This is a genomic window from Nonomuraea sp. NPDC049486, assembly GCF_040676925.1.
Taxonomy (GTDB): domain Bacteria; phylum Actinomycetota; class Actinomycetes; order Streptosporangiales; family Streptosporangiaceae; genus Nonomuraea; species Nonomuraea ferruginea.
Map to the genome: position 1 here is coordinate 227,527 of NZ_JBFAPV010000011.1, position 91,505 is coordinate 319,031.

At 71.4% G+C, this 91,505-nt stretch carries 85 protein-coding genes and 1 riboswitch (1 of these 86 running past the window's edge); of the genes, 40 read left to right on the forward strand and 45 right to left on the reverse strand.

Translation table 11 applies throughout. From position 1 onward, the window contains the following. Window positions 1–246, forward strand: the 3' portion of a protein-coding gene (locus AB0K05_RS30160) for a TetR/AcrR family transcriptional regulator (protein ID WP_271276187.1). Its footprint begins 357 nt before the window's first position; 246 of the gene's 603 nt are visible here — the last part of the coding sequence; its start codon lies beyond the left edge, outside the window; it ends in the stop codon at window positions 244–246. Between the two features lie 47 nt (window positions 247–293). Here the strand turns inward: AB0K05_RS30160 and AB0K05_RS30165 are convergent, their stop codons facing one another. Beyond that, window positions 294–1,952, reverse strand: coding sequence for an alpha-amylase family protein (locus AB0K05_RS30165; protein ID WP_364233597.1), 1,659 nt, complete (start codon window positions 1,950–1,952; stop codon window positions 294–296). Between the two features lie 185 nt (window positions 1,953–2,137). On the opposite strand from AB0K05_RS30165, the gene AB0K05_RS30170 reads away from it, so the two are divergent. Next, window positions 2,138–2,338, forward strand: coding sequence for an EF-hand domain-containing protein (locus AB0K05_RS30170; RefSeq protein WP_364233599.1), 201 nt, complete (start codon window positions 2,138–2,140; stop codon window positions 2,336–2,338). Here AB0K05_RS30170 and AB0K05_RS30175 read toward each other — a convergent pair. Beyond that, window positions 2,298–2,696 (reverse strand): hypothetical protein, encoded by a 399-nt coding sequence (locus AB0K05_RS30175; protein ID WP_364233601.1) that lies wholly within the window; start codon window positions 2,694–2,696, stop codon window positions 2,298–2,300. The genes AB0K05_RS30170 and AB0K05_RS30175 overlap by 41 nt on opposite strands. A gap of 234 nt (window positions 2,697–2,930) precedes the next feature. After that, window positions 2,931–4,208 carry a hypothetical protein gene (locus AB0K05_RS30180; RefSeq protein ID WP_364233603.1) on the reverse strand — a complete coding sequence of 426 codons (1,278 nt, stop codon included), beginning with the start codon at window positions 4,206–4,208 and terminating at the stop codon, window positions 2,931–2,933. Window positions 4,209–4,342: 134 nt separating this feature from the next. On the opposite strand from AB0K05_RS30180, the gene AB0K05_RS30185 reads away from it, so the two are divergent. Further along, entirely contained in the window at window positions 4,343–5,590 is a 1,248-nt protein-coding gene (locus tag AB0K05_RS30185; protein WP_364233730.1) for an MFS transporter, read from the forward strand. Here AB0K05_RS30185 and AB0K05_RS30190 read toward each other — a convergent pair. Together AB0K05_RS30190 and AB0K05_RS30195 are read right to left on the reverse strand one after the other, a co-directional pair. Then, window positions 5,582–6,694, reverse strand: coding sequence for an FAD-dependent oxidoreductase (locus tag AB0K05_RS30190; RefSeq protein ID WP_364233605.1), 1,113 nt, complete (start codon window positions 6,692–6,694; stop codon window positions 5,582–5,584). The two genes, AB0K05_RS30185 and AB0K05_RS30190, sit on opposite strands and share 9 nt — an antisense overlap. A gap of 40 nt (window positions 6,695–6,734) precedes the next feature. Further along, window positions 6,735–7,295, reverse strand: coding sequence for a hypothetical protein (locus tag AB0K05_RS30195; protein WP_364233607.1), 561 nt, complete (start codon window positions 7,293–7,295; stop codon window positions 6,735–6,737). A 158-nt stretch (window positions 7,296–7,453) separates the two neighbouring features. On the opposite strand from AB0K05_RS30195, the gene AB0K05_RS30200 reads away from it, so the two are divergent. The 7 genes from AB0K05_RS30200 (at window position 7,454) to AB0K05_RS30230 (ending at window position 14,018) form a co-directional block, all read left to right on the forward strand. Beyond that, window positions 7,454–8,083 carry a helix-turn-helix domain-containing protein gene (locus AB0K05_RS30200; protein WP_364233609.1) on the forward strand — a complete coding sequence of 210 codons (630 nt, stop codon included), beginning with the start codon at window positions 7,454–7,456 and terminating at the stop codon, window positions 8,081–8,083. A gap of 87 nt (window positions 8,084–8,170) precedes the next feature. Continuing rightward, entirely contained in the window at window positions 8,171–9,340 is a 1,170-nt protein-coding gene (locus AB0K05_RS30205; RefSeq protein WP_271277492.1) for a homogentisate 1,2-dioxygenase domain-containing protein, read from the forward strand. Next, the gene (locus AB0K05_RS30210) at window positions 9,337–10,110 is read left to right on the forward strand and encodes a hypothetical protein (RefSeq protein WP_219550135.1); all 774 of its coding nucleotides are present in this window, start codon (window positions 9,337–9,339) and stop codon (window positions 10,108–10,110) included. The genes AB0K05_RS30205 and AB0K05_RS30210 overlap by 4 nt, the downstream gene beginning before the upstream one ends. Further along, window positions 10,107–11,210 carry a fumarylacetoacetase gene (gene fahA / locus AB0K05_RS30215; protein WP_148035089.1) on the forward strand — a complete coding sequence of 368 codons (1,104 nt, stop codon included), beginning with the start codon at window positions 10,107–10,109 and terminating at the stop codon, window positions 11,208–11,210. Before AB0K05_RS30210 ends, fahA begins: the two co-directional genes overlap by 4 nt. Before the next feature lie 73 nt (window positions 11,211–11,283). Beyond that, window positions 11,284–12,429, forward strand: coding sequence for an Ig-like domain-containing protein (locus AB0K05_RS30220; RefSeq protein ID WP_364233613.1), 1,146 nt, complete (start codon window positions 11,284–11,286; stop codon window positions 12,427–12,429). Between the two features lie 77 nt (window positions 12,430–12,506). Beyond that, entirely contained in the window at window positions 12,507–12,941 is a 435-nt protein-coding gene (locus tag AB0K05_RS30225) for an NfeD family protein (protein ID WP_148035090.1), read from the forward strand. A 3-nt stretch (window positions 12,942–12,944) separates the two neighbouring features. Then, entirely contained in the window at window positions 12,945–14,018 is a 1,074-nt protein-coding gene (locus AB0K05_RS30230; protein ID WP_148035091.1) for an SPFH domain-containing protein, read from the forward strand. A gap of 41 nt (window positions 14,019–14,059) precedes the next feature. Here the strand turns inward: AB0K05_RS30230 and AB0K05_RS30235 are convergent, their stop codons facing one another. Further along, window positions 14,060–15,229, reverse strand: a complete 1,170-nt coding sequence (locus tag AB0K05_RS30235; protein ID WP_364233616.1) for a Gfo/Idh/MocA family oxidoreductase — start codon at window positions 15,227–15,229, stop codon at window positions 14,060–14,062. Between the two features lie 53 nt (window positions 15,230–15,282). Further along, entirely contained in the window at window positions 15,283–16,416 is a 1,134-nt protein-coding gene (locus tag AB0K05_RS30240; protein ID WP_364233618.1) for an ROK family protein, read from the reverse strand. Between the two features lie 186 nt (window positions 16,417–16,602). Between AB0K05_RS30240 and tdh the strand changes: the two genes are divergently transcribed. Genes tdh through AB0K05_RS30255 form a run of 3 tightly spaced genes read left to right on the forward strand, consistent with a single transcriptional unit; the run spans window position 16,603 to window position 19,848 of the window. Further along, window positions 16,603–17,631 carry an L-threonine 3-dehydrogenase gene (gene tdh / locus AB0K05_RS30245; protein WP_364233620.1) on the forward strand — a complete coding sequence of 343 codons (1,029 nt, stop codon included), beginning with the start codon at window positions 16,603–16,605 and terminating at the stop codon, window positions 17,629–17,631. Further along, a complete protein-coding gene (locus AB0K05_RS30250) occupies window positions 17,631–18,800 on the forward strand; it encodes a glycine C-acetyltransferase (RefSeq protein ID WP_364233622.1) in 1,170 nt (389 codons plus the stop codon). The genes tdh and AB0K05_RS30250 overlap by 1 nt, the downstream gene beginning before the upstream one ends. A 49-nt stretch (window positions 18,801–18,849) precedes the next feature. Then, complete coding sequence (locus AB0K05_RS30255; RefSeq protein WP_364233625.1) at window positions 18,850–19,848, forward strand: LysR substrate-binding domain-containing protein; 999 nt, start codon at window positions 18,850–18,852, stop codon at window positions 19,846–19,848. Here the strand turns inward: AB0K05_RS30255 and AB0K05_RS30260 are convergent. The 8 genes from AB0K05_RS30260 to lhgO all read right to left on the reverse strand — a co-directional run bounded on the left by AB0K05_RS30260 (window position 19,837) and on the right by lhgO (window position 29,763). Further along, window positions 19,837–20,676: a sigma-70 family RNA polymerase sigma factor gene (locus tag AB0K05_RS30260; protein ID WP_364233628.1), complete on the reverse strand. Its 840-nt coding sequence runs from the start codon at window positions 20,674–20,676 to the stop codon at window positions 19,837–19,839. The genes AB0K05_RS30255 and AB0K05_RS30260 overlap by 12 nt on opposite strands. Then, window positions 20,673–21,836 (reverse strand): FAD-dependent oxidoreductase, encoded by a 1,164-nt coding sequence (locus AB0K05_RS30265; RefSeq protein WP_364233630.1) that lies wholly within the window; start codon window positions 21,834–21,836, stop codon window positions 20,673–20,675. Before AB0K05_RS30265 ends, AB0K05_RS30260 begins: the two co-directional genes overlap by 4 nt. Before the next feature lie 56 nt (window positions 21,837–21,892). Next, the gene (locus AB0K05_RS30270; protein WP_364233633.1) at window positions 21,893–23,722 is read right to left on the reverse strand and encodes a YfjP family GTPase; all 1,830 of its coding nucleotides are present in this window, start codon (window positions 23,720–23,722) and stop codon (window positions 21,893–21,895) included. Then, entirely contained in the window at window positions 23,719–25,701 is a 1,983-nt protein-coding gene (locus tag AB0K05_RS30275; protein WP_364233636.1) for an ABC transporter, read from the reverse strand. The genes AB0K05_RS30270 and AB0K05_RS30275 overlap by 4 nt, the downstream gene beginning before the upstream one ends. 9 nt (window positions 25,702–25,710) lie before the next feature. Further along, window positions 25,711–26,367, reverse strand: coding sequence for a response regulator transcription factor (locus AB0K05_RS30280; protein WP_148037095.1), 657 nt, complete (start codon window positions 26,365–26,367; stop codon window positions 25,711–25,713). A gap of 65 nt (window positions 26,368–26,432) precedes the next feature. Then, a complete protein-coding gene (locus AB0K05_RS30285) occupies window positions 26,433–27,863 on the reverse strand; it encodes a HAMP domain-containing sensor histidine kinase (RefSeq protein WP_148035100.1) in 1,431 nt (476 codons plus the stop codon). Continuing rightward, window positions 27,863–28,555 carry a response regulator transcription factor gene (locus tag AB0K05_RS30290; RefSeq protein ID WP_364233638.1) on the reverse strand — a complete coding sequence of 231 codons (693 nt, stop codon included), beginning with the start codon at window positions 28,553–28,555 and terminating at the stop codon, window positions 27,863–27,865. The genes AB0K05_RS30285 and AB0K05_RS30290 overlap by 1 nt, the downstream gene beginning before the upstream one ends. A 17-nt stretch (window positions 28,556–28,572) precedes the next feature. Next, window positions 28,573–29,763, reverse strand: coding sequence for an L-2-hydroxyglutarate oxidase (gene lhgO, locus AB0K05_RS30295; RefSeq protein ID WP_364233640.1), 1,191 nt, complete (start codon window positions 29,761–29,763; stop codon window positions 28,573–28,575). A gap of 73 nt (window positions 29,764–29,836) precedes the next feature. Between lhgO and AB0K05_RS30300 the strand changes: the two genes are divergently transcribed. Further along, the gene (locus tag AB0K05_RS30300; protein WP_148035103.1) at window positions 29,837–30,205 is read left to right on the forward strand and encodes a hypothetical protein; all 369 of its coding nucleotides are present in this window, start codon (window positions 29,837–29,839) and stop codon (window positions 30,203–30,205) included. A gap of 6 nt (window positions 30,206–30,211) precedes the next feature. On the opposite strand, the gene AB0K05_RS30305 is transcribed toward AB0K05_RS30300, so the two are convergent. Further along, the gene (locus AB0K05_RS30305; protein ID WP_364233643.1) at window positions 30,212–31,207 is read right to left on the reverse strand and encodes a hypothetical protein; all 996 of its coding nucleotides are present in this window, start codon (window positions 31,205–31,207) and stop codon (window positions 30,212–30,214) included. Between the two features lie 66 nt (window positions 31,208–31,273). Beyond that, entirely contained in the window at window positions 31,274–32,584 is a 1,311-nt protein-coding gene (locus tag AB0K05_RS30310) for an MATE family efflux transporter (RefSeq protein WP_364233646.1), read from the reverse strand. Between the two features lie 51 nt (window positions 32,585–32,635). Between AB0K05_RS30310 and AB0K05_RS30315 the strand changes: the two genes are divergently transcribed. Beyond that, window positions 32,636–33,604: an aldo/keto reductase gene (locus AB0K05_RS30315; RefSeq protein ID WP_148035108.1), complete on the forward strand. Its 969-nt coding sequence runs from the start codon at window positions 32,636–32,638 to the stop codon at window positions 33,602–33,604. Between the two features lie 98 nt (window positions 33,605–33,702). On the opposite strand, the gene thpR is transcribed toward AB0K05_RS30315, so the two are convergent. From thpR to AB0K05_RS30335, 4 genes are all read right to left on the reverse strand, one after another. Further along, a complete protein-coding gene (gene thpR / locus AB0K05_RS30320; RefSeq protein ID WP_271277503.1) occupies window positions 33,703–34,260 on the reverse strand; it encodes an RNA 2',3'-cyclic phosphodiesterase in 558 nt (185 codons plus the stop codon). 19 nt (window positions 34,261–34,279) lie between these two features. Next, on the reverse strand, window positions 34,280–35,509 hold the full coding sequence (locus tag AB0K05_RS30325; protein ID WP_364233649.1) for an MFS transporter: 1,230 nt from the start codon (window positions 35,507–35,509) through the stop codon (window positions 34,280–34,282). 23 nt (window positions 35,510–35,532) lie between these two features. Further along, entirely contained in the window at window positions 35,533–35,985 is a 453-nt protein-coding gene (locus AB0K05_RS30330; protein WP_148035111.1) for a MarR family transcriptional regulator, read from the reverse strand. A gap of 118 nt (window positions 35,986–36,103) precedes the next feature. Further along, entirely contained in the window at window positions 36,104–37,546 is a 1,443-nt protein-coding gene (locus tag AB0K05_RS30335) for an NCS2 family permease (RefSeq protein WP_261808916.1), read from the reverse strand. An 82-nt stretch (window positions 37,547–37,628) separates the two neighbouring features. Here AB0K05_RS30335 and AB0K05_RS30340 point away from each other — a divergent pair, with 82 nt between their 5' ends. Together AB0K05_RS30340 and AB0K05_RS30345 are read left to right on the forward strand one after the other, a co-directional pair. Then, entirely contained in the window at window positions 37,629–37,838 is a 210-nt protein-coding gene (locus tag AB0K05_RS30340) for a DUF2530 domain-containing protein (protein WP_364233653.1), read from the forward strand. A gap of 93 nt (window positions 37,839–37,931) precedes the next feature. Next, window positions 37,932–39,398, forward strand: coding sequence for an alpha/beta hydrolase (locus AB0K05_RS30345; RefSeq protein WP_364233656.1), 1,467 nt, complete (start codon window positions 37,932–37,934; stop codon window positions 39,396–39,398). Between the two features lie 260 nt (window positions 39,399–39,658). On the opposite strand, the gene AB0K05_RS30350 is transcribed toward AB0K05_RS30345, so the two are convergent. Both AB0K05_RS30350 and AB0K05_RS30355 read right to left on the reverse strand, forming a co-directional pair. Beyond that, window positions 39,659–42,688, reverse strand: a complete 3,030-nt coding sequence (locus AB0K05_RS30350) for a hypothetical protein (protein ID WP_364233658.1) — start codon at window positions 42,686–42,688, stop codon at window positions 39,659–39,661. 58 nt (window positions 42,689–42,746) lie between these two features. Continuing rightward, on the reverse strand, window positions 42,747–43,547 hold the full coding sequence (locus tag AB0K05_RS30355; RefSeq protein ID WP_219550103.1) for a DUF3027 domain-containing protein: 801 nt from the start codon (window positions 43,545–43,547) through the stop codon (window positions 42,747–42,749). 212 nt (window positions 43,548–43,759) lie between these two features. Here AB0K05_RS30355 and AB0K05_RS30360 point away from each other — a divergent pair, with 212 nt between their 5' ends. Beyond that, complete coding sequence (locus AB0K05_RS30360) at window positions 43,760–45,280, forward strand: MFS transporter (protein ID WP_364233660.1); 1,521 nt, start codon at window positions 43,760–43,762, stop codon at window positions 45,278–45,280. 2 nt (window positions 45,281–45,282) lie between these two features. Here the strand turns inward: AB0K05_RS30360 and AB0K05_RS30365 are convergent, their stop codons facing one another. Both AB0K05_RS30365 and AB0K05_RS30370 read right to left on the reverse strand, forming a co-directional pair. Beyond that, window positions 45,283–45,678, reverse strand: a complete 396-nt coding sequence (locus tag AB0K05_RS30365; protein ID WP_148035117.1) for a cold-shock protein — start codon at window positions 45,676–45,678, stop codon at window positions 45,283–45,285. A 91-nt stretch (window positions 45,679–45,769) separates the two neighbouring features. Beyond that, window positions 45,770–46,390, reverse strand: coding sequence for an HAD hydrolase-like protein (locus AB0K05_RS30370; protein ID WP_219550101.1), 621 nt, complete (start codon window positions 46,388–46,390; stop codon window positions 45,770–45,772). A gap of 141 nt (window positions 46,391–46,531) precedes the next feature. Between AB0K05_RS30370 and AB0K05_RS30375 the strand changes: the two genes are divergently transcribed. After that, window positions 46,532–47,203: a TetR/AcrR family transcriptional regulator gene (locus AB0K05_RS30375; protein ID WP_148035118.1), complete on the forward strand. Its 672-nt coding sequence runs from the start codon at window positions 46,532–46,534 to the stop codon at window positions 47,201–47,203. On the opposite strand, the gene AB0K05_RS30380 is transcribed toward AB0K05_RS30375, so the two are convergent. Beyond that, window positions 47,194–48,006: a hypothetical protein gene (locus AB0K05_RS30380; protein ID WP_364233664.1), complete on the reverse strand. Its 813-nt coding sequence runs from the start codon at window positions 48,004–48,006 to the stop codon at window positions 47,194–47,196. The two genes, AB0K05_RS30375 and AB0K05_RS30380, sit on opposite strands and share 10 nt — an antisense overlap. A 45-nt stretch (window positions 48,007–48,051) precedes the next feature. Here AB0K05_RS30380 and AB0K05_RS30385 point away from each other — a divergent pair, with 45 nt between their 5' ends. The 4 genes from AB0K05_RS30385 (at window position 48,052) to AB0K05_RS30400 (ending at window position 54,039) form a co-directional block, all read left to right on the forward strand. Continuing rightward, a complete protein-coding gene (locus AB0K05_RS30385; RefSeq protein WP_364233666.1) occupies window positions 48,052–50,382 on the forward strand; it encodes a helicase C-terminal domain-containing protein in 2,331 nt (776 codons plus the stop codon). A gap of 43 nt (window positions 50,383–50,425) precedes the next feature. Further along, window positions 50,426–51,907 carry an AMP-binding protein gene (locus tag AB0K05_RS30390; protein ID WP_364233668.1) on the forward strand — a complete coding sequence of 494 codons (1,482 nt, stop codon included), beginning with the start codon at window positions 50,426–50,428 and terminating at the stop codon, window positions 51,905–51,907. A gap of 66 nt (window positions 51,908–51,973) precedes the next feature. Further along, a complete protein-coding gene (locus AB0K05_RS30395; protein WP_148035122.1) occupies window positions 51,974–52,321 on the forward strand; it encodes a hypothetical protein in 348 nt (115 codons plus the stop codon). Between the two features lie 65 nt (window positions 52,322–52,386). Beyond that, the gene (locus tag AB0K05_RS30400) at window positions 52,387–54,039 is read left to right on the forward strand and encodes a DNA repair helicase XPB (RefSeq protein WP_148035123.1); all 1,653 of its coding nucleotides are present in this window, start codon (window positions 52,387–52,389) and stop codon (window positions 54,037–54,039) included. 207 nt (window positions 54,040–54,246) lie between these two features. Here AB0K05_RS30400 and AB0K05_RS30405 read toward each other — a convergent pair whose 3' ends face one another. Beyond that, window positions 54,247–54,576 (reverse strand): hypothetical protein, encoded by a 330-nt coding sequence (locus AB0K05_RS30405; protein ID WP_364233672.1) that lies wholly within the window; start codon window positions 54,574–54,576, stop codon window positions 54,247–54,249. Window positions 54,577–54,697: 121 nt separating this feature from the next. Between AB0K05_RS30405 and AB0K05_RS30410 the strand changes: the two genes are divergently transcribed. The 3 genes from AB0K05_RS30410 to AB0K05_RS30420 all read left to right on the forward strand — a co-directional run bounded on the left by AB0K05_RS30410 (window position 54,698) and on the right by AB0K05_RS30420 (window position 57,787). Continuing rightward, entirely contained in the window at window positions 54,698–56,707 is a 2,010-nt protein-coding gene (locus tag AB0K05_RS30410) for an AAA family ATPase (protein WP_364233674.1), read from the forward strand. 136 nt (window positions 56,708–56,843) lie between these two features. Then, complete coding sequence (locus AB0K05_RS30415) at window positions 56,844–57,308, forward strand: YbhB/YbcL family Raf kinase inhibitor-like protein (protein WP_148037097.1); 465 nt, start codon at window positions 56,844–56,846, stop codon at window positions 57,306–57,308. Window positions 57,309–57,367: 59 nt separating this feature from the next. Next, window positions 57,368–57,787 carry a GNAT family N-acetyltransferase gene (locus AB0K05_RS30420; RefSeq protein WP_364233676.1) on the forward strand — a complete coding sequence of 140 codons (420 nt, stop codon included), beginning with the start codon at window positions 57,368–57,370 and terminating at the stop codon, window positions 57,785–57,787. A 176-nt stretch (window positions 57,788–57,963) separates the two neighbouring features. Here AB0K05_RS30420 and groL read toward each other — a convergent pair whose 3' ends face one another. The 5 genes from groL to AB0K05_RS30445 all read right to left on the reverse strand — a co-directional run bounded on the left by groL (window position 57,964) and on the right by AB0K05_RS30445 (window position 62,686). Continuing rightward, complete coding sequence (gene groL, locus AB0K05_RS30425) at window positions 57,964–59,592, reverse strand: chaperonin GroEL (protein WP_345482967.1); 1,629 nt, start codon at window positions 59,590–59,592, stop codon at window positions 57,964–57,966. Between the two features lie 306 nt (window positions 59,593–59,898). Beyond that, on the reverse strand, window positions 59,899–60,102 hold the full coding sequence (locus AB0K05_RS30430; RefSeq protein ID WP_148035128.1) for a cold-shock protein: 204 nt from the start codon (window positions 60,100–60,102) through the stop codon (window positions 59,899–59,901). Window positions 60,103–60,353: 251 nt separating this feature from the next. After that, window positions 60,354–60,629, reverse strand: a complete 276-nt coding sequence (locus AB0K05_RS30435; RefSeq protein ID WP_132331077.1) for a MoaD/ThiS family protein — start codon at window positions 60,627–60,629, stop codon at window positions 60,354–60,356. A gap of 25 nt (window positions 60,630–60,654) precedes the next feature. Next, window positions 60,655–61,887 (reverse strand): threonine synthase, encoded by a 1,233-nt coding sequence (gene thrC, locus AB0K05_RS30440; RefSeq protein WP_148035129.1) that lies wholly within the window; start codon window positions 61,885–61,887, stop codon window positions 60,655–60,657. 13 nt (window positions 61,888–61,900) lie between these two features. Next, window positions 61,901–62,042: riboswitch (SAM riboswitch) on the reverse strand. 89 nt (window positions 62,043–62,131) lie between these two features. After that, window positions 62,132–62,686, reverse strand: a complete 555-nt coding sequence (locus tag AB0K05_RS30445) for an RNA polymerase sigma factor (RefSeq protein WP_148035130.1) — start codon at window positions 62,684–62,686, stop codon at window positions 62,132–62,134. Between the two features lie 31 nt (window positions 62,687–62,717). Here AB0K05_RS30445 and AB0K05_RS30450 point away from each other — a divergent pair, with 31 nt between their 5' ends. Then, entirely contained in the window at window positions 62,718–64,142 is a 1,425-nt protein-coding gene (locus tag AB0K05_RS30450) for a trehalose-6-phosphate synthase (RefSeq protein WP_148035131.1), read from the forward strand. A 1-nt stretch (window position 64,143) separates the two neighbouring features. On the opposite strand, the gene AB0K05_RS30455 is transcribed toward AB0K05_RS30450, so the two are convergent. The 3 genes from AB0K05_RS30455 to AB0K05_RS30465 are packed head-to-tail and all read right to left on the reverse strand — an operon-like array spanning window position 64,144 to window position 65,951. Continuing rightward, the gene (locus AB0K05_RS30455; RefSeq protein WP_364233680.1) at window positions 64,144–64,755 is read right to left on the reverse strand and encodes a hypothetical protein; all 612 of its coding nucleotides are present in this window, start codon (window positions 64,753–64,755) and stop codon (window positions 64,144–64,146) included. 37 nt (window positions 64,756–64,792) lie between these two features. Next, entirely contained in the window at window positions 64,793–65,560 is a 768-nt protein-coding gene (otsB, locus tag AB0K05_RS30460; protein WP_364233683.1) for a trehalose-phosphatase, read from the reverse strand. A 40-nt stretch (window positions 65,561–65,600) separates the two neighbouring features. Further along, window positions 65,601–65,951, reverse strand: coding sequence for a DUF3263 domain-containing protein (locus tag AB0K05_RS30465; protein WP_364233686.1), 351 nt, complete (start codon window positions 65,949–65,951; stop codon window positions 65,601–65,603). A 119-nt stretch (window positions 65,952–66,070) separates the two neighbouring features. On the opposite strand from AB0K05_RS30465, the gene AB0K05_RS30470 reads away from it, so the two are divergent. The 3 genes from AB0K05_RS30470 to AB0K05_RS30480 all read left to right on the forward strand — a co-directional run bounded on the left by AB0K05_RS30470 (window position 66,071) and on the right by AB0K05_RS30480 (window position 68,755). Then, complete coding sequence (locus AB0K05_RS30470; RefSeq protein ID WP_148035135.1) at window positions 66,071–66,877, forward strand: SAM-dependent chlorinase/fluorinase; 807 nt, start codon at window positions 66,071–66,073, stop codon at window positions 66,875–66,877. 127 nt (window positions 66,878–67,004) lie between these two features. Then, the gene (locus tag AB0K05_RS30475) at window positions 67,005–67,565 is read left to right on the forward strand and encodes a hypothetical protein (protein ID WP_219550892.1); all 561 of its coding nucleotides are present in this window, start codon (window positions 67,005–67,007) and stop codon (window positions 67,563–67,565) included. Continuing rightward, on the forward strand, window positions 67,562–68,755 hold the full coding sequence (locus AB0K05_RS30480) for a S8 family serine peptidase (protein WP_271280077.1): 1,194 nt from the start codon (window positions 67,562–67,564) through the stop codon (window positions 68,753–68,755). Before AB0K05_RS30475 ends, AB0K05_RS30480 begins: the two co-directional genes overlap by 4 nt. A 53-nt stretch (window positions 68,756–68,808) precedes the next feature. Here AB0K05_RS30480 and AB0K05_RS30485 read toward each other — a convergent pair whose 3' ends face one another. The 5 genes from AB0K05_RS30485 to AB0K05_RS30505 all read right to left on the reverse strand — a co-directional run bounded on the left by AB0K05_RS30485 (window position 68,809) and on the right by AB0K05_RS30505 (window position 74,529). Further along, window positions 68,809–69,825, reverse strand: a complete 1,017-nt coding sequence (locus AB0K05_RS30485) for a dipeptide ABC transporter ATP-binding protein (protein WP_148035138.1) — start codon at window positions 69,823–69,825, stop codon at window positions 68,809–68,811. Further along, window positions 69,809–70,846: an ABC transporter ATP-binding protein gene (locus tag AB0K05_RS30490; RefSeq protein ID WP_364233690.1), complete on the reverse strand. Its 1,038-nt coding sequence runs from the start codon at window positions 70,844–70,846 to the stop codon at window positions 69,809–69,811. Before AB0K05_RS30490 ends, AB0K05_RS30485 begins: the two co-directional genes overlap by 17 nt. A gap of 12 nt (window positions 70,847–70,858) precedes the next feature. After that, complete coding sequence (locus AB0K05_RS30495) at window positions 70,859–71,830, reverse strand: ABC transporter permease (RefSeq protein WP_148035140.1); 972 nt, start codon at window positions 71,828–71,830, stop codon at window positions 70,859–70,861. Next, window positions 71,823–72,767 carry an ABC transporter permease gene (locus AB0K05_RS30500; RefSeq protein WP_148035141.1) on the reverse strand — a complete coding sequence of 315 codons (945 nt, stop codon included), beginning with the start codon at window positions 72,765–72,767 and terminating at the stop codon, window positions 71,823–71,825. The genes AB0K05_RS30495 and AB0K05_RS30500 overlap by 8 nt, the downstream gene beginning before the upstream one ends. 124 nt (window positions 72,768–72,891) lie before the next feature. Continuing rightward, entirely contained in the window at window positions 72,892–74,529 is a 1,638-nt protein-coding gene (locus AB0K05_RS30505) for an ABC transporter substrate-binding protein (RefSeq protein ID WP_271280080.1), read from the reverse strand. A gap of 474 nt (window positions 74,530–75,003) precedes the next feature. Here AB0K05_RS30505 and AB0K05_RS30510 point away from each other — a divergent pair, with 474 nt between their 5' ends. From AB0K05_RS30510 to AB0K05_RS30520, 3 genes are all read left to right on the forward strand, one after another. Continuing rightward, a complete protein-coding gene (locus AB0K05_RS30510) occupies window positions 75,004–75,921 on the forward strand; it encodes an ABC transporter permease (protein WP_364233695.1) in 918 nt (305 codons plus the stop codon). Then, window positions 75,914–76,777, forward strand: a complete 864-nt coding sequence (locus AB0K05_RS30515) for an ABC transporter ATP-binding protein (RefSeq protein WP_148035144.1) — start codon at window positions 75,914–75,916, stop codon at window positions 76,775–76,777. Before AB0K05_RS30510 ends, AB0K05_RS30515 begins: the two co-directional genes overlap by 8 nt. A 491-nt stretch (window positions 76,778–77,268) precedes the next feature. Beyond that, window positions 77,269–77,427 carry a hypothetical protein gene (locus AB0K05_RS30520; RefSeq protein ID WP_187281663.1) on the forward strand — a complete coding sequence of 53 codons (159 nt, stop codon included), beginning with the start codon at window positions 77,269–77,271 and terminating at the stop codon, window positions 77,425–77,427. A 190-nt stretch (window positions 77,428–77,617) separates the two neighbouring features. On the opposite strand, the gene AB0K05_RS30525 is transcribed toward AB0K05_RS30520, so the two are convergent. Further along, window positions 77,618–78,439: a hypothetical protein gene (locus tag AB0K05_RS30525; RefSeq protein ID WP_364233698.1), complete on the reverse strand. Its 822-nt coding sequence runs from the start codon at window positions 78,437–78,439 to the stop codon at window positions 77,618–77,620. A gap of 392 nt (window positions 78,440–78,831) precedes the next feature. Further along, the gene (locus AB0K05_RS30530) at window positions 78,832–80,145 is read right to left on the reverse strand and encodes a lysine 2,3-aminomutase (protein WP_271279789.1); all 1,314 of its coding nucleotides are present in this window, start codon (window positions 80,143–80,145) and stop codon (window positions 78,832–78,834) included. A 172-nt stretch (window positions 80,146–80,317) separates the two neighbouring features. Between AB0K05_RS30530 and AB0K05_RS30535 the strand changes: the two genes are divergently transcribed. From AB0K05_RS30535 to AB0K05_RS30555, 5 genes are all read left to right on the forward strand, one after another. Continuing rightward, window positions 80,318–80,893 (forward strand): DUF1707 domain-containing protein, encoded by a 576-nt coding sequence (locus AB0K05_RS30535; protein WP_364233699.1) that lies wholly within the window; start codon window positions 80,318–80,320, stop codon window positions 80,891–80,893. Between the two features lie 77 nt (window positions 80,894–80,970). Beyond that, entirely contained in the window at window positions 80,971–81,978 is a 1,008-nt protein-coding gene (gene plsX / locus AB0K05_RS30540) for a phosphate acyltransferase PlsX (RefSeq protein WP_271279787.1), read from the forward strand. 114 nt (window positions 81,979–82,092) lie between these two features. Further along, on the forward strand, window positions 82,093–84,543 hold the full coding sequence (locus AB0K05_RS30545; RefSeq protein WP_364233734.1) for an HAD-IC family P-type ATPase: 2,451 nt from the start codon (window positions 82,093–82,095) through the stop codon (window positions 84,541–84,543). Then, the gene (gene argS, locus AB0K05_RS30550; protein WP_364233702.1) at window positions 84,540–86,267 is read left to right on the forward strand and encodes an arginine--tRNA ligase; all 1,728 of its coding nucleotides are present in this window, start codon (window positions 84,540–84,542) and stop codon (window positions 86,265–86,267) included. Before AB0K05_RS30545 ends, argS begins: the two co-directional genes overlap by 4 nt. A 118-nt stretch (window positions 86,268–86,385) precedes the next feature. Then, a complete protein-coding gene (locus AB0K05_RS30555) occupies window positions 86,386–87,717 on the forward strand; it encodes a hypothetical protein (protein ID WP_364233708.1) in 1,332 nt (443 codons plus the stop codon). A 95-nt stretch (window positions 87,718–87,812) separates the two neighbouring features. Here AB0K05_RS30555 and AB0K05_RS30560 read toward each other — a convergent pair whose 3' ends face one another. Further along, entirely contained in the window at window positions 87,813–88,196 is a 384-nt protein-coding gene (locus AB0K05_RS30560; RefSeq protein WP_148035150.1) for a cell division protein SepF, read from the reverse strand. Between the two features lie 166 nt (window positions 88,197–88,362). Here AB0K05_RS30560 and AB0K05_RS30565 point away from each other — a divergent pair, with 166 nt between their 5' ends. Further along, window positions 88,363–89,139 carry a PhzF family phenazine biosynthesis protein gene (locus AB0K05_RS30565; protein ID WP_364233713.1) on the forward strand — a complete coding sequence of 259 codons (777 nt, stop codon included), beginning with the start codon at window positions 88,363–88,365 and terminating at the stop codon, window positions 89,137–89,139. Between the two features lie 58 nt (window positions 89,140–89,197). On the opposite strand, the gene AB0K05_RS30570 is transcribed toward AB0K05_RS30565, so the two are convergent. Both AB0K05_RS30570 and AB0K05_RS30575 read right to left on the reverse strand, forming a co-directional pair. Further along, window positions 89,198–90,049: a GNAT family N-acetyltransferase gene (locus tag AB0K05_RS30570; RefSeq protein WP_364233716.1), complete on the reverse strand. Its 852-nt coding sequence runs from the start codon at window positions 90,047–90,049 to the stop codon at window positions 89,198–89,200. A 102-nt stretch (window positions 90,050–90,151) separates the two neighbouring features. After that, window positions 90,152–90,463 carry an antibiotic biosynthesis monooxygenase gene (locus AB0K05_RS30575; RefSeq protein WP_219550912.1) on the reverse strand — a complete coding sequence of 104 codons (312 nt, stop codon included), beginning with the start codon at window positions 90,461–90,463 and terminating at the stop codon, window positions 90,152–90,154. A 90-nt stretch (window positions 90,464–90,553) separates the two neighbouring features. Between AB0K05_RS30575 and AB0K05_RS30580 the strand changes: the two genes are divergently transcribed. Next, window positions 90,554–91,294, forward strand: a complete 741-nt coding sequence (locus tag AB0K05_RS30580; RefSeq protein ID WP_271279782.1) for a class I SAM-dependent methyltransferase — start codon at window positions 90,554–90,556, stop codon at window positions 91,292–91,294. Window positions 91,295–91,505: the final 211 nt, after the last annotated feature.

Below are 91,505 nucleotides of genomic sequence, written 5' to 3' on the forward strand. Positions count from 1 at the left end.
GTCGAGGAGGGGCTGAGGCTCAAGCGGGAGGCGGCCAAGGCCGCGCTCAGGGAGCGCATCGAGCGCGACGTGACGGCCGGCCTGCTTCCTCCGTCCGCCGACGCGGCGGCGCTGGCCGCCTACTACGCGGCGGTCATCCAGGGGATGTCCACCCAGGCCCGCGACGGTGCGAGCCGCGACGAGCTGGAACGCACCGCCGCCCTGGCGATGCGCGCCTGGCCTGCGACCACCCCGCCCCACCCCTGACCGGACCCGCGCGATCTGCGCGGACGTTTCCGGCCCCGGGGTCGCGGTCAGTGGGCCTTGATGGAGGCGTCCTCGGCGGGCTTCTTCCGGGCTGACACGCGCAGCCAGCGCGTCCCGTACGGATCGAGCGGCAGCCGCACCGGGCCCGACTCCGGAACCTCGACGGTGCCGTCCACCAGCAGGTCGGTCAGCAGGGAGCCGGCCAGCCCGTCGAGCTCCACCTCGGCCTCCACCGCCTCGTCGCCCAGGTTGTGCACGGCCACGACCGTGGCGCCGTCGGCGTCGCTGCGGTGCGCGTGGACGGCGGGATGCCCGGCGTCCAGCGGTTCGTACTCGCCCCAGGCCAGCTCCGGGCACTCCCGGTAGCGTTCGATGAGCAGCTGGAACCAGCGCAGCAGCGAATCGGTGTCGCGCTTCTGGTCCTCGACGTTGACGTGCTCGGGCCCGAACCGCCCGCCGGGCATCGGACGCACCGGCTCGGCCGGGCTGAAGCCGCCGTCCTTCGACCACTGCATGGGGGTGCGCACCGCCATCCGGCCCTCGACGTCCAGGTTCTCGCCCAGCCCGATCTCCTCGCCGTAGAAGATCACCGGCGTGCCGGGCAGCGAGAACATCAGGCTGTAGGCCAGCTTCATCCGGCGCAGGTCGCCGTCGAACATGCCCGGCATCCGCCGGCGCAGGCCGCGGCCGAAGATCTGCATGCGCTCCTCAGGCCCGAACGCCCGGAACACCTCCTGCCGCTCCTCGTCGCTGAGCTGGTCCAGCGTCAGCTCGTCGTGGTTGCGCAGGAACGTCGCCCACTGGGCGTCCTTAGGCGCGTCCGGCCGTTCGCGCAGCGCGGCCACGAGCGGCGCCGCCTCCCGGCGGGCCAGCGCCAGCCAGGCCCGCTGCATGACGGTGAAGTCGAAGCACATGGTGAGCTCGTCGCCCAGCCCGTCGCCGAAGTAGCTGACCAGCTCCTTGTACGGCAGGTTCACCTCGCCGAGCAGCACCGAGTTGCCCTTGCGGCGGGTCATGAACGCGCGCAGGCCGGCCAGGACCTCGTGCGGCTCCCCCAGTTGCGGCGAGACGTTCTCGATCAGGAACGGCACCGCGTCCACCCGGAACCCGGCCAGCCCCAGCTCCATCCAGAACCCGAGGATGCGGGAGATCTCGTCACGCACCTCCGGGTTGCCCATGTTCAGATCCGGCTGGTGCTTGTAGAAGCTGTGCAGGTAGTACTGGCCGGAGCGGTCGTCGCGCTCCCAGACGCTGTCCTCCTGGTCAGGGAAGACCACCTGCTCCGGCTCCGGTCCCGGCTCGTCCTTCCAGACGAACCAGTCGCGCATCGGCGCGTCCTTGCCCTTGCGCGCCTCCAGGAACCACGGGTGCCAGTCGGAGGTGTGGTTCACGACCAGGTCGGCGATGACCCGCATGCCCCGGTCGTGCGCGGTGCGCATGAACTCCACGAAGTCGCCGAGCGTGCCGAGCCTCGGGTCGACACTGTAGAAGTCGGTGACGTCGTACCCGTCGTCCCGGTTGGCCGTGGGGTAGAACGGCATCAGCCACAGGCAGGTGACCCCGAGGTCGGCCAGATAGTCGATCTCCTGGGTGAGCCCTCGGAAGTCGCCGATCCCGTCGCCGTCCCCGTCCTTGAAGGTCTCCACGTCGAGGCAGTAGACGACGGCGTTCTTCCACCAGAGGTCGCTCGTGTACGTCATACGCATGCGGGTCGGGCTACCCCCAAATTCCGGCAAAGAACGAGTCTGGGAGATCGGGGATCGGCAGGCATGACCGCGCCTCTGCCGGGCATCCGCAGACGTCGACTGCCGGTTAGCGGCATTCATCCACGCACTACGACAAACCGCCACTAAAGTCTGACCCGAAACGGATCTCCCGGAGGATGCCCATCATGAGCGACCACGCGATCACCTTCGACCTCATCGACACGGACAAGGACGGCCGCATCTCGGCCGAGGAGCTCGTCCGCCTGATGGAGATCCTCGGCCAGCCGGTGACCCTGGAAGCCGCCCAGGCAGGCGTGCGACGCCTGGACCAGGACGGCGACGGCCTCATCGACCTGAACGAGTTCGGCGCCTTCCTGAAGCCGTAGGCTCGTCGCGGGCGAAACGGGCCGAGACTCCCGGACTCTCGAGAAGCCGCCACATACCGCTGGACGGGTCCTGATCGAGGAGATCACAACCGGGTTCGGCCCCGCCCGGGTGAGCGCACGCGCCGGATGCGCAGCGCATGCCCAGATTCCGCGCGTTGGCATAAGCCTTTCCGACGCGGGGCAGCAGGTCCTCTGCCCGCGACCGGGTGATCCTCTTGTCCTTCCCGCCGAAGCCGGCGAAAGCCGGGCGCTGCGCGAGTAACCGGTGGACGTGATCGTTGCACCCGCTCTGCGGCACGTCGTACATCCCGTAGTGCAGGTACAGCCAGAAGTCGAAAGAAGGGCTGGAGAAGGCCACCCGGATCTTGGCTTGATGTCAGCCAGTGACGCGAAGGGTCCGCCTGTGGTCTTGATCGATTCCAGATGCCTTCACGGAGTCCAGACGGCCCATCCCCGGGGGGGAGCGCGAGGGGGCCGGCCCCCTCGCCGGGGGTGTGGGGGTGTGCCCCCACAGTCACAGCCTGAGCTCTCGGGCGCGCAGCGCCCTGGCGGGGGAAGACCGCGCTGTTGGCGTGCCGGCGAAGACCGAGGGCTAAACGGTGCGGATGTAGAGCTGGCCGAAGACTTCGGACAGGTTGCGGAGGTCTGTGGCCACGTCCACCTCCGGGGTCGCCGGGTCGTACAGGGTGGCGAGGCGGGGGCGGATGGAGGTGAGCTTCTTGAGCTGGTCCCAGGTGGGGTTGGCCGCCCACTTCTCTCCGTACACGCGGCTGACCTGGCCCTGGGCGTCCTGCCAGCGGGTCCAGAGGGTGATGGTGCCGGCGGCGGCGTCCTGGAGCGGGGCGGCGATGCGGTCGGTGATGGTCTGGGTGGCCTGCTCGGTGGTCAGCCGGGAACCGCCGGGGGCGGCGAAGCCGGTGTCCTCGGCGGCGATGTGCGCGTAGGCGTCCCAGGCGCGGGCGCGGACCTGGATCCACTGGTTGCGCTGGGCGGTGGCGGCGTCGATCCGCCACGTGGCGTACTCGGTGGCGAGGTGGCCGCCGTCGAGGGAGAGCTGGTCGACGAGGCCCTTGGCGAGCCAGGCGCCGATGCGGTCGGGGTCGAGCAGCGGGTGCTTCTTGGCGAGGGCCTCGGTGCACTCGGCGACGGCGCCGCAGCCGAAGACGGGCACCGCGGTGTGGACGGCGAGCTTCTTGCCGGGGGCGAGCTTGCGGAGCGCGGCGGAGGCCGAGGCGACGAACGTGTCCAGCTCGTCGGCCGTGGCGAACGTCCGGTCGTAGCCGAGGCCGGAGCTGAAGCGGATGCCCGCGACGCCGGGCTGGGCGGCCAGGGCGGCGACCTTCTTGGCGGCCTCGGCGAGGTTGCCGGCCTGGTGGTCGTCGGCCAGCTCGGCGTCGATCCAGACGCGCATGCCGCTCGTGGCCGAGGTCTTGACGGCCTGGCCGGCGGGGGTCTCGGCGGCCTTCTTCACGGCGGCGCCGGTGACCTCGTCGGGGTCGACGAAGCAGGGCTCGGCGGTCGGGCACTCGGGCTGCCCGCCGTCCTCGGCGCCCTCGACGTCGGGACTGCCGACGTCGTGCGACTGACCGTCGCCTTCCGAGTCGGTGGGGCAGTCGCTCTCGGTGCAGTCGATGACGATCGGGTCCATCGGGCCGGTGTCGCGCATGTTCTGACCGTCGTTGTCAAGCCAGAAGCGGGCGATCTCGGCGGCTTCCTCGGGGGTGGCCATCCAGCGGCAGACGACGTACGCGGGGGTGTCCTCCGCCATGAGGTCGTTGCAGCTGCGCGGATCGTCCTGTGACCACGCCGGGACGCCGATGCCGAGGAGGGAGAGCGCGAGACCGATGACGAAGAGCTGCCGCAGTCGCATGGCACCTTGACTTCCGGAGAGTGATCGGCTGGCATCTCGCACGATATCGGTATCAACGGTCGATCTCTACCGCCTGTGTCCGGGCGTGTGGAAAATGGGACGACACCATCGCTTCGTACCCGTCACACTTGAGCGTGCGTGAAATCCTCGGCGATCTCGGGCTGTTCCGGGACAGGCGCTTCGCCCTGCTCTTCGCGGCCCGGACCATCTCGATGCTCGGCGCCGCGTTCGCCCCGGTGGCCCTCGCTTTCGGCATCCTCGACCTGCCCGGCGCCACCGCCACGACGCTGTCGGTGGTGCTGACCGCGGAGGCGCTGCCGATGGTGCTGTTCATGCTGTTCGCCGGGGTGCTGGCCGACCGGTTCCCGCGGCAGCGGGTGATGCAGTTCGGCGAGTGGGCCAACGCCTTGGCCTTCTTCACCCTGGGCGCGATGCTGCTGTCCGGCTGGACCCCCCTGGTCGGCCTGGTCGCCGCGGCCGCCTTCAGCGGGATAGCCGTCGCCGCGCTCTATCCCGCGCTGACCGGGATCATCCCCGAGGTCGTGCCGGCCGAGCGGCTGCAGGCCGGCAACGCGCTGCTCGGCCTGGGCGCGAACGTCGCCAGGATGGGCGGCGCGGTGCTCGGCGGTGCCACGGTGGTGCTCGTCGGCGGCGGGTGGGCGCTGGCGGTCAGCGGCGCCCTGTTCGCCACCGCGGGGGTGCTGATCTCGCTGGTGCGGCCCACTCCTCTGGTGCGCGAGCGCGGGGAGCGGCATTCGGTGCTGAAGGATCTGCGCGAGGGCTGGCGCGAGTTCAGCTCCCGGCAGTGGATCTGGGTGGTGGTCGCCCAGTTCTCGATCCTGGTGATGGCGATCCAGGCCGGTCACGGGGTGCTCGGGCCGCTGCTGGCCAAGGAGAGCCTGGGCGGCCCGGCGGCGTGGTCGGCGTTCCTGGCCGGCGAGGCGATCGGCACGATCGCGGGCGTGGTGGTGTCGCTGCGGGTGCGGCCGCGCCGGCCGATCCTGGTCGGCACGCTGCTCTGCCTGCCGGCGGCGCTGCCGTACTTCCTGCTGGGGACGGGTTCGCCGCTGTGGGTGACGGTATTGGGCGCGTTCGTGCTGGGCGTCTGTTTCGACGTGTTCGGCGTGCTGTGGATGACGACCATGCAGCGGGAGGTCCCGCCGGAGTCGCTGTCGCGGGTGAGCTCGTACGACGCGCTCGGCTCGCTGATGTTCGGCCCGATCGGGCTCATGCTGGCGGCGCCGGCGGCGGCGCTGATGGGCGTGCAGAACGCGCTGCTGGCGTGCGGCGGCCTGGTGGTGCTGTCCACCTGCGCGGCGCTGCTCTCCCCCGGCGTGCGCAACCTCCGCGCCCCGGCGCGTCTGGAGGCCGTCTCAAGCTGAGGCCCGCCCGCTGGTCCGCAGCCCGCGTGCCGGTGCCCGCTCGTGCAGCCCGAACCTCGGCTCCGGCCCGTACTCGCCGTCGAGGATCCCCGCCACGTACTCGGCCAGCGCCGGGGCGTGCTTGAAGCCGTGGCCGGAGTCGCCGCCGAGCAGCCACACGCCGGGCTCGGTCTCGGCGATGATCCACTCGGCGTCGGGAGTGAGCGCGTACTGGCAGACCTGGCTGAACAGCACCGGCGCCGAAGCCAGCGACGGGAACCGCCGCGCCAGGTAGGACCGGGCGCGCGCGACGCTGGCCTCGTCCACGGCGCGCTCGCCGTGCTCGGGCTCGTACGGGCGGCCTTCGACGTCGGAGGTGGCCTTCATGCCCACGCCGTCCACGTCACCGTGGCCGTAAGCGGCGGCGGCGTGGTCCACCCAGGCGGGCGTGCCGGGCGCGGTCCACGCGGCGGGGACCGCGAAGTGCAGCGTGTCCTGCTTGGTCACAGTCACGGGCACGTCGAACAGCTCGGGCAGCCAGGCGCCGCACGCCCACACCACCCGGTCGGCGGTCAGCACCTCGCCGTCGGCCTCGACGGCGGTGCCGGGCGCCGGGGTCGCGCGGGCCCGGACGATCCGGGCGCCGGCGGACTCGGCCAGCCTGGCGGTCACCTGGGTGGCGCGGCGTGCTCTGATGACGCCGGCGTGCGGCTCCCACAGCAGGTGGCTGAGGCCGGCGGGGCTGTAGTCGGGGAAGAAGCGGGCGCCGTCGGCCGGGTCGAGGACCTCGCACGGTATATCCAGATTTTTCAGGACCTGGGCGCTGGCGTGCTCCCACCCGTCCGGCGTCCGGGCGAACCAGAGCATGCCTGCTTCCGCGTACAACTCCTCCCCGGCGCGCTCGCCGAGCCGCCGCCAGCCGTCGCGCGCCCGCCACGCCATGCGCGCGTACCACTCCTCGCCGCCGTGCGAGCAGCGCATCAGCCGGGTCTCGCCCGCGCTGGCCTGTCGTACGTGTCCCGCCTGGTGCTGCTCGACCAGCGTCACCCGCCATCCGGTTTCGGCCAGCCGCAACGCCAGCGATGAACCCCAAATGCCCGATCCGACCACGATGACCGATTTCATGGGACCACGGTGACCCGGAGACCCCCGCCGGATCAAGGGGTCAGATGACGATCAACGTCACCACCACGCCCGCGCAGTTGCCCGCCAGGCAGATGCGCACCGGCACCCTGGACACCCCGGACTCCGCGGGCACGCCGCCGACGTGCCCGTCCGGGCCGATGGTGACGCCCGGGGGCAGCGCGCCCTGGCGGGTCACGGTGAACGTCGGCGGCACCCCCGTGGGCCCGCCCCTGATCTGGATGTTCCCGTCCAGCCGCTGCCCGGCCCTGCCGGGGAAGGTGAGCGCGCCCGGCGCCCACGGCACGTTGCGCAGCACGACGAACGTGACCCGCTCCTCGTCGCACGCCTGATCGCGGCAGATCTGGACCTGGGCCGCGTACGTGCCGGCCCGCTCGGGCCTGCCGTACACGCGGCCGGTCGCGTCCACCCCGATCCCCGGCGCGAGGCGCGGGCCCGGACGGATGCGCGCCCCCTTCTCCACGGGCATCAGGCGCTGCTCGACCTCGATGCCCACGGTCAGGTAGAAGGTGTCCTCCACCAGCCGGTCGAACGGGGTCGCCGCGGGCGCGGCCCTGGTGGCGTAGAGCGCCCGTGATCCCACGGAAGGAAGCGCGGGAAGGAAAGCGCACATGGCCAGCCCGGCAACCAGGAGTATCCACGTTTGCCGCATCCTTACCCCCCGGTGTTCTGTTCCCCTACGTACCCTTTTCACCGCATACAGTCACCGCTCCCCCATGACCGTGGCTGGATAATCGCTTCATGGCCGCTGAATCCGCTCAGACGCTCGAACGCGGGCTCCGCCTGCTCAGGCTGCTTTCCGACGGGAAGGGCGGGCGGACCCCGACCGAACTGAGCGCGGAGCTGTCGTTGAGCCGCCCGGTGGTGTACCGGCTGCTGACGACCCTGCTCAACGAGGGGTTCGTGCGCCGCGACGACGAGGGCCGGGTGCATCTGGGGTTCGGGCTGCTCGCACTGGCGCGGGCCGTGCAGCCGCTGCTGCGCGCGGCGGCCCTGCCGACGCTGCGGCGGCTGGCCGAGCAGGTGGGCGCGACCGCGCACCTCACCGTGGCCGAGGGCGACGACGCGCTGGCCGTGGCGGTGGTCGAGCCGTCGTGGACGGACATGCACGTGGCCTACCGGGAGGGCGCCCGCCATCCGCTGGCGAAAGGCGCGGCCGGGCGGGCGATCCTGGCAGGTCGCGAGGGCGGGTCCGCATATCTGGTGACCGAGGGGCAGTTGGAGGAGGGAGCCCGGGGGGTGGCGGCGCCCGTCCTGGGGCTGCCCTGGTTGGAGGCCTCGGTCGGGGTGGTCACGTTCGGGCCGCTCGCGGAGTCCACCGGACCTCGCGTCGTCGAGGCCGCCGCCGAGCTTGCCGCCGCCCTGGGGTGACGGTTGACATCCGTCCGGGGATGACGGACGGTTGTCACGCATAGAGGACACATACGTCCGATAGTCGGACGACATGGGGAGGGGCGGATGCCGTACTACCGCGCCGTGGGCGAGGTGCCCCGCAAGCGCCATGTGCAGTTCAGGCGGCCCGACGGCGGTCTGTACGCCGAGGAGCTGATGGGCGAGGAGGGATTCTCGTCCGACTCGTCGCTGCTGTACCACCGCCACCTGCCGACCGCGATCGTCAAGGCCGAGGCCGTCGCGCCCACGGCCGACACGCGCCTGGAGCCCAACCTGCCGCTGTCGCCGCGCCACTTCCGCACCACGCAGCTCTCCAGCGCGGGCGACCTGGTGTCCGGGCGGATCCTGCTGGCGGGCAACGGCGACGTCCGGTTGTCGTACGCCACCAGCGACCGGCCCAGCGAGCTCTACCGCAACTCGATGGGCGACGAGTGCGTGTACGTCCAGGAGGGCACGGCCCGCTTCGAGTCCACGTACGGCGTGATCGAGGCCGGCATCGGCGACTACGTGGTCATCCCGACGGGCACCATCCACCGCTGGGTGCCGGTGGGGCGGGTCAGCGTGCTGGCCGTGGAGGCGTCCGGGCACATCAGGCCGCCCAAGCGCTACCTGTCGCAGTACGGGCAGTTCCTGGAGCACGCCCCCTACTGCGAGCGCGACCTGCGGGCGCCCGCCGAGCCGCTGCTCGCCGAGGGCGAGGAGGTGCCGGTGCTGGTGCGCACCAGGGGCGGGCTGACCCGGCTGGTCTACCGCCACCACCCGTTCGACGTGGTCGGCTGGGACGGCTACCTCTATCCGTACGCGTTCAACATCGACGACTTCGAGCCGATCGTGAAGAGGACGCACGCGCCCCCGCCCGTCCACCAGACGTTCGAGGGGCCCGGCTTCGTGATCTGCTCGTTCTGCCCGCGGCCGCTCGACTTCCACCCGGAGTCGGTGCCGATCCCGTACAACCACCACAACGTCGACTCCGACGAGTTCATGTTCTACGTAGGCGGCGACTACTCGGCGCGGAAGGGGTCGGGCATCGACGTGGGCTCGATCTCGCTGCACCCGGCCGGCTTCACGCACGGGCCGCAGCCCGGCGCGGTCGAGGCGGTGATCGACGCCGTCGCCAAGGGCGTCACCACCACCAGCGAGAAGGCGGTGATGGTCGACACCTTCCGCCCGCTCGACCTCGGGCAGGGCGCGCTCGCCTGCGAGGACCCCGGATACGCCTGGACTTGGTCACGATGACGCTCTACACCGCTCTGATCGACGACGCGGGCCTGTTCCCGCCGACGTCACTGCACATGTCCGACGCGCTGGACCGCCACCGGCGCAACCAGGAGCGGGGCAGCCGGGTGCTGACCCACCGCTTCCTCTGCCCGGCCAGCAGGCTCGGCCGGCTGCGCGCCGAGCAGTTCCGGCCGCGGTGGGTCGGGCTGATCCTCGACACCCCGGAGCTGCCGGACCTGACCGGCCTGCCCGTCGACATCGCGGAGGCCGAGCTGCCGCCCGAGCGTGGGGTGGAGGAGCTGGCCCGCGAGCTGCTCCGCGCGCTCCCCGGCGGGGTGCGGCTGTTCGTCGAGGTGCCGCCGGGGAAGTTCGTCCCCGACGTGCCCGAGGGCGTGGGCCTGAAGGTGCGCTGCGGCGGCGCCCGGGCCGAGGCGTTCCCGCCGGTGGAGCACCTCGCCTCCTTCATCAGGTTCTGCGTGGCCGCCGACATCCCGTTCAAGGCCACGGCCGGGCTGCACCACGCCGTGCGCCACTTCGACCCGACGCTCAGCGTCGACCGGCACGGCTTCCTCAACCTGCTGGTGGCCGTGTGCGAGGCCGTCGAGGGCCGCGACCCGGCACCCACCCTGCGCATCACCGACGTGGGCCAGCTCACGCGCATCGCGCGGGCCATCTCTGAGGAGACGGCGAAGCGGGCCAGGCAGCTCCTGGTCAGCTACGGCTCCTGCAGCACGACCACGCCGATGGACGACCTGAAGGCGCTGGGCCTGATCGAGGAGGACGAGTGAGCTGGGGACTGGACAACCTGCCCTACGGGGTCTTCTCCCGGCAGGGGGAGGCGCCCCGGGTCGGCGTCCGTTACGGCGACCGGGTGCTCGACCTGGCAGCGGCGCTGCACGACGAGGTGTTCGCCGCCCCCTCGCTCAACCCGTTCATGGCGCGCGGCCGCTCGGCCTGGCACGACACGCGCCGCCTGATCAGGAACAAGCTGTCCGGCGACCTCGCGGTGACCGAGCCGCACCTGGTCCCGCTGGAGCAGGTGCGGCTGCACATGCCGTTCGAGGTGGCCGACTACGTCGACTTCTACTGCTCGCTGGAGCACGCGAGCAACGTCGGGCGGATCTTCCGGCCCGACGCCGAGCCGCTCAAGCCGAACTGGCGCCACCTGCCGGTCGGCTACCACGGCAGGGCCGGCACGGTCGTGCCGTCCGGCACGCCGGTCCGGCGCCCGCACGGGCAGCTCCGGGCGGGGGTGTACGGGCCGACGGCCAAGCTCGACGTCGAGGCCGAGCTGGGGTTCGTGGTGGGCGTGCCGTCCGAGCTGGGCTCACCGGCCGGGGCCTTCGAGGACCACGTGTTCGGGGTGACGCTGGTCAACGACTGGAGCGCGCGCGACATCCAGGCGTTCGAGTACGTGCCGCTCGGGCCGTTCCTGGGCAAGTCGTTCGCGACCTCGATCTCGCCCTGGGTGACGCCGCTGGAGGCGCTGCCCAGGGTGCCGGGGCGGACGCAGGACCCGGAGCCGATCGACTACCTGCGCAGGAAGGACGACTGGGGGCTCGACATCACGCTGGAGGTCGAGCTCAACGGTGAGGTGATCTCCCGTCCGCCGTACCGGGACATGTACTGGACGCCGGACCAGATGCTCGCCCACCTCACCGTGAACGGCGCCTCGCTGCGCACCGGCGACCTGTTCGCGAGCGGCACCGTCTCCGGGGAGGCGCGCGAGGAGCGCGGCTCGCTCATCGAGCTCACCTGGAACGGGACCGACCCCGTCAAGCTGCGCAGCGGCGAGACCAGGACGTTCCTGCAGGACGGGGACGCGGTGACGATCCGCGCGACGGCGGGTGACGTCAGCCTCGGGGAGGTCTACGGAAAAGTCGGTTAAGTGACTCGGCGTGCTTACGTCGTGACTCCTCGCTAATCTTGGGGAACCCTTCCCCAGGAACATCAGGAGTGACATGCTGCGGCGTGCCGCGACGATCCGCCTGGCCGCCTTCCTCCTCCTCGCGGGCGGCTGCGGGGCCGTGCGGGCGGAGCCTCCGCCCCCGACCGTGGTGCAGGTCTCCCCGCCGCTCGGCGCCGCGCGCGCCCGTCCCGACCAGGGGCTCGTGGTGCGCGCCCAGGGCGGCCCGCTCCAGCGGGTCGTCGCCCACTCCGGCGGTGTCCCGGTACGCGGCGACCTCGACGCGGCGGGCACCACCTGGCGCTCCCGCTGGACGCTGAAGCCCGGCGCCGAATACGCGGTCACCGTGACCGCGGCGGGCCGCACCGTCGCCTCAGGCCGCTTCCGCACCCGCCCCGCCGGACGCGCGCTCCAGCTCACCGCCACCGCGCCGCTCCCCGGCGAGACCGTGGGCGTCGGCATGCCGGTCATCCTCGACTTCGGCTCCCCCGTACGCGACAAGGCCGCGGTGGAGCGCGCTCTGGAGGTCACGGCCGGACGGCCGGTCGAGGGCGCCTGGCGGTGGATCGGCGACACCCGGGCGGTCTACCGCACCCGGCGGTTCTGGCCCGCCGGGCAGCTCGTCACGGTCACCGCCCATCTGGCCGGCGTCCGGGCAGCCCCCGGCCTCCACGGCACCGCCGACCGGACGTTCGCCTTCACCGTGGGCCGCCACCAGGCCACCGAGATCGACGCCCGGACCCACCGCATGGTCGTCCGCCGCGACGGCCGCGCCGTGCGCCACATGGCGATCAGCGCCGGCATGGCCACCACCCGCGAATACACCACGACCAGCGGCGTCCACCTGACCATGGACAAGGGCCACCCGGTCCGCATGATCTCCCCCGGCCGCGACGAGGGCGACCCCGGCTACTACGACGTGATGATCGACCACGCCGTCCGCATCTCCGACAGCGGCGAGTACGTGCACGCCAAGGACAACGTGTGGGCCCAGGGCCGCCGCAACGTCAGCCACGGCTGCGTCAACGCCCGCCCCGACCAGGCCGCCTGGTTCTACGCCCATTCCCTCCGCGGCGACCCCGTCGTGATCACGGGCACCGACCGCGAGCTCGAATGGGACAACGGATGGGGGTTCTGGCAGCTCTCCTGGGAGAAATGGCGCGCCGGCAGCGCTCTTCTCGCACCCGGGCCTCTGCCGTAAGCGGAAATCCCGGATTACGGTGGTGAGAGGGAACGATGGCGCCGGCGGTCCCGTTATTCCTATAGGAGGGCCGGAGTATGGATGAATGGATCATCTGGGTAATTCTCGCAGTCGTCCTCGGTCTTGCCGAGATCTTCACGCTCACTGCCGCGCTCGGCCTCCTCGGTGTCGCCTCCCTGTTGACCGCCGGAGCCGCGGCCGTCGGCCTGCCGGTTCCGCTGCAGTTCCTCGTCTTCGCCCTGACGTCGACGGCCGGGCTGGTCGTGATCCGGCCCCTCGTCAAGCGTCACAACATCCGCCAGCCGCAGCTGACCAGGTTCGGCGTGGAGGCGCTCGTCGGCAAGCCCGCGTACGTTCTCGCGGAGGTGACGGGTCACGACGGCCGGATCCGCCTGGCCGGTGAGGAGTGGTCAGCGCGGGCGTATGACGAGACACTCGTGATCCCGACCGGTGCCACTGTCGACGTCATCGAAATCGACGGCGCCACCGCCCTCGTATATCCCCGGGAGTGAGATATGGATCCGCTGCTGCTGGTAGGGCTGTTCGTCATCCTGTTCGCGGTGTTCACCGTGCTGAAAGCGGTGCGCATCGTGCCCCAGGCCAGAGCGCGCAACGTCGAGCGGCTCGGCCGCTACAGCCGTACGCTCAAGCCGGGCCTCAACTTCGTCATCCCGTACATCGACCGCGTCTACCCGGTGATCGACCTGCGTGAGCAGGTCGTCTCGTTCCGCCCGCAGCCGGTCATCACCGAGGACAACCTGGTCGTCGAGATCGACACCGTGCTCTACTTCCAGGTCACCGACCCGCGCGCGGCCGCTTACGAGATCGCCAACTACATCCAGGCGGTCGAGCAGCTCACGGTGACCACCTTGCGTAACGTCGTCGGCTCGATGGACCTGGAGAGCACGCTCACCTCCCGCGACACCATCAACAGCCAGCTGCGCGGCGTCCTCGACGAGGCCACCGGCAAGTGGGGCATCAGGGTCAACCGGGTGGAGATCAAGGCGATCGACCCGCCCAAGACCATCAAGGACGCGATGGAGAAGCAGATGCGGGCCGAGCGTGACAAGCGCGCGGCGATCCTCACCGCCGAGGGCCAGCGCCAGTCGCAGATCCTCACCGCCGAAGGCGAGAAGCAGAGCCGCATCCTGCGCGCCGAGGGCACCCGCTCCGCCGCCATCCTGGAGGCCGAGGGTCAGTCGAGGGCCATCGACCAGGTGTTCCAGGCGGTCCACCGCAACGACCCCGACCCGAAGCTGCTCGCCTACCAGTACCTCCAGGTCCTGCCGCAGCTCGCCCAGGGCGAGGGCAACACGTTCTGGGTGATCCCCAGCGAGGTCACCTCGGCCCTGCAGGGCGTCTCCAAGGCCTTCACCGAGTCGCTCCCGCCCTCGGCGGCCACCCGCGAGGTCCCGAAGCCGTCGGAGATGGACGCCGAGATCGCCAACGCCGAGAAGGCCGCGGCGGAGGCGGTCGCCGACGCCCGGAGCGCCGAGCGGCCGACCGGCCCCCGCCAGCTCATGGAGGGCGCCCGGCAGCCGTCCCCGTTCCCCGACCTCGACAAGCAGCGCGACGAAGCCGAGCGCTGACCCTTCCCGGCCCGACCGCCCGCCGCGCCCGCGCCGGGCGGTCAGCGCCGGTCGTCGGCGAAGTACGCCACGAGTGACGGATCCAGGGGCGGGACATCGTAGGGGGCGCCCCCGTCGCGGAGCGACCGGGTGGCCATGTAGCCGGCCGCGACGCTCATGCGGGCCGCCACCGGAGAGGTGTCGACCGGCCCGCCCTCCCTGGCGAAGCGGGCGAACTCCTCGATGATGCGCGTGTCGGCGCCGCCGTGGGAGCCGGTGGCGTCGGGCACCCGGTACGTGATGTCGGCGTCGGGCCGGTAGCCGGTGGGGCCGGTGTTCCAGACCTTGACGGTGGCGCCCGGCCCGTCGCCGAAGTTCTCCAGGCGGCCCTCTGTGCCGATGACCGTGTAGTTGCGCACGTAGTCGGGCGTGAAGTGACACTGCTGGTAGGCGGCGATGACGCCGTTGTCGAGCACCATGTTCATGACCGAGACGTCCTCGACGTCCACCACGTGGTGGAGGTCCCGTTGGGCGGTGGGCGGCCAGGTGTGGTCACGCGGCCAGCCGTCGGGGCGGGGCGTGCCGGGCTCCCTGCGCGGCAGCCCGCCGTACACCATGAGGTCGCCGAAGGCGTTGACCCGGGTCGTGTAGCCGCCCGCGAGCCAGTGGACGACGTCCAGGTCGTGGGCGGCCTTCTGCAGCAGGAGCCCGGTGGTGCGGGTGCGGTCGGCGTGCCAGTCCTTGAAGTAGTAGTCGCCGCCGTAGCCGACGAAGTGGCGCACCCACACCGTCTTCGGCTCGCCGATGTCGCCCCGGCGGATGATGTCGCGCATCAGCCTGACGACGCCCATGTGGCGCATGTTGTGGCCGACGTACAGCCGGGTGCCGGTGTCGCGGGCGGCGCGCAGGACGGCGTCGCAGCCCTCGACGGTGATGGCCAGCGGCTTCTCCAGGTAGAGCGGCTTGCCCGCCTGGAGACACTCGACGGCGATGCTCTCGTGGGTGTCGTCGGGGGTCAGCACGATGATCGCGTCGAGGTCGTCGCGGCCGAGCAGGTCACGGTGGTCGGGACTGGTCACCGGGTCGCCGAAGCGGGCGGCCTCCCTCTTGAGGGTCTCCGGGTCCGTGTCGCAGACCGCGGCCACCACCGAACCCCGGCCCGGCCGGTGGGCGGCCTCGGCCAGGTTGACGCGCAGGCCGAGGCCGACGACTCCGAAACGCAGGTCCTTCACGGGTGCCCTTCCTCTGGGACGACGAGCCGGCCGGGAAGAATTATCCAACCTTTTTACGAAAAGAGCACCTGGTCCGCGTGGTCGAGCGCCATCCTGACGGCGCCCAGCGTCACGCACTCGCCGCCCAGGCCGGAGGCGGCCACCTCGGGCGGGTAGAGGCACCGGTCGTCGAAGTAGTCCTGGATCGGCTCGACCAGCAGCGCGCCGGCCCTCGCCAGGCTGCCGCCGATCACCACCAGCTCCGGGTCGAGCGGGTTGACGAGCGTGAGCAGGCCCTCCGCCAGGTGGACGGCGAAGGCCCTGACGGCGGCTCTCGCGCGCTCGTCGCCCTCCTCCGCCCTGGCCACGGCGAACTCGGCGGCCTGCCGGTGGGTGCGCAGCTCGCCCGGCTCGACGGCCATCGCGTAGTCGGCCAGATGCCGGAACGCCCGCCAGTGGTCGCCCGACTGACGCCCGATCTCGCCGGAGGCGGCGTGCGCGCCCCGGTGCGTCCGGCCCCCGATCAGCAGCCCCAGGCCGAGCCGGTCGCCGGCGAACAGGTAGACCACGTCGCTACGGCCCCGCGCCTCCCCGCGCCAGTGCTCGGCGAGCACCGCCAGCCGCATGTCGTTCTCCACCAGCACCGGCGCGGGCAGCCGGCGGCCCAGCTCGCCCCGCAGGTCGACGTCGCTCCAGCCGGGCAGCACCACGCTCTTGGTCACCCGCCCGGCGGCGTCGACCACGCCGGTCGTGCCGACGCCCACCGCGACCAGCTCGGCCACGGGCAGCCCCGCCTCGGCGCAGACGGCGTGGACCAGCTCCGCGACGGCGTCGAGCCGCTCGCGGGCGGACATCGCCGCGTGGTTGGGCACCCGGCGCGAGGCCACGATGGTCCCGCCCAGATCGGACACCATGGCGCGCAGCAGCGACGCGCCGATGCCCACGCCCGCCACATGGCCGGACGAGGCCCGGAACCTGAACCGCCTGGCCGGGCGGCCCCGCTGGCGCTCACCGGACTCCTCGCCGCACTCCTCCGCCCAGCCCGCGGCGATCAGGTCCTCGACGATGACCTCGGCCGTCGGCCTGGACACCCGGGCGCCCCTGGCCAGCTCCTGCAGCGTCGCCACCCGCGCCGCACGCAACTGGCGCAGGATGGCGGCGGAGTTGAGCCTGCGGAGGACGGAGGCGTCGCCGCTCTGCTGTCGCACCGGAGTTCCTCCACATGAGTCGGCCGGGGAGCCGACATCCTACTTAACCAACCTTCTTGCGTAATAGTGATCGCCGCTGACCTGCGGCGTGAAGCGGAGCTGTGGGGGCACTTAAGAACTCCTCGATGGACACGTCCGGCGGAGAGCGGGCACAGTGCGTAACGTTCGACTGGGGGGATGTTCGCCATGAAAGCACTGGTCAAGGAGAAGGCCGAGCCGGGCCTGTCGCTGGTCGAGGTACCCGAGCCCGAGGTGGGGCCGGGTGAGGTGAAGATCAGGGTGCTGAGGACCGGCATCTGCGGCACCGACCTACACATACAGAAATTCGATGATTGGGCGAGGCATACGCTGGAGCTTCCCCTCATCGTGGGACACGAGTTCTCCGGTCACGTCGTCGAGATCGCGCCGGGCGTCGAGGACATCGCCGTCGGCGACCTGGTCAGCGGCGAGGGCCACATCGTCTGCGGCAAGTGCCGCAACTGCATGGCCGGCCGCCGCCACCTGTGCCGCAACACCGTCGGCCTGGGCGTCAACCGCGACGGCGCGTTCGCCGAGTACGTGACGCTGCCCGCCACGAACGTGTGGGTGCACCGGGTGCCCGTCCATCCCGACGTGGCCGCCATCTTCGACCCGTTCGGCAACGCCGTGCACACCGCCCTGTCGTTCCCGCTGGTCGGCGAGGACGTGCTGATCACCGGCGCGGGCCCGATCGGCCTGATGGCCGCGGCCGTCGCCACCCACGTCGGCGCCCGCAACGTGGTCATCACCGACGTCAGCGACGAGCGGCTCGACCTGGCCGGCAAGCTCGGGGTCTCGCTGGCGGTGAACGTCTCCCGCGCCTCCCTGGCCGACGGCATGCGCCAGCTCGGCATGAAAGAGGGCTTCGACGTGGGCCTGGAGATGTCCGGCAGCCCGGCGGCGCTGCGCGAGATGATCGCCAGCATGACCCACGGCGGCAAGATCGCCATGCTCGGGCTGCCCGCCGAGGAGTTCGCCGTCGACTGGTCGACCGTGGTCATCTCGATGCTGACCATCAAGGGCGTGTACGGCCGGGAGATGTTCGAGACCTGGTACAACATGTCGGTCCTGATCGAGAAGGGCCTCGACCTCTCCCCCGTGATCACCGACCGCTTCCCGTACCACGCGTTCGAGACCGCCTTCGAGACGGCCGCGAGCGGCCGCACGGGCAAGGTCATTCTTGATTGGAGCGCTTGATGTTCACGAACGTACGCGACCAGCTGCGTGCGACGCTCGACGAGATCGCCGAGGCCGGGCTGCACAAGCCCGAGCGCGTCATCAGCACCCCGCAGAGCTCCCAGGTGAGCGTGGCGGGCCAGGAGGTGCTCAACTTCTGCGCCAACAACTACCTCGGCCTGGCCGACCATCCCGAGGTGATCGAGGCCGCCAAGCGGGCGCTGGACCGGTGGGGGTTCGGCATGGCCTCGGTGCGCTTCATCTGCGGCACCCAGGAGGTGCACAAGGAGCTCGAAGCCCGGCTGTCGGACTTCCTCGGCATGGAGGACACCGTCCTCTACAGCTCGTGCTTCGACGCCAACGGCGGCGTGTTCGAGACCCTGCTCGACGAGCGCGACGCGGTCATCTCCGACGCGCTCAACCACGCGAGCATCATCGACGGCATCCGCCTGTCCAAGGCCCGCCGCCACCGCTACGCCAACCGTGACATGGCCGAGCTGGAGGCCAGGCTGAAGGAGTCGTCGGACGCCCGCAGGCGGCTGATCGTCACCGACGGCGTGTTCTCCATGGACGGCTACCTCGCGCCGCTGGCCGACATCTGCGACCTCGCCGAACGCTACGACGCCATGGTCATGGTCGACGACTCCCACGCGGTCGGCTTCGTCGGCCCCACCGGGCGCGGCACCCCCGAGCTGCACGGGGTGACCGACCGGATCGACATCATCACCGGCACGCTCGGCAAGGCGCTCGGCGGCGCGTCCGGCGGCTACGTGTCCGGCCGCCGGGAGATCTGCGAGCTGCTGCGCCAGCGCTCCCGCCCGTACCTGTTCTCCAACTCGCTCGCCCCGGCCATCGCCGCCACCTCGCTGCGCATCCTCGACCTGCTGGAGACCACCAGCGAGGCGCGCGAGCGGCTGCGGGCCAACACCGAGCGGTTCCGGGGGCGGATGACCGAGGCCGGGTTCGACATCCTGCCCGGCGACCACCCGATCGTCCCGGTGATGATCGGCGACGCCGCCGAGGCCGGGGCCATGGCCGAGCGCCTGCTGGAGCTGGGCGTCTACGTGATCGGCTTCTCCTACCCGGTGGTGCCGCACGGCATGGCCCGCATCCGCGTCCAGCTCTCGGCCGCCCACTCCGAGTCGGACGTGGACCGCGCGGTGGACGCGTTCATCCGCGCCCGAGGCTGAGGCGGTTACGCACCCCCGGCCGCCCGCGGTGGAGGCGTATCCTCGCGGCGTGATAGACACGCGGCGGTTGCGCACGCTCCAGGCGGTGGCCGACCACGGCACGGTCACCGCCGCTGCCGCCGCCCTGCACCTCACCCCGTCCGCCGTGTCGCAGCAGCTCGCCGCGCTGGAGCACGAGGTCGGCCACCGGCTGTTCATCCGCGACGGCCGCGGCGTCCACCTCACCGCCGTCGGCAAGATCATGCTGGGACACGCCGACGAGGTCCTGGCCCAGCTCGAACGCGCCCGCGCCGAGGTCGCCGACTACACCGCGGGCGCCGCGGGCGAGGTGACCGTGGCCTGCTTCGCCACCGCGATCAGCGCCGTGCTCGCCCCCGCGATCACGGCCCTGCGCGCCTCCGCGCCCGGCCTCCAGGTACGGGTACGCGACGCGGAGGGCGACCAGTCCCTGACGATGCTCCTCGACAGCGAGGCCGACGTGGCGATCGCGGTCGAGTACCGGGGCGCCCCCGACGACCGGCGCCTGTCCCGGGTCCCGCTGTACGCCGAGCCCTTCGACCTCGTCCTGCCCGAGACGCACCCGCTGGCCGGCCGGGACGCCCCGCCGGGGCCCGAGGCCCACCCGCCGGCGGTGGAGCGGCCCGACCTTCAGACCGAGACGCACCCGCCGACCGGCACTTCGCTGGCCGCGCTCGCCGATGAGACCTGGATCGGCCCGTACCCGGGGAACCCGGTGCACGACGTGATCGCCTTCGCTTGCGAGCAGGCCGGTTTCACCCCCCGATTCGCCCACTGCTCGGACGACTTCCGCGCCGTGGTCGCCCTGGTGGCCGCCGGGGCGGGCGTCGCCCTGGTGCCCCGGCTGGCCCTGCGCGACATGGCCCAGCCGGGCGTCGCGATCCGCCACGTGCCGGGCCCGGAACGCCGCGTCTTCGCCGCCGTCCGCCGCGGCGCCGAGTCCCACCCTCTGCTCCGGCCGCTGCTCGCCACCCTCCGCGACCTCACGACCTCGTTCACCCCTGACGGGAACGACCGCTCACAGGGCTAGCCGGGCCAGTTTGTCGGGGTTCAGGATGCCGTACACCTCGCTGATCCGGTTCTGGTCCTCGGCCATGACGACGACCAGCACCGCGTACGGCAGGCCGTCGGAGAAGAGCGCCGCGGTGGGCGGGCCGTCCTGGGCGGACCAGTACACCGTCGTCTCCAGGCCGACCGGCGCGACCGCCGCCAGCAGCCTGCTCACCCGATCGCTGCCGGTGACCGGACGCAGGGCGGCCTTGACGCGTCCGCCGCCGTCCGTGCGCAGTGTCACGTCCGGAGCCAGCACCTCCATCAGGCCGGCGATGCTCCCGCCCAGGGCGGCGTCGAGGAAGCGCTCCGCGACGGCCTGGGCGGCGGCCCGCTCCTCGGGGAACCGCGGACGGCGGGCCTCGACGTGTTCGCGGGCCCGGTGGACGAGCTGGCGGACGGCGGCGGGAGAGCGGCCGAGGATACGGGCGACCTCGGCGTGCCGGAAGCCGAACGCCTCGTACAGGATGAACGCCGCCCGCTCCAGCGGCGAGAGCGTCTCCAGCACCACCATCAGCCCGTAAGTCACCTCCTGGGCGCGGGCCACGTCCTCGACCGGGTCCGGGCCGGGCTCCGGCAGCCAGGGGCCGACGTACTCGTGGTGGAGGCGGTCGCGTTCGTCCAGGGCCAGGCGGGTGACGACGCGGACAAGGTAGGCGCGGGGGTTGTCCACCCGGGCGTGGTCCACGCCATGCCAGCGCAGCCAGGTCTCCTGCACCACGTCCTCGGCGTCGCCGGCGCTGCCCAGGATGTCGAAGGCGATGCTGAACAGCAGGTTGCGGTGCGTGTGAAAGGGGTCGCCGGTCATCGGGCGGCGTGCTCGCCGACGCGCAGCGCGCGCAGGGCGTGCCCGGCGGCCGTGATCGCGCTGTTGACGGAGATCTCGCCGCGCATCCCGGGCGCCGCCACCATGTCGCCCGCCAGGAACACGCCGTGGCCCCGGTCGATCGCGGGACGGTCGCGCCAGGTCATGCCGGGCAGGTCGAGCGCGCCCGTACGGTGCCTGGCCGCGCCGGAGCGCCGCCAGGTCACGCGCCCGCGCCAGCCGGGCACCGCCAGATCGGCCAGCGCCTCCACCCGCCGGGTCGCCTCGGCCCTGGTCTCGCCGCGGCGGATCGGCATGTCGATCTGGAACAGCGTCTCCCCCTGGGGCGCGGCCGTGGGGTCCTGCATGGAGTAGCTCTCGTGGAAGCCGCCGTCGTCCAGGTCCCAGCAGATGAAGCGGTCGCCCCGTGCCGAGCGCACGGCCAGGTCCAGCATCACGCAGTCGCCGCTCTCCCAGCGCAGCGTGTCGTCGCCGAGCAGGAGCCGCGCCGACGACAGCTCGGTCGCGACGATCGTCGGCTCTCCCGGCAGCTCGGTCACGCGAGAGCCCAGCTCGACGCGTACGCCGAGGTCGCGGGCGCGGGCGGCGAGCCGGTCGATCACCGCCTGCCAGCCGCCGATCACCCACCGGACCGCCGGCAGGCGCGGGGTGAACACCCGGCGCAGTAGACCCCACACGAACGCCGCCGACAACCGCCCCGTGTCGGCGTCGTACGTCACCACGCTGATCGCGTTGGCGGCCACCCGGGCCGTGCGCTCGCCGTACGACCTGGACGCCCAGGTGTGGAAGTCCATCTCGACCGGCGCCGTCCTGGGCCCCGTCGCCATCATCCGCAGGAACCCCGCCGGGGGCAGCAGCCGCATCCGGCCGTCCCGTACGAACCCCATCCGGTAATCACGCACCGCCGGTCTGCCCAGCCCGTCGACCAGGCCCCGCTCCCGCAACCACGCCCAGTGCGGCCCGTCGGCGTAGAACACGTGAGCGCCCTCATGAACCAGGTACGGCCCGGCGATCGCCCGCCCCCGCCCGCCGAGCGTCCTGTGCGCCTCGTGCAGCGTCACCTCCGCCCCCGCCTCCGCGCAGACGACGGCCGCCACCAGCCCGGCCAGCCCGCCGCCGACCACCACGATCTTCTTCGTCACGTTCCTCCCCTTTCCTCACATCATGAGAAGGAAAAGGCACCGCGGATGTGACATCCTCAGCCCGCCCGGGTGACGGCGTCGGCGAAGCGGGTGTAGCGGTCGCGTTCCTCTTCGACGGGCTGGAGCACGTACTCCTGCCCCACCCTGCCGATGGCCTCGCGCAGCGCCTTGGAAGCCTTGCGGGCGCGGCGACGGCCGCCGAGCCAGGCGGCCACCCTGGACAGCAGGGCGATGAGCACCCCGGCCAGCGCGCCGCCGAGCAGCAGCACGGTCGGCCAGGGCACCTCGCCCGCGGTCGGCAGGGGCGGCTCGGGCAGGCGCAGGTAGCCCAGCGCGAACAGCCCGCCCAGCCAGAGCGCCCCCGCCAGCAGGGCCGCGAACACGAGCCACTGCAACACGTTCACCGCCCGCCACCAGCGGGGCCGCCGGGTCGCTCCCAGGGAGGTGCGGCCGACGGCCTTGTCCACGGCGTCGGCCAGCTCCGCCGAGCGCGAGCGCGCCGCCTGCCGCACTGACGCCGCCCACGCGCCCGGCAGCCCGGCGGCGGCCGACTCGCCGACGTCCCTGATCGCGGTCTCGACCTGCGCCCGCTGCACGGCGGACGCCTCGGGTACGGAGGTGCGGCCCACCAACTCGCGGTCCGGGGAGGACGCGGGCGCGGCCACCCCGATCCGCAGCCGCCGCAACGGGTCGGGCCGGAACCGCCGCACCCACCGGGTGACGGGCCACCCGGTGGCGACCACGGCCCGGTGCCGGTGCCCCTTCGCCACGGCCTCCACCACGACCGGCACCCCGGCGGCCCGCGACAGCGCGGCCACCAGGCGCCCTTCCAGCCCCGTGATGTCTCCGGACACCGCCGGCAACGCCGCCTGCCCGTCCGGCGCGCTTCTCAGCGGCCCGCCACCTCCTCGGGCCTCGATCCCGGCCCAGGAGCCGGTCTCGGCCTGATGGTGCGGTGCGTCCGGGGGTACGGCGCCGTCGGCCGGTCCCGTGTCAAGGGCGAGCGTCCCTTCTCCGGCAGACCCTTCGGTCCGTCCGCGCGGGCCGCCGGAAGTGTGACCGCTCGTACGGGGAAGGGCCGACGAGGCGGTGGTCAGGTGGCTGGCGGCGGTGGTGACGTCGGCGGCGAGGCGGGCGGACCAGGAGGCGCGGTCCGCGACCCGGGTGGACAGGAGGGTGCGCAGTTCGGCCAGGCCGGCGCCCGTCCGGGCCGACACTCCGAGGACCGGGACGCCGGTGAGGCCGTCGGCGTCGAGGAGGCGGCGCAGGTCCTTGAGGCAGCGGTCCGCCGCGCCCGGCGGGAGGCGGTCGATCTGGTTGAGCACGACCACCATGACGTCCCGGTGCCCCGCCAGCGGTCGCAGGTAGCGCTCATGGATGGCGGCGTCGGCGTACTTCTGCGGATCCAGCACCCACACCAGCAGGTCGACCAGCTCCACCAGCCGGTCCACCTCCAGCCGGTGGGACAGCCGGATCGAGTCGTGGTCGGGCAGGTCGAGCAGGACCAGGCCGGACAGGTCGTCGACGGCGGACGCGGAGTGGCGGTGCGGGACGTCGAGCCAGTCGAGCAGCGGCCCGGCTCCCGCGCCGTCCCACAGCGCCGCCTGGGCGGTCGACGTGGTGGGCCGGGTGACGCCGACGGCGGCCAGGTCCGTGCCGGTCATGGCGTTGAACAGCGACGACTTGCCGCTGCCGGTCGCCCCGGCGAGCGCGGCCACCGTGTGCTCGACGGACAGCCGGCGCCGCGCCCCCGCCCGGTCGGCCACCGCGCGCGCCGCCGCGACGGCCTCCGCCGGCAGCCGCCCCTCGCCCAGTTCGGCCGCCTCCAGCAGCGCGGCCAGCCGCGAGTCCAGCGAAGGCCGCTCCTTGCGGCGTAGCAGCTTCACCGCCCGTCCCCTCCCTCGGACGTCCGCGCCCGCGGCGACCCGCCAGGATCAGAACCACCACCGGGAGACTCCCGGAGTCCCGCGCCGCCCGCCTCAGAACCACCGCCGGGAGACTCCCGGAATTCCGCGCCGCCCGCCTCAGAACCACCGCCGGGAGACTCCCGGGGTCCCGTCCCGGACGGGTCGGGGCCACCCTCGGGAGGGAGCCCCGTCCCGGACGGGTCGGCCGCGGGGCGGGCCTTCTCGGAGGGCGGGCCCTCCAGGTCACGGTCCCGCCGACCAGATGGGAGCTCCGTCCGGTGGTCGCGGATCGTACGGGCCGCGTCCAGCAGGGCGGTGGCCGTGCCGCGCGACGGCTCCAGCGGCTCCAGGACGGACAGGAAACGGGCCGCCTCCTCGTCCATCAGCCCCCGCACCCGCTCCCGCAGGTCCTCCCGGGCGCGGATGGTGAGCGTGCGCACCGCCTGGTCGCCGAAGATCGCCTCCAGCAGCTTCTGCGACAGCACGGTGGTGCCGCCCGCGATCCCCACCTCGATCCCGGTCAGCCCGCCCGTCGAGGCGAACACGGCCAGCATCAGCAGCAGCCCCGCCCCGTTCACGCCGAACGACGCCGCGCGCGCCGTGGTCCGCCTCTCCGCGCCTTCCTCCCGTACGAGGTCGAGCACGAACTCCTGCCAGCCGCGCACCGCCAGCTCGGTCCGCTTGCCCAGGTCGGGGGCGGCGCGGCCGAGCCGGGCCGACTCGATCGCGCCGAGCCGGTCGAGCAGCCCGGCGCCGCCGGGCGCGGCCGACCAGCCTTCGAGCGCCCGCTCGGCGGCGGCGTCGGCGGATCCCCTGATGAGCGCCTCGACGCCGCTCTCCAGCGCGTCCCTGAGCCGGTTCTCGGGCACCTGGCCGGTGAAGAAGCCGACGATCCGGTCGCGCAGCCACCCCACCCGGCTCTCCAGGGAGCGCATGAAGTCGCCGGTGCCGATGAAGTCCTGCCAGCGGGCCAGCACCTCGCCGCGGAGCAGCGACCCGTCGCGCATGCCCTCGTCGAAGTCCGCCATCCCGCCCGCGTAGGCGCCGTCGACCACGTCGCGCAGCGTGCCGAAGCCGGCCTCCTGCCGCTCGACCGCGCCGGCCAGCGCGGGGACGCGGACGGCGAGGCTGTCGAGCGCGCCCGACAGCGTCTGCCGTACGACGCGGGCGCGTTCGGCGGCGTCGGCGGCGAGCCCGGAGAGCCAGGCGGCGATCGGGGCGACGGCGTCGGCGGGCAGGCGGGCCTTCTCCGAGGGCAGCGGCGCCTCGGGCACGGTGAACAGGCGGGTGCCGTCGAGCCCGTTCTCGGTCAGCAGGCGCTCCAGGTCGCGGGCGACCGGCCCCGCGGCCTCGGCAGGCACCCGGTCGAGCACGACGGCGAGCGCGGTGCTGCGCTCGCGGGCGGTGCGCAGGAAGCTCCACGGCACCTCGTCGGCGTAGCGGGCGGCGGTGGTGACGAACAGCCACAGGTCCGCGGCGGCCAGGAGCTGCGCGGCCAGCTCGCGGTTGGCGGTCACCACGGAGTCGATGTCCGGCGCGTCCAGCAGCGCCAGCCCGGCGCCGAGCGCCTCGGACGTCACCACCCGGAGCGCGCCGGGGCCGGAGCCGGTGGCGCGGGACATGCCGGGCAGCACGTTCTGGCCCATGAACCAGTCGCGGTCGGCCGGGTTGGCGACCAGGGTCGGCACCAGCGTGGTCGGCCGCAGCACCCCCGGCTCGGCCACGTCGGCCCCGACCAGCGAGTTGACCAGCGTGGACTTGCCCGCCCCGGTGGAGCCGCCGACCACGGCGAGCAGCGGGGCGTCGATCGCCCGCAGCCGCGGCAGCAGGTAGTCGTCGAGCTGGCCGGTCAGCTCCTTGAGCGCGCGCCGGTCGCCCGCCGCCTCGCCGATCGCCAGCGGGAACAGCTCCCGGTCCAGCGTCCCGCGCAGTCGCTGGAGCGCGCTCAACAGGTCCATACCGTCAAGCTAGCCCGAGGGCGGCTCCCTTAACACGTATCCGACGCTGCGCAGCGTGTGGATGAGCCGCGGCTCCACGTCGTCGACCTTGCGCCGGAGATAGGACACGTACGATTCGACCACCCCGGCGTCGCCGCCGAAGTCGTAGTTCCACACGTGGTCGAGGATCTGCGCCTTCGACACCACCCGGCCGGCGTTGGCCATGAAGTAGTGCAGCAGCTTGAACTCGGTCGGCGACAGCCGCACCTGGCGGCCGGCCCGCCACACCTCGCGCGCCTCCTCGTCCAGCTCCAGGTCGGCCACCTTGAGCCGGCTCGCGGGCGCGCCCTCGCCCCGGGTGCGGCGCAGCACCGCGCGGATGCGCGCCTGGACCTCCTCCAGGCTGAACGGCTTGGTCACGTAGTCGTCGCCCACCCGCAGCCCGGCGATCTTGTCTTCGGTGGCGTCGCGGGCGGTCAGGAACAGCACCGGCGCGTCGATCCGCCTGGCCACCTCGAACCCGTCGAGGTCCGGCAGCATGACGTCGAGCACCACCAGGTCGGGGCCGGTCCGCTTGGCGACCTCGACGGCCTCGTTGCCGTCGGCGGCGGTGACCACCTCGAACCCGGAGAAACGCAGGCTCGCCGAGAGCAGGTCCCTGATGCTGGGCTCGTCGTCCACCACCATGATCAGCGCCTCGGGTTTGCTCACCCTCTCAGGGTGGCCCAGTGACCTGAGGAAACGCTGAAGGCTCACTCCAAGGCGAGTGGGAGTTCGACCCGGAAGGTGGCGCCCTCGCCGGGCGCGCTCCGCGCCACGACCGTGCCGCCGTGCGCCTGCACGAGCGCCTGCACGATGGCCAGGCCGAGCCCGCTGCCCCGGTCCTCGCCCGAACGCCGCCTGGACCTGGCCGAGTCGGCCCGGTAGAAGCGCTCGAAGACCCGGTCCACCTGGTCGGGGCTGAGTCCGGGCCCCTTGTCGGCCACTTCCAGGAAGACCGTCCCGTCGCCGGCGCCGACCCGCACGGTGATCGGGGTGCCCTCCTCGGTGTGGATGAGCGCGTTGGAGGTCAGGTTGCCGACCACCTGGCGCAGCCGCACCTCGTCGCCGGAGACGATGAGCGCGGCGCCGCCGACGACGTCCAGGTCGATCTGCCGGTCGGGGGCGAGGATGCGCGCCTCCTGCACCGCGTCGGCTGCCAGCGCCAGCATGTCCACCGGGCGCATCTTGAGCGGGCGGTGCTGGTCCACCTGGGCGAGCAGCAGCAGGTCGTCCACGAGCAGGGTCATCCGGCCGGCCGCGTTCTCCACCCGCTGCATCAGCTCGGCCGGGTCGGCGCCGGGGTTCTGGCGGGCGTACTCGGCGAAGCCGCGGATCGAGGTGAGCGGGGTGCGCAGCTCGTGCGAGGCGTCGGTGACGAACTGCCGCATCCGGTCCTCGGAACGCCTGGCGGCCTCCTCCGAGGCCGAGCGCGCCGCGAACGCGCTCTCGATCTGGGCGAGCATCCCGTTGAGCGCCGTGGCCAGCCGCCCGACCTCGGTGCGCGAGTCGCCGTCGGGCACCCGGCGGCCCAGCTCGCCCGCGGCGATGGTGCCGGCGGTGCGCTCGATCTCGACCAGCGGCCGCATGCTGCGCCGCACGATGGTGACGCCCACCACGGCCAGGATGAGCACGATGCCGCCGCCGCCCAGCAGCTCGATGAAGACGAGCCGCCGGGTGATCTCGTTGACCTCGGTCAGGTCGGTGGCGACCACGAACGTGCCGTACGGGGTGGCGGTCTCGCGCACCCTCCACTCGCCGGGGCCGCTCACGGCGGGCGCGGTGTAGACGCCGGGCCCCGGCGAGTCCTCCAGCTGCGGCTTGGGCTTCTGGTCGACGTCGCGGTCGCCCTGGGCGGGGGTCAGCCCGCCGTACGGGTCGCGCAGCAGCACGATCGTGTCCGACTCGATGAGCAGCGGCTTCTCGGACGTCTGCCTGCCCTGCTCGCGCCGCTCGGCGTCGATGATCAGCCGTTTCTGGACCCGTACCGAGATCAGGTTGACCTGGCCGTCGACGCGGTCCATCAGGTAGCCGTGCAGGACCGAGACGCTCACCACGCCGATGAACGACATGCCGATGCCGAGCAGCGCCAGCATCGAGGCCATGAGCTTGATCCGGAGCGGCAGCCGGCCCGACCTGGCCATCAGCCGCTCGGCGGCAACCGCAGGACGTATCCGACGCCGCGCAGGGTGTGGATGAGCCGCGGACTGCGATTGTCGATCTTACGGCGGAGCACCGAGACGTAGGACTCGACGATGCCGACCTCGCCGCGGAAGTCGTAGTCCCACACGTGGCCGAGGATCTGCGGCTTGGACAGCACCCGTCCGGCGTTCGTCATGAAGTAGCGCAGCAGCTTGAACTCGGTCGGCGACAGCGCGACGGCGTGGCCGCCGCGCCACACCTCGTGGCTCTCCTCGTCCAGCTCTATGTCGGCGAACGTCAGCCTGGGCGGTGGCGGCTGCGCGTCGCCGCTGGTACGGCGGAGCACGGCGTGGATCCTGGCCACGACCTCTTCCAGGCTGAACGGCTTGGTCACGTAGTCGTCGCCGCCGATCGTCAGCCCGCGGATCTTGTCCTCGGTCTCGTCCTTGGCCGTCAGGAAAACCACGGGCGTGTACATGCCGCCGCTCCGCAGCCGCCGCACGATCTCGAAGCCGTCCAGGTCGGGCAGCATGACGTCGAGCACCACGAGGTCCGGGCGTTGCCGTTGGACCGCGGCGACCGTGTCGGCGCCGCTCTTGGCGGTGGACACGTCGAAGCCCGCGAACCTCAGGCTCGCGGCGAGGAGTTCGAGGATGTTCGGGTCGTCTTCGACGATCAACAGGCGCGCTTCCATCACCATCAAGGATGCACTCATCGGGAGGGTGCCGGAACAATTCCGGCAATGTGCTGGGCGATGGCCAGGCTCGACGTGGCAGCGGGGGAAGGCGCGTTCCGTACGAGGACGACGTTCCCGTGCACGTCCACCGCGAAGTCGTCCACCAGCGAGCCGTCGCGCGCCACCGCCTGCGCGCGCACGCCGCCCGCGGCGCGCCGCAGGTCATCGGCGGTGAGCTCGGGGACGTAGCGGCGCGCGGCCTCGGTGAAGGCGCTCTTGACCAGCGAGCCGTAGACCTCCTTGACGCCGGTGCGCCAGTGGCGGCGGGCCAGGCGGAGGGTGCCGGGCCAGGCGAGAATCTGAGGAAAATTACGAAAATTTCGCCATGTATACCCTTCGTACGCGCCCGCCAGCACCGCGTTCGGCCCCACCAGCACCTCCCCGCCGACGTGCCGGGTGAGGTGCACCCCGAGGAACGGGTAGCGCGGGTCGGGCACCGGGTAGATGAGCCCGCGCACCAGGTCCCTCGCCGCCCCCCGGAGCGCGTAGTACTCGCCGCGGAACGGCACGATGCGCACCGAGCCCGGCCGGCCCGCCATCGCGGCCACCGCGTCCGTGCCGAGCCCGGCGCAGACCACCAGCCGGTCGAAGGCGAACCTGCCCGTCCCCGCCACCACCTCCACGCCCCTGGACGTCTCCCTGATGCCCCTGACCGGATGCCGCAGCCGTACCGAGCCGCCCAGCTCCGCCACGTCGAGCGCGAGCCGGCGCGCGACCGCGGGGAAGTCGGCGATCGCGGTGTGCGGCGAGTGGATCGCCGCCACGCCGACCGCGTGCGGCTCCACCTCGCGCAGCCCGAGCGCGTCCAGCTCGGTGATGCCGGGCACGCCGTTGGCCCTGGCCCGCTCCGCCAGCGCGGCCAGCCGCGGCCGCTCCGCCCGGGTGGCGGCCACCACGAGCTTGCCGACCTCCTCGTACGGGAGCGCGTGCCGCGCGCAGTAATCCTTCAGCAGCGCCACGCCCTCGCGGCAGAGCCTGGCCTTCAGCGAGCCGGGCGGGTAGTAGATGCCCGCGTGCACGACCCCGCTGTTGTGGCCGGTCTGGTGGGCCCCGACGCGGCCCTCCTTCTCCAGCACGGTCACCTCGGCGCCCCTGGTGGCGGCCAGTTCGCGAGCGACCGCCAGGCCGACGATCCCGGCCCCCACGACTCCGATCTTCTCCGTCACGTGGTGAATGTATCCAAAACGGGGCGTCCACCTCGCCCTAGGGAGGCGAATCGAACGTGAGTACGATGAAGGCATGTATGTCCCGCCCGAATGGCCCGCCGAGGTGCGACCGCCCAGCGTGCCCGACTGGGAGAGGTCGGCCGTCGCCTGGCTCCTCGACGCCGTACCGCCCGACTACCGGGCCTACGAGGTGCTGAGGCGGCATCCGGTCGCGCTCGCCCGGATGGCCCGCCACCACGTCGGCTCCGCGGTCGAGGCGGCCCGCGCGGGCTACCGGGGGGCGGCGGTCGACCTCAAGGGCCACCTGCCGCCGCACGCCATCGAGGCGGTCCTCGACACCTACCGCCAGGAGGGCCCCCGCCTGGTGCGCCTGGCCCGCTCGATCGAGGCCGTCGAGCGGGCCCTGCGCGGCGACATGTTCACCGCCGGCATGCGTCCGTAGCGGCCCTCAGCGCGTGATGCGCGCCAGGAACGTGATGGCGCCGATCGCCAGCGCCGCCGCCCCCAGCCAGATCAGCACGTTCAGCCCTGTCAGCCCGCCGCCCGCCTGCTCGGCCGCCGCGGTGGTGCCCTGCGCGCGGGGCCGCTCGGACGGCGTGGGCGAGGGCGTGGGCGTCGCGGCGGCCGGCAACGGCACCCTGTGGACGGGGCTGCGCACCCCCTCCGACCCGGTCAGCAGGGCCGTGCCGTCCCGGGTGTACGCGATGGACTCGGCCTGCCTGAGCTCCGGCATCGGCACCTTGGCGATCATCTTGCCGGACGGCTCGTACAGGGTCGCGGAGAAGTACGTGCGGATCACGTACGACGAGCCGTCGGGCGCGTACGCGGCGTCGGTGGCCATGATCGGCGCGCTCCCGATCCTGCGCAGCGTGTTGGTCCTGTCGGTACGCAGCTTCTTGGGGGCGACGTAGACCCCGCCGGCGAACTCCTTGGTCACGACGTGGAGCCGTCCGGTCCTGGGGTTCACCATGATGCCCTCGGCGTTCCTGGCCCCGTCGGCGTAGCGGAACCGGTAGCGGACGGCGGGCAGGGTGGCGTCGGCGAGCGTGCGCGGCTCCATCACCTTGTAGACGGAGACGTCGGGCCACGCCCCGTCGAGGTTGTCGCCGATGTCGGCGAACCACAGCACCCCGCGCCCGGTCTCGGGGTCCTTGACCGCCGCCATGGCCTCCCAGTCTCGCGCCTCGGCCCCCCGCAGCCGGAAGGTGGCCTTGGTCCTGCCGTCGGCCCCGACCGCGTAGAACTCCGGCTGCGCCGAGCTGTCGTTGTGGGTGTAGTAGACGTCGTCGTGGGTGGGCGAGACGGCCAGCCCGCTGGACTCGGTGATGCGCGGGTCGCGGAAGGTGAACAACCGCTCCCCGTCGTCGGCCGCGGCCGCCGCCGGAGGCAGCACGGCCAGGGCGGCCAGCGCCACCCCGAGCATCCTGATCAGCAGTCCCCCCACGCCGCCATCATGCCCCAACCGCCACGCATCCCCGGCCGCCGAGCCCAGGAACCCGCCGCACGTACATCAGCCATTCGTCCGGCAGCGACCGCCCAACCGCCCTGCATCGGCGCGGCCGGCACCGCCCACCCGCGCGCTGTGCCGGTGGAACCCGGTGGCCTGGAGGACGGCCAGCAGCAGGTTGCCCACGAGCATGGCGACCCACAGCCCGGTGACCCCCCAGGTCGCGGCCACGGGCACGGCGGCCAGCGCGAGCAGCCCGTAGCCGGCGGCGAAGTACGCCAGGCTGGCCCCCGTCCGCTTCAGCCCCGTCAGGCCGAAGCCCTGCACGGCCTGGACCGAGTCGGCCATCGAGGACAGCAGCATGAGCGGCAGGAGCGCCAGCGCCACGCCGCGCACGGCGGGATCGCCGGTGAACAGCCCCAGCACCGGGCCGCCCAGCGCCAGCAGCGTCAGCGCGGCGAGCGTGGTGCCGCCGACGGCGAGCAGGGCCGCGGCGCGGTTGGCGCGGCGCGCCGAGGCGACGGTGGCGGCGCGCGACACCTCGGGCACCGACGCCTGCCCGACCGCCATGGCGGCGAGCACGATGAACCCGGTGAGCGTGGCCAGCACCGCGTGCGCGGCGGCGTCGCGGGCGCCGGTGATGCCGGCCGCGAACGTGATCACGCCCAGCGCGCCGAACTTGATCAGCACCGTCGCCGCCAGCGGCAGGCTCACCGCGGCCAGCCGGGCGATCTCCCGCGGCCTCGGCCTGCCCCGGCCGACCGGACGGCCAAGGGCCCGGCGCAGCGCCAGGTCGCCGACGCCGACCAGGGTCAGCCCCGACAACGTCCAGGCCACCCCGACACCGGTCAGCCCGAGCGGCGGCACCAGCGCGACGGCCAGCACGATCATCACCGCCGTGCTCGCCAGGCTCGCCCACAGCACGCCCCGGCTGCGCCCGATGGCCACCAGCACGGCGGTTGCGCCGCCGCCCGCGGCGTAGATCACCAGGTAGAGGGCGAGCAGCCAGGGCAGCACCCCCAGCTCGGCCACCACCTCGGCGGGCACCCCGGCGGCCCCGGCCAGCGCGGGCACGCCCAGCACCGCCAGCGCGCCCGCCAGGCCCACGAACAGGCTCAGCCACCGGGCGTCGCGCAGCACCGGCAGCACCGCGTCGGGGTCGTCGCGGTGCGGGGCGACGAACGGCGCGAGCCCGCGTAACGCGCCCGCGACGGCCGTGGACGCGGGGGTGAGCACGGCGGTCATGACGGCGAAGGCGGCGAGCGTGACGGTGGCGTGGCGGCCGAGCACGGCGGTGACCACGACCGAGCCGAGCAGGTTGGTGACCATCGAGAGGAACAGCGGCACCGAAGCGCGCACCAGCCCCGAGAACACGGCCCCAACCCTATGGCCTGGAGCGCACTCCAGGTACCTAGTGTGGAAAGCATGGACTACGTGAACCTCGGGCGCAGCGGCCTCCGGGTCAGCCCGCTCTGCCTCGGCACCATGAACTTCGGCCCGCACACCTCCGAAGAAGACTCGTTCGCGATCATGGACAGGGCTCACGAGCTGGGCCTCAACTTCTTCGACACGGCCAACGTCTACGGCTGGAAGAAGGGCGAGGGCATCACCGAGAACATCCTGGGCCGGTGGTTCGCCCAGGGAGACGGCCGCCGTGAGAGAACGGTGATCGCCACCAAGCTCTACGGCGACATGGGCGACTGGCCCAACGAGAGCAGGCTGTCGGCGCTCAACATCCGCCGGGCCTGCGACGCCTCGCTCAAGCGCATGCAGACCGACTACATCGACATCTACCAGGCCCACCACGTCGACCGGCGCACGCCGTTCGACGAGTTCTGGGAGGCGATGGAGGTGCTGCGCCAGCAGGGCAAGATCCTGTACGTCGGCTCGTCCAACTTCGCCGGCTGGCACATCGCCAAGGCGCAGGAGACGGCGGCCCGGCGCGGCTTCTTCGGCCTCGTCAGCGAGCAGAGCCACTACAACCTGCTGACCAGGGCGGTCGAGCTGGAGGTGCTGCCCGCGTGCGAGGACTACGGCCTGGGCGTCATCCCGTGGAGCCCGCTGGCCGGCGGCCTGCTCGGCGGCGTCCTGCGCAAGATCGACAAGGGCCGCTCGGCCGCCGACCGCATGCTCACGGAGCTGGAGAAGCACCGCGACAAGATCGAGCGGTACGAGAAGCTCTGCGACGAGCTGGGCGAGGACCCCGCGCACGTCGGGCTGGCCTGGCTGCTGAAGCAGCCCGCGGTGACCGCGCCGATCATCGGCCCGCGCACCCTGGAGCAGCTCGACGGCACCATGCGCACGCTCGAGATCGAGCTCGACGACGAGGCGCTGGCCAAGCTGGACGAGATCTTCCCGGGCCACCGCACCGCGCCGGAGGACTACGCCTGGTAGGGCGTCAGGTCACCAGCGCGCCGACGATCACGATGAGCATGAGGAGGCCGAGCACCAGGGGCAGCAGCCAGGAACGAGGACGGTCCACGCCCAGGAGCCTAGCCGGGCGACGCGGGTGCGAGCGCCCACTCGTCCAGTGACTCGTACCTCACCCGCGGCCCCGGCTCGCTCATGAACAGCCGGATCGTCTCCGCCCGCCACGTCGAGCCGGTGAATCCGGCCAGCGAGTCGACGAGCGGGCGGAGGTCGGTCTCGGCCTTGGCCCTGGCGAGCGTCAGGTGCGGATGGAAGCGCTTCTCGTCGATGTTCGCGGCGCCGGCCCGCCGGCCGGCGGCCCTGACGGAGTCGACCAGCCGGACCATCGAGTCGCCCGACAGGCCCGCCCAGAACACCCGCGCGCGCCGTACGGACGAGAACGCGCCGAACCCGGTGAAGGCCAGGGCCGGCACCGGGTGGCGGCCGGCGGCGCGGGCCAGGCGGGCACGCAGGTCGGGCAGCGCCCGCTCGGGCACCTCGCCGAAGAAGGCCAGCGTGACGTGCCAGGTGGCGCGGTCCGGCCAGCGCAGCTCCGGCACCTGCCCGACGTGCGGGGCGATCGCGCGTTCGAGCTCGTCCAGCACCTCGTCGGGTGGCAACACGGCCGCGAAGAGCCTCATACCCCCAGTGTGTCCCGCCTCAGGTGGTGGCAGGCACCGCCCGCCGCCGCGCCACCCGCCCGGTGATCGTCCTGGTGACCAGGACGGCCATCGCGGTGCCGGCCAGCACGAACCCGCCGGCCAGGACGGCGCCGGCCCTGGGCCCGCCGAGCTCCGACAGCCAGCCGACCAGCGACGCCCCGATGGGCGAGCCGCCGACGAAGACCAGCATGTAGATGCCCATGACGCGGCCGCGCATCTCGGCCGAGGTGGCGAGCTGGACGGCGGCGTTCGCAGCGGTGTTGACCGTTATCAGCGCGACGCCGGCGGGCACCAGCAGCACCAGGTAGAACAGGTAGGACGGAGCCAGCCCGGCCGCGATCTGGAACACGCCGAAGCCGATCGCCCCACCGAACAGCATCCTGCGCGAGATCGTGACCCTGCGGGCGGCCAGCAGCGCCCCGGCGAGCGCGCCGACGGCGAACATGCTGGAGGCCAGGCCGAACGAGTTGGCCCCCGCCTTGAACTCCTCGCGGGCCATGAGCGCGATCGACATCGAGAACGCCTGCGAGAACATCGACACGAAGGCGATCAGCAGGATCGGCATCAGCAGCTTCTCGTGGCGCAGCACGTACCTGAGCCCCTCGCGCAGCTGCCCCTTGGCCCTGGGCACCGGGTCCGACGGATGCAGCTCGGCCTTCCGCATGAAGACCAGGCTGGAGATGACCGCGGCGAACGTGAGCGCGTTCATCAGGAACAGCGGGCCGGTGCCGCCCAGCATGTAGATGAGCATGCCGGCGACGGCCGGGCCGACGACGCGGGCCAGGTTGAAGCTGGAGCTGTTGAGCGCAATCGCGTTGGGCAGGTCGTCCCTGCCGACCATCTCGACCACGAACGCCTGCCGGGTCGGCACCTCGACGCAGGAGATCATGCCGAGCGTGAAGGCCATCACGTAGACGTGCCACTCCTGGGCGGCGCCGGTCATCGTGAGCACGCCGATCGCCAGGGCCAGCGTGGCCATCAGCGTCTGCGCGGTGATGAGCAGGGGCCGCTTCGGGTAGCGGTCGGCCAGCACGCCGCCGAACATGCCGAACAGCAGCATGGGCAGGAACTGCAGAGCCGTGGCGGTGCCGAGGGCCGCGGCGCTGCCGTTGGTCAGGTCGAGGATCAACCAGTCCTGGGCGGTGCGCTGCAGCCAGGTGCCGACGTTGGAGACCGCGCCGCCGATGGCGAACATGCGGTAGTTGCGAATGCTGAGCGACCGGAACATCCCGGTCCTGGGTTCTTCAGGCTCTAGATCCTGCTGAGTTTCTCCAGGATCGGAGCCGCCTGACGGAGAATCGCCCGCTCCTCCGGCGACAGCTCCTTCAGTTGCCGCGTCAGCCACGCTTCCTTGCGCGCCCGCTCCTCCTTCAGGAGCTTCCTGGCGGCGTCGGTCACGGTCACGGTCACCTGGCGCCGGTCGCTCGGGTGCGGGCTGCGCGACACCAGGCCGCGCTCCTCCAGCCCGGCGATCACGCGGGTCATCGAGGGCGGTTGCACCTTTTCGAGCTCGGCCAGCTCGCCAGGGGTTATCCCGTCGTGCCGCTCGACGGCGGCCAGAGTCGCGAACTGGGTGGGGGTCAGCGGGTGCGCCGCCGCCTGCCTGCGCAGCCGCCTGTTGAGCCTGGCCAGGGAAACGCGCAACGCGGAAGCCAGACCGGCGTCGCTTCGCAGGTCCATCTGGGACTGAGGTCTTGTTAGCATGTGTCATTACCTTTGCTAACTATAGCCGCGGTCAAGAAATTTCCCAAGCCAGATTCCGTCTCACCCATTGATACCCAACGGGCCGCCGTCCTCGCGGACGGCGGCCCGTACTTCCTGGTCAGAGCCCGAGCATGACCCTGATTGGGCCGAGCGCGAAGTACAGCACGAACAACGCCGCGACGGCCCACATCAGCGGATGGATCTCGCGCGCCTTGCCGCGGACCACCTTGATGAGCACGTACGAGACGAAGCCGGCGCCGATGCCGTTGGAGATCGAGTACGTGAACGGCATGAGCACGATGGTGAGGAACGCCGGGATGGCGATCTCGTAGTCGGTCCAGTCGATGTCGCGGATCGCGGTCATCATCAGGAAGCCGACCACCACCAGGGCGGGCGCCGCGGCCTCGTACGGCACGATCTGGACGAGCGGCGCGAAGAAGATCGCCACCAGGAACAGCGCGCCGGTCACCACGCTCGCCAGGCCGGTCCGCGCGCCCTCCCCGACGCCCGCTGCCGACTCGACGTAGGTGGTGTTGGACGACACCGAGCCTGCGCCGCCGACGACGGCGCCGAGCGAGTCGACGAGCAGGATCTCACGGGTACGCGGCAGCGTCCCGTCCTCCTTGACCAGGTCCGCCTGGCGGCCGACGCCCACGATCGTGCCCATGGTGTCGAAGAAGTCGGTGATGAGCAGGGTGAACACGAACAGCACGGCGAGCAGCAGCCCGGCCGAGCTGAACGCGCCGAACGGGTCGAACTCGGCGAACAGCACGAGCGGGTTGTTGAAGCCGAAGACCTCGCTGGGCCAGGCGGGGACGTTCAGCTGCCAGCCGTCCGGGTTCTCGGGCGAGGAGGCGCCCGAGCCGGTCAGCGCCTCGACGACGATCGCGATGAGGGTGGTGCCGGCGATGCCGAGCAGGATCGCGCCCTTGACCTTGCGCGCCACCATCGCCGCGGTGGCGAGCAGGCCGATGACGAAGACGAGGATCGGCCAGGAAGACAGGTTGCCGCCGATGCCCATCTCCAGCGGCGGCCCGGCGGCCACCCGGCGCACGAAGCCCGCGTCGACGAACCCGATCAGCGCGATGAACAGGCCGATGCCGACGCTGATCGCGGTCTTGAGCTGGGACGGGATGGCACGGAACACCGCGACCCTGAGCCCGGTCAGCACCAGGATGCCGATCACGATGCCTTCCAGGAAGATCAGGCCCATGGCCTCTTCCCAGGTCATCAGCGGGGCGATGTTGAACGTCACGAAGGCGTTCAGGCCGAGCCCGGCGGCCAGGGCGAACGGCACCCGGGCGATCACACCCATCAGGATGGTCAGGACACCGGCCACGAAGGCGGTGCCCGCGGCCACCAGCGCCACGTTGGGCGTGGTGCCGTCGCCGATCACCTCACCCTGGATGTCCTTGCCGTTGGCGATGATGATCGGGTTCAGCACCACGATGTACGCCATGGTGAAGAACGTGGCCAGGCCACCGCGCACCTCACGGGAGACGGTGGAGCCGCGTTCGGTAATGGAGAAATACCGGTCTATAGCGGTACGGGAGTCACTCACGGGCGAACTGTGACACTTGGGACGATTCGCCAAAAGTGCTGGTAACCGTATCGAGATGCGATTGGAAGCTAGGCTGGATGCTGTGACGCAGCAGTGGCACCCCGACCCCGAGCCGATCGAGACCAACGACACCGCCACCATCGCCGTGGGCACCGGCCTCTGGGCGATCGCCCTGGTCGCCTTACTGATCTTCCCGCCCGCCCCGGAGAACTCCTGGTGGATCTGGACGTGTCTCACCGGCGTGGGCTTCGGCTTCTTCGGCATGTGGTTCGTCCACCGGCTCCGCCGCTGACATCTGTCATCCCGCGCCGCTTACGGGAGTCACCCCGAACTGCTGTTTCCTTGCACTACCTGAGCAAACGCCTCCCCTTCCATGCTTGATGGCATGAAAAGGACCTTGTTCACCTCCCTCGTGCTCGCCCTGGCGGCGACCGGCTGCGCGGGCGCCGAGAAGCCCGCCGCGGAGCCGGCCGCGCGCGACACCGGGGCGGTGGCGTGGCAGGCGTGCACCGGCCTCATGGGGCCCGACGGCAAGACCATGGCCCCAGAACCGGCCCTCGAATGCGGCACGCTCGCCGTGCCGCTCGACTACAGCCGGCCCGACGGCGACACCATCGACCTCGCCCTCATCCGGATCAAGGCCACCGGTGACCGCCTCGGGTCGCTCGTCTTCAACTTCGGCGGCCCCGGCGGCTCCGGCGTCGACACGCTGGCGCTGGCCAGGCAGGCCTTCGCCGGCCCCGGCAGCGCCTACGACCTGGTCAGCTTCGACCCGCGCGGCGTCGACAGGAGCGCGGGCGTCAAGTGCGGCGGCAAGGTGGAGGAGCTGATGTCGCCGGCCGCCGGGGAGAACCCCGACAAGGCCGCCCGCGAGTTCGCCGCCGCCTGCGAGGCCGACTCGGGCAAGGTGCTCCCGCACGTCGGCACCGTCAACGCCGCCCAGGACCTCGACCGCATCCGCGACGCGCTCGGCGACGACAAGCTCAACTACTTCGGCCTCTCGTACGGCACCCACCTCGGCTCGGTGTACGCGACCAAGTTCCCCGAGAAGGTCGGCCGGTTCGTGCTCGACGCCGCCTACGACCCGAACGTCACCTTCGAGCAGCGGGCGCTCACCCAGATGAAGGGCTTCGCCCAGGCCTTCGAGGCGTTCGCGAAGGACTGCGTCGCACAGGGCTGCGACCTCGGCAAGTCCCCCGCCGAAGCGCGCCAGACCGTCGAAGCGCTGATGGACGACCTGAAGGAGAAGCCGCTCAAGGTCGGCGACCGGCAGCTCACCTACGGCCTGGCCCAGTTCGCCGTCATCACCCCGCTGTACGCCAAGGCCACCTGGCCGATGCTGGAGCAGAGCGTCGCCGCGGCGCTCAAGGGCGACGGCACTACCCTGCTGGCGCTGGCCGACAGCTACACCGGCCGCAGGCCCGACGGCACCTACTCGACCATGATGACCAGCCTCCAGGCCATCAGCTGCGCCGACACCTCCCAGCGGCCGACAGCCGCCGACATGGCCGCGCTCAACGAGCAGGTCGAGAAGATCTTCCCCATCATGTCGGTCGAGAGCACCTCAGGCGCCTGCGCCCACTGGCCCACCGAGGGCAGCGACGAGGCCAAGCACATCGACGCCACCGGCTCGGCCCCGATCGTCGTCATCGGCGGCAAGGGCGACCCCGCCACACCGTACGAATGGGCGGTGTCGCTGACGGACCGGCTCAAGACCGGCGTCCTGGTCACCTACGAGGGCGAGGGGCACGGCGCCTACCTGAGCGGCAGCACGTGCGTCGTCCGCACGGTGGACGCGTACCTGTTGAAGGGCACGATGCCCGAGTCCGGTGCCGCCTGTCCCGCCGCATGACCCGCCGTGATCCGGGTTCGCGCCGGTTCTTCCTTGTGAAAAACTGAAAACCTCTTTTGGGAAACCCCTCGGGCTGGGCGCCGTTAGCAAGCCTTCGGCCTGCCCGGCCCGCCGTAGGTCCGGAGAGCGGGCGTGGGTCGGGTCGCCACACGCCCGCCCTTTCCAGGACGCCAGGAGATCAGGACCGGTCCGCCTCCGTCAGGAGTTCAGGACCGGTCCCGCTTCTTCAGGAGTCAGGACCGGTCCGCTTCTTCAGGAGATCAGGACAGGTCCGCCTCCGCCAGGAGCAGGGGGACCGCGGACGGGTCGCGGAGCATGGCGGCCACGGCTAGGCGGTCGTTCCACTGGCCGGTGGCCCAGGCCAGGCCGCGGGCGAGGCCGTCGAGGCCGGTGCAGTGGACGGCGCCCTCGAAGAACCGCCACGCGCACGGCACGCCGTCCACCAGCAGCTTCTCGTGCTCGACGTAGGTCTCGGGGGCCGTCGGGAGCAGGGAGCGCACCTGGGGCGGCACCTGCCGGGTCTCGCCGGCGGTGGTGACCTCGCCGGCCGCCACCTCGCCGGCGAGCGGCAGGTCGAGCAGCTCCGACAGGGACTCCGCCAGGTCGTAGGGAGCGAGCACCAGCGGCCGGTCGGTGACCAGCTGCAGCAGGTCGGGCGCCTCCACCACGACGACGTCCTCGGCGGCGGCCACCACGATGTCGCCGCCGAGCACGGCCCGCACCCGGGACGGCGGCGCCACCCGATCGGGCTCGACCGCCGCCAGCGCCACCCACAGGGAACGCAGCTGCGCCCGGTCGACCTCGATCGACTCGTCGGCCATGAGGTCGAGCAGCTCCTCGGGGCCGCCGTGGGAGTCGAGCAGGTCGGCGAGCGTGCCGCGCACGCCGAGCATGGCCAGCGCCCCCTCGTCCAGCCCTTCCGGCGCGTCCGCGTACAGGCCCTGCAGCAGCGGGTCGGCGCCGGGCAGCCGCAGCTCGCGCGGCCTGCGCCCGCCCAGCACCGGATGGCCGGCCAGCCACCAGGCGGTGTAGGAGGGCACCTCGACGCCCTCGATCCGCAGCGGGTGGAGAGCGGCGCGCAGCGGCGGGCGGGTCAGCAGCCGCAGCGCCGCCGGCCAGTCGGCGACCAGCTCCAGATCGCGCACGGCGGCGAACTCCGGCACCACCGGCGGCACGTCCAGCTCCGGCAGCAGGTCGAGCACGTGGTCGAGCCACTCGTCCTCGCCGTCGAGGTCGTGGTCGCACTCGTCACGGTCGAGCAGCACGTCGGAGTCGTGCACCACGGCGAACCCGTCGAGCACGCCCGCCGCCTCCAGCACCCGCGGCCCGTAGGTCTCCTCCAGCTCGCGGGCGGCCACGCCGAGGTGGGTGTCGGGCTCCAGCAGCCCGGCGAGCGCCCCTTCGGCCAGCATCAGCTCACCCGCCGGGTAGAGCTCGCCGTCGGCGCCGGGCAGCGCCAGCTCGGCCAGCCACGGCGCCTCGCCCGGTGCCAGCCCCGCCGCCTGGACCAGGGACAGCACGGCGTGCGCGACCGGCCCCGCGTCGGGGTTGTCGAGCGACTGGGCGACGGCGGCCTTGGTGATCGGGTCGTCCAGGATGGTGCGCGGGGTGGCCTCGGCGGCGCCCAGCCGCAGCAGCGCGGGGTGGGCGGCCTCCGGATGCACGATGCGCAGCCCCAGCGGCGTCAGGTCGAGCGCGGACCCGCCGTCGGTGAGGATCAGCGTGCCGCGCGGGCCGCGCACCAGCCGCCCGTCGGCCAGCGGCACCGGCAGCGCGCCGAGCGACTCGGGGTCGTCGGCCGGCAGCACCTCGTAGAGCGAGCGCCACCACGAGGGCTCGCGTCCCTCCACCGCCTCGCCGGAAAGCAGGTCGACCACGTCGGACAGCTCGACCCTGCGCACGCCCAGCGAGGTCATCGCGGGATGCCGGGCGGGCCAGCCGGCGGGCAGCAGCCCGGGGACGAACGCGGCGACGGCGTCGAGCAGTTCGCCCGACCCGGCCACCACGGCGGCCTCGCGGCCCGAGACGACCCAGCCGTCCTCGCCCGGCTCCCGCGACGGGTGCTCGACCAGCCATTCGGCGTCGGGCTCGTAGACCTCCGCGTCGGCGAACGAGGGCGTCCGCACGGCGGGCGCGGGCGCCGACAGGGCGGGCAGCAGCGGCGTGTCGGGCAGGCGCTGGAGCACGGCGCGGCGGACGCGCGCGTCGAGCTCGCCCTTGCCCATGTACGAAGGCACCAGGTCGAGCAGCTTGGGAGTGCGCGGCAGCTCCTCCAGCAGCCGGACGTAGGCGTCGGCGGCCTTCTCGACCAGGAAGTCGGCCAGCGGCCCCTTGGCCACGTGGCGGCGGTCGGTGGCCATCGGGAACGACGCGATGAGCAGTGCGGGCAGGTCGATCGGCTCGTCGCTGGGCGTCGGCGCGTGCACGACCGGCGGCACCGCGGCGGGCAGCGGCCCCGGCTCGCCGATGCCGGTCAGCGGCACCGCCCAGCGGACCGACCAGAACGGGCGCGCCCGCTCCTCGGTGGGCCGGTCGGCGAACAGCTCCGCCACCTGCTCAGGCGCGAACTCGCCGGACTCGGAGACGACGTGCCAGCCGTCGGCGGTGACCCTGCGGACCTCGCCGTCGAGGTCGATCTCGATCACGGACAGCGCGGGCATGCCCAGCGGCAGCGCCGGGCTCGCCTCCTCCAGCATGCGCCGGACGGCCAGGGCCGACGCGTCGTCCTTCAGCGGGAGGCGTACCAGGGTGTCGAACCCGTCGGGCACGTCGAGCGGGCCGTCCTCGAACGGCAGGCGCAGCAGCGGCACGTGGCCGGAACGGGCGGCCAGCTCGCCCGCGAGCTCCGGCACCGAGGCGACCAGCTCGGCCGTCTCCGCGCGCGACCAGCGCACCGAGCCGGCGCCGCGGGAGCCGATCACCGGCTCGTCGCAGACCGTCACCACGGCCGCGAACCCGACGCCGAACCGCCCGGCGGCGCCCGCCTCGTCACGCTTGCCGGACACGCGGAGCGTGGCCAGGCTCTCCACGCCGGTCGCGTCGAGCGGCGCGCCGGTGTTGGCGGCCGTCAGCACGCCGCCGCGCAGCGTCAGCCTGAGCACCCCCGGCACGCCCGCGCGCAGCGCCGCGTCCGCGGCGTTCTGCGCCAGCTCGACGATCAGGCGGTCGCGGTAGCCGCCGAGCGCGAAGTCCTCCTCGGCGTTGGCGTCCTCGCGGAACCGGGCGGGCGAGGCCGTCCACGCGGCGAGCACGGCGGCTCGCATCCGGTCGGTGCCAAAGGTGTCGGTCATCGGTCACGATCCTGGGGTCGAACGGTACGGGGCCACCGTAGGCTAGCGGCCCGCACCGTCAGGAGTGGCCGAGCTCTTCGGAGTCGGATTCGCCGACCGAGCCCGCCTCCTCCTCCATCAGGTCGAAGCCCAGGTCGTCGAGGATGGGCACGGCCTGCTCGACGGGCGGCGGCAGCACCGCCGCCTCCGAGTGGGCGCCGCAGCCGTGGTCGGCGGCGACCACCTTGCCGTCGTCGGGCGCGTACTCGTTAGTGCAGACCCCGAACAGCTGCCGGAGCCCACCCGCGAGCAGCCAGTAGAAGCCGCACGTGGAGCACTGCGCGGGAGCGGCGTGTGCGATCGGTGTGTGCGGCCCGTGCTCGCCGGAATGCCAGCGCCTGGCGGTCCGGTCTCTGCCGATGGCCGAGAGCACACGGGCCCGGCCCAGGCCGTACTCGAAAATCGTCTGCTGCTCCGCCTCGTCGTCGAGTTCGGCGAAACCCGGCACCAGCCGGTCGTCGTCCTCCGGCGTGGGCAGGAGGTCGCCGACGCCCAGGTCGCCGGGGCGCAGGCGCTCGCTCCACGGCAGCCACTCGGGAGCGCGCAGCGCGCCGGAACCCGGCAGCAGGACGGCCTCGCTGACCGTCACCTTCTTCGCCCGCGACGCCCGGGTGACGGTGACGGCCCACCGCCAGCCGCGATAGGCGCGGTCCTGGCAGGCGAAGTAGTGGGTGACGACCCGGTCGCCCTCGCTCTCGTAGCCCAGGTGCTCGCCGGGCTCACCCGGCCGCGCCAGCTCCTGGGCCGCGTCGCGTGCCAGGTCAACGGCGGCGACACAGGCCTGGTCGGGCGCGGCGGAGCGGGTCCTGGCACGGCTCATCGGCCTGCCTCCGCCGAAAGGTGCTGTTCGCTCACACTTCATTCTCTCCCATGGCTGACCGTGCCGGGGCCGACTAGCCCGCATTCCCGCCTGCCGCCTCCCCGAAACACCGGATTCCGCCACAAGATTTGCGTCCTGACGCGACAGATGACCGCAAGTGGTGCGAAAGCGGGGGTGAGGGTTGGAGGGGCGATCGGGTAAGACTGGTAAGCGTGGAGGGAGGCTGGGAGCGAGCGCGCGACCTCTCCCGGCGCGTGGGGCGCGGCGTCGCCGACGCGGGCCGGGCTACCGCGCGTGCCGGCAAGGCGACCGCCGGCGGCACCGCGCGGGCCGGGAAGGCCACCGCGGGCGCGGCGCGGTCGGTCGGCCGGGCCACCCGCCGCCTCACCCACGCCAACGGCGCCGACCGCACCGGCCTGGGCCGGCTGATCGAGCTGACCGCCGGCCACAGCGCCGGCGACACGCTCGTCACGGTCGCGCTGGCCAGCACCGTCTTCTTCGGGGTGCCCGTCGGCGAGGCCCGCGGCCCGGTGGCGCTCTACCTGGTCATCACGATGCTGCCGTTCGCGCTGCTCGCGCCGTTCGTGGGGCCGATCCTCGACCGGTTCAGGTCGGGCCGGCGCTATGTGATGGCCGGCACGCTGTTCGGCCGCGGCCTGCTCTGTTTCGCGATGGCGGCGGCCGTCGGCCCGCAGGACCTGCTGACGCTGTTCGGGGGCGCGCTGGGCGTGCTGGTGCTGTCGAAGGCCTACAACGTGTCGCGTGCCGCGATCATGCCGAGCGTGCTGCCCGCCGACATCACGCTGGTCTCGGCGAACGCGCGGGTCGCGCTGTTCTCACTGGTGACGGCGGGCGTGATGGTGCCGGTCGGGGCGGGGCTGACGCTCTGGCTGGGCAGCGCCACGATGCTGCGCGTCGCCATGGTGGTGTTCCTGGCCGCCGGGGTGTTCGCGGTGCGGCTGCCGCGCCACGTCGACTCGCCCGACCTGGAGGAGGAGACTCCCGAGGAGGGCAGGGCGCCGCGCTGGCGGACGCTGCTCCAGGTGGGTCCGGCGGTGGCCGAGGCGGTCTGGGCCAACGTCGCCATCCGGCTGTTCTCCGGCTTCCTGCTGTTCTTCCTGCTCTTCCTGGTGCAGGACAAGGTCGTGCCGTGGCTGGCGCCGCCCGCGCCCGACCCGTTCTTCGACATGACCAAGACCCTCGCGGTCCTGACGCTCGCGGCCGGGCTGGGCGGCCTGGCCGGCGCGGTGATCGCCAACTGGACCCGCAACCACGCGCCCGGCCTGCTCGTCCTGCTGACGCTCGCCACGACGGCGGTGACCGCCACCGTGACCGCGATCCTCTTCGGGCTCTGGGCCGCGGTGGCCATCTCGCTGGTCACCGCGTTCGCCCAGGAGCTGGGCAAGCTCGCGCTGGACGCGATCGTGCAGCGCGAGATCGGCGAGGAGGTGCGCTCGTCGACGTTCGGCGTGGTCGAGGCGTTCCTCCAGCTCGCCTGGGTGTTCGGCGGCCTGATCGGGCTCGGGCTGTCGCTCACCGAGAGCAGCGCGGCCGGGCTGGTCACGCTCGCGTGCGTGCTCACCGTCACGCTGGGCTGGCTCGTCGTACGGCGCCGCGCCCGCGTCAGGGCGGCCAAGGCGCGGACGCGGGAGGACGCCGCGGACGCCGAGACGGCCCCGTACGCCCCGCCGGAGCCTCTCGACCGCACCAAACCGCTGACGAACCCGCCCTGAAGCTAGACGTCGAGGTCGTCGGCGACGGCCCTGAGCACCACCGCGACCTTCTTCGCGTGCGCGGCTTCAGGGTGCTTGCCCCGCTGGTAGGACGTGGACAACCCGTCGAGCAGCTTGATCAGGTCCTCGACGATCACCACCATCTCGTCCGGCTTCTTCCGCTTGGCCTTGGGCTTGGTCTTGGCCAGCGTCGGCGGCTGCTCCAGGATCCGCACGGAGAGCGCCTGCTGGCCGCGCCTGCCCTCGGCCACGCCGAACTCGACCTTCTGCCCGGGCTTGAGAGGCCCGGCGTTGGCCGGCAAGGCGGAGGAATGCACGAAGACCTCACCGCCGTCGTCGCGGGTGAGGAAACCGAACCCCTTGTCGGCGTCGTACCACTTGACCTTGCCACTCGGCACAGGAGGACCTCGTTCGAACGTCGTGGATTAGGTGAATGGATGTAGGTTATGCCCCGTAGCGCGGCAGAGCGACCGGGTAAATGCCGGTGAATTACACGAGTTCACGACTCCGTTGCCAACCGGCGAACCAATCGGCAAATTCCGTCAGGTCGCCCAGTGCCACGTCGGCCCCGTGGTCGCGCAGCTCGGCCGTGGTGTAGGGGCCGGTGGCGACCGTGACGCTGACCGCGCCTCCGGCCCGCGCGGCTTCGATGTCCGCGACATGGTCGCCGACATATGCGGCGGCGCCGAAAGCGGTGAGCGCGGTTCCTTTGTCCGCGCCGAAAACGGAGCCCACCACGTCGTCCACGTCGAGCCCGAGCCGCCGCACCGTGCTTCTCGCGTCGCGCAGGTTCTTGCCCGTCACCACGATGACCCGCCCGCCGCGCGACTTGACGCACGCGACGGCCTCGTGCGCGCCCTCCATCGCGACGTGCACGGGCACCCCCACCTCGGGATAGATCTCCCTGTAGAGGTCGGCCGCCGCCGCGATCTCCCCGGCGGGCAGCCAGTTGGCCAGCTCCGTCTCCAGCGGCGGGCCGAGCCTGGTCACGATCTTCCGGCTGTCGATGGGCACGCCGAGCCGGGCCGACAACTCGTCATAGACGGCAGCAATACCGTTCCGAGTGTCGGCAAGTGTCATGTCCAGGTCGAATCCCACCGAAGTCGCCACACCTGAAGGATGCCAAAGAACCTCCCGATACGCGTAACGGCTCGGGTCGTGGGACCGTAGTCATCGGAAGGGTTCCTGCCCGGCTGTCAAGGTCCCCGCGGGCCGGCGACTACCCTCCACTGCGGAGGTATCAGAAACGACATGAGCAGATCGCCGAGCACGGGAGCCACCGGGAGCACACCCGCGAAGGCCGCCGCCACCAGCACGCGCGAGCGGATCATCGACGAGGCTCTGCGGCTCTTCGCCGAACGCGGCTACGCCGCCACGTCCGTGGCCGAGATCGAGGCCGCCTCCGGCCTCTCACCGGGCGCCGGCGGGCTCTACCGGCACTTCAAGTCCAAGTACGAGGTCCTGTCGGCGGCGATCAACGAGCACGCCGCCAGGACCCGCGGCCAGGTCGCCGGCAGCCTCGCCGAGCTGAGCGCCATGGAGACCTCGAAGGACCTGGAGGAGCGGCTGTCGCACCTGTGCAGGGCCGGGCTGGCCAAGGTGCGCGAGGAGTCGGAGCTGACCCGCATCTTCTTCCGCGACCTGAGCCAGTTCCCCGAGCTGGTGGCGGTGGTGCGGCAGGGGCTGCTGCAGCCGATGTTCGACGCCATCGTGACCTGGTTCCACGCCCAGCCCGAATACCGGTCGGCCGACGTCGACTGGCAGGGCATCTCGGCCGTGCTCGGCGGCGCCGTCGTGCAGTACCGGCTGTTCCAGGAGACGGTGGGCGAGACGCCCGGGCACACGGAGAAGGACCAGTTCGTGGCGGCGTGGGTCCGGCTGGCCGTCGGGCTGCTGCCGTCGCCCGCGGCCGTTCACTCCTGATCGACCAGCCGGTAGGCCAGCCAGACCACGCTCACGCCGGTGCCGACCATGAACATGACGCCGCTGGCGTTGAAGAACTCGACCACGAACGCCTCCAGCCCCGGCTCGCCGCCGACCCGCAGACCCCCCACGATCAGCCCGCCCGCGCTGTAGCCGAGCAACGGGGAGCCGATGCCGATCAGCCGGTCGCGCAGGGCCCACGTGTCGCTGAACATCACCATCGCCGAGCCGGCCGCCCACGCGATCACCGGCACCTGGAAGATCGCCACGGGCGCCAGGTCGAACGGCACCAGGAGCGCGGCCACCACGAGCACCAGCAGCGCGGCGACCTCCCGGGGGTGCTCCTTGACCACGGTCCTGGCGTCCCTGCCCTCGGTGACCATGGGGTTCGCCACGGACATCGCGGCCCTGCGGAACCCCGCGAACGGCAGCCCGCGCGCCTCCCTGGCCAGCCGCCGCTCGGCCTCCCGCCTGCTCCGCGCCACGCCCGGCGGCACGTCGTCGCGGATCTTCGGGAACGCGGCGGTGGCCTCCTCCCCCGCGGGAGCGACCGCGGCGGCTTCGAGGGGAGCGGTCTCCGCGAGGCGGCGGGCCTCGCGCTCCACCAGCAGCACCGGGTCGCCGAACCGGGCGAGCAGCCTGGTCACGTCCTTGGCGCTCTGGCTGCCGCGCCGCTCGGCCTCGATCCTGGTACGCAGCCGCCTGGTGAAGTCGAGCCGCTGCTCGGGTCTCAGCACGCCGTGGGCCGCGTCGGCGGCCTTGCTGACGTAGTTGAGAATCAGCTGGTCGGCTCGCTCTATCACGCCTAGCAATGCTGCCCCAATCAGCAGGGACATACCATGGCAACGATGGAGTTCACGGAGTGGATCAGGGGGCGCACCGACGAGCAGCTGCGGGCGCTGGTGACCGCGCGCCCCGAGCTGATCACTCCGGTGCCGGCGCATCTGGAGGGCCTGGCCGCCCGGGCGAGCAGCCCGTCGGCGATCGCCCGGGTGCTCGACCGGCTCGACCGCTTCACGCTCGCCGTGGTCGAGACGCTCGCCGTCCGGGACGGCCCGGTCAGGAAGACCGCGCTGCGCGAGACGGTCGCGGCGGCGCTGGCGGCGGGCAAGCCGGAGCCGGCGCTGACGTCCGCGCTCGACCGGCTGCGCGACCTGGGGCTCGTGTACGGGCCCGACAGCGCGCTCGACCTGGCCCCGGGCGTGCGCAAGGTGCTGGACGACCCGGCCGGCCTGGGCCCGCCCGCCGACGTGGCGTTCCGCCACCATGCGCCGGAGCAGCTCGACGAGATGGCCGACGACGTCGCGCCGGGCACCACCGGGTCCGGCCGGGAGCGCCTGGCGGCGGCGCTGGCCGAGCCGGGCAAGCTGATCGAGGAGGTGCCGCCGGAGTCGCGGGCCGCGCTGGAGCAGCTCGCGTGGGGCCCGCCCACCGGGCGGGTGCCGAACGCCCGGCGCGAGGTGCGCGTCGCCTCCGCCCGCTCGCCGATCGAGCAGCTGCTGGCCCGCGGCCTGCTGGCGGCGGCGGGTGAGGAGAGCGTGACGCTGCCCCGCGAGGTGGGCCTGTATCTGCGGGGCGGGCGGGTGCACCGCGACCTGCTGGCGCTGCCGCCCTCGCTGGAGGGCACGTCCCGGGGTCAGGATCTGGCCGACCGCACGGCCGCCGGGCAGGCGTTCGCGTTCGTGCGGGCCGTCGAGGAGCTGTGCGAGCGCTGGAGCATCGAGCCGCCGGGCGTGCTGCGCACCGGGGGCCTGGGCGTGCGCGACATGAAGCGCACGGCGGGCGAGCTCGACCTGCCCGACTGGGTGGCCGCGCTGGTGGTGGAGGTCGCGTACGCGTCGGGGCTGGTCGCGGCGGGCGGCAGCGTCGACGGCGAGTGGCTGCCGACCAGCGGCTACGACCTGTGGCGGGTCAGGTCGACCGCCGACCGTTGGGTGGCGCTGGCCGCGGCCTGGCTGGCGATGGACCGGGTGCCCGGACTGGTCGGCGAGCGTGACGATCGCGACAAGCCGCTCAACGCGCTCCACCCCGATCTGCGCCGCTCGTCGGCCGCCGGGGTGCGCAAGGCCACGATGGGCGTGCTGGCCTCCGCGCCGGGGCTCGCCCCGGCGCACGACTCGGTGCTGGAACGGCTGGCCTGGGAGCAGCCGCGCCGCCGGGGGCCGCTGCGCGAGCAGCTGACCGAGTTCGCGCTGCGCGAGGCCGAGCAGCTCGGGCTGACCGGGCTCGGCGTGCTGTCGGGCCACGGGCGGGCCCTGATCACCGGTGCGGAGGCCGCGCCGGTGCTGGCCCCGCTGCTGCCCGAGCCGGTCGACCACGTGCTGCTGCAGGCCGATCTGACGGCGGTCGCGCCCGGCCCGCTGACCAGCGAGCTCAACCGCTGGATGACGCTCGCCGCCGACGTGGAGTCCAAAGGGGGCGCGACCGTCTACCGGTTCAGCGAGAGCTCGGTGCGGCGCGCGCTCGACGCCGGCCAGGCCGCCGAGGAGCTGCTGGCCATGCTGGAGCGCCACTCCGCCACGCCGGTCCCGCAGGCGCTGTCGTACCTCGTCTCCGACGTGGCGCGGCGGCACGGCCGGATCCGCGTCGGCACCGCCAGCGCCTACGTCCGCTGCGACGACCCGGCGCTGCTCGACCAGATCACCGCCGACCGGCGGTCGGCGGCGCTGCGCCTGCGCAGGCTGGCGCCGACGGTCATCGCCTCGCGCTCGTCGCGCGCGGTGCTGGTCGACTCGCTGCGGGCGATGGGGTACGCGCCGGTCCCCGAGTCGCTCGACGGCGACGTGATCATCTCCCAGCTCGACAGCAGGCGCACCGAGGGCCCCGCCCCGGTCCGCCAGGTGGCCCCGACCGGCGAGCCCGATCCTGGCGTGGCGGCGGCGGCCGTGCGGGCGCTGCGCGCGGGCGACGCGGCCCACCTGTCCCGGCGCGAGCCGGTCGACGCCCCGGGCGGCCAGGTGCCCCGCACCCCCGCGACGGCCACGATCTCGAAGCTGCAGGACGCGATCAGGCAGGGGATGCGGGTGTGGATCGGCTACACCGACTCGCAGGGCAACGCCACCTCCCGCATCCTGGAGCCGGCCCGGATGGAGGGCGGCTACCTGACCGCCTACGACGAGACCAGGGCCGCCGTCCACCGCTTCGCCCTGCACCGCATCACCGGCGTGTCCGGCGTCTGAGCGGGGTTGACTGCGTGCCGCGAGTCGGCGGAAGTTAGGGCATGTGACCGAGCACACGCTGAGCAGTCTGGCCGAGCAGTCATGGAGCAGGTTCGACGACTACGACGCGATGTTCTACGAAGGGGTCTGGCACCGCAGCCACAGCCTCGCCGAGCGGGCCCGGCGCGTCTGCGGCGGCTTCGTCGAGGCCGGCATCCGGCCCGGCGACCGCGTGGTCGTGATGATGGCCACCTCCCCCGAGGTGCCGCTCGTCTGCCAGGCGCTGTGGGCTGCGGGCGCGGTGGTGACGCCGGTGGTGTTCCTGGTGGGCGCCGCCGAGCTGCGCCACATCCTGCTCGACAGCGGCGCCGCCGCCGTGGTCACCTCGCCGGAGCTGGCCGGCACGGTGCGGGCGGCCGGGGTGGACGTGCCGGTGTACGTGGACACCGCCGAGCTGGAGCGGGCCGCCGAGCACGGCCCGGTGGCGCGTGACCCCGGCGACCTGGCCGCGCTGATGTACACCGGGGGCACCACCGGCAGGGCCAAGGGCGTCATGCTCAGCCACGCGGGCCTGTGGCAGGTCGCGAAGGCCTCCTACGAGCTGTCCCACCAGGAGGGGATCAACCGGGCGATCGTCCCGGTGCCGCTCTCGCACGCGTACGGCCTGATCGTCACCGTGGCCGGGATGCACGCCGTCGAGCCGCCCCAGGCCGTGCTGATGCGCTGGTTCGACCCCGGGGCGTTCCTCCGGCTCGCCGCCGAGCAGCGCGTCCAGTACGGCACCGTCGTGCCGGCCATGCTGCAGATGCTGCTGGCCGAGCCGCTGGAGTCGCACCCGCTGCCCGACCTGGCCTTCCTCACCTGCGGCGCGGCCCCGCTGGGCAAGGAGGTGCTGACGGAGTTCGAACGGCGGATGCCCGGCGTGACGATCCTGGAGGGTTACGGGCTGACCGAGACCAGCGCGGTGACCACGTTCAACCCGCCGGGGCGGCGCAAGGCCGGCAGCGTGGGCCTGCCGCTGCCCGGCTACACGATCACGATCCGCGACTCGTCCGGCGAGCCGGTGGAGCAGGGCGACGTGGGCGAGATCTGCGTGTCCGGCGAGTCGCTGATGCTGGGCTACTGGGGCGAGCACGAGCCCGACCCCGAGGGCACCGCGCTGGTCGACGGCGAGCTGCGCACCGGCGACGTCGGCTGCGTCGACGACGACGGCTACCTGTACGTGGTCGACAGGAAGAAGGACCTGATCATCAGGGGCGGGTTCAACGTGTTCCCCCGCGACGTGGAGGACGTGCTGAACCAGCACCCCGGCGTGGTCATGTCGGGCGTGGTCGGCCGCCCCGACGACCGGCTGGGCGAGGAGGTCGTCGCGTTCGTGCAGCTCGCGGCCGGCGCCGAGGTCGCCGCCGAGGAGCTGATCGCCTGGGCCAGGGAGCGCGTGGGCCGCGTCAGGTATCCCCGCGAGGTCACGTTCGTCGACTCGATCCCGGTCACCAGCGTGCTGAAACTCGACCGCAAGGCGCTGCGGGCGCGGTTCGCCGGTTAGCAGGATCGGCGACCGAGTCAGGATCTTGCCCGATCCGTGATATTTCTTGACCCGTCAGGAGGTGGCATGAGCGAGGACGATTACCCGTACCAGCGCTACGGCGCCCCCTACGGGGAGCAGCCGCCCCCGTCCTACGGTTACGGCGGCTACCCGCCGCCCCCGCAGCACGCCCGCGGCGAGCCCAACGTCAGCGGCATCGTCGCGCTCGCGCTCAACCTCTTCAGCGTCGTCTCCTGCTGCAACGTCTTCGGCGTCGTCGGCGCCGTCCTGGCCGGCCTGTCCCTGCGTTCAGGCACGGCGCCCGAGAAGGCCCGCACGCTCACCGTCGCGAGCTGGGTGGTGCTGGTGGCCGGCTTCCTGATGATGGCCGTCCTGTTCTTCTACCTGGGCGTCAACGGCCACTTCGACGACTGATTTCCCCGTCCGGGGGACTGTTTGGGCCGTCGCGCGTGTTGGATAGGCGTCAACCGTTTGAAGGGATGGCTGTGAACGACGGCCCGCTCATCGTCCAATCAGACAAGACGCTGCTGCTCGAGGTCGACCACGAGAGGGCCGACGAGTGCCGCAAGGCCATCGCCCCGTTCGCCGAGCTCGAGCGCGCGCCCGAACACGTGCACACCTACCGGGTCACGCCACTGGCGCTGTGGAACGCCCGCGCCGCCGGCCACGACGCCGAGCAGGTCGTCGACGCCCTGATCGGCTACAGCCGCTACCCGGTGCCGCACGCCCTGCTCGTCGACGTCGCCGAGACCATGGCCCGCTACGGCCGGCTCAGGCTGGAGAAGCACCCGGTCCACGGGCTGACGCTGACCTCCACCGACCGGGCCGTGCTCGAAGAGGTGCTGCGCGCCAGGAAGATCCAGCCGATGCTGGGCGAGCGCGTCGGCGACGACACCGTGGCCGTCCACCCGAGCGACCGCGGCAACATCAAGCAGGCGCTGCTCAAGCTGGGCTGGCCGGCCGAGGACCTGGCCGGTTACGTCGACGGCGAGCACCACCGGGTCGAGCTGGTCCAGGAGAGCTGGACGCTCCGGCCCTACCAGCAGGAGGCGGCCGACTCCTTCTGGCACGGCGGCTCCGGCGTGATCGTGCTGCCCTGCGGCGCCGGCAAGACCATCGTCGGCGCGGCCGCGATGGCGCACGCCCAGGCGACGACGCTGATCCTGGTCACCAACACGGTCAGCGCCCACCAGTGGAAGCAGGAGCTGCTCAAGCGCACCTCGCTGACCGAGGACGAGATCGGCGAATACTCCGGCAGCAAGAAGGAGATCCGTCCGGTCACCATCGCCACCTACCAGGTGATGACCACCAGGCGGAAGGGCGTCTACAGCCACCTGGAGCTGTTCGACGCGCGCGACTGGGGCCTCATCGTCTACGACGAGGTCCACCTGCTGCCCGCGCCGATCTTCCGGATGACGGCCGACCTCCAGGCCCGCAGGCGCGTCGGCCTGACCGCGACGCTGGTGCGCGAGGACGGCCGCGAGGGCGACGTGTTCTCGCTGATCGGCCCCAAGCGCTACGACGCGCCCTGGAAGGAGATGGAGAACCAGGGCTGGATCGCCCCGGCCGACTGCGTTGAAGTGCGGGTGACGCTCACCGACGAGGAGCGGCTGGCGTACGCGATGGCCGAGTCGGAGGAGCGCTACCGCTTCTGCGCCACCACGCCGTCCAAGACCCAGGTCACCGAGGCGCTCGTACGCCGTCACCTGGGCGACCAGGTGCTGGTCATCGGCCAGTACATCGACCAGCTCGACGAGCTGGGCGAACACCTGAACGCGCCGGTGATCAAGGGGGAGACCAGGATCAAGGAGCGCGAGCGGCTCTACCAGGCCTTCCGCGACAAGGAGATCCAGGTCCTGGTGGTGTCCAAGGTGGCCAACTTCTCCATCGACCTGCCCGAGGCGAGCGTGGCGATCCAGGTGTCCGGCACGTTCGGGTCCCGGCAGGAGGAGGCGCAGCGGCTCGGCAGGGTGCTGCGGCCCAAGGCCGACGGCGGCGGGGCGCGCTTCTACACCGTGGTCAGCCGCGACACGGTCGACCAGGAGTTCGCCGCGCACCGGCAGCGGTTCCTGGCCGAACAGGGTTACGCCTACTCGATCATCGACGCCGACGACGTGCTGGGCGGGGTGTGAGCCCGGCCGCTCATCGAGCGGCCAGGCATCCCGGTCTCACGTCCAAGAGACTCCGCGGGTCGTCGACAATCGAACCACCCCCCTCACTGCGTCCTCACACCACCGCAACCGAATCCGGCTGCGACATACCCGATGATCCGGCAATGCCACCTGGTATGCCCGGATTTTGCGGCATTTCGTTATATGTCCGCCGTTTGCGAGGAGTGTTCACTTCGCCAGCAGCCCGCCGAGGAACAGCAGCCCTTCCGCGGCGATCCACGAGGCCACGCTCAGCCCCATGAACCGGGTGAACGTCCGCTCGTCCTGCCGCGCCGCCGGCAGCGCCCAGGCCGCCACCGTCAGGCAGGCGGCCACCGCGGCGAACAGCCCGGAGACCGAGGAGAACACGGCGAGCCGCTGGACGCAGGACGGCGACGACCCGCCACAGAACGCCTCCAGACCCCAGCCCGCGAAGACCGACAGCCCCCAGAGGGTGGCCAGCAGGAAGCACGCGATCGTGGGAAGGATCGGGGAGAAGCCGAGTCGCACACGCGCCACGCCGGACTTCTTACCCCTCCCCGGCGACGGCTAAATGCTTTGAAGCCACCCCGACAGCCGCATTAAACTGGCGGATTCGCTGCCTTGTTACCCACCTCCGAGCGCCGGGAGGCACTTTCGCATGCCCACAGACCAACTGGCCCCCGACATACCCCCGGACCTGCCCACGGACGTCCTCGCCGCCGAGCAGGCCCATCTGGCCGAGTCCAGGGCCGCGCTGGCGGCCATGCGCGCGCACGCGCAGTCGCTGTCGGCCGACGCGGCCGGCGACTGGGTGTCGCAGCAGATCCTGCAGTCGCTGCTCGACCAGCGCGTGGCCGCCCTGGCCGACCACCCCGACACCCCGCTGTTCTTCGGCCGGCTCGACCGCTCGGCCGCCGACGACCTGCCCACCACGATCCACGTCGGCCGCCGCCACGTGCACGACGGCGACAGCCGTCCCCTGGTCATCGACTGGCGCGCCCCCGTGTCGCGCGCCTTCTACCAGGCCAGCCCCGCCGACCCGATGGACGTCACGCTGCGGCGCCGGTTCGGCTACCACGGCGGCGCGCTCACCGCGTACGAGGACGAACGGCTCGACCAGGGCACCGAGATCGGCCCGTCACGCATCCTGACCGAGGAGATCGAGCGCCCCCGCACCGGCCCGATGCGCGACATCGTGGCCACCATCCAGCCCGACCAGGACGAGATCGTCCGCGCCGCGCTCACCCGTACGGTCTGCGTGCAGGGCGCGCCGGGCACCGGGAAGACGGCGGTCGGCCTCCACCGGGCCGCCTACCTGCTGTTCACCCACCGCGAGCGGCTCGCCAGGGCGGGCGTGATGATCGTCGGGCCGAACCGCGCCTTCCTCTCCTACATCTCCTCGGTGCTGCCCGCGCTGGGCGAGGTCAAGGTCGACCAGACCACGGTCGCCGGCCTGCTGGGCGACCACGCGGCCCCCGAGGACCCCGCGGTGGGCGCGGTCAAGGGCGACGCCCGGATGGCGGCCGTGCTGAAGCGGGCCCTGTGGCTCCACATCGTCAAGCCGGAAGAGGGCCTGGTCTACTCCAAGGGCGCCTACCGCTTCCGGGTGGCCGACCACGAGGTGCGCGAGATCGTCGCCTCGCTGCGCGGCACCACCCGCTACGGTCCCGGCCGCGCCGCCCTCGCCCAGCGGCTCGCGCACCTCGTGCTCGTACGGATGGAGCAGCGCGGCGAGTCACCCGACGACCGGGTGCAGGACGCGGTGGCCCGGTCCAGGCCGGTCAAGCAGCTGGTGGACGCGGTGTGGCCGAAGCTGGTGCCCGAGCAGGTGCTCTATCGGCTGCTGGCGGACGAGGAGTTCCTCGCCAGGGCCGCCAGGTCCGACCTGTCGCCCGAGGAGCGGCAGCTGCTGCTCTGGCGGAAACCGTACCGGGGATGGAAGTCCGCCAAGTGGAGCGCCGCCGACGCGGCTCTCCTCGACGAGCTGCGCGACCTGATCGAGCGCACGCCCTCGCTCGGCCACCTCGTCGTGGACGAGACGCAGGACCTGTCGGAGATGCAACTGCGGGCGCTCGGCCGCCGCTGCCGCAACGGCTCCGCCACCGTGCTCGGCGACCTGGCCCAGGGCACCACCCCCTGGTCCACCACGTCGTGGCGGTCGGTCCTGACGCATCTCGGGCAGGACGGCGAGGTCACCGAGCTGACGCTGGGCTTCCGCGTGCCGCGCGAGGTCCTCGACTACGCCGCCCGCCTGCTGCCGTCGATCGCCCCCGGGCTCGCCCCGCCCCGGTCCCTGCGTCCCGGCGCCGGGTCCCTCTCGATCCGGCCGGCCGGCGACCTCCACGAGGCGGTCCGCGACGCGCTGGCCCGCGAGGGCTCGATCGGCGTCATCGTCCCCGACGCCGCCGTCTCCGCCGTCTCCGAGTCGCTGTCGGGCGTCGCGCACGCCGTCCTCGACCCCGACTCCACCCAGGAGCACCGCCTCCTGGTGGTGCCGGCGACGCTCGCCAAGGGCCTGGAGTACGACCACGTCATCGTGATGGAGCCGGCCGACATCGTCGACGCCGAGCCCCGCGGCCTGGCCCGCCTCTACGTGGTGCTCACCCGTGCCGTCACCTCGCTCACGGTCCTCCACCGCAAGCCCTTGCCACCCCAGCTCGCCCCGTGACAGGGACGGTGGCGGGGTAGGGGATCACTTCTAGGATGACGTCAAGGAGCTCTCACCCAAGGAGGATGCCGTGCCAGCACCGCTGCCACACGAATACCTGCCGTCGGTCCCCTCGCTCACGGTCCACAGCGACGACATGACGGACGGGGAGAGGCTGAGCGACCTCCACGTCTTCAACGACTGGGGCATGACGGGCCAGAACCTCTCCCCCAGCCTCCGCTGGTCAGGCGCCCCGGCGGAGACGCGCAGCTACGCGGTGACCTGTTTCGACCCGGACGCGCCCACGGGCAGCGGTTTCTGGCACTGGGTGCTGTTCGACATCCCGGCGTCGGTCACCGAGCTGCCCACGGGCGCCGGCACCGCGCCCGAGTTCAAGGGTCTCCCGCAGGGCGCCAAGCACGCCCGCAGCGACTACGGCTCCAAGGACTACGGCGGCGCCGCGCCGCCTCCCGGCGACCCGCACCGCTACGTGTTCACCGTGCACGCGCTCGGCGTCGACACCCTCGGCCTCGACACCGACACCAGCCCGGCCGTGGTGGGCTTCAACATCACCGCCAACACCCTGGCGCGCGGCCACATCGTCCCGCACTTCGGGATCTGACCACGCGAGCGCACCGCCTCCTCCGGGGGGCGGTGCCGCGCCTTGGTAGCTTCGCCCCCATGAGCGATCTAACGATCCGTCCGGGGGGCCTGGCGGACGTCGGAGCTGTCCTGGAGTTCTGGCTGCACGCCGCCGAGGGCACCGACCGTCACGACTCGGCCGGCAAGGTGCGGGCGCTGGTCGAGCGCGACCCGGATGCGCTGCTTCTGGCCGAGCTGGACGGCGCGCTGGCCGGCACGCTGATCGCGGGCTGGGACGGGTGGCGTGCCCATCTCTATCGCCTGGCCGTCCATCCGGCTCACCGTCGCAAGGGCGTCGCCACCGCCCTGCTGGCCGCCGCCGAGGCGCGTTTCGCCGCCTTCGGCGCGTTCCGGGCCGACGCGATGGTCCTTCATGACAACACGCTCGCCCACCACGCCTGGACCGCCGCGGGTTATGCGCCCCAACCGCAGTGGTCGCGATGGGTCAAGCCCCTTTAGGGCTACGGAAGTGAGGCGTTTTCGCCGGCTCAGGTATATCAGAACGTTATCAGCGATATACGGATAGTGGCGGCGCACAAAAAACCGCCTATAAGGGCGGTCGGAAAAGCGAAGCGGCCCGAACCGGAAACACCGGTGCGGGCCGCTCGCGAGAACCTCGGGTCGAGAACCCTCGATCAGAAGTCCATGTCACCGCCGCCGGGCATGCCGGCGGGAGCGGCCGGGGTCTTCTCCGGCTTCTCGGCGATGACAGCCTCGGTGGTCAGGAACAGCGCCGCGATCGAGGCGGCGTTCTGCAGCGCCGAACGCGTCACCTTGGCCGGGTCGATGATGCCCGCCTCGAACATGTTGACGTAGTCGCCGGTGGCCGCGTTGAGGCCCTCACCCGGGGTGAGGTTGCGGACGCGCTCGACCACGACGCCGCCCTCAAGGCCGGCGTTGACCGCGATCTGCTTGAGCGGCTCCTCCAGCGCCTTGCGCACGATGGCCGCACCCGTGGCCTCGTCGCCCGGCAGCTCCAGCTTGTCGAACGCCTTGGCGCCGGCCTGCAGCAGCGCCACGCCACCGCCGGGGACGATGCCCTCCTCGACGGCCGCCTTGGCGTTGCGCACGGCGTCCTCGATGCGGTGCTTGCGCTCCTTCAGCTCGACCTCGGTGGCGGCGCCGGCCTTGATGACAGCCACGCCGCCGGCCAGCTTGGCCAGGCGCTCCTGGAGCTTCTCCCGGTCGTAGTCGGAGTCGGTGCGGTCGATCTCGGCGCGGATCTCGTTGACCCGGCCGGCGATCGCGTCGGCGTCACCGGCGCCGTCGACGATCGTGGTCTCGTCCTTGGTCACCACGACCTTGCGGGCGCGGCCCAGCAGGTCGAGGGTGGCGTTCTCCAGCTTGAGACCGACCTCCTCGGCGATGACCTGGCCGCCGGCGAGGATGGCGATGTCGGCGAGCATGGCCTTGCGGCGGTCGCCGAAGCCCGGGGCCTTGACGGCGACCGAGCGGAAGAGGCCGCGGATCTTGTTGACCACCAGGGTGGCCAGGGCCTCACCCTCGATGTCCTCGGCGATGATGAGGAGCGGCTTGCCGGACTGCACGACCTTGTCGAGCAGCGGCAGCAGGTCCTTGTTGGCCGAGATCTTCGAGTTGACGATCAGGATGTACGGGTCCTCGAGCACGGCCTCCATGCGGTCGGAGTCCGTGACGAAGTACATCGACGTCATGCCCTTGTCGAAGCGCATGCCCTCGGTGAGCTCCAGCTCCAGACCGAAGGTGTTGCTCTCCTCGACGGTGATGACGCCTTCCTTGCCGACCTTGTCCATCGCCTCGGCGATGAGCGAGCCGATCTCGGGGTCGGCGGCGGAGATGGAGGCGGTGGAGGCGATCTGCTCCTTGGTCTCCACGTCCTTGGCCAGCTTGGAGAGCTCCTCGCTGACGCGCTCCACGGCCGCCTCGATGCCCTTCTTCAGGGCCATCGGGTTGGCGCCGGCAGCGACGTTGCGCAGGCCCTCACGTACGAGCGCCTGGGCGAGCACGGTGGCGGTGGTGGTGCCGTCGCCCGCGACGTCGTCGGTCTTCTTGGCGACTTCCTTGACCAGCTCGGCGCCGATCTTCTCCCACGGGTCCTCGAGCTCGATCTCCTTGGCGATCGAGACACCGTCGTTGGTGATCGTGGGGGCGCCCCACTTCTTCTCCAGCACGACGTTGCGGCCCTTCGGGCCCAGCGTGACCTTCACCGCGTCGGCGAGCTGGTTCATCCCGCGCTCGAGACCGCGCCGGGCGTCCTCGTCAAACGCGATCATCTTGGCTGCCATTAGGCGAGACCTCCCAGATGCAGGGTGTCCTGGTGAGATCGAGCCGACGCCCGCGACGGCATGTGGGCCCACATCTCCGTTCGGCAGGCCCCATCGTCTCGATCCCCGTTGGCACTCATCAACATAGAGTGCCAACGACTGTTTAGCACTCTACCCTGTCGAGTGCAAGCTGACTCCGCACCTGGCCAGGTCAACAGATCGCCGTCGAAGGTGTCCGTACGGCGGGCCCCGGGCGGCCCGCCGTACCCCAATGTGAGGTGGCAGTCACACGCACTGCGCTGGCGTGCGAGCTGCCGGTCGCACCAGCTAGGCGACAGCGCGGACGGATTCCGCCTGCGGCCCCTTCTGGCCCTGCGTGATCTCGAACTCGACCCGTTGTCCCTGTTCGAGAGAGCGATACCCGTCCATCATGATTGCCGAGTAATGGACGAATACATCCTTACCACCGTCTACCGCGATGAAGCCGTAGCCCTTGTCCGCGTTGAACCACTTGACGGTGCCCTGCGCCACTTCCGACTCCTCTTACTGGGCTCAGGGATCTCGCCCATTCGTCTGCGAGACCCACAATCGCCATGACTTATGGGGATATCGTCTGACGATCGCACTCGACCATACCTGTGGCATGGCGGTCGGCAACAGAGTCAATCCGCAAAAGCCTTATTTCACCCCTAGCTGAGTAGTTCAAGGTTGAATTTCCCACAAAAGGGAGAAGGCGCCCACATGGGGCGCCTTCCAGACGATCGCTCCGCCGAGCGGGGGGCTCAGCCGCCCGCGACGGCCGGGATGATGGAGATCTGCGTGCCCTCAGGGGCCGGAGTGTCCAGACCTTGGGCGAATCGGACGTCCTCTTCCCCCACGTAGACGTTAACAAAACGCCGAATCTTGCCCGATTCATCCAGAATGCGGGCGCCGATCCCCGGGTAGTCGGAATCGAGCTTGGCCAGGACGTCACGGAGAGTCGCGCCCTCCCCACTCACTTCCGCGTTGCCCCCGGTGTACGTGCGCAGGATGGTAGGAATCCGCACAGAAACGCTCATGTTATGGTCTCGCCTTTCCTGATTGTCAGACAGTCGCGCGGAACGCGTCGAGGGAGGGCCGGATCACGGCCGTGGGCTGCGCGTCGGCCGCGACGGCGTCGAGCGTCTTGAGCCCGTCGCCGGTGTTGAGCACCACGGTCTCGGCCTCCGGGTCGAGCTGCCCGGTCTCGACGAGCTTCTTCAGCACACCCACCGTGACGCCGCCCGCCGTCTCGGCGAAGATGCCCTCGGTGGAGGCCAGCAGCTTGATGGCGGCCACGATCTCGGCGTCCGTCACGTCCTCGACGGCGCCGCCCGTGCGCCGGGCGATGTCGAGCACGTAAGGGCCGTCGGCGGGGTTGCCGATGGCCAGCGACTTGGCGATGGTGTCGGGCTTGACCGGCTGGACCACGTCGTGGCCGGCCTTGTAGGCGGCCGACACCGGCGAGCAGCCGAGCGCCTGCGCCCCGAAGACCTTGTAGGGCGTGTCGTCGACCAGCCCGAGCCGGATCAGCTCCTTGAAGCCCTTGTCGATCTTGGTGAGCTGGGAGCCGGACGCGATCGGGATGACGATCTGCTCAGGCAGCCGCCAGCCGAGCTGCTCGGCGATCTCGTACGCGAGCGTCTTGGAGCCCTCGGCGTAGTAGGGCCGCAGGTTGACGTTGACGAACCCCCACTTGTCGCCCATCGGGTCCCCGATCAGCTCCGAGCAGAACCGGTTGACCTCGTCGTAGGTGCCCTCGATGCCGATGAGCCTGCCGCCGAAGACGCGGGCCATGGCGATCTTGGCCTGCTCCAGCCCGGCGGGGATGAACACGCACGCGTCCAGGCCCGCCCTGGCGGCGGCGGCCGTCACGGCCCCGGCCAGGTTTCCGGTCGAGGAGCAGGAGAGCGTGTGGAAGCCGAAGTTGCGGGCCGCCTCGACGGCGATGGCCACCACCCGGTCCTTGAAGGAGTGGGTGGGGTTGCCCGAGTCGTCCTTCACGTACAGGGACTTGAGACCGAGCGCCCGGCCCAGGTTGCCCGCCTTGACGAGCGGCGTCCAGCCGGGGTTCATGTTGGGCTTGCTCGCGACGTCGGCGGGCACCGGCAGCAGGGAACGGTAGCGCCAGATGCTGGCCGGGCCCGACTCGATGTCGGACCTCTTGACGTCGCCGAAGTCGTAGGCCGCCTCCAGCGGCCCGAAACACTCGACGCAGGCGAAGTTGGGGCCGAGCGGATAGCGGGCGCCGCACTCGCGGCAGGAGAGAGCAGTGGCGGGACCGAAGTCGAGCGACATGAAGCGAGGCCTTCCCTCATCTTCGTCCGCGGCCACCCTGACCGCGGACCGGAATTGGCACCCTGTCCCGGTCGGCCTCGCCAGGTCGCGAGTCACAAGCCGGGAGGGTTGCCGGGGCTTCGCAGGGCCGGTCCCTCCACCCCTCTGGATGAGCAATGTTCAGTTGTGTGGTGCTGCTGACTCGGACTCTACCCAATCAACCACGTGACATGGACAGTCGTCTCACTCTCCGAGATGAACGATCTCACCGGTAGTCGTCGCCCAGCACACCCTGCACGTACTTGCGCGCCTGGTGGATGCGCGACTTGGCGGTGCCGAGCGGGATCTTGAGCTGCTCGGCCACCTCGCTGTAGTCGAGCTGCACGATGTCGCGCAGCACCAGCGCCTGCGCCAGGTCGGGCTTGTCGGCCTCCAGCGCCTCCATCGCGTCGAGCAGGTCGAGCCGCGAGCCCGCGATCACGCTGACCCGCCGCACGTCGGGCTTCTGCGTCAGCAGCTCGTCGGAGCTCTGCTCCGCCGACCTGCGCTTCAGCGAGCGGTACGTGGTGCGCGCGCAGTTGGCGGTCACGATGTGGAGCCAGGTGCTGAACCTGGCCCGCCCCTCGAACCTGGCGATGTTGCGCGCCACCGCGAGCAGGGTGTCCTGGGCCGCCTCCTCGGCGTCATGGTGATACGGCAGGATACGAGCGCAGTGCCGCAGCACGTCGGGCTCGATCCGTCGCAGGAGCTCGCCGAGTGAGCGATGATCGCCTCTGGCTGCGGCATGGGCGAGTTCCTCGGTGTGCTCATCTAGCGCCATAGCTGGGATCCTATGGTCGGAGGGAGCGTAAATGAACAGCGTCCTGCTCGCCTCGAACAGAGGCCCTGTGTCGTTCACCGTGTCCGACGACGGCGTCCTCACCATGAGACGCGGCGGCGGCGGTCTCGTCTCCGGGCTGTCCGGCGTGGCCAGGGACGAGGGCGTGCTGTGGGTGTGCGCGGCTCTGTCCGACGGCGACCGCAGCGCCGTCCGCCAGGCCCCCGGCGGCCGGCTCGACCACGCCGGCTACGAGACGGGCCCGCTGCGCATGCTCGACATCGCGCCCGCCACCTTCCACCGCGCCTACAACTCCGTGGCCAACTCCACGCTGTGGTTCGTCAACCACCTGCTCTACGACATCCCGAACGCGCCGCACTTCGGCACCCGGTTCCGGCGCGACTGGGAGTCCTACCGCGACTACAACGGCGCGTTCGCGCTCGCGCTGGCGGAGGGGGCCGCTCACGGCGCCCGGGTGATGGTGCAGGACTACCACCTGACGCTGACCCCGGCGATGCTCCGCGCCGAGCGGCCCGACCTGCGCATCGCGCACTTCAGCCACACGCCGTGGGCCCCGCCCGAATACTTCTCGCTGCTGCCCGACGAGGTGGCGCGCGAGGTGCTGGAGGGCGTCCTGGGCGCCGACCACGCCGGGTTCCTCACCCGTCGCTGGGCGGGCGCGTTCATGGACTGCTGCGAGACCGTGCTGGGCGCCGAGGTCGACCAGCGGGCCGCGACGATCACGTACGAGGGCCGCACCACCCGCGTCGGCGTGCACGCGCTGGGCGTCGACGGCAAGGCGCTGTGGACCCGCGCCGCCGAGCCCGACGTCGAGTCGCACATGGCGGCCATCAGGGAGGAGGTCGGCGACCGCAAGCTGATCGTGCGCATCGACCGCACCGAGCTGTCGAAGAACATCGTGCGCGGACTGCTCGCCTACAAGGAGTTCCTCGACGCCCACCCCGAGTGGCACGGCCGCGTCGTCCACCTGGCCTTCGCCTACCCGAGCCGCCACGATCTGCCCGAATACCGCGAATACACCGCGGCGGTGCAGCGCTGCGCGCAGGAGATCGAGGACGAGTACGCGACCGAGGACTGGAACCCCCTGATCCTCAACGTCAACGACGACTACCCGCGCTCCCTGGCCGCCTACCGGCTGGCCGACGTGCTGCTGGTCAACCCGATCCGCGACGGCATGAACCTGGTGGCCAAGGAAGGCCCGATCCTGTCGCCGCGCTGCGCGCTGGTGCTGTCGCGGGAGGCCGGCGCGTGCGCGGAGCTGGGCGCGCACGCGCTGGTGGTCAACCCGTACGACATCAGCGGCACCGCCGCCGCGCTGCACGCGGCGCTGGTGATGCCGGAGGCGGAGCGCGCCCGGCGCAGGGAGCGGCTGGAGGCGGCCGCCACCGCGCTGCCCCCGCAGAAGTGGCTGGCCGCCCAGCTCGACGCGCTCGCCTAGATCACTTCCAGTCGGCGTACTTCAGGGTGTCGGCGAGGTTCCCGGTGCTCCACTCGTCGACCACGAGGATCTGCGACTTCGGCAGATACCACTCGCGGGTGGTGAACGTGACGCTGGTCTTCTTCCCGTTGCCGGTGCGGCAGCGGGTGGTGAACTCGTGGTAGTGGGCCTTGTGCCCGGGGCCGACCTGGCGCAGGCCCTTCTTGTGCGCGCCGACCCGCTCGCCGCGCAGGAGCATGCCGTTCTTCGGGCACTTCTGCACGTCGGAGGCGGGGTAGTAGCCGCCCCTGCCGGCGTCGTACGGGCCGAAGCCCTCGGCGCCCGTCCTGATCGCCTTCGGGCCGAAGATCCAGAAGCTCTTGCAGCCGGGAGCGAAGAAGCCACCCCTGGGGTTGGCGCAGGGTCCGGTGACCACCTTGATCCGGTCGGCGCCGACCCGGTGGACCACCCACTTGAGCGGGATGTAGAGGGTCAGGCCCTTGCGCAGCTTCAGTTCCTGGGCGGGGCCGGCGGTGGCCGAGGCGGCTGTCGTGGAGGCGGCGGCCGCGGAGGCGGGGGCCACGAGGACCGCCGCCGCGGCCACGGCCACGGCGGCGAGGTGCTTCTTGCTCATGCCCGGACCATAGGGGTGCCCACTTGCAAACTGGTCACTATCGGCTGAAAGCGGACGTCAACTCGCGGAGCAGCGCCACCACGCCCTCGGGGCCGTCGACGACGATGTCGGCCCGCTCGGCCAGCGCCGTGACCTCGGTGGAGCCGCTGCACACGGTCACGCCGGGCAGGCCCGACGAGCGGACCGCGTCGAAGGCGGCCAGGTCGCCGAGGTCGTCGCCCACGAAGAGCACCGACCTGGCGGAGCGCTCGGTCAGGAACGCGCCGAGCGCGTGCCCCTTGTCCATGCCGGACGGCCGCACCTCCAGCACCATCCGGCCGGGCTCGACGACCAGGCCGTGCTCGGCCGCCAGCGCGGCCAGCGGCTCGCGCAGCCGGGCCAGCGTGCCCTCGGGGTCCGCGCAGCGGCGGGTGTGCACGGCCACCGCGCGGCCCTTGTCCTCGATCGCCGCGTCGGTCACGCCCAGCGAGCCGAGCAGCAGCGGCAGTTTCGCCTTGGCCCGCGGCACCCCGGCCGGCGGCGGGGGCGCGGAGGTCCGCCCGTCCTCCCACCGCTCGAAGCCGTAGTGGCCGAGGATGACCAGGCCCGGCACGTCCTTGAGCGCGGGCCCCAGCTCCAGCACCTTGGCCGGCGGCCGTCCGGTCACGATGGCCACCGCGCCCACGTGCCGGCCCAGCTCGGCCAGCACCGGAGGCGCGCCGGGGTGGACGACGGCGGTGTCGGGGTCGGGCACGATCGGCGAGAGGGTGCCGTCGAAGTCGAGCCCGATCACGGCGCCGGCCGGATCCTTCAGTATCGCTTCCATTCCAGGGATGTCGCTCACGCCGCCTGCCGTACCCAGCCGGTCAGGGGCGCATGCCGAGCCGGCGGGCGGAGCGCTCGCGCCGGCGGGCGGCGCGCAGCCTGCGCAGTCGCTTGACCAGCATGGGGTCGTGCGCCAGCGCCTCGGGACGGTCGATCAACTCGCCGAGCAGCTGGTAGTAGCGGGTGGCGGAGAACCCGAAGGTCTCCTTGACGGCCTGCTCCTTCGCGCCCGCGTAACGCCACCAGTGGCGCTCGAAGGCGAGGAGCTCGAGTTCGCGGTCGGTGAGGGGCCGGTGGACGGGTTCCTGGGCGTGGTCCTGGTCTGCCCTGTCCTCTGCCCTCTGGTCGGCCCTCTGGTCGGCACTGTCACCGTTTGACGGTGCAGTGTCCATGGTGTCCTCCTCAGGAACGGGCGGCGCGACGATGGCTTCGCGCGCAGGCGGCCCGTCGCCATCGTAATGTGCCGAGTGCGGCTGTTCACGGCGGATTGAGAGACGTACAGTCACTAAGTGTGACCTCTGTCATCACACTTCTCACGGATTACGGGCTCGAAGACGGTTATGTCGCCGCCTGCCACGGGGTGATCGCCGGGATCGCCCCCGAGGTCCGGGTGATCGACGTGTGCCACCTGGTCCCGGCGGGTGACGTGCGGCGCGGCGCGGCGATCCTGGCCCAGACGATCCCGTACATGCCCGTGGGCGTGCACGTCGGGGCGGTCGACCCGGGCGCGGGCGGCGCCAGGCGCGCGATCGCGGTCGAGGCGGGCGGCCGGGTGTTCGTGGGGCCGGACAACGGGCTGCTGTCGTGGGCGGTGCGCGCCAGCGGCGGCGCGCGGGCGGCGTACGAGCTGAGCAACGCCGAGCACTTCCTGCACCCGGTGTCGCCCACGTTCCACGGCCGTGACGTGTTCGCGCCGGTGGCCGGGCGGCTGAGCAACGGGCTGCGGCCGCGCGAGCTGGGCCCGCGGGTGCCGGTGGAGAGGCTGGTGTCGCTGCCCGCGCCGACGTCCGTGCTGCGCGAGGGCGCGGCCGAGGGCGAGGTCGTCTCGGTCGACCGCTACGGCAACACGCAGTTGTCGATCACGGCCGGCGACCTGGAGGCGCTGGGGCTGCGGGTGGGCGACACGCTCGGCGTGTCGCTGGGCCGGCGGCGGCTGTCGATGCCCTACCGGGAGACGTACGCGGCGGTCCCGCCCGGTGAGCTGGTGGCGTTCGCGGACTCGGCGGGCCTGATCGCGTTCGCGGTGAACTCCGGCGACGCGGCACAGCGCCTCGGCCTGCCTCCGGGGGCGCATGTCCGGTTGTCACCCTCCGTATAACGCAAAAGCCAACAAACGCCAATTACGTGGCGTATCGGACTGTTTACTGAACCGTCGGACTGAGGCCCTGACCCCGTGCCAGAATTCACGGCAGATCGGGCGCCCCCTCCCCCCGTTCGAGGTTCACGTGTTTCAGCTGTCCCTGCTCCTGCTCGCCCTCCTGTCCGTGTTCTGTTCCCCCGCCGCGCCGCCGGTGCCCGAGCGCTGGCGTGCCTGGCCGGTGACGCGGGTGTTCCCGTACGCCGTCCCCGGCACCAGCCCGTCCGGCGCGCAGGTCACCTACCTGCTGGCCGGGGTCGCGCCCGAGGCGTCCTGCGCGGCCGCCTTCCAGCCCGCGCTGCCCGCCTGCGTCACCGCGCTGCGCGCCACGTACGCCGACAGCACCGCCACCTACGTCGCCACCGCCGGCATCGCGGTCCTGGCCCGGCCCGTGCCCCCGGGCGCGGCCGGGCCCCTGCGCGTGCCCGCCGTGCGGCCGGTCGCCTTCCCCGGCGGCCCCGCCGAACGTTTCGGCGAGCGGCAGTGCTTCACCGGGACCCTGATCGCCTCCCACGCGCCGTACGTGATCGCCACCACCGCCGGTTACGCGGACGGACGGTCGTTCCGTCCGGGTGACCAGGCCGTGCCCCGGCTCGGTGGTTTCGCCCGCCAGCTCGCCACCGAGCTGCACCGGGGCCTCACCGGATGAGGCGGCCGCGCCTGCGGGCGGCGCTGCTGTCCCTGTCGCTGCTGTTCCTGTCGTCCCAGCTCGGCCTGGCCACGCCCGCCGCCGCGGACGACGAGATGGGCGCCCTCGCCAGGGCCAAGCAGTGGCAGGTCGGCACGCTGCGGCTGCACGACGCCTGGCGGGTCACCCAGGGCGAGAACGTTCTGGTCGCGGTGCTCGACACCGGGGTCCGCGGCGACCACCAGGACCTGCGCGGCTCCGTCGTGCACGGCCCCGACCTGACCGGAGCCGGCCGGGCCGGCGGCGTGTGGGGCCACCACGGCACCGCCATGGCCAGCCTCATCGCCGGCCACGGCCACGGCGAGGGCAAGGCCGGCGGCGTGCTCGGCGTCGCGCCCGCCGCCAAGGTGCTGTCGGTACGCGTCACGCTGGAGAACTCCGATCCCCGGCGGGCCAAGCGGCGCGCCGGCGGCCACGACGCGCTCGCCAAGGGCATCCGCTACGCCGTCGACCGGGGCGCCGAGGTCATCAGCATGTCGCTCGGCGGCGGCAGCGGCTCCTGGGAGGGCTCGGCCGCCGAGGAGGAGGCGGTGCAGTACGCGGTCGCCCACGGCGCGGTGCTGGTCGCCTCCTCCGGCAACGACGGCGAGAGCACCAACAGGAAGAACTTCCCCGCCGCCTATCCCGGCGTGATCGCCGTGGGCGCGGTCGACCGGAATTTCCGGCTCGCCGGGTTCTCCAACCGCCAGGACTACCTCTCGGTCGTCGCCCCCGGCGTCGACATCGTCTCCGCCGGCGGCGCCCGCCGTTACGTGGTCGGCGACGGCACCAGCTCGGCCGCCGCCATGGTCGCGGGCATCGCCGCGCTGATCAGATCCGCGTACCCGGACCTGTCGCCGTACCACGTGCGGCGGGCCATCGAGCTCGGCACCAGGAAGCGTCCGCGCGGCGGCTACAGCACCGGCTACGGCCACGGCGTCGCCGACGCCGCCCTGGCGCTGCGCGTGGCCGAACGCCTGGCCGGCCCCACCCAGCCGCCCCCGCTCCCCGCGGAGCACTTCGGCGAGGACCCGTCCGGCCCCCCGCCGGGCTCCCGCGCCCTGGTCATCGCGGGCCTGGTGGCGCTGGCCCTGGCCCTGTCGGCCCGCATCCTGCTCCACCACGATCGTCGCCGAGCCGTTCCCTGGAGCCGCGGCGGGGCTCCCCCCTGACACGACCGCCCCCGCACCGAAGGGCGCGGGGGCGGCGGCGTCGACACGCGCCGCTAGTTCACATGCACCACGTCATGCGTCTCGGCGAAATGGCAGGCGCTCTCGTGGGACGTGCCCGGCCGGATCTGCAGCAGCGGCTCCTCCGTCGCGCAGATCTCCTGCGCCTTCCAGCACCGCGTGCGGAAGCGGCAGCCGGACGGCGGGTTGGCCGGCGACGGCGGGTCGCCCTGGAGGATGATCCGCTCGCGCTGGTCGCGGCCCTCGGGGTCGGGGACCGGCACCGCCGACAACAGCGCCTGGCTGTACGGGTGCGCGGGCTTGTCGTAGATCTCGACGTCCTTGCCGAGCTCGACGACCTTGCCCAGGTACATCACCGCGACCCGGTCGGAGATGTGGCGGACCACCGACAGGTCGTGGGCGATGAAGATGTACGCCAGGTTGAACTCGTTCTGCAGCCGCTCCAGCAGGTTGATCACCTGGGCCTGGATCGACACGTCCAGCGCCGAGACCGGCTCGTCACAGACGATGATCTCCGGCTGGAGCGCCAGCCCGCGGGCGATGCCGATGCGCTGGCGCTGACCGCCCGAGAACTGGTGGGGGTAGCGGTTGATGTGGTCGGGGTTGAGCCCGACGACCTCCAGCAGCTCCTGCACCTTGCGGGTGCGGTCGCCCTTGGGCGCCACCTCGGTGTGGATGTCGAACGGCTCGCCGACGATGTCGCCGACGGTCATCCGCGGGTTGAGCGAGGTGTACGGGTCCTGCATCACCATCTGGATGTTGCGCCGCATCCGCTTGAGCTCGGCGCCCTTGGCCTTGGCGATGTCACGACCGTTGATCTTGACGGAGCCGGAGGTGGGCCGCTCCAGTGCCATCAGCACCTTGGCGAGGGTGGACTTGCCGCAGCCGGACTCGCCCACGACGCCGAGCGTCTCGCCGCTGGCGAGGTCGAAGGAGACGCCGTCGACGGCCTTGATGGCCCCGATCTGCTTCTTGAACATGATCCCCTGGTTGAGGGGGAAATGCTTCACCAGATCGCGGACCTCGAGGATCGTCTCACCCTTGGTCGCCATCGAGGACCTCCCTCCAGTAGTGGCAGGCGCTGTTGCGCGTGCCGCTGATCTCGTAGAGCGGGGGGCTGTCGGTCACGCAGTTGTCCTGCCGGTACGGGCAGCGCGGGTGGAAGGCGCAGCCGGTCGGCATGTCGAGCAGGTTGGGCGGCAGGCCCTTGATGGCGTACAGGTCCTGGCCCTTGAGGTCGACCCGGGGGATCGACTCCAGCAGCCCCTTGGTGTAGGGGTGGGCGGGCGCCTTGTAGATGTCGTGCACGGAGGCGTTCTCCACGATGCGCCCGCCGTACATGACCGCGATCTTGTCGGCGACGTCGGCGACGACGCCGAGGTCGTGGGTGATCAGGATCATGCCCATGTTGCTCTCGCGCTGCAGCTCCGCGAGCAGCTCCATGACCTGGGCCTGGACCGTCACGTCGAGCGCGGTGGTCGGCTCGTCGGCGATCAGCACCTCGGGGTCGAGCGCGATCGCCATGGCGATCATGATGCGCTGCCGCATGCCCCCGGAGAACTGGTGCGGATAGTCGTTGACGCGCTGCTTGGCGCCCGGGATGCGGACCCGGTCCATCAGCTCGACGGCCTTCCTCACGGCGTCGCGCTTGCCCATGCCGCGGTGCACCCGGAACATCTCGCTGATCTGCCAGCCCACGGTGAACACCGGGTTGAGCGCGGAGAGCGCGTCCTGGAAGATCATCGCGATACGCTGGCCGCGCACCTGCGTGCGCGCCTCCTCCGAGAGCCTGAGCAGGTCGGTGCCGTTGAAGCGGACCTCCCCCTTGGGGATGCGCGCCGGCGGCATGTCGAGGATGCCCATGATCGCCTGCGCGGTCACGGACTTGCCGGAACCCGACTCGCCCAGGACGGCGAGGGTCTCGCCCGCCTGGAGCGAGTAGCTCACCCCGTTGACCGCCCGTACCAGGCCGGCGCGCGTGGCGAACTCCACGTGCAGGTCGTCCACCGCGAGCAGCGGCTCGTTGCCCAGCCCTCCCTCGGCAGGCAACGCGTGCGGCGATGTCTTGCTCATGTTTCCCCCCTCCTACCTGAGCTTCGGGTCGAGCGCGTCGCGTACGGCGTCGCCCAGCATGATGAACGCGAGCACCGTGATGCTCAGGAACAGGGCCGGGAACACCAGCGGCAGCGGCGCCTCCAGGAACCGGTTCCGGGCGTCGGCGATCATCAGGCCCCAGGAGATGTCGGGCGACTGCACGCCGACCCCCAGGAAGGACAGCGCGGCCTCGGCCGCGATGAAGCCGCCCAGGTTGATGGTGGCGACGACGATCACCGGCGCGAGCGCGTTCGGCAGCAGGTGCCGGAACATGATGCGCGCCTGGCCGGCCCCCAGCGCCTTGGCCGCCAGCACGAAGTCCTGGCTTCTCGCGGTGATGACGGCCGCCCGCATGATGCGGAAGGTCATCGGCCACGCCAGCACCGAGAGCGCGATCACCACGATCCAGATGCCGATCCCGGCGTCCCGGAACGTCGCCGTGATGAGCAGCGCGCCCAGGATGGAGGGGATGGCGAAGAAGACCTCGGTGACGCGGGACGTCAGGACGTCGGTCCAGCCGCCCCGGGTGCCCGCCAGCAGGCCGAGCAGCCCGCCGACCAGCGCCGTGATCACCGTGGTGGCGACACCGATGATGATCGAGTTCTTGGCGCCGTAGATGGTCTTGGCGTACACGTCGCAGCCGAGGTTGTCGCGGCCGAAGATGTGGCCGGCGCTCGGGCCCTGGCGAGCGGTGGAAAGCTCGCAGGTCTTCGCGTCGAACGGGTTGATCGAGGTGAACAGCGACGGCCAGAACGACATGACCAGCAGGATCGCGATCAGGACCAGCGAGAAGATGAACATCGGCCTGCGGCGCAGGTCGTACCAGGCGTCTCGCCAGAGGCTCGCCGGCTTCGCTTCCTTCTTCTTGGGCTGCTTGACCGGCGGGGACGGCTGGTTCTCCGTCAGCGACTGGGTTTCGGGGAACGCCGGCCCGACCTGGCCCAGCTGCGGTGTCTCACTCATAGCGGATCCTCGGATCGAGCACGGCGTACAGCATGTCGACGATCAGGTTCGCCACGATGTACACCAGCACCAGGATTGTCACGATACCTACGACGATGGGTTGCTCACGTAGGTAAACGCCCTGATACAACTGCAAGCCGATGCCCGGCAGGTTGAAGATGGTCTCCGTGATGATGGCGCCGCCCATGAGCACGCCCAGGTCGGCTCCGAGATAGGTGACCATCGGGATCAGCGCGTTGCGCAACCCGTGTCTGCCCACGACCCGCCGTCTCGACAGGCCCTTCGCGGTGGCGGTGCGGATGTAGTCGGAGCGTAGCGTCTCGACCAGACTCGTCCTGGTCAGACGTGTCAGGTACGCGATCGACGTGCCGGCCAGCACGAAGCCCGGCAGCAGGTACGACTGCAGGCCCTGGCCGACTCCCGCGATGGGGAAGAACTCGATCCCGGTGACCTGCTTGAGCCATACGCCCAGCCACAGCTGCAGCACGAAGCCGGTGACCAGGGTCGGCACCGAGATGAGCAGCAGCGTCGAGGCCAGGATCGCGGTGTCGGTGGCCCGGCCGCGGCGCAGCGCCGCCCAGAGGCCGAGCAGCAGGCCGATGATGGCCTCCATGACCAGCGCGGTGAACGCGAGGTTCAGCGTGACCTGGAACTTGCCCGCCATCAGCTGGGTGACGGGGACGCCGGCGAAGGTCTTACCGAAGTCACCGTGGAAAAGGATGCCGCTGATGTAGTACCAGTACTGGACCAGCAGCGGATCGTTCAGGTGATACTGCTCGCGGATGATGGCGGTGATCGCCGGGTCCTGGCGCTTCTCGCCGGCGAGCGCCTCGATGGGGTCACCAGGAAGCGCGAACACGATGGCGAAGATGAACAGGGTGGCGCCCAGCAGGACTGGTATCGCCTGGATCAGGCGCCTGATGATGTAACGGCCCATACAAGCCTCCCGTACATGCCAGAAGGCAGTCCCTGGGAACCTTGGGTGGCGCGTGCCCAAGCGACTGCCTTCGTGGCGGGCTCACGAGGGGTGGACGGCGTCCCGCCCACCCCCGTATATAACGTCAGGCCTTCTCGACGTCAGCCCATTCAACCTGGTTGAGCAGATTGATTCTGACGTTCTTCACCTGAGTGGAGTACCCAGAGTTGTTCCGGTAGAAGTACACCGGAACGTACGGGAGGTCCTTGATCAGGACATCGTCGGCCTGCTGGTAGAACTTCAGGCCCTCTTCGGGGGTCGGCGCCTGGTCGCCCTTGGCCACCAGCTCGTCGAACTCCTTGCTGGAGTAGCCCGCGTAGTTGGAGCCGGTCTTGATGGCGCCGGTCGAGAAGATCGGCGACAGGTAGTTCTCCGCCGACGGGTAGTCGACCGCCCAGCCCATGCGGAACATGCCCTTGTACTTCTTGGCGTCCAGGTCGTCGAGGATGTTCGCGAACTTCTCGAACGGCCTCACGGTGACCTCGACGCCGAGGTTGGCCCGCAGGTTGTTGGCGACGGCCTCGATCCACTCCTTGTGGCCGCCGTCGGCGTTGTAGCCCAGCTCCAGCTTGGCCGGGCCGTTGGCCGCCGCGTACTGCTCCTTCGCCTTGCCCGGGTCGTAGGTGCAGGCCGCGCAGGCGCCCTGGCGGTAGCCGTCGATGGCCGGGTTGATGAAGTCGTCGGCGGGGGCGCGGGTGCCGGAGAAGACCGTCTCGGCGATGGTCTTCCGGTCGATGGCCATCGAGATGGCCTCCCGCATCCGGACGTCCTTGTACTCGTCGTTGTACTGCAGCGGGAAGCCGATGTAGCCGATGCCGGCGTCCGGCTGGTCCTGGTAGCGGTCGCCCAGGGCCGTCTTCGCGCTGGAGATGGCCGAGGCCGGCAGCGAGTCGTGGATGTCCACGTTGTTCGCCTGCAGGTCGTTGTAGGCCGTCTCGGAGCTGTTGTAGAGCTTGAACTGGAGCTTGGTCCAGCCGTTGGGCTTCTTGGCCGGGTACTTGTCGTACACGGAGAGGTCGACCGTCTGGTCGGTGCCCTTCTTGTACGGCTTGTCGAGCTTGAAGAGGCCCTGGCCGATCGGCTTCTCGCCGTACTCGTTGGTCACCTTGCCGTCGGCGCCGAAGGCGGCCTTGGGCAGCGGGTAGAAGGCGGTGTAGCCGAGCATCGTCCTGAACTGCGAGAACGGCGCCGCCAGCTCGACGGTGAAGGTCGAGTCGTCAACGACCTTCAGGCCTTCCATCTCCTTGGTGGTGACTTCCTTGCCCTCACCCGGGTTCAGCGCGTCGTAGCCCTTGACGCGGCCGAAGAAGTAGCCGGCGCCCTGCGCGTTGTCCTGGTTGGCGGCGTAGTTCCACGCGTCGACGTAGTTCTGCGCGACGAGCGGCTCACCGTTGTGCCAGGTGTAGCCCGACTTGAGCTTGATCGTCCACGTGATGTTGTCTTCCGTGGTGATCGACTCGGCAGCGGCTTCTACGACCTGCTTGTTCTCGTCGTAGTTCACCAGGGGCTCGAAGACGGCCGCGAGGAGCTCGGAGCCCTCGGACTCGGTGGTGTTCGAGGGGACCAGCAGGTTCTGCGGCTCACCCAGCTCCATGCGAACCGGCGTGTCGCCGCCATCCGCCGCGGGGTCACCGGACGGGCTGGCACCGCCGCCGCACGCGGCAACCGCGAGAGCGAGCAGCGCGGTACCGGCGACGATCCGTGCGCCTCTAGTAACACGCATGGTGAAAAAATTCCTCCCTCTACCAAGGTGGGCGTAAGCGCTGAGCTGCGATGATCGTGAGCAGCCTGACGGGGGGTTCCTTGTAATCCCCCGGGTTTGGCTGACCTGGTCAAACCAGCCGACGCCCTGCCAGTCGATCGCGACTATCTCCTACTACTTGCCACCAGCACGTCTCTGGCGCGTTGCAGTTCGGTCACACGTCCGCCTGTCCCACGTCGCACCCATACAGCTCGCAAGGGGATGAAGTGCATAAACGAGTCAGACGGGCATTCGCGGGGACGGGAAGTGTCGATGAAAAATACCTCCTACCAGACGGTGCTCGTGCCGTTGCCGCCATCGTCCGTCCCGCTGGGCTACGGTTGAGCGAGTCTTGACGGTGGCTTGGAACCGAGCGCCACGAGACACCGTCCAACTGTCGGCCGCGCGCCACGCGGCAGGCATCCCGAGCAACCCGGATCCAATAGAGTCCATCCCATGAGCCAGCCGGAATCCGCTGTCGCGGACGCCCAGGCGGGCGGCCGAAGCGGGCAGGAGCCGCTGGCCAAGCTCGCCGAGAGATACGGGCTTCGCCGTGCCATCGCACGGCCGAGGTTTCTCGTCTATGTGCGCCAACTCGCGGAGCGGCGACACTTCATCCTGACGTACGCGACCTCGCGCAACGTCTCGAAGTACTCCAGCTCCGCTCTCGGCCAGCTGTGGCAGGTCCTGACCCCCCTGCTCAACGCGGCCATCTACTATGTGATGTTCGGCATAGTCCTCGGCGGCCGCGACGGCGTCGAGAACTACCCGGCCTTCCTGCTGATCGGCATCTTCGTCTTCACCTACACGCAGCGCAGCGTCACCGCGGGCGCCAAGTCGATCTCCGGCAATCTGTCGCTGATCCGTGCGCTCCACTTCCCACGCGCCGCGCTGCCCCTGGCCTACACCATCCAGGAGCTCCAGCAGCTCGCCATCTCCATGGGCGTGCTGGTGCTGATCGTGTTCATCACCTCCGAGGTGCCTACGTGGTACTGGTTGATGATCCCGGTCGTGCTGATCCTGCAGACCATGTTCAACGTCGGCGCCGGGCTGGTGATGGCACGGCTCGGGTCCTCCATGCGGGACCTCAACCAGCTGCTGCCGTTCATCACCCGCACCTGGCTCTACGCCTCCGGTGTCTTCTTCTCCATCCAGGACAAGGTGGTGGAGACCGCGGGTCTGCCGCAGTGGGTCGCCACCGCCATGTACCTCAACCCGGCCGCCTCGTACATCGAGTGGATGCGGGACATCTTCATCGCCAAGCACACTCCCCCGCCGATGGTGTGGATGGCTTGCGTATTCTGGGCAGTATTCGCACTCTGCTTCGGCTTCTGGTATTTCTGGCGGGCTGAGGAGAGGTACGGGCGTGGCTGACCTGACCGAGGAGCTGGCAAAGGTGAAGGGCGAGGAGCCCGCCGTCCCAAGCAAGGACGTCCGGGTGCATCCCGACCCGGAGCCCGCTAAGGGCCCCTTGGACGTGCCCACGGGCACGCCGACGGTCATCGTCGACGATCTCCACATCGTCTACCGCGTCTACGGCGCCGCGTCGGAGTCCGAGAAGGGCAACGCGGTCAACGCCTTCATGCGCATCGTGAAGCGCCAGGGCAGGCCGCAGATGAAGGAGGTCCACGCCGTCAAAGGCGTCTCCTTCGTGGCCTACCACGGCGACGCCATCGGCGTCGTCGGCCGCAACGGCTCCGGCAAGTCCACGCTGCTGCGCGCCATCGCCGGCCTGCTGCCGCCCCACTCCGGCGCCGTCTACACCGACGGGCAGCCGTCGCTGCTGGGCGTCAACGCGGCCCTGATGCGCGAGCTGACCGGCGAGCGCAACATCATCCTCGGCTGTTACGCCATGGGCATGACCCCGGCGGAGGTCAGGGAGAAATACCAGGAGATCGTCGACTTCTCCGGCATCGACGAGTTCGTCCAGCTGCCGATGTCCACCTACTCCTCCGGCATGGGCGCCCGGCTCCGCTTCGCCATCTCCTCGGCCAAGACCCACGACGTCCTGCTCATCGACGAGGCCCTGGCCACGGGTGACCGCGAGTTCCGCAAGAAGAGCGAGCAGCGCATCCGCCAGATCAGGGAGTCGGCGGGCACGGTCTTCCTGGTGGCCCACGACCTGCGGGTGATCCAGCAGACCTGCAACCGGGTGATCTGGCTCCACAAGGGAAAGATCAAGATGGACGGCGACCCCAAGGAAGTCCTCGCCGCCTACACCAAGGGCTGACCACCTTCTGACACCGCCTCTGCCGAGGCGGCGCGCCCACGCGGAGCGGCGCGACCCGCGAGAAGCGACGCGTCCGCGCGAAGCAACGTGACCACGCGCAGAAACGCGACCGCCCATGCGGCTGGGCAAATGGCGCGGCCTGCCTGAGAGTCCCGGCCGGGCCGGTCAGGGCTCTCGGGCAGGCCTCGCCACTTCCCCTGCCGCTTCGCGTGGACGCGCCGCGTCGGGCCCGGTCTCTTCCGCGGGCCGTTCCCGACGGCGGGCCGGTCGTCCGTGACGATCCGCCGGCGGGAAACGGAAACCTTCTCGGGACACCCCGGGCGGGCCGCCATGATGCGGGGCTTTGGCACGCTCAGGCCGCCGTAGATTTCGAGACGGTGTGCGAGAAGTCAGTCGAGGCTGCGCGTGTAGGACTGACAGGAGGGGCTACCGTTCGCTAGGATTCGAACGTCGGTTCGAGCTTGGGAACGGTGATGGAGTGGGGGGACACGATGGGTGAGCTCTCGGCCGCTATCGACCACCTGGCCACCGAGGATGTGACCGAGATACCCACGATGCAGCTCGCCGAGCAGTTGCTGGAGCTGCACTGGCAGATGGCGAGGCTGCAGGCCCAGATCGCCCGCCGCACGGGCGTGCGACTGCCCGGATAGAAAGCGAACCGCCGCCGACCCTGGTGCGGGCCGGCGGCGGGGCCGCGGCTCACGGCGCCGCCACCCTGCAGACTTGGGCGGCGCCGGCGAGCGCGGCGGGGGTCGGGAAGCCACTCCCGGGGATGGGCTCCCGCAGGATGCGGGGCCCGGCGATGCTTCAGAGGGTGCGGAGCTCGAGTCCGCCAGAGGATCAGCGGTAGTGCCAGGGGTCCCGGACCATGCTGGTGAGGGCGGCCGTGGTCCAGCCCAGCGCGGCGACGGTGTCGGTGTAGGCGCTGGTGGCCTTCGTCCCGTTGGTGGAGACCAGGGCGGAGGCGTCCTCGACGAGCGGGGCGATCTCATCGATGGAGGCGACCTGAGTGGTGCCGGGCAGCGACTCCAGCAGGGGCGCCGTCTCGGCGGGCGCCACGCGGCCGACGAGCGGCGCCAGACGTCCGTTGCTGGATCGCGGCAGCGCCTGCTTCGCGGCACGCGACATGCCGACGACCGTTTCCTGCAGCGACAGGTGGGCCACGCCTGTCGTGGCGCCGTCCAGCGCCTCGGTGGAGCCGTAGCGTCCGCCGGGCACCATCCGGGTCGTCGACAGCGACGCCGTGGCGCCGCCGAGCGAGCCTTCGAACAGGTAGGCGACCTGGGCGAAGGCGCCCTCGAACGTGTCCTCCTGCTTCGGCTTGACCTGCGCCCTGGGCTTGGCCGGGCGCGAGGCGGCGAGGCCGTCCAGAGGCAGGGTGTTGGACAGGCCGTCGACGCTGGGGCGTCCCTGCGGCCTGGTCTGGTTCTGCGCGGGCTTGGCGGAGGCCTTGGCGCCCGCGCCGAACAGCCCGTCCAGCAGGCCGCCGGCGAGCCCGCCCACCAGGCCGTCGAGCGGCGAGTCGTCGCTGCCGATCCGGGCCTGGTCGCGCTTCGTGGGCGAGGCGCCGAGGTCCCTGGCCTGGGCCTGCGCCGGCACGGCGAGTGCCGCCGCGAGCCCGAATGCCGTTACGGCGACCGCCGTCTTCATTACACGTTTCATGATTTGCCTTCCCGGCTCGTGATCGATCGCTTCGGAGAGCATTGAATTGCGAATCGATAACCCCCGAATGCCGTGGCGTACACGCTATGGGCACCGCACGAAGCGCGCCGTCCGCGGCTGAGCTACGGATGCAGTTCTATCACCGCGCACGACCCCGGGTGAGCCGCTAAAAGCCCGCGTGACAAGGGCTTTGTGGGTAGGTTACCGAGCCCGAAAGGGGTCACACAGGGGGAGACAAATCGGGAAATAGAGGGGGGCTAATTCGGATATTCCATGGACGCTTCCGGCGTCCGTAAGTGCGCTTTCCCCGGCCCGCGCCAGGAGTTCGACAAAATGAATGTCACGGGCCGGGGGCGCAGATTTTCCGCTTGCGGTGGCCGCCCTTGACCGCCTCAGGCCCCGAGCGAGGCGGCGACCTCGAACGGAAAAGCGTCGGCGAAGGCCGGCCGCAGGTCCGTCAGCCAGACGGCCGACGGGTCGTACCGCGCGAAGAACGGCCGCCCCACCAAGGAGGGGTCCCGCGCCTGGATGAGGTGGAGCACGAACACTCGCTGACCGGCGATCTCGGTGACGCCGTCGACGCACACCTTGCCCGGCGTCGCCGACATGGACGGCCCGCGGACCGTCCTGCAGAGCCCGGAGACGCTCGCGTACGCGTCCCTGAAGATCTCGTACGCGCGGCCGAGCGGCACCGCGAAGTAGTCCTGCGGACCGGTGTCACGCTCGACGAACATGTAGTACGGGATCATCCCCATGCGGTGCTGGCGCCGCCACATGGTCTCCCACACGGCCGGGTCGTCGTTGATGGACCTGATGAGCGGCGCCTGGGTGCGGATCGTCGCCCCGCTGCCCAGGATCCGTTCCACCGCGGACTCGACCAGCGGCGACTCCAGCTCGCGCGGGTGCGAGAAGTGCGCCATGAACGCGAGGTTCTTGCCTGCCTTGACGACCTCCTCGAACAGGCCGAGCGTGGCGTCGGCGTCGGGGTCGGTGACGAAGCGCTGCGGCCAGTAGCCCAGCGCCTTGGTGCCGATCCTGATGGACTCGAGCTGCTCCAGCTCCAGCAGCGGCCCGATGTAGCGCCTGATCACCGGCTCACCCATGATCATGGCGTCGCCGCCGGTGATCAGGACGCTGGTCACCTCGGGATGCTGGCGGAGGTAGGCGACCATCTGGTCGATGTCGTCGGAGGCGAACTTGAGGTCGGCGTCGCCGACGAACTGCGCCCACCGGAAGCAGTAGGTGCAGTAGGCGTGACAGGTCTGCCCTTGCTTCGGGAAGAAGAGCACGGTCTCCGGATACTTGTGCTGCATCCCGGGCACCGGCTCCTCGCCGATGCGCGGCACGTTGAGCTCCTTCTGGCCGGCGGGGTGCGGGTTGAGCTGCGCTCTGACCTTGTTCGCCTCCGCCTGGATCTCCCCGTTGGGCGCCTCGGCCTTGAGCAGGTCGGCCAGCCGGGCCACATCGGCCTCGGGCAGCATGTCGGCCTGCGGGAAGACGAGACGGTACATGGGGTCGTCGGGCGCCGCCGACCAATCTATGAGTTCATCGACGACGTAGGCGTTCGTCCGGAAGGGCAGCACCGTGGCCACGGCCCGCACCTTCAGCCGCTCCCCGTCATCGAGCCCGGCGCGTCGCAGGAGCTCGTCGAGGTGCTTGGACGTGTACGCCTTGAAGCGTCGCGTACCTGCTTGGTTCAAGATCACTAGGCCTTTCCCGTCTTTTTTGTTCGATCGGATGTAAACCTCACGCCCCCGTCGCGCGTCTATGGCTCTTATACCGAGAGTAGGCTGCCCGCGGCTATGGTTCGGAGGGTGCTCCAAGTTTCTTGGGAGAATTGAAATCACGACATATCTTGATTTGACCTAAACTGGCGGTGTGACCCACGACCCTGCCCTCCGGGCCTCCGACGCCGACCGCGACCAGGTCGCCGCGCTGCTCAACGAGGCCTACGCCAGTGGACGACTCACGAGCCCCGAGCACGCCGACCGTCTCGAGGCCACCTACCAAGCTCGCACCATGGGCGAGCTGGAGCCCCTGATCGTGGACCTGCCCAAGGTCCGGTCCTCCACGGCCGCCGCGCCCATCGCGACGGAGCAGACCGTCAACGCCGTCTTCAGCAAGGTCGTCAAGCGCGGGCGCTGGATCGCCTCCCGCCACACCCGCCTGTCGGCCACGTACGGCGCGCTCATCGTCGACCTGTCGGAGGCCGTGCTCCCCGGCCGCGAGATCACCCTTTCCATCAGCGCGTTCGCGGCCAAGCTGATCATCCGGGTGCCGCCGAACGCCCAGGTCATCGACGAGGTCGGCGCCATGTTCGCCAAGCGCCAGGTCTCGGGCGACAACACCCCCGACGGCGACGGCCCGGTGATCAGGGTGACCGGCCGGGTCACCTTCGGCAAGGTCATCGTGGCCCGCACCGTCCACGACTGGAACCTGAGCGGCGACGCCTAGTCCTGCCCGCCGGTTAGCCTGGTGACGGCCTCGCCTACCATTCGGACGGCCAAGCGACACGCCGTACGAGGTGACTTTTGCCAGACAGCAGGCCGATCGCGGTCGACGCCATGGGCGGCGACCGCGCGCCCCACGAGATCGTGGCGGGCGCCGTGCACGCCGTGCGCGAGCGCGGGCTGCCGGTCGTCCTCGTCGGCTCGCCACGCGTGCTGTACGAGTCACTCGCCGAACACGACGCGGCCCACGAGATCCCCATCGTGCGCGCCGAGGAGGCGCTCGCCATGGACGAGGGCGCGCTGGCCAGCCTGCGCCGGCCCCGCTCCAGCATCGCGGTCGCCTGCCACCTCCTGCGCCGCGGCGACGTGTCGGCCGTGGTCTCCGCCGGCTCGACCGCGGGCATCGTGGCCACCGGCAAGCTGCGGCTCAAGACCCAGCAGGGGGTGCTCCGCCCGGCGCTCGCGGTCGCGCTGCCCACCCTGCCGCACCCCACGCTGCTCCTGGACGCGGGCGCGAACGCCGAGGTCAAGCCGGAGATCCTGGTCCAGTTCGGCCACCTCGGCGCCGCCTACGCCGAGCTGGCCTTCGGCATCGCCGAGCCCCGGGTGGGCCTGCTCACGATCGGCAGCGAGGCGGAGAAGGGCAACAAGCTCGTCCGCCGAGCCCACGAGCTGCTCGACGCCGCCCCCGCGCTGACCTTCGCCGGCAACGTCGAGGGCTACGACCTGCTGACCGGGCGGGCCGACGTGATCGTCACCGACGGGTTCACCGGCAACGTGGCGCTCAAGACCATGGAGGGCGCCGTCCGCTACGCCTTCGACGAGCTGCGGCGGTCCGTGAGCGAGAGCCGGATGGCCAAGTTCGGCGCGTTCATGCAGCGCTCCCGGCTGCGCGAGCTGAGCGGCCGGCTCGACGCGGAGGCGTACGGCGGCGCGGTGCTGCTCGGGCTCAACGGCACCGTCGTCGTCGCGCACGGCTCGTCCAGCGCCAGAGGAGTCAGCGCGGCCTGCCGGCTCGCCGCCGACCTGTCGGCGGGCGGGCTGACGTCCCGGATCGGCGAGCGGATAAGCGCCCACAGATCACGCTGAAAGCCGTAGGGTGATCCCCGTCCGCCTATCAGGGGAATCAGGCGGACCGACGCCGGCGGGGAGACCCGCTCAGTCACGTTGCCGCAGGTCGGGGGGTTCGCGGTGGACGGAGTCATGTCGCTGGACGGGCTCACGTCGGCGCAGGTCGCACGGGCGAGACCGAACGTGGTGCCGCGCCGGTCCAGCCGGTCGCTCGCCGCCATCATCAGGGCGAACGTCTTCACGCTCTTCAACCTCGTCATCGGCGTCCTGTGGGCGCTCATCCTCGTCTTCGGCGCGTGGCAGGACAGCGTGTTCGGCCTGATCATGGTGGCCAACGTGCTGATCGGCGTCGTCCAGGAGCTGCGCGCCAAGCGCACGCTGGACCGGCTGGCCGTGGTCGGCGAGAGCCCCGTGACGGTCCGCCGCGACGGCGCGGACCGGCGCGTCCCGCCGCACCAGGTGGTCCTCGGCGACCTGATCGTGCTCGGCCCCGGCGACGCGCTGCTGGTCGACGGCGAGATGATCGTCTCCGCCGGGCTGGAGGTCGACGAGTCGCTCCTGACGGGCGAGGCCGACCCGGTGCGCAAGGAGCCCGGCGACCCGGTGCTGTCGGGCAGCTTCGCCGTCGCCGGAACCGGCCTGTTCCGGGCCACCGCCGTCGGCACCGACGCGTACGCCGCCCGGCTGGCCGAGGAGGCGAGCCGTTTCCACCTCGCGCACTCCGAGCTGCGTGACGGCGTCGCCCGGTTCATCCGCTACATCACCTGGCTGGTCATCCCCATCGGCGCGCTGCTCACCTACAGCCAGCTGAGCAACTCGGCCGACTTCGCCACCGCCATCACCGGCGCGGTCGCCGGGATCGTCACCATGATCCCCGAGGGCCTGGTGCTGACGACCTCCATCGCCTTCGCCGTGGGCGTGGTCAGGCTCGGCCGCCGCCGCTGCCTGGTCCAGGAGCTGCCCGCGATCGAGGGCCTGGCCCGAGTGGACGTGCTCTGCCTGGACAAGACCGGCACGCTCACCGCCGGCGGCATGACGCTCGACCGCGTCGTGCCGCTGCGCGAGGGCCGCCCGGTGGGCGACGCGCTCGCCGCGCTGACCGCCGCCGACGGCCACCCGAACGCCACCGCCCGCGCGATCAGCGACCGCTTCCCCTCCGCGCGCTGGCGTCCGCTGGCCACCGTGCCCTTCTCCTCCGAGCGCAAGTGGAGCGGCGCCGACTTCGGCCCGCACGGGGTGTGGTTGCTCGGCGCCCCCGACGTGCTGCTCGCCCCGTCGGCCCCGGAGCGCGCCCAGGCGGCGGAACTCGCCGCCACCGGCGCCCGCGTCCTGGCCTTATGCCGTACGAACCGGCTCCCGGACGGCAACCGCCCCCCGGCGAGCCACCGTACGGACCCGATCACGGCGGACGCACACTCCGCGAGCCACCGTACGGACCCGATCACGGCGGACGCACACTCCGCGAGCCACCGTACGGACCCGATCACGGCGGACGCCCCGCCCGAGGACGCCAGTACGGACCCGTCCGTGATCGGCGTCGAGGAGGGCGAGCCGGTGGCGCTCGTCGTGCTCAAGCAGCGCGTCCGCCCCGACGCCCACGAGACGCTGGAGTACTTCGAGCGGCAGGGCGTCAGCGTGAAGATCATCTCCGGCGACGACCCGCGCTCGGTGTCCGCGATCGCCGCCGGGCTCAACGTGCCCGGCGCCGACCGCGCGGTGGACGCGCGCACGCTGCCGGACGACGAGGACGCGCTCGGCGAGGCGCTCGACGCCGCCACCGTCTTCGGCCGGGTCAGCCCCCAGCAGAAGCGACTCTTCGTCACAGCCCTGCGCAAACGCGGCCACACCGTCGCCATGACCGGCGACGGCGTCAACGACGTGCTCGCGCTCAAGGAGGCCGACCTCGGCATCGCGATGGGCGCGGGCAGCCCCGCCACCAAGGCCGTCGCCCAGGTCGTGCTGCTGGACAACCGGTTCGCGGCCCTCCCGCACGTGGTCAACGAGGGCCGCCGGGTGCTGGCCAACATCGAGCGGGTCTCCGGGCTGTTCCTCACCAAGACCTTCTACGCGATCGTGCTGTCGCTGATGACCGGGGTCGCGGGGATGATGTTCCCGTTCACGCCCCGCCATTCCACGCTGGTGAACGCCGTCACCATCGGCCTGCCCGCCCTCTTCCTGGCGCTCGCGCCCACGCTGGAGCGGGCCAGGCCCGGGTTCGTGCCCCGGGTGCTCAGGTTCGCCGTGCCCGCCGGGGTGATCTGCGCCTTCGCGGTCCTGCTGGCGTTCCGTGCCGCGGCCGGGGGCACGCTGGAGGAGCAGCGGACGGCGGCCGTGCTCGCGCTCTTCCTCACCACGTGGTGGGTGCTCGTCCTCGTCGCCAGGCCGCTCGACCGGTGGCGGGTGGCCCTGGTCGCGGCCATGGCCGGGCTGTTCGCGCTGGCCCTGGCGAGCCCGTTCGTACGGGAGGTCTTCGAACTCCGCCCCGGCGGTCCGCACGACGATCTGATCGCCGTCGGCATCGCTCTCGTGGCCTGCGCCGGCATCAGCATCGCGGTCAAGGTCGCCGGTACTCTTAGGACATGACCGACCCGCAGAAAGTGCTCACCGAGCGCGTCCAGCAGGCGCTGGCGTCCGCGTTCGGCGCCGAGTACGCCGACGCAGATCCGCTGATCCGGCCCTCCCAGTTCGCCGACTTCCAGGCGAACGTCGCGATGAGCCTGGCCAAGCGGCTGCGACGAGCCCCGCGGGAGGTCGCCGAGTCGATCAGGGCCGAGCTGTCCGACTTCCCCGGCGCCGTCGAGGTCAGCGGCCCGGGCTTCCTCAACATCACGCTCGACGACGGGTGGATCGAGTCCCAGGCGTCCCTCGTCTTCAAGGACCCGCGCTCCGGCGTCGCCACGATCGCCCCCGCGCAGACCGTCGTCATCGACTACTCGGCGCCCAACGCCGCCAAGGAGATGCACGTCGGCCACCTGCGCACGACCATCGTCGGCGACTGCCTGGCCCGGGTGCACGAACACCTCGGCAACCACGTCGTCAGGCAGAACCACCTGGGCGACTGGGGCACCCCGTTCGGCATGCTCATCGAGCACCTCCTCGACATCGGCGAGGAGGCCGCGGTCGCCCAGCTCGAAGCCGGCCAGGGGACTGAGTACTATCAGGCCGCCCGCGCCAAGTTCGACGGCGACGAGTCGTTCAAGCAGCGCTCGCGCGTACGGGTGACCACGCTCCAGTCGGGCGACCCGGAGACCATGCGGCTGTGGCACGTCTTCATGGACGCCACCGTGCGCTACTTCAACAAGGTCTACACGATGCTCGGCGTCACCCTGACCGACGCCGACCTCGCCGGCGAGAGCATGTACAACCCGATGCTGGAGAAGACCTGCCAGGATCTGGAGGCGGCCGGCGTCGCCACGATCAGCGAGGGCGCGCTCTGCGTGTTCCCGCCCGGCTTCACCGGCTCCGACGACAAGCCGCTGCCGCTCATCGTCAGGAAGAGCGACGGCGGCTACGGCTACGCCTCCACCGACATGGCCGCCATCCGCTACCGGGTGCACGACCTCAAGGCCGACCGCATCCTCTACGTCGTGGGCGCCGACCAGGCGCTCCACTTCCGCATGGTGTTCGCCGCCGCCGAGCTGGCCGGCTGGCTGCCCGACTCGGTCTCCGCCGAGCACGTGCAGATCGGCATGATGCTGGGCAAGGACGGCCGCCGGTTCAAGACCCGCTCGGGCGAGTCCGTCAAGCTGATGGACCTGCTGCAGGAGGCGATCGACCGGGCGTCCGCGGCCATCGCCGAACGCGGCTACGACCAGGCCACCCGCGAGGAGATCACCCACGCCGTCGGCATGGGCGCGGTGAAGTACGCCGACCTGTCGGTCAACCACGACAGCGAGTACGTCTTCGACTTCGACCGCATGCTGGGCTTCACCGGCAACACCGGCCCCTACATGCAGTACGCGACCGCCCGAATCCGGTCCATCTTCCGCAAGGCGGGCCGCTCCCCCGACGACACCACGGGTCCGATCGTGCTGGGCGAGCCCGCCGAGCGCGCGCTGGGCCTCCACCTGCTCGGCTTCGGCGAGACGCTGGAGCAGGTGGCCGCCCAGTCGGAGCCGCACCGGCTGTGCGCGTTCCTGTTCGAGGCGGCCAGCCTGTTCAGCACCTTCTACGAGGAGTGCCCGGTCACCAAGGAGGGCGTCGACCCGGAGACCAGCGCGCGACGGCTGGCGCTCTGCGCGCTGACGCTGCGCGTGCTGGAGACGGGCCTCGACCTTCTGGGCGTCCCCGTACCCGAGCGCATGTAACAGGCGATTCGATCAAAGTCCCCGTTCCGCTGTGGCGCGCCTCCGCCTCGGAGGCGTGCCACGCGGGTTACCCTTTACGGGGTCATGAACTGAGGCCGAATTGGGGGAGTTCTCTGCCTTGAGCACGGACCTGACCGCGAGCCCCCAAGCAGCCAACGAGCTACGGCGCTACGCCGAGGCGTTGCTGGCGCACCTGGCCGCGAACGGCAGCGCGCCCCCCGCACCACCCGGCTTCACCGACATCCCCGGCCACTGGCTGCCGCCCGCCGTCGAGGCGCTGGTGACCATCCTCGCCGGCGACGACCCGCTGGAGCCGCTGAGCAGAGCCGCCTCGCGCGACCAGCAGCAGACCGCGGTCTTCCTCTGCCTGGCGCTGGCCGTCGCCGGCCACGGCAGCCGCATCCACGCCTCCTGGCTCGGCACCGCCTTCGGCGACCTCTCACTCGACCGGCCCGTCTCCCACGGCCAGCGGGCGCTCTGGCTGGCCGCCGCCCGCGGCGCCTACGGCCCCGCCGGCAAGATCTTCGTGCTGCGCAAGCTCGACGCGCTCGCTGTGCAGGAACAGGCCGACCCGCGCCAGTGGGTGCAGGCGCTCGTGCCCGGCGAGCCGTCCGTGGTGGTGCCCGCCTCGCTCGTCGACTTCCCTGAGATGGCGGAGATCCCCGAGCTGGCCAGGCCGGCCCAGGCCGCCGCCCGGCTGACCCGGTTGCGGGCCCGCTGCGAGGAGATCACCTCGGCCCGCCAGTCCGACCAGGGCTCGGCCGCGCCGCTCGCCAACTCCGGCGCCACCCCCGCCGCCACCTGGGCCGAGGACGAGCCGCTGGCCGTGCTCCGCGCCATGATCGGGCTGAGCGGGCCACCCGGGCCGCAGGCCTCGCTCGACTCCCACCTGCTCGACGACCTGCGCCCCGGCTCCGACCCCCACCTGACGGCGATCGCCCTGCACGTCGCGGCGCCCATCCTGCGTGGCGTCGCGGAGGAGCTGGAGTCCGACAGCAGGCTGGAGCCGCCGCCGTCGGTCACCGTGTCGTTGCTCGGCCACCGGGTCGAGCTCCGCCCTGAAGGCCCCGACGAGGAGTCGCTGGCCGTCGCCGAAGCGGCCATCTCCGCTGCCGTGCCGGCCCTGCCCCGCGCTCCGTGGGCGCCGGGGCTGCTGGTGCTCGGCGGGCTGACCTGCCTGGTCGCCGCCTTCCTCACCCACCCGGTCACGGCCGCCGCCGGGGTCGTGCTCTTCGCGCTGGCCGGGTGGCTGCTCTGGCAGCGCCGCGAGCGCGTCCTGTCAGACGCCGCGTACGTCGCGGCGCAGGTGAGCGAGCTGAGGGAGCTGGCCGACGGCGCGGTGTGGGCCCTGCACGCCTACGCCCGCGAGGCCGAAGGCCGCGCCAAGCAGGCCGCGGAAGACGCGACCGACATCACCCGCCTGATCCGCCGCGGCCCCCGCGCGGCCTGATCGATCATCGCCTGTCCCGCCCACAGCCTCGGCCGCGGCGGACCGCGCAGGCCGTGCCGACTCCCCGCCCGCGCCGGCACGTGGCCTGGCGCGGGTCAGGTCGTCTCGATCTCGACGTGCGCGGGCGCCAGCAGGAAGACGCGGTCGGCGATGCGCTCGATCCGCCCCTCGCAGCCATAGGCCAGACCGGCGGCGAAGTCGACCATGCGCGTCGCCTCCGGCATCGCCATGCCCGTCACATCCATGATCACCGTCTGGCCGTCGCGGAAATACTGGCCGATCAACGGTGCGTCGTTGTACTTCAGCGGCTGGACCATCACGATCCGTGACGACTCGATGGTGGCCCGCCACCGGCGCGCCGCCCGCTCCGTGGCAGGCATGTACTCCTCTTCGTACTGCCCGTCGTCGTCATAAGCCTCGTCATACTGATCAACCGCGCCCAGGCCCAGGTAACCCGCAACCTTACGCACTGCCCCCATCGGCTTGTCCTTTCCTCAGGAACTCACCGCAATCGGCACGTCCCGACACATTGGACGGTAACCGACGATTCCGCGTTCGCCATGCGACACGCCCAGCACTAATTCCATTTTGTACGGCTAGCGTCCTGGTTTCACCCCGATATCTGGCCCCCTATAGCATCGGCTCATGCGCCTGTTCATCGTCGACGCCTTCACCGACACAGCTTTCCAGGGTAATCCCGCAGGCGTGTGCCTGCTGGAAGATCGGGTCCCCGACGTGTGGATGCAGTCGGTCGCGGCCGAGCTGAAGCTGTCGGAGACCGCCTTCCTGCTGGGTGATTCGCTGCGCTGGTTCACGCCGAAGGTGGAGGTCACGCTGTGCGGGCACGCCACCCTCGCCACGGCGCACGTCCTGTATTCGACGGGCGTCGCGCATGGCCCGGTGAAATTCGCCACGGCGAGCGGAACGCTCACGGTGAATCGCCAACCGGACGGAATGATCACGATGGATTTTCCGGTCAAGGAAGTGACTGCCACCACAGTTCCCGAAGGTCTGGAGAAGGCACTCGGCGCCACCCCCGTGCATGTTTCGAAGGGCGCCCTCGACCTGCTGGTCGAGCTGGATTCGGCGGAGACCGTGAGGGCTTTGCGGCCCGATATCGACGCCCTCGCGGCGATCGACGCACGCGGAGTGATCGTCACCGCCCGGGGCACCGAGACCGACTTCGTCTCCCGGTTCTTCGCGCCGAAGGTCGGCGTGCCCGAGGACCCGGTGACGGGCTCGGCCCACTGCGCTCTGTCGCCGTACTGGTCTGCCAGGCTCGGCCGCGAGACGCTGACCGGCGCCCAGTTGTCGGAGCGGGGCGGGCTGGTGCGGGTGACCCTCGCCGGTGATCGCGTGCACCTCGCGGGCCACGCGGTCACTGTTGTCTCGGGCACCATGCAACTCCAGCCTCCCTCCTGAATCACTGGCCTGCCCGTATAACAGCAGTTCTCACCTGACGTCCAGTTGCAATTTGATATCAGCGGATGAACAGGAGGCTTCTCGCGGTGTCGCGGAACCCGAGCCCGCTGTAAAGACGTGCCGGTACGGGATACCCGTCGTCGCCGCGCGGCGCCACCACGGCCTGCTTGGCGCCCGCCGCCCGTGCCGCGCGCAGCGCCGCCAGGCACACCGCCTTGGCCAGTCCCTTGCCCCGGTGCGCGGGCACGGTGCCGACCGGCTCGATCAGCGCCACGTCGCGGTCGTCGAGCCAGAGCAGGCAGTACGCGGCCGTGCCGCCGTCGGGCCCGATCGCGCACCAGTCGAGGTCCTTCCGGTACGGCCAGGCCGCGCGGACGGCCGCGTAGCTCTCCTCGGAGACGCGCGACGGGTGGAAGGCCGCCCGGTGCGCCGCCACCCGCCCGGGCACGTCACGCACCGCTTCGAGCCGGAACCCCGCGGGCGGCTCCGGCTCGGGCAGACCGTCGAGGTCTCGTACCATCTGCACGAAGAACGGCCCGTCCTTCTCCCGTGCGTAGCCGCGCTCCTCCAGCGCGGCGACCAGGTGCGGCTCCCCGCTCGACACCTCGACCTGCCGCTCTCCGGCCGGCACGATCTCCTCGAACCAGCGCAGCACGTCGTGCGCCAGCTCGGCCCGTTCGGGGTCGACCGCCAGGTTGAGATATCCGGGCAGGTGGATCCACCCCCAGGCCAGGGTCCGCCGATCGGCCCGCCACAGCATGGTGGGCCACTCCGGCTCCCGCCCGGTGTGCTGGAGCCGTCCCCAGGCCAGGTCGCCGGCGTGCCAGCGCGCCCGCGGCGACCAGATCCGGCCGGTGAGCTCCTGCATGGCCCGCAGATCCCGGGGACCGCCGTAACATGTCACGATCACCCCGCCATCCTCGCCCACCCCCGCCCGGTGGCGCACCCTGGTATCCGCGACACGAAAAGCCCCCACCCCGCGATGACGCGGGGTGGGGGCTGCCTTGGCGGATCAGGACTCCTGGAGCAGTTCCAAGGTGTCTCCGGTGACGTCGGAGGCCAGCGCGAACGCCTTCTCCGCCTCCGGAAGGGAGTGCGCCAGTTCCTGCGCCTTCCGCAGGCTCTCCTGGGAGTCCCACCGCCAGACGCCGACCCAGGTCCCGTCCTCGGTCCGCCCCAACCTCGCCTCCTCCAGCCCCGGAACCGCGGACCGCACCGTGGACGCCAGAGTGGCGTGCCTGTCCTGCACCTCCTCGGAGTCCTCCGGCTTGGCCTTGAATCGGGTGATGGCGATGACGGGCTTCTTCGTGTTCTCTGCACTCATATCGACGAGCGTGCCCGGCCCTCCTCGTACCTCCCGCACAAACCCCGCACACCGGCCTGAGCCCGCGGGCAGGTCCGCGACGATGGGACCGTGGACTACGACACGCTCATAACGGAAGCGCTCGCCGCCCCGATCGGCGGCTGGGATTTCAGCGCCTTCGCCGGCCGCTACGTCACGGGCAGCCCGCCATGGAGTTACGAGGAAGTCGTAAGGGAACGCCTCCCCCGCGTGCGCTCCCTGCTGGACATCGGCACGGGAGGCGGCGAGTTCCTGTCGTCGCTCGCCCCGCTGCCGGCACACACCGCCGCCACCGAAGGGCACCCGCCGAACGTCGCCATCGCCAGGGAACGCCTGACGCCTCTCGGCGTCGAGGTGGCGGCCGTCGACGGGAACGCGCTGCCGTTCCCGGAGGGCTCCTTCGAGCTCGTCGTCAGTCGGCATCACGCCTACGACCCCGATGAGGTCCTCCGCGTTCTGGTGCCGCACGGCACCCTTCTCACTCAGCAGGTGGGTGGCTGCGACCTGGCAGAGCTCAACGAGGCCCTGGCCGCCCCTCCGCACCCGCACCGTCGCTGGGATCTGGAGCGCGCCATCGCCGCCCTTGAGAAGGCCGGCTTCGCCGTCACCTGGCAGGCCGAGTCGTTCATTCCAGCCCAGTTCCGCGACATCGGTGCGGTCGTCCAGTTCCTGCGGGTGGTCCCGTGGCAGGTGCCGGACTTCGATGTGCGGAGGTACGAGTCCGCCCTGCGCGCCTTGCACGAACGGATGCAGGCAGGGCATGCCCTCTGCGCTCGCTCTCACCGCTTCGCTCTGATCGCCTGTCCCAGGTGAAGGCACGTGAACGAGTGAGGGCCTCGGCGATCACGCCGAGGCCCCAGAAACAAGAAAAGCCCCGAAGCCGTAGCCTCGGGGCTCAACAAGGAAAGGCCCCGACAGAAACTGTCGGAGCCTTTCCCATATGAAAATTGTCCGGCGGTGACCTACTCTCCCACACCCTCCCGAGTGCAGTACCATCGGCGCAGAGAAGCTTAACTTCCGGGTT

Excerpts from the sequence above, each read along its gene's own strand:
- AB0K05_RS30455 (WP_364233680.1), bottom strand. The coding sequence starts at position 64,755 with ATGAGCAAGAAGCACCTCGCCGCCGTGGCCGTGGCCGCGGCGGCGGTC.
- AB0K05_RS30480 (WP_271280077.1), top strand. The coding sequence starts at position 67,562 with ATGAGGCGGCCGCGCCTGCGGGCGGCGCTGCTGTCCCTGTCGCTGCTG.
- AB0K05_RS30180 (WP_364233603.1), bottom strand. The coding sequence starts at position 4,208 with ATGCGACTGCGGCAGCTCTTCGTCATCGGTCTCGCGCTCTCCCTCCTC.
- AB0K05_RS30285 (WP_148035100.1), bottom strand. The coding sequence starts at position 27,863 with ATGGCCAGGTCGGGCCGGCTGCCGCTCCGGATCAAGCTCATGGCCTCG.
- groL (WP_345482967.1), bottom strand. The coding sequence starts at position 59,592 with ATGGCAGCCAAGATGATCGCGTTTGACGAGGACGCCCGGCGCGGTCTC.
- AB0K05_RS30435 (WP_132331077.1), bottom strand. The coding sequence starts at position 60,629 with ATGAGCGTTTCTGTGCGGATTCCTACCATCCTGCGCACGTACACCGGG.
- AB0K05_RS30545 (WP_364233734.1), top strand. The coding sequence starts at position 82,093 with ATGTCGCTGGACGGGCTCACGTCGGCGCAGGTCGCACGGGCGAGACCG.
- AB0K05_RS30330 (WP_148035111.1), bottom strand. The coding sequence starts at position 35,985 with ATGCTAACAAGACCTCAGTCCCAGATGGACCTGCGAAGCGACGCCGGT.
- AB0K05_RS30490 (WP_364233690.1), bottom strand. The coding sequence starts at position 70,846 with ATGAGCAAGACATCGCCGCACGCGTTGCCTGCCGAGGGAGGGCTGGGC.
- AB0K05_RS30230 (WP_148035091.1), top strand. The coding sequence starts at position 12,945 with ATGGATCCGCTGCTGCTGGTAGGGCTGTTCGTCATCCTGTTCGCGGTG.
- AB0K05_RS30170 (WP_364233599.1), top strand. The coding sequence starts at position 2,138 with ATGAGCGACCACGCGATCACCTTCGACCTCATCGACACGGACAAGGAC.
- tdh (WP_364233620.1), top strand. The coding sequence starts at position 16,603 with ATGAAAGCACTGGTCAAGGAGAAGGCCGAGCCGGGCCTGTCGCTGGTC.
- AB0K05_RS30525 (WP_364233698.1), bottom strand. The coding sequence starts at position 78,439 with ATGAAACGTGTAATGAAGACGGCGGTCGCCGTAACGGCATTCGGGCTC.
- AB0K05_RS30450 (WP_148035131.1), top strand. The coding sequence starts at position 62,718 with ATGAACAGCGTCCTGCTCGCCTCGAACAGAGGCCCTGTGTCGTTCACC.
- AB0K05_RS30200 (WP_364233609.1), top strand. The coding sequence starts at position 7,454 with ATGGCCGCTGAATCCGCTCAGACGCTCGAACGCGGGCTCCGCCTGCTC.
- AB0K05_RS30510 (WP_364233695.1), top strand. The coding sequence starts at position 75,004 with ATGAGCCAGCCGGAATCCGCTGTCGCGGACGCCCAGGCGGGCGGCCGA.
- AB0K05_RS30500 (WP_148035141.1), bottom strand. The coding sequence starts at position 72,767 with ATGGGCCGTTACATCATCAGGCGCCTGATCCAGGCGATACCAGTCCTG.
- argS (WP_364233702.1), top strand. The coding sequence starts at position 84,540 with ATGACCGACCCGCAGAAAGTGCTCACCGAGCGCGTCCAGCAGGCGCTG.
- AB0K05_RS30190 (WP_364233605.1), bottom strand. The coding sequence starts at position 6,694 with ATGAAATCGGTCATCGTGGTCGGATCGGGCATTTGGGGTTCATCGCTG.
- AB0K05_RS30505 (WP_271280080.1), bottom strand. The coding sequence starts at position 74,529 with ATGCGTGTTACTAGAGGCGCACGGATCGTCGCCGGTACCGCGCTGCTC.
- AB0K05_RS30290 (WP_364233638.1), bottom strand. The coding sequence starts at position 28,555 with ATGGAAGCGCGCCTGTTGATCGTCGAAGACGACCCGAACATCCTCGAA.
- AB0K05_RS30275 (WP_364233636.1), bottom strand. The coding sequence starts at position 25,701 with ATGGACCTGTTGAGCGCGCTCCAGCGACTGCGCGGGACGCTGGACCGG.
- AB0K05_RS30350 (WP_364233658.1), bottom strand. The coding sequence starts at position 42,688 with ATGACCGACACCTTTGGCACCGACCGGATGCGAGCCGCCGTGCTCGCC.
- AB0K05_RS30355 (WP_219550103.1), bottom strand. The coding sequence starts at position 43,547 with ATGAGCCGTGCCAGGACCCGCTCCGCCGCGCCCGACCAGGCCTGTGTC.
- AB0K05_RS30210 (WP_219550135.1), top strand. The coding sequence starts at position 9,337 with ATGACGCTCTACACCGCTCTGATCGACGACGCGGGCCTGTTCCCGCCG.
- AB0K05_RS30400 (WP_148035123.1), top strand. The coding sequence starts at position 52,387 with ATGGCTGTGAACGACGGCCCGCTCATCGTCCAATCAGACAAGACGCTG.
- AB0K05_RS30280 (WP_148037095.1), bottom strand. The coding sequence starts at position 26,367 with ATGGTGGTGGACGACGAGCCCAGCATCAGGGACCTGCTCTCGGCGAGC.
- AB0K05_RS30300 (WP_148035103.1), top strand. The coding sequence starts at position 29,837 with ATGTATGTCCCGCCCGAATGGCCCGCCGAGGTGCGACCGCCCAGCGTG.
- AB0K05_RS30565 (WP_364233713.1), top strand. The coding sequence starts at position 88,363 with ATGCGCCTGTTCATCGTCGACGCCTTCACCGACACAGCTTTCCAGGGT.
- AB0K05_RS30250 (WP_364233622.1), top strand. The coding sequence starts at position 17,631 with ATGTTCACGAACGTACGCGACCAGCTGCGTGCGACGCTCGACGAGATC.
- AB0K05_RS30520 (WP_187281663.1), top strand. The coding sequence starts at position 77,269 with ATGGGTGAGCTCTCGGCCGCTATCGACCACCTGGCCACCGAGGATGTG.
- AB0K05_RS30325 (WP_364233649.1), bottom strand. The coding sequence starts at position 35,509 with ATGTTCCGGTCGCTCAGCATTCGCAACTACCGCATGTTCGCCATCGGC.
- AB0K05_RS30495 (WP_148035140.1), bottom strand. The coding sequence starts at position 71,830 with ATGAGTGAGACACCGCAGCTGGGCCAGGTCGGGCCGGCGTTCCCCGAA.
- thpR (WP_271277503.1), bottom strand. The coding sequence starts at position 34,260 with ATGAGGCTCTTCGCGGCCGTGTTGCCACCCGACGAGGTGCTGGACGAG.
- AB0K05_RS30220 (WP_364233613.1), top strand. The coding sequence starts at position 11,284 with ATGCTGCGGCGTGCCGCGACGATCCGCCTGGCCGCCTTCCTCCTCCTC.
- AB0K05_RS30410 (WP_364233674.1), top strand. The coding sequence starts at position 54,698 with ATGCCCACAGACCAACTGGCCCCCGACATACCCCCGGACCTGCCCACG.
- AB0K05_RS30575 (WP_219550912.1), bottom strand. The coding sequence starts at position 90,463 with ATGAGTGCAGAGAACACGAAGAAGCCCGTCATCGCCATCACCCGATTC.
- AB0K05_RS30385 (WP_364233666.1), top strand. The coding sequence starts at position 48,052 with ATGGAGTTCACGGAGTGGATCAGGGGGCGCACCGACGAGCAGCTGCGG.
- AB0K05_RS30415 (WP_148037097.1), top strand. The coding sequence starts at position 56,844 with ATGACGGACGGGGAGAGGCTGAGCGACCTCCACGTCTTCAACGACTGG.
- AB0K05_RS30345 (WP_364233656.1), top strand. The coding sequence starts at position 37,932 with ATGAAAAGGACCTTGTTCACCTCCCTCGTGCTCGCCCTGGCGGCGACC.
- AB0K05_RS30225 (WP_148035090.1), top strand. The coding sequence starts at position 12,507 with ATGGATGAATGGATCATCTGGGTAATTCTCGCAGTCGTCCTCGGTCTT.
- AB0K05_RS30205 (WP_271277492.1), top strand. The coding sequence starts at position 8,171 with ATGCCGTACTACCGCGCCGTGGGCGAGGTGCCCCGCAAGCGCCATGTG.
- AB0K05_RS30395 (WP_148035122.1), top strand. The coding sequence starts at position 51,974 with ATGAGCGAGGACGATTACCCGTACCAGCGCTACGGCGCCCCCTACGGG.
- AB0K05_RS30560 (WP_148035150.1), bottom strand. The coding sequence starts at position 88,196 with ATGGGGGCAGTGCGTAAGGTTGCGGGTTACCTGGGCCTGGGCGCGGTT.
- AB0K05_RS30165 (WP_364233597.1), bottom strand. The coding sequence starts at position 1,952 with ATGCGTATGACGTACACGAGCGACCTCTGGTGGAAGAACGCCGTCGTC.
- AB0K05_RS30260 (WP_364233628.1), bottom strand. The coding sequence starts at position 20,676 with ATGACCGGCGACCCCTTTCACACGCACCGCAACCTGCTGTTCAGCATC.
- AB0K05_RS30375 (WP_148035118.1), top strand. The coding sequence starts at position 46,532 with ATGAGCAGATCGCCGAGCACGGGAGCCACCGGGAGCACACCCGCGAAG.
- AB0K05_RS30485 (WP_148035138.1), bottom strand. The coding sequence starts at position 69,825 with ATGGCGACCAAGGGTGAGACGATCCTCGAGGTCCGCGATCTGGTGAAG.
- otsB (WP_364233683.1), bottom strand. The coding sequence starts at position 65,560 with ATGGAAGCGATACTGAAGGATCCGGCCGGCGCCGTGATCGGGCTCGAC.
- AB0K05_RS30315 (WP_148035108.1), top strand. The coding sequence starts at position 32,636 with ATGGACTACGTGAACCTCGGGCGCAGCGGCCTCCGGGTCAGCCCGCTC.
- AB0K05_RS30445 (WP_148035130.1), bottom strand. The coding sequence starts at position 62,686 with ATGGCGCTAGATGAGCACACCGAGGAACTCGCCCATGCCGCAGCCAGA.
- thrC (WP_148035129.1), bottom strand. The coding sequence starts at position 61,887 with ATGTCGCTCGACTTCGGTCCCGCCACTGCTCTCTCCTGCCGCGAGTGC.
- AB0K05_RS30465 (WP_364233686.1), bottom strand. The coding sequence starts at position 65,951 with ATGGACACTGCACCGTCAAACGGTGACAGTGCCGACCAGAGGGCCGAC.
- AB0K05_RS30420 (WP_364233676.1), top strand. The coding sequence starts at position 57,368 with ATGAGCGATCTAACGATCCGTCCGGGGGGCCTGGCGGACGTCGGAGCT.